This window comes from Leisingera sp. SA215 (assembly GCF_055902035.1).
In genome coordinates this window covers 1-112,803 of the sequence record NZ_JBVVXU010000012.1, presented here as the reverse complement: position 1 = coordinate 112,803, position 112,803 = coordinate 1, and the positions used below count along the sequence as shown (strand labels likewise).

Here is a 112,803-nt window from a genome sequence, read left to right as displayed (position 1 = left end):
TCAAGTACAAGACCTGATCCGCCAAGCCCCGGGAGAGCCTGCCCTTGCCAGTCAGATACACGCTGCGCCAGTTGGAGTATTTCGTTGCGGTCGGGGAGGCGGGCTCAATCGCGCTGGCCTCGGAGAAAGTGAACGTGTCGTCGCCGTCGATCTCGGCGGCGATTGCGCAGCTTGAACAGGAATTCGGGCTGCCGCTGTTTGTGCGCCAGCACGCGCAAGGGCTGGCGCTGACCCAGGCGGGGCGGGTGATGCTGGAGCAGGCCCGCAGCGTCCTGCACGAGGCGGACCGGCTGATGGATATTGCCGGCGATATCTCCGGCCAGGTGCGGGGGCCGCTGGCGATCGGCTGCCTGCTGACCTTTGCCCAGGTGGTGCTGCCCTCGGTGCGGCGCGGGTTCGAGGACCGCTACAAGGACGTGCATGTGCGCCAGATCGAGCTGGATCAGGCGGCAATTTTCAGCGGCATCCGGCGGGCGGAGCTGGACATTGCGCTGACCTACAATCTGGATATTCCGGCGGATCTGCGGTTCATCACCCTGGCGGAGCTGCCGCCCTATGCGCTGGTCGGCGAGGGGCATCCGCTGGCGGATCTGCCGGAGGTCACGGTGAAGGAACTGCGCGAGCATCCGATGGTGCTGCTGGACCTGCCGTTCAGCGCCGAGTACTTCCTGTCGTTTTTCCATGAGGCCGGGATCAAGCCCAACGTGGCCGAACGCACCCGCGACATCGCGGTGATGCGCAGTCTGGTAGCCAATGGATACGGCTATTCGATTGCCAATATCCGTCCCATCAATGACCAGTCCCCCGACGGCAAGACGCTGAAGTTCATCCCGCTGAAGGGCGATTTGCGGCCGATGCGGATGGGGCTGCTGATGGCACCGGACTCGGAAAACTCAATCACCATCCGCTCCTTTGTCGAGCATTGCACGGACTTGGTGAAGGCCGGCGCCTTGCCCGGTTTGAACGCCGTACCGCAGGGGTAGGCCAGCGGCTTAGCGGCAGGCTAATCAATGCTTCCGCAAGCTGACCTTTCGCGCCCCGCCCAGTCCTGTACCCTTTGAGTGCTCTTGCACCAAAGGAGATGGAAATTGCGCGATCCCCGCTATGACATTCTTTTCGAGCCGATGAAGATCGGCCCGCTTACCGCCAAGAACCGGTTTTACCAGGTGCCGCATTGCAACGGCGGCGGTTACCGCGATCCGTCGGCGGCGGCAGCGATGCGCGGCATCAAGGCCGAAGGCGGCTGGGGGGTGATTTTCACCGAACAATGCGAGATGCACCACACCAGCGAGATCACCCCCTTTATCGAACTGCGCCTGTGGGAGGACAAGGATATCCCGCAGCTCAGGAAGATGTCGGAGCGGATGAAGACGCACGGCGCGCTGGCCGGCATTCAGCTGGCCTATTCCGGGATCAACGGGCCGAACCTTTATTCCAAGGAAGTGCCGCTGGCGCCCTCGGCGCTGCCGATCCGCACCTTTACCAATGACCCGGTGCAGGCGCGCGCGCTGGACAAGCAGGACATCAGGGATCTGCGCCGCTGGTTCGTGAATGCGGCGAAACGGTCCAAGGACGCTGGCTTCGACCTGATCTGCCTTTATGGCGCGCATGGGTTCGGCATTTTCCAGCACTTCCTGAGCCGGGCGACCAACCAGCGTTCTGATGAGTACGGCGGCAGCCTGGAGAACCGCGCGCGGTTCAGCCAGGAAGTCATCGCGGACATGCGCGATGCGGTGGGCGACAGCATGGCGATCACGCTGCGGGTCAGCCTGGACGAAACCATCGGCGAGCTGGGTTTTTCCAACGCCGAGCTGCGCGACTATATCGAGATGAACAAGGACCTGCCGGATCTGTGGGACCTGGCGCAGGGGACGTGGGAGGATTGTTCCGGCCCCAGCCGTTTCAAGGAAGAGGCCGCGCAGGAACAGCTGGTGCGCGGCATTCATGAGCTGACGGAGAAACCCATCGTCGGTGTCGGCCGCTTCACCAGCCCCGACGTGATGGCCAGGATGGTGAAATCCGGCACGCTCGACTTCATCGGCTGCGCGCGGCCGTCGATTGCCGATCCCTTCCTGCCGAAGAAGATCGAGGAAGGCCGCATCGAGGACATCCGCGAATGCATCGGCTGCAACATCTGCATCACCGGCGACATGACCATGTCGATCAGCCGTTGCACCCAGAACCCGACCTTTATGGAGGAATGGCGCAAGGGCTGGCATCCGGAAAAGATGAACACCAAGGGCGGCAGCGATAACGTGCTGGTGGTCGGCTCCGGCCCGGCTGGTCTGGAGGCCGCCTGGGCGCTGTGCCGCCGCGGCTATGACGTGGCGGTGGCCGAGGCCAAGGATGTGATCGGCGGCCGGGTAACGCGCGAACGCATGCTGCCGGGCCTCAACGCCTGGGGCCGGGTGGTGGATTACCGCGACTACCAGCTGAGCCAGCGCCCGAATGTGGAGATCTACCGCGAAAGCCCGTTGGATGCGGACAGCATTCTGGAATTCGGCTTTGAAAACATCTGCATCGCAACCGGAGCGACATGGCGCGCCGACGGGGTCGCGCGCCAGCACGTGGTGCCGATGCCGATTGCCGCAGGCGCAAGGATCTATACCCCCGATGACCTGATGGACGGCACCATCCCCGAAGGCCGTGTGGTGGTTTATGATGATGACCATTATTACATGGGCGGGGTGCTGGCCGAGCTGCTGGCGTCAAAAGGCGCGCAGGTGACGCTGGTGACACCCTCGGCCTATGTCAGCGACTGGACCAACAACACTCTGGAGCAGGTGGCGATCCATCCGCGGCTGGTCGACGCCGGGGTGGAAATCGTTCTCAATCAGGGCATTAGTGAAATCCACGCCGGTTATGTGGTCTCCAACTGCACCTATACGGACCGCACCTGGAATATCGAGGCGGACGCGGTTGTGATGGTCGCTTCGCGCATTGGTAACGATGGGCTTTATGAAAATCTCCTCTCCCGCGAGGCGGAATGGCTGGACGCAGGCATCAAATCGGTCAAACTGATCGGCGATGCGAACGCGCCGGGGCCGATTGCGTGGGCTACTTACGCAGGCCACCGTTATGCGCGGGAGCTGGATGAGCCGGATATCGGCGATGCGCTGCCATTCCGCCGCGAGATCACCGAGCTGGCTGCAGAGTGAGGAGAAAAGTGATGAGTGACTCAATTTACAAGACGGTCGATGTGGTGGGCAGCTCCGCCAGCAGCATCGAGGATGCGGTAAGCGGCGCGATTGCCAAAGCGTCCAAGACCATCGACCACATCAGCTGGTTCGAGGTCGGCGAGATCCGCGGCCATGTCGAGAACGCCAAGGTCGCGCACTACCAGGTCGCGCTCAAAATCGGGTTCCGGCTTGACTGACACGTCACGGACGCTGGAGATCCTGGAGCGGCTGATCGCGTTTGACACGGTCAGCCGCAACTCCAATCTGGACCTGGCCGCCTATGCCGGGGCCTTTCTGGTGGAGCGCGGCTTTGCGGTGACGCGGCTGCCGTCGCCGGATGGCACCAAAACGGGGCTTTATGCCGAAAAAGGCCTGGCAGGGCCGGGGGTTCTGCTGTCGGCGCATACTGATGTGGTGCCGGTGGACGGCCAGGAGTGGACCCGCGACCCTTTCCGACTGACCCGCGAGGGCGAGCGCATCTATGGCCGCGGTACCACCGATATGAAGGGATATGCGGCCAGTGTTCTGGCGCTGGCGGACCGGGCGGCATCAGTAAATTTGAACGAGCCGTTGAAAATTGTGCTGTCTTATGACGAAGAAGTCGGCTGCGTCGGCATTCAACAAATGCTGGAGCGGCTGGCACCGCTGATCGGCAGCCCGCGGGCCTGTATCGTGGGAGAGCCAACGGAAATGCAGGTGGCCATCGGCCACAAGGGCAAGGCTGCCCTGCGAGCTGTGTGCCACGGCCAAAGCGGCCATTCCGCCCTGGCGCCGGATTTTACCAACGCGCTGCACCTGGCGGCGGACTTGCTGGCCGAACTGCGCGCGCTGCAGGCTGATTTCGCAGCCAATGGCCCGCAGGACGCAGCCTATGACGTGCCCTATTCCACTGTCCACGCGGGGAAAATGTCCGGCGGCACCGCGCTCAATATCGTGCCGGACCGGGCTGAGCTGACTTTTGAATACCGCCATCTGGCGGCTGACCGGGGCGCGGACATACTGGCGCGCATCCGGGACGCGGCAGACCGGGTTTCCGGCCGCTATCCGGCAAAGGACGCCCGCATCGAGGTGGAGCAATACAACGCCTACCCCGGTCTGGATGTGCCAGCGGACAGTGCGGTCGCCGATTATGCCCGGACGCTCGCCCGGAGCAGCCGCACCACAAAAGTTGCCTTTGGCACCGAGGCCGGGTTTTTCCATCAGCTGGGCGTGCCGACCGTTGTCTGCGGTCCCGGCTCGATGGCGGGGCAGGGGCACAAGCCCGACGAATATCTGGAGCTGCGCCAGCTGACGGCCTGCGATGCGATGATGGACCGCATCCTCGGCGGCCTGACACAGTAGCGGCAGGGGCGGCGCAGGATGCTGCGGCTTTGTTCTGATGGCGGATTTGGCTTTGAGTTCCAGCGGAATTGTCAGCTGACAATTTTCCCGTTTCCCCCGGCGCCGTGCGGATGCGGTCCCCCGGGCGCATCCCGGTTTCCCTGCGGAGCGCTGCAGTTCCCCGCCCGGAAAGTCTCGCCATGAAAATGCTAATCTATTGACGCTGAACAACTTTAAAAGATTAGGCGCAGACTAACATTTGCTGAGGAAGTCAATTCTTAGCCACACCCCCGCCGCTGCCTATGCTGGATCAAACGACATGCGGCAGAGGGGGAAGCGCAAGTGCCCGGCAATACGACAAACGCAATTGATGTGCGCAATGCGGTCAAGCGCTATGGCGATTTCACAGCCCTCAAGCGGATCTCGCTGACCATCGAGGACAATGAGTTCTTCACCCTGCTGGGGCCGTCTGGCTGCGGCAAGACCACGCTTTTGCGGATGATCGCCGGGTTCGAGGATGTGACCGAAGGAGAGATCCTGCTGTTTGGCGAGGAGATTGCCAAACTTCCCCCGCACCAGCGGCCGGTGAACACGGTGTTTCAGAACTATGCGCTGTTTCCGCATATGACGAACCTGGACAACGTCGCCTTTGGCCTGGAAATGCGCGGCAAGTCCAAGGCTGAGGCTCGCACCCGCGCAGGCGAAATGCTGGAGCTGGTGCAGCTGTCGCAGTTCGCTGCCCGCAAACCGTCCCAGCTCTCCGGTGGCCAGCAGCAGCGTGTGGCGCTGGCGCGTGCGCTGGCGCCGCAGCCCAAAGTCCTGCTTCTGGATGAGCCGCTGTCGGCGCTGGACCTGAAACTGCGCAAGCAGATGCAGCTGGAACTGAAGCACCTGCAGCGGGAAACCGGGATCACATTCATCTTTGTGACCCATGATCAGGAAGAGGCGCTGACCATGTCCGACCGCATCGCGGTGATGTCGGCAGGCGAGTTGCAGCAGCTGGGCACCCCGACCGAGATCTATGAGCAGCCGCGCAATATGTTTGTGGCGGATTTCATCGGCGAGACCAATCTTTTGGAGGTGTCGGTGGATCAGGTCATGAACGGCCGAGCGACCTGCCATCTGGGCGGCGGCCAGGCGCTGTCCTGCAATTCGGTCGAGGGCATAGGGACCGGCGCCAAGGTGCATATGTCGGTGCGGCCCGAGCGGCTGTTCATGTCCGACGCGCCGGTGGAGGCCGAAAGCCTGAGGGGGCGGGTCGCCGAGAACATCTTTGTCGGCACCGACATCAGCACTCTGGTCGATCTGGCCGAAGGGCCGCAGTTCATCGTGCGGACCTCCAATTCCGACCGCGGAAACAAGCGGATCTTCGAGCCGGGCAGCGAAATTTTCGTCAACATGGAGCTGGGGGCCGGGCGCCTCCTGATGGACTGATGGCAGCAGGCGCAGCAACCGGCGGCTCGGCCCGCGCAGACACCTACAAGGACGCCCGCGGCTGGCTGCTGCTGCCGTCCTGGGCGGTGCTTGGCATTTTTGTGCTGGGTCCTGTCTGCATGATGCTGGTCTATTCTTTCCTGACCAAGGAATTCCGCGGCGGGGTGATCTGGGAATTCAGCCTTTCGGCCTATGATCAGTTCTTCTTTGACCGCGGGCTGTTCGGGGATGAGCCGCCGGCGATCGAATGGACCTATATCACCATCTTCTGGCGCTCGATCTGGCAGGCCGGGGCGGCAACGCTGCTGAGCCTGGTGATCGGCTTCCCGACCGCCTATTTCATCGCCACCCGGCCGGAACATGCGCGGCCGATGTGGGTGTTCCTGATCACCATTCCCTATTGGGTGAACCTGCTGATCCGCACCGTTTCGATGAAGTTCCTGCTGCGGGACCAGGGCCCGCTGAATGACTTCCTGATCGGCACCGGGCTGATCGATAGCCCGATCCATATCGTCAACACCAACTTTGCGGTGCAGCTGGGGCTGTTCTACTCCTATCTGCCGTTCATGGTGCTGCCGGTCTATGCGGCGGTGGAACGCTACAACTTCTCGCTGTCCGAGGCGGCGGCGGATCTTTACGCCAGCAAATGGACCACCCTGCGCCGGATCGTGCTGCCGGCGGTGAAACCGGGCGTGGTGGCGGGCTGCATCCTGGTGTTCGTGCCCTCGATGGGGTCGTTCCTGGCGCCCGATCTTCTGGGTGGAGCCAAGAACTTCATGATCGGCTCGCTGATCGAGGAACAGTTCAAGGGCAATGCCGGCAATTGGCCGTTCGGCGCTGCTGCATCAATGGTGCTGCTGAGTATGGTGCTGGTCATCCTGATGTTCTCGGCCCGCCAGCAGGCCAAAGCAGACAAGGCAGGGGGCTGAGCCATGGCGCATGTAAACAACGACATAAAGACTTACACAGGCTTCCGCGCGATCACCCTGTTGTGCCTGGTGGTGCTTTATGCCCCTTTGGTGATCGTCACCATCTACAGCTTCAATGCTTCCCAATCGATCACCAACTGGGAGGGCATCTCGCTGCGCTGGTACGCCGATGTGTTCACCGGACCGGAAAGCGGCAAGTTCAAGGCCGCCGCGATCAACAGCTTTACGATTGCCATCATCGCGGCGACTGCTAGCACCGCAATTGCCACGCTGGCGGCCACGGCGATGGTGCGCGGCGGCACTTTCAAACTGCGCACGGTGTCGTTTGGCCTGATCAGCCTGCCGCTGATGGTGCCGGAGATCGTCACCGCGGTGGCAACGCTGATCTTCTTTAACGCCATCGGCTTCACCCGCGGCTACATGACTATTCTGGTGGCCCATATCGCCTTTTGCATCCCCTTTGCCTACCTACCGATCTCGGCCCGGATGCAGGGAATCGAGGACAGCTTTGAACAGGCGGCGATGGATCTTTACGCCACCCGGCGGCAGGCCTTTACCAGAATTCTGATGCCGCTGATGGCGCCGGGCATCATCTCGGGGTTTCTGCTCGCCTTCATTGTTTCGCTGGACGACTTCATCATCACCAATTTCGTCAAGGGCGCGGGGGTTGAGACCCTGCCGACGGCGATTTTCGGCTCGGTCAAACAGGGCATCAAGCCCAACATCATGGCGATCTCGACGATGCTGCTGAGCGTCTCGGTGGTGATGGTCACCATCAGCTACTTCGTCAGCAAATCCGACACCACAAAATAATCCAACCTGGGAGTAACATCATGAAAACCCTGCTGAAATCCAGCGCCGCGGCGTTTGCGCTGAGCCTGGCCGCCAATGCCGCCGCCGCCGAGGGCAAGCTGGTGCTGTACCACTGGTTCGAATACATGCCGCAGGAGCTCTTGGTAAAATTCACCGCGGAGACCGGCATCGAGGTGACAATGGACACCTATGACTCCAATGAATCAATGCTGGCGACACTGAAGGCCGGCGGTATGGGCACCTATGACCTGGCGGTGCCGGGTGATTACATGGTCAGCATCATGGCGGGCGAGGGTCTGCTGGACACCATCGCCGACGGCGAGCTGGAGAACAAAGGCAATATCGCGCCGGTATGGGCCGATCCAGGCTTTGACCCGGGCCGCGCGTCCTCGATCCCCTATCAATGGGGCTCTACCTCATTTGCAGTGAACCGGGATGCCTATGACGGGGATATCCAGACCACCGCCATTCTGTTTGAGCCGCCGGCGGAATTGTCGGGCAAGATTAACATGCTGGACAGCCAGGGCGAGGTGATGGCGATGGCCTCGCTGCATATGGGGATCCCGCAGTGCTCCACCGACCGCGAACAGCTGAAGGCGCTGAATGCGATGCTGCAACAGGCCAAGCAGCACTGGGCGTCCTTCAACTCTGACACCGCCAAGGAAGTTCTGGTGTCGGGGGATGCCGCCGTGGGGCAGATCTATGATGGCTTTGCGGCCAAGGCGCGCGAGGAAGGCGCCAATGTGGAATATGCCTATCCGACCCAGGGCTATATCGCCTGGATGGATAACGTCGTTCTGCTGAAGGGCGCGCCCAACCGGGACAATGCGCTGAAATTCATGGATTTCCTGCTGGAGCCGGGAAACATCGCCGTGGTCACCAATTATGCGCAGTACAATGCCGGTGTGACCGGGGTAAGCGCGTTCCTGGACCCGGCGCTGGCCGCCCAGCCGGAAAAGAACCCCCATGCAGACGCGGGCGAGGGCGTGTTTATTGAAGTCTGCGATCAGCAGACCCAGGCAGTCTACGACCAGATCTGGACCAACCTCAAGAAATGAGCAGGCAAGCGAGGGGGCTGTCTGCCCCTTGCGCTCCCCCGAGCGGGGTGCCGCCGGGACCGCAAACCCGATAGCGGGGCAGCCGGATTGGCCGCAACTGGCCCGCACGGGCTGCCGCGCTATGTGGTGGCTGGCCGAGGGTTGTTTCCGTCCGGTGCATTTCGCGCCTGGGGCGGTCGCTGCGCATGGCAGGACCCTGCGTTGCCGGCCCGTTGTACCCGGCCTGATGAGGAGCGCGTGCCCATGACCACCAGTGCCCGGAATGTGATTGTACTTGGCGGCACAGGGTTTCTCGGCCGGCGGGTGGTGCAACGGCTGCAGGAGCACGGCTGCCGGGTCAGCATCGGCACACGGTTCCCGGAGGCTGCGGCAGCGCAGGGCGGCTCCGCCAGCACCGGCATCCGCCTGGTCAAGACGGATCTGTCAGACCCGGACGGATTGGCACAGGCCCTGGCGGGTTTTGGCGCTGTGATCAATTGCATCGGCTGTTACACCGAAAGCCGCCACCAGAGCTTCAAGGACGTTCACGTCGATGGGGCCCAAAGAATTGCCCGGCTGGTGCGCCTGGACGACGGTCAGCGCCTGATCCACATTTCCGGAATCGGCGCCAGCCTGCATTCTGTCTCGGCCTATGTCCGCGCCCGCGCCGAAGGCGAGGCCGCAATCCGCAGTCTCTGCCCCGGCGCCATCGTATTGCGCCCCAGCGTGATGTTCAGCCGCTCCGGCGCCTTTTTCGGCGATCTGCAAAAACTCGTTGACCGCCTGCCGGTCATCCCGCTGTTCGGCACCGGGCGCACGCGCTTGCAGCCGGTCTGGGCAGGCGATGTGGCCGAGGCCGTCTGCCGGTTGCTTGATGGTCCGCGGGCGCGCAGAAAAGTGTTTGAGCTGGGCGGGCCGGATATTTTCACCTATCGCGGCATCCTGCAGCGCCTGGCGGTCCGTTCCGGCCGCCGCCGGTTGCTGCTGCCGGTGCCTTTTGCAATGTGGCGGGCGGCGGCGGCTGTGCTTTGGCTGATGCGCAATCCGCCGCTGACCCAGGCGCAGGTCGTCCTGATGCAGCAGGACAATACCGCCGGTGAGGCGATGGCGGGCTTTGCCGATCTCGGGATCGAACCGCACTCCGCCATCGCCATGGGACTGGTCTGAGCACCGCTGCCGGCTGCTGTGTCCTAGCGGTCCTTGGCGTTATGGCCGGAAGCCACCCAAGGCCGTTCCTGAGCCCGCGCCTCGCGGAGGGTGCGGCCGTAGAGCCCGCTGTACGACCGCCCCAGCGAGGAAGCGGAAGAAAACCCGCAGCGCAGCGCGATCTGCTCCAGACTCAGGTGGGTTTCCTCGGACAGGTAACGGGCGTGCTGAAGCCGCAGCATCTTGTAGTATTTGCCCGGCGTCATCCCCAAATCGCGCTGAAACGCCCGCGCCAGAGTGCGCTCCGACAGCGATACCCGCCTTGCCAGGTCAGCGCTGTTCAGTGGCGCCTCGATTGTCTCTGCCATCAGGTTTGCGGCTTTCAGCACCTTGGGCGAGCCCTTCTGCTCCAGCCGGGCAGCGCCGCGGTTCAGTTCCGACTGGCGCGATGGGTCATAGACAAACATGGTCGAGGCGCCAAAGGCCGCAGCCGAGCCATAGAGATCCTGGATGAGGTTCAGCATCAAATCCAGCGCGGTGCTGGCCCCGCCGCACGTCATGAACGGGCCCGAGCGCACAAACCGCGCGGTGGAAACCCCGGTCTTGGGAAAGGCCTCGGCAAAGGCGTCCAGTTCCTGCCAGTGGATCGTTGCGGCATGGCCATCCAGCACCCCTGCGGCGGCCAGCAGCCAGGCGGCGGTGTCCAGTGCCAGAACCAGCTTGGCCTGACGGGTGGCGGTCCTGAGTTTTGCAAGCAGCGCCGGGCTGAGCTGTTCACGCACGCGGTAGCCTGCAACCAGCACCAGCGTGCGGTTGCCGGCGCCTGCGTCAAACGCGCCGTCCGGAGTAATCTGCAGACCGCTGGAACTGCGGACCGGCGCCCCGTCCAACGTAGCGACCCGCCAGCCCGCCGTTTCCTGGCCTGCGTTCATCCGCACATCGCGGAGGGGTTCCATGGCGCTGGCCAGCACCATGTTCGAAAATCCGTCGAACAGCAGAAATTCAAAGATTGGCGGCGGGTTTGGCGGCATTTGTGTGTTATTTGACCGGAACTGTATAAGCGTGGCGGCATTTCCTGCGCTATTGACGCGGAAAGTCAAGCTTCTTGACGATCCGCCGATGCTGAACCGACGACTGCTCTCTAATTATAGATAGTCCCATGACAACTGCTCCCCTTCTTTGGCAGCCGGATCTTTCGGCGCGCCGCAAACCTTTGCTGTGTGATTTCATGGCGCAAGCCGCTGCCGCTGCCGGCACGGCGCTGGATAGGTTCGCGGATCTGCACGCCTGGTCGGTTGCGCGGCCGCAGGCGTTCTGGCCGCTGGCCTGGGAGTTTTGCGGACTGGCGGGGGACCAGGGCGGGGTGCCTCTGCTGCCGGATGCCGACCCGATGCAGGTGCGGTTCTTCCCCGAGGCGCGGCTGAACGTCGTGGACACCTTCCTGAAGAACGCCGATGGGCGCGAGGCCATTGTGTTCAGTGGCGAGGACGGCCGCCGCATGGTCTGGACCCGCGCGGAGTTGAAACGCGAGGTCGAGCAGCTGGCCGCCGCGCTGCGGGAGGCCGGAATCGGCGCTGGCGATCATGTGGCCGGTTACGTTCCGAACATGCCGCAGACCGTGGCGGCGATGCTGGCCACGGCGTCCTTGGGGGCGGTCTGGTCCTCTTGCGCGCCGGAAAGCGGGCCGGATGTGGTGGTGGATCGTTTGGGTCAGATCGAACCCAAGCTGATGTTCGCCGCCGACGGTTATTTCTATAACGGCAAGACCTTTGACACCCGTGCAGCGATTGCCGAGGTCGCCGGCCGGGTGCCGTCGATCGAACGCATCGTGGTCTGGCCCTATGCCGGGGAGGCTGCGGATCTGCCGGAGGGCATGGAGGCCTATGAAGCGTTCAAACAGGATGACGCCCCGGCGCTGGACTGCCGCCCGATGGGGTTCCGCGACCCGCTTTATGTGATGTTCTCCTCTGGCACCACCGGCAAGCCCAAGTGCATCGAGCATTCCGGCGGCGGCACCCTGCTGCGGATGCTGGTGGAGCAGCAGCTGCACTGCGACCTGCGCCCGGGCGACCGGATGTTTTATTACACCACCTGCAACTGGATGATGTGGAACTGGCAGGTGGCGGCGCTGGCCTCCGAGGCCGTGATCGTGCTGTTCGACGGCAACCCGATGCATCCCGGTATCCGCCGCCTGTTCGATCTGGCCGAGACGGAGAAAGTCACCCATTTTGGTATTTCCGCCAAATACATAGACGCCTCTCTCAAGCGCCGGAACCGGCCCGCGGACAGCCATGACCTGGCTGCGCTGCGGGTGGTTCTGTCCACCGGTTCGCCGCTGTCGCCGGAGGGGTTTGCCCATGTCTATGCTGATTGGAAGGCGGATGTGCAGCTGGCCTCGATCTGCGGCGGCACCGATATTCTGGGCTGTTTCATCGGCGGCTGCCCGGTTTTGCCGGTGCATCAGGGCGAGATCCAGGCGCCGATGCTGGGGCTGGATGCGGCCACCCTGAACGATCAGGGCGAATCTGTGGAGGGCTTGGCGGGCGAGCTGGTCTGCCGCAATGCGCACCCGTCGATGCCGGTGCGGTTTCTGAACGATCCGGGCAACGCGCGCTACCGCGCCAGCTACTTCGAGGCCTATCCCAACATCTGGCGGCAGGGTGATTTCACCATCCGAACCGGGCACGGCGGCTTTGTCGTGCTGGGCCGCTCGGACGCAACCCTGAACCCCGGCGGTGTGCGGATCGGCACCGCGGAGATTTACCGCCAGCTCGACAAGATCGAGGAGGTGTCGGACGCGGTGGTTGTCGGCCAAAATTCCGACAACGACGTGCGGGTGGTGCTGTTTGTGGTCATGGCCGAAAGCGTCGCACTGGACGATGAGTTATCCCTCCGTATCAAAACTGAAATCCGCAAGAACGCCTCACCGCGGCATGTGCCTGCAAAGATCATCGCCGTCGCTGACATCCCGCGCACCAAATCCGGCAAGACCGCCGAGCTGGCGGTGCGCGACGTGGTGAACAAACACCCGGTCCGCAACCTCTCCGGCCTCGCCAACCCGCAGGCGCTGGCGCTGTTTGCGGATCACCCTGAATTGCAAGCTTAACCCCAAAGGAGCGAAACCATGCCCCTGACCATGAACCGAGACGTCTTTATCACCTGTGCCGTGACCGGCTCGGGCGGCACTCAGGACAAATCCCCCCATGTGCCGCGCAGCCCCAAGCAAATCGCCGAGTCCGCGATTGAGGCGGCCAAGGCTGGCGCCGCCGTTGTTCATTGCCATGTGCGCGACCCTGAGACCGGCGCGCCGTCCCGGAAACTTGAGCTTTACCGGGAGCTTACCGACCGAATCCGCGACTCTGAAGTGGATGTGGTGCTGAATCTCACTGCCGGCATGGGCGGCGATATTGTCTTTGGCGGAGTCGAGAGCCCGTTCCCGGTCAATGAGACAGCCACCGACATGATCGGCGCCACCGAGCGGATGGCCCATATTGCCGAATGCCTGCCTGAAATCTGCACCCTGGACTGCGGCACCATGAACTTTGCCGAGGCTGATTACGTGATGACCAACACGCCGGGGATGCTGCGGGCGATGGGGCAAATGATGACCGGTCTGGGCGTGAAGCCGGAGATCGAGGCCTTTGACACCGGCCATCTGTGGTTTGCCAAGCAGTTGGTAAAAGAGGGAATTCTGGAGCAGAACGCGTTGGTGCAGCTGTGCATGGGGGTGCCGTGGGGGGCGCCGAACGACCTCAACACCTTTATGGCGATGGTCAACAATGTGCCGGCGGATTGGACCTGGTCGGCGTTCTCGCTTGGCCGGGACCAGATGCCCTATGCGGCGCAATCGGTGCTGGCAGGCGGCAATGTGCGGGTCGGCCTGGAGGACAACCTGTTCCTGGAGAAGGGCGTGCTGGCCACCAATGCGCAGCTGGTGGAACGCGCGGCGGGCGTGATCGAGGGCATGGGCGCCAAGATCATCGGCCCCGACGCGGTCCGCGAGAAGCTGGGCCTGACCAAGCGCGCGCCGGTGGCGAAATAGGCCGAAATCCGGGGGTGCCATGCGTGCACCCCCTGTACACCCCCTGTGCACCGGCTGGAGGCAGGGAGGGCGATCAGAGGACAGATCATGAAAACAGCAGCAATCATCGGCGGTGGGGTTATCGGCGGCGGCTGGGCCGCGCGGTTCCTCCTGAACGGCTGGAACGTGCGGGTGTTCGACCCGGACCCGGAAGCGGAGCGCAAGATCAATGAGGTGCTGGCCAACGCCCGCCGCTCCTTGCCCTCGCTTTATGACAAGGCGCTGCCTGCGGAAGGGGAACTGACGTTCCACGCGGACATGGCTGAGGCCGTGGCGGAGGCATCCTGGATCCAGGAAAGCGTGCCGGAGCGGCTGGACCTCAAACACAAGATCCATGCGCAGATCGTGGAGCATGCGCCGGCAGCTGCGGTGATCGGCTCGTCCACCTCCGGCTTCAAGCCGTCGGAGCTGAATGCCGAGGGCGCCCGCGCCGTGGTGGCGCATCCGTTCAACCCGGTCTACCTGCTGCCGCTGGTCGAGCTGGTGGGCGATGCGGACACCTGCGCGCAAGCTTCGGACCTGTTGCGCGAAGTGGGCATGTACCCGCTGACCGTACGCAAGGAGATCGACGCCCATATCGCCGACCGGCTGCTGGAAGCGGTCTGGCGCGAAGGGCTGTGGCTGATCAAGGACGGCATCTGCACCACCGAAGAGCTGGATGAGTCGATCCGCATGGGCTTTGGCCTCCGCTGGGCGCAGATGGGCCTGTTCGAGACCTACCGGATTGCCGGCGGCGAAGCGGGCATGAAGCATTTCATGGCGCAGTTCGGCCCGGCGCTGGAATGGCCCTGGACCAAGCTGATGGACGTGCCGGAGTTCACCGACGAGCTGGTCGACCTGATCGCCGGCCAGTCGGATGCGCAGTCGGGCCATATGCCGATCCGCGAGCTGGAGCGGCTGCGGGACGACAACCTGGTCGGCATGATGCGGGCGCTGAAGAAATCCGGCAGCGGCGCTGGCGGTGTGGTCAACTCCCATGAGGCAGCGCTGCCCACGCCGGAGGCGGCGGATCTGCCGGTGACCGTCAGCCGTCCGGTGCCGCAGAGCTGGACCGACTACAACGGGCACATGAACGAGGCGCATTATACCGAGGCCTCGGCCCAGGCGACCGACCGGTTTATGGAGCTGATCGGCTGCGATGCGGACTATATCGCTGCGGGCGGCAGCTATTTCACTGTCGAGAACCACGTGCGCTTCCTGGATGAGCTGCATGAGGGCGATGCGCTGACCGTCACCACCCAGGTGCTGACGGGCGAGGGCAAGAAGATGCATCTGTTCCACCGCCTGTCCGGCCCCGAGGGGCAGCTGGCGGCGACCGTGGAAACGCTGCTGCTGCATATGGACCTGAACGCGCGCGGTACTTCGCTGCCGTCCGATGCGGTGGCGGACAAGTTGGCAAGTTTTGCCGCCGCGCACGCGGGGCTGCCGCTGCCCGAAGGCGCCGGGCGCCACGTCGGCCAGCGCGGCTGAGGGGCTGAGATGGGGACCGGTAGCCTTCAGGCTGTTCAGCCGCACAGCATGGCGGAACAGTGTTTCGCGCCTGCCAGGCAGCCGGAATCCCCGCTTTGCGGGCCGGACACCCTCCCCGCTCCGGCCCGCAGCCAAAGCCTCCTGCCGCGGGAAAGGTCCGCACGGCGGGCGGCCCCTTGCGGCGCACGGCAGGACACGATGAACACATTTCTGCCCGGCGGGCCGGGCAGCCCCCCGAGGCGGCCAGCGCCGGGGGGCAAATCTTATAGGGTCAAAGGGAGGACCAAATGTCTGAGAGCAATTCCAACAGCCACCTGGTGGCGAAGTCCGGCTTTTTTACCGGTCTTCATCCGGGGATGGGGCTGGCGGCGATCGGGATGATCGCCGCATTTGTGATCTTCACGGCGCTGAATGTCGAGCTGGCAAACGGCCTGTACAAATCCGTCCGCGGCTGGATCGAAAGCTGGTTCAGCTGGTACTACATCGCAGTGCTGATTGCCGGCATGTTCTTCTGCTTTGGCCTGATGTTTTCGCGGTTTGGCAAGCTGCGGCTGGGCGACGACGACTCGCGCCCGGAATTCGGCAACTTCAGCTGGTTCGCGATGCTGTTCTCGGCCGGCATCGGCGTCGGCATCCTGTTCTTCGGGGTGGCGGAGCCGATCTTCTATTTCGACAATTCCGGCGCCTTTGGCTATCCGAACAACCCCCATGCCGACATGGCGGGCCATCTGGACATGAACATGCAGCGGGCGCAGGACGCGATGCGGGTGACCTTTTTCCACTGGGGTTTCCACGGCTGGGCGCTTTATGTGCTGGTCGGGCTTTGCCTGGCCTATTTCGGGTTCCGCAAGAAGCTGCCGCTGACCATGCGCTCAACCCTGTATCCGATCCTGGGCGAGCGGATCTATGGCCCATGGGGGCATGCGGTCGATCTGCTGGCGGTGTTCGGATCGGTGTTCGGCATTGCCACCTCGCTGGGGCTGGGGTCCACCCAGATTGCCACCGGGCTGAACGTGCTGTTCGGCCTGGAGGTGACGCTGACCCTGAAAATCGTGCTGATCGTCATCGTGTCCGTCATCGCCACCGCATCGACCGTGTCCGGCGTTGCCCGCGGCATCCGGCTGATCTCGGAATGGAACATCTGGCTGTCTGTCGCGCTGCTGGCCGCCTTTGTGGTGATCGGCCCGGGCAAGTGGCTGATGGGTTTCTACATCACCTCTGTCGGGGACTACCTGTGGAACTTCATCCCGATGGGCTTCTGGACCGCCACCGAAGAGGCGGACATCGCCTGGCAGGGCGGCTGGACCATCTTCTATTGGGGCTGGTGGATCGCCTGGGCGCCGCTGGTGGGCATTTTCATCGCCCGCATCTCCTATGGCCGCACCATCCGCGAGTTCATGGTCGGGGTGCTGTGCGTGCCGACCGCCGCGGTGTTCTTCTGGCTGTGCATCTTTGGCGGCACTGCGATCTGGCAGGAGATGCACATGGGCGCCGGCCCGGCGTCCGACGGCGGCGCAGGGGTGATTGCCACCGTGCGCAACTGGGAACTGCCGGCGGCGCTGTATGGCACCATCGGCAATCTCGGGGCGACCTCCTGGATGGGCGATCTGAGCTGGACCGCCTGGCCGCTGTCGCTGCTCGCAACCCTGCTGCTGGTCAGCTGGTTTGTGACCTCGGCGGATTCCGGCACCCTGGTGATCACCACCATGCTATCGATGGGCGATGAAAACCCGCCGAACAAGTTCCGCATCATCTGGGGCGCGGGGATCGGCGCAACCGCCATCGTGCTGCTGATGTCGGGTGGTTTGAACGCGCTGCAGACGGCCCTGATCGCGACCGCCTTCCCGATTTCATTCCTGATCATCGCGATGGTCTGGGGGCTGTATAAATCGCTGCGGGATGATCCCTCGGCGGAGCCGATCCAGGTGCGTGCCAGCGGACCGGAGGACACCGGGATCACCGGGGATCTGCCTGCCTGATCCGGATTACAGGGATGAAACCAAAAGCGCCGGGCCTCAAGGAGGCCCGGCGCAGTGCATTAGCCGGACGGCAACCGGATCAGTCGCAGGCGGCGGTGACGATAATTTCGACTTTCAGGATCTCGCGGGCCAGCTTGGCTTCGCCGCAGGCGCGGGCCGGGGCGTGGCCTTCGGGCACCCAGGCGTTCCAGACCTCGTTCAGCTCGGCGAAATAGCTCATGTCCGACAGCCAGATCACGGTTTGCAGCAGCCGGGTCTTGTCGCTGCCGGCCTCGGCCAGCAGGGCGTCGACCTTGGCGAGGATTTCGCGGGTCTGTTCGGCGGCGGTATCGGCCTCGGAGACCTGGCCGCTGAGGTAGACAACGCCGTTGTGCTTGACGATCTTGCTGGAGCGGGCGGTGGTGCCGGAACGGGTGATGGTCATGGTCGATGCCTTTCCTGTCTTGGGATGCTGCCGGCATAGCGGCGGAACCCGCAGGCGGAAAGGGCGAAAGCGGGCGGGCTGGATAATTGCCGGGCGCAGGCCGCGCCCGGCGCGGTCAGAGCTTGATTACCGCCATCTTGTTCTGGGTCATGTCATGCATGGTGTAGCCGATGCCGCCGGTGTTGTAGCCGGACTGGCGGCGGCCTGCGAAGGGCATCCAGTCGACGCGGAAGGCGGTGTGGTCGTTGACCATAACCGCGGTGGCATCAAGCTGCCGCACCGCCTGCATCGCGGTGTCCAGGCTTTGGGTGAAAACCGCGGCCTGGAAGGCAAAGGGCAGGCTGTTGGCGGTCTCAATTGCCTTTGGGATGCTGTCCGCGCTGTAGACGCAGATCACCGGGCCGAAGATTTCCTGCCTTGAGACGCGGGCGTCCGCGGGCGGGTCCAGCAGCACGGTGGGGGCATAGGTGGTCTCACCCAGGCGCTTGCCGCCCGTCAGCAGCTTGGCACCGCCGTCGAGCGCCTCCTGCACCCATTCCTCCACCCGGTCGACCTCGGCAGGGCGGATCAGCGGGCCGCAATCTGTGCTGGGGTCGGTGGCGTCGCCAACCTTCAGCGCCTTGGCGGCTTCGGCCAGCTTCTGCGCGATCTCTTCGGCCTTGGCGGCGGGAGCAAACACCCGCTGCACCGAGACGCAGACCTGGCCGGAGTGGTAGAAGCCGCCTTTGGCCAGCGCCGGGATCATCGCGTCGATATCCGCGTCCCCGGCCACGATCACCGGCGCGGCGCCGCCGTGTTCCAGTGCGCAGCGGGTGCCGGGGGCGAGTTTGGAGCGCAGCATCCAGCCGACGCGGGCGGAGCCGATGAAAGAGAAGAAGCCGACCCGCGCATCGGTGATCATCATTTCCGCCACTGCGTTGGAGCAGACCACCTCGCGGCACCAGTCCGGCGGCAGCCCGGCCTCGTGCAGCATCGCGACAAAGGCCTGGCAGGACAGCGGCGTGTCCTGCGCCGGTTTGACGATCACCGGGCAGCCGGTGGCCACCGCGGGCGCCACCTGATGCACGATCAGGTTCAGAGGGTGGTTGAAGGCACTGGCGGCGACGACCACGCCGATCGGCTCGCGCTGGGTAAAGGCAATCCGGCCCGATCCGGCCTCGGTCAAGCCCATCGGGATTTCCTTGCCCGTCATCTGGCCGATCTCATGCACGCACAGCTCCACCCCGTCGATGGCGCGTTTGACCTCTACCTTGGCATCCACCAGCGGCTTGCCGCCCTCGCTGGCGATCAGCAGCGCCAGCTCGTCGAACCGCGCTTCCATCAGCCGGGCGGTTTTCTTAAGGATGTCTATCCGCTGATAGGCCGGCAGCCAGCTATCCCGCTGGCGGAACAGCCCATGCGCGGTGGTGAGCATCGCGTCGATCCGGTCCCAGTCTGAGGTCTCGACCGTGCCGATGCGCTCCAGGCTGAAGGGGTTCACGACTTTTACGGTTCCGGTCATATCAGGCACACTTTTTCAGCCAGTTCATCAATCAGCACGCGCTGGTTTTCGCTGTAGTCCACCGGCACGTCAATCAGATGCACGCCGCCCGCGTCAAAGGCGTTCTCAAACGTAGGCACCAAGTCTTCTGTGCGCTCGATCCGGTGGCCGGTGGCGCCGTAACTGTTGGCGTACTGGACAAAATCCGGGTTGCCGAATTCCAGCCCCCAGTCGGCAAAGCCTGCGTGCGACTGCTTCCAGCGGATCATGCCGTAAGAGCTGTCGTTGAGCACCGTCACCACCAGGTTGAGGCCGAGGCGGACGGCAGTTTCCAGCTCTTGGCTGTTCATCATAAAGCCGCCGTCGCCGCAGATCGCCATCACCCGGCGGTCCGGGTTCAGCTTGGCCGCCATCATCGCCGATGGCAGGCCCGCGCCCATCGTCGCCAGCGCATTGTCCAGCAGAACGGTGTTGGAGTGGTAAGCCTTGTAATTGCGGGCGTACCAGATTTTGTAGATACCATTGTCCAGCGCGATGATATCGCAGTCGCCCATCACTTTGCGGGTGTCCGCCACCAGCCGCTGCGGGATCACCGGAAAACGCGCATCGCCGGCGCGGTCGGAGAGGTGTTTCTCGGTTTCCTGCTTGATGCGCTGGAAATAGCTGCGGTCAAAGTCCAGCGGGCCGCCCAGGATATTGCCCAGCCGGGTGATCGATTGCGCCAGGTCGCCGACCACCTCCAGCTGCGGGAAATAGACCTGGTCGACCTGCGCTGCCTTGTAGTTCACATGAATCACCTTGGTGCCGCCGTCCTCCATGAAGAAGGGCGGTTTTTCAACCACGTCGTGGCCCACGTTTATGATCAGGTCGGCGCGTTCGATGGCGCAGTGCAAATAATCGCCGTCCGACAGCGCGGCGGTGCCCAGAAACAGGTCCGAGCGTTCATCGACCACGCCCTTGCCCATCTGGGTGTTGAAGAAGGGGATCTGGATCAGGCCGGTAAAATCACACAGGGCAGAGCGCGCCTTGCGGCGGTTGGCGCCGGCCCCAAGCAGCAGCAGCGGCATCTTAGCGCCCCGGATCATTTCCGCGGCCTCGGTCAGCACCTCGTCCCCCGCCACCGCGTAATGGCGCGGGTGGGGCGGGATGACGGAGGCATCGGTTTCCTCTGCCGCGATGTCCTCCGGCAGTTCCAACAGGACGGCGCCGGGGCGTTCCTCCTCGGCGGTGCGGAATGCCTCGCGGATCAGCGCCGGGATGGTATTGCCGTGCACGATCTGTTTGGACATCTTGCAGATCGGCTCGAACAGACCCACCACGTCGATGATCTGGAACCGGCCCTGTTTCGATTTCTTGATCGGCTTCTGGCCGGTGATCATGATCAGCGGCATGCCGCCCAGATGGGCATAGGCGGCGGGGGTGGCGAAATTGGTGGCGCCGGGGCCCAGTGTCGCCATGCAGACGCCCGCCTTGCCGGTCAGGCGGCCATAGGTGGCGGCCATGAAGGCGGCGCCCTGTTCATGGCGGGTCAGCACCAGCTCAATCTTCGAGGTGCGCAGGGATTCCAGCAGGTCGAGGTTTTCCTCGCCCGGGACGGCAAAGACGTATTCGACGCCTTCGGCCTCCAGCGCGTCGACCAGCAGGTCAGAAGCTTTGGCGGGGGAATGGGGCACAGAGCGGGTCTCGGGCATGGGGGCTCCTGTTGATTGAGAGTGCAGGGGAGGGCGGCTTATTGCGCGGCGTGCTGCTGTGCCGGCACCGGAAACAGTTCATCCATCGAGACGGAACGGCCGTTATCCAGCACGATGCGCGCGTGGTAACGCTGCAGCAGCCGCGGTTCCGCGACGCCGCAGCTGTGGGCGATGATTTCGGCCTCCTTTTTCATGTTCTTGGCGTAATAGGCGACGCGTTCGGATTTGCTGGCGGGGTCGAGTCCGAATTGCAGCTTGGGGTCATGGGTGGTGATGCCGGTGGGACAGGTGTTCCTGTTGCACTGCAGGGCCTGGATGCAGCCGAGCGCAAACATGAAGCCGCGGGCGGAGTTGACAAAATCGGCGCCGGCGCAAAAGGCCCATGCAACTTCGGACGGGTTGATCAGCTTGCCGCTGGCGCAGACCTTGATCCGCTCGCGCAGCCCATAGCGGGTCAGGATATCGACGGTCAGCGGCAGGCTTTCGCGCAGCGGCATGCCCATGTTGTCAATCAGGCTCATCGGGGCGGCGCCGGTGCCGCCGTCGGCGCTGTCGATGGTGATGAAATCCGGCGCGCTTTCGACGCCGCGGGAGAGGATCTCCTGGCACAGGCCCTCGATAAAGCCATAGGCGCCCAGCACCGCCTTGAAGCCCGCCGGCTTGCCGGTCACCTCGCGGATATAGGCGATCATGTCCAGAAGGTCGCTTACCGTACTGACCTCCGGGTGGCGGTTGGGGCTGATGGCGTCCTCGCCGGGGATCAAGCCGCGGATGGCGGCAATTTCCGGTGTCACCTTGGCGCCGGGCAGAATGCCGCCCTTGCCGGGCTTGGCGCCCTGGCTGAGCTTCAGCTCGAACATGCGGACAGAGTCATGCGCAGCGACCGCGCGCAGCTTGTCCTCGTCAAAGCCGCCTTCGGGCTTGCGCACGCCGAACTTGCCGGTGCCGATCTGGAACACGATGTCAGCGCCGCCCTCCAGATGATAGGGCGACAGCCCGCCCTCGCCGGTGTTGAGCCAGATGCCGGCCTTTCTGGCGCCATGCGACAGCGCGCGGACCGCGGGCACGGAGATGGCGCCAAAGCTCATGCCGGAGATATTGAAGATCGAATCCGTGGTGTAGGGGTGGCGCGCGTAAGGGCCGATGGTGACGGAGGCGGCGGGCGTTGCGTCCTGCGCCAGCGCCGGGAAGGGGCAATTGGCGAAATAGACTGTTCCGGCCGGGCGCAGATCCCGGGTGGAGCCGAAGGCAATGGTGGAGTCCACATTCTTGGCGGCCCGGTAAACCCAGGAGCGTTCCGCCCGGTTGAACGGCATTTCCTCGCGGTCCAGGGCAAAGAAATACTGCCGGAAGAATTCGCCCATATGTTCAAAGAAATAGCGGAAGCGGGCCACCACCGGGTAATTGCGGCGCAGGGTGCTGTCGGTCTGGGTTTTGTCGCGGATGTAGATCACTACCAGCCATAAAACGCCGGCGCCGAAGACAAAGATGAACGCATATGACAGGAATTCAAGCAGCGCCAGGACGGTGCTGGATATCTGGGACATGTTTTCCGTCGCTCCTTTGGGGGCTTGGCGGCGCGGCTGGTTCCGCGGGCCTGGTTTTCGCCTATAGAGAATGCGCCTTTGTACCGGGCATTGCATTCACGGTGTGGTCACTTCCTTTGGAGCCGCAGGGGCGGGCAAGTTGCTGTCCCCAAGGAGAACCTGCGGCCGTGCGCAATGGTTCCGCACCGCGGGCCAATACCCGGATACTGCGGCACCGGGTGGAACCTTGTCCAGCCTGCGGGTGCGAGGGACCGGCCCCGCGCCCGTTCCGCTGCAGCAAGGGCTGCGCTGTCAGCGCTCCAGTGCCCCTTCGGCGAACTCCCGGTCCGGGTGATTTGCGCCTCGGTGTTGGAATTGTGGCGCAGGTGCGACGGCACAGCCTGCGGCGCTACCCGCTGGGAGATCATGTGCAAAACGTCACCGTGGTGGGTGAGCTTTCAGTATTCGGGATAATTTTGCGCTGAGCCCATCCGCCGTCCGCGTTTCAAACCGGTGGCATAAGGTGCACCGGGCAGCTGCTCGTTCGGGCCGGTCATTCCGAAGTGCCGGGTGATCGAGGGCAGAGGCGCCGGCAACGCCGCCGCCGGTGGCAATGGCACGATGGTGCGGCTTCACGGAGCGAGTCCGGGTCACAAATCCAGTTCGATTGTGTCTGACGCAGGGACGGCGCAGCAGATCAGTGTTTCCCCTCGCGCAGGCGCAGCCGATGGCGCGCGGCGGTAGGACACTTTGCCTGCGCCAAGCCGGGTGCTGCAGCTGCCGCAATTACCGGCGCGGCAGCTGAATTCCGGTGTCAGCCCATGGGTTTCTGCCAGCTCAAGCAGGGTTCCGTCTGCGGGGGTCCACGGCTGTTCAAATCCGGATCTGGTGAAGCGGACAATGGCGGTTGCGGCTTCTGGCACTGTATCCTTCAGGCGCGCGGCATCTGCGGCGCGCGCCAATGCGGATGGCCCGAAGGCCTCGGCGTGGATGTCAGCGTCGCGGACACCAAGGCTGAGAAGGCTGTCATAGACGGCCTGCATGAACCCGCCAGGTCCGCAGAGGTAGACATCAGCCCTTTGCTGCGGCAGCAGCCGCTGCAGGATTCCGGTATCGATGCGGCCTGTCAGATCGAAATCCCTGCCTGCCACCTCATCCGCGGCAGGTTTGCTGATCAGCGAAACATACCGGATCATGCCGCCGGCGGCCTGCTCAAGCCTGCGCAGTTCACTGGCAAAGGCGCGGTCCCGGACGCTGCGCGCAGCGTGCAAAAGAATAAGCGGGCGCTGATGGCGGGTGCGCAGCCCTTCGCGCAAGCTGTGGCGCGCCATGGCAATCATGGGCGTGATCCCCACGCCGCCGGCGATCAGCACCGCTGGACGCATTTGCGACGGGTCCAGAAAGAAAGCGCCGCGCGGGGCCTTGACCTCAATCATCATGCCGGGCTGCAGGGTGTCATGCAGCAGCCGGGACAGGGTGCCGTTCTCCTCGCGTTTGACCGAGATGCGGTAGTGGCCTTCCCCAGGGGCTGAGGAGACCGTGTAAGTCCGCACCAGCGGCCTTTCTGTGCCGGGCGGCGCGGCGCGGAGGGTCAGGAACTGGCCGGCCTCAAATGGCAGCAGCGGGCCGCCGTCCTCCGGCTGCAGATAAAAGGAGCGGATCGCGGTGCTTTCCTGTTCGGCCCGCGCAACCTGAAAGCGGCGCCACGCGCTGCGTTGTGCTTCCAGGGTTTCGCGGGCCTCTGACTCAGACCAAGTATCCGTCATCAATGTGTTGGGTGAAAAATCACCGCGTTCGGCGTGGAAGGGCAGAACGCCCTCCAGCCAGATGCCTTGGTGCAGGGTAAACCGCCAGCCGCGCTCAGCGCCCTGAAAGGTGGTGACATCAGGGTGGTTTTCGCCCAGCAGCTCAACCGTACCGGTCAGCAGCAGCAGGCTGCCTGTTTCGAAATCCGCAAACGCCAGGCCCGCGCGCGGGTTCAGCAGGAAATTTCCCAAGGTGTTGAAATGGTTGTTGCCGGGGAAATCGGGGATGGCAAGGGTGTTGCCGTCGACGCGGACAAAACCGGGCCGCCCGCCCCGGTGCGAGACATCGACGCCTTCGCGTTCGGGGTGCGCCGCCGCAGGCACATGGCTTGCGACAAAGAACATGTCGGCATCGGAAATCAGTGCGGTGCGGGCGCTGTCTAAGCTGACAAAGCGCTGCGGCTTGGCAGCTACCCGTGGTTCTGCAGGTTTCAAATCCCGCAGCCGGATGTATTGCGGGCAGTTGCCAAAAGACTGATCGACACGCAGGGTAAACCCGTGCCGCGCGGCGGCAATGATGCGCCCGTTGACCCGGTTGCGGCGGCGGCTGTGCAGTTCGATCCCCAAAATCCCCAATGGCGCGCCCTTGCGGATGGCAACATGGACGGGATCCTCGGTGCTGCCGCTCAGTGATACATGCATATGCCGCGCATCCGGGGTGGCAGCAAATCCGGGCGGGCCGCTCAGCAGGGTTGCCCAGGGCCAGCCCTGATGGTCCACCGCGCCTACCGCCAGAAACGGCAGCTGCGCAAAGAACGCGCGGTGCTGATCCGGCATGAAGGGGCGGATCAGCCGGCGGGCGAAGGCTTCCATTGCATCACGCTTGCCCGCGCGGCGCTGCATTTCCTGCTCGCCTTCATGAAAGGGCGAGGGGCTGTCTGCATCAAAGGGAGTCACGGAAACCTCCTGTTGTCTGAAGGAGAGAGGCGACGGCCGTCAGAGCAGCCGCCGCGCAAGGGGTCAGGCCGCCAGGCCAGCCTTGGTGGCGGGCATCGGCTTGAAGCCCTCCAGGCCTTCGATGCGGGCCAGAAGGGCACGCACATTCGGGTAGGGCTCCAACGGGATTCCGCCCTCGGGCGCGTGGGCCAGATAGGAGTAGACCGCCACATCGGCGATTGTGGGGGTGTCGCCGGCCAGGAAGCCGCGGCCCTCCATATGGGCATCGATCCTGCCCAGCACACGCGCGGCGACGGTGGCGCAGAACTCCGCGTCCAGCGGCGCGTTGAAGACGGTGATCAGCCGCGCGGCTGCCGGGCCAAAGGCAATGTCGCCCGCCGCCAGGGTCAGGAACTTCTGCACTTCCGCTTCCAGAACCGGATCGGATGGCAGCCAGGACGGCGCGTATTTGCGGGCGAGATAGACCAGAATGGCGTTGGAATCGGACAAGACGGTTTCGCCATCCTCGATCACCGGAACCTGGCCTGCGGGATTCAACACCAGAAACGCGGGCTGTTTGTGTTCACCGCCTGCAAGGTCGACGTTGATCACCTCATGGGCGATGCCGGCAAGGCTGGCGAACAGCTCTACCCGATGGGAGTGACCGGAGAGGGGGAAGCTGTGAATGCGGATGGAATGCGGCATGACTGGGATCCTTCTGTGCGGCATGTGCCGTGGGTTATTGATAACACGGGCAAGATAGCGGCGGCGCCCAAGGGCGATAATATTCCTTTTCGGCGATTGATTGTGTATGCAGTGTTCATAAATAAAGGCGCCGGGAGAGACGCGATGGACAAATTGGCCTGCATGCGCACCTTTGCGGCCGTTGCGGCGCAAAGCTCCTTTACCAGCGGTGCCTTGCAGCTGGGTATCAGCACCAAACTGGCCAGCAAATATGTGGCCCGGCTGGAGGAACAGCTGGGTGCGCAGCTGTTGAACCGCACCACCCGCAAGGTAACGCTGACCGACACGGGCCGCGCCTATCTGGAGCGCTGCCTGCCGCTGCTGGATCAGTTCGACGAGCTGGAGGACGTGGTGCAGCTGCGCCAGCAGGAGCTGGGCGGCCCGGTCCGGATCACTGCGCCTACCGGCTTCGGCAGCCGGGAGCTGGTCGAAGCCTTGCAGCCGTTCCAGCAGATGCATCCTCAGGTGGCGGTTGAACTGCTGCTGTCCGACCGCCACCTGCCTATCCTGGAGGAGGGCGTGGATCTGGCGGTCCGTTTCGGAGCTCTCAAGGATTCGACGCTGATCGCGCGCAAGCTCTGTGCCATGCGGCTGGTGGTGGTGGCGTCGCCGGCCTATCTGGCGGCGCAGGGAACCCCTGGCGAACCCGAGGCGCTGGCTGCCCGCAACTGCCTGCTGCAGATGACCTCGCCGCAGCCGGATGCCTGGACCTTCGGCCGCAAGGACCGGCAGCGGACAGTCATTGTCGGCGGCACTTTTCGTGCCAATTCACCGCGTGCTGTGGCCCATATGGCTGCCAGCGGCCTCGGGATTGCCCGCTGCCCGCATTACACCGCGCTGCCGTTTCTGCAGGATGGCAGGTTGCAAGTGCTATTCGAAACACAGGAAACCGATCCGATCACGCTCTACGCGGTTTATCCGTCCAGCCGCCATCTCACAGCGCGGATCCGCGCTTTGATCGACCATCTGGCAGAGTATTTCGGACCGCGCTGATTGGTCCGCTCTGCACCGCCCGCGCCCGTTTGGGAGGGGGCTTCGTTCTGGGTGAAAATACTCCGGGGAGCACGAGGGGCCGGCACCACAGGCAGGGTCACCGGTGCCATCGCCCCCATCAGGGTGGAAGGCGTCACCTTCACCGGCTGGCCGTATTCCTCAATCGCAATCAGCCCGTCGCCCACCGCATCGTCAAACAGCCGCGGCGAGTTCACCGGGTTGATGGTGATGACGCCGGGATCCTCCTTGATCTGGTCCGGCGTCCGCCGCCGGGTCTGTCGCGTGCCATATCGTTCGCCTTTCAGGTTGGCTTGCTGGCTAAATGTTCAGGCGCGTCGTAGATCAGACGGCCGAGATCGGAGAATTTGCTGTCTCCGCTGGTGAACCCCAGCACTGCATCACGGATTTCGCCGGCACGCGTTTCCCCCAGCGAAGGCGCCGCGAACTCCATGAATTTGCGAACCACGTCTTCCTTAGAGAATGGCGCCTCGGGGCCGCCGCGCGCATGCACATCGCCGGAGTCGATCACCCGGCCGTCGGTCAGCGTCACCACCACATCAGCCACCCGGCAGGCGGGAAAGCGCACCGAATGGCGCGCCGCCTCGGCAACTGAGATCCGCTTGTGGATCGAGGCCACCAGCGGGTCGGCCAGACCCTCGCCCGAGATATGTTCGACCCCGATGCGGCCATAGGCGGCCTGCACCGCCACCGCAAAGCCAAGTGAATACTGCGCCTGGCTGGTGGTCGAAGGCATGCCGGGGTAGAGGCAGGCGCTTTCGTGGAAGGTGTTGATGCGGATCCTGGCAAGTTTTTCGTGGCTCAGATCGTGTTGCAGCATCACCTGCCGAAGCGCGTCGATCGGCGCATGGGCCCAGCGGCAGATCGGGTAGGGTTTCACATACTGATGCTCCATCTGCCAGAAACTACCGAGGTCGTCCCAGTGTTCCGCCACCCGGTCTTCCTCAAGGGTGATCGCCGGGGCCCCGGTGAAACCTTTCTCTGCCAAGACCGCCGACGACATCCCAACCATCGCACCCCAGCCGGAGCCGTCATGCAGCATCGAGGGGTTGGCAATCTCGCGCATCATCTGGCTGCGAGGGCCGTGGAATTCGGCAATCCCCAGCGCCTCGCGCAATTGCGCCCGGCTGAGGCCGCGCATCCGGGCCGCCATCGCCGCCACCCCCAGCGCGTTCCAGGCGCCGGAGGTGTGGTAATCACTAACGGTGGCGTGCAGCGACAGGGCGGCGCGGCCCGCCAGCTCATAGCCCAGCGTGGTAATGGTCAGCGCTTCCGGCCCCGAAAAATCCGGCACGGTTTCCGCCAGTGCGGCAATTGCCGGGATCACCACCACGCCGATATGGCCCTTGGTCGGATAATAGCCGTCATGGCCGTCCAGATTGTCGGTCGCGGTGGCGGCGGCATAGGCGGCACCTGCCACGCTTACCTTGCGGCCGTCGAACAGCATCCGCGCAGCGAAGCCTTCCTCACCGCAGCCATAGAGCGCCGCCGCGGTTTCGCGGGCGATACGGCCAGCCATCATCGGGGTGGCGCCGATGGTGATCCCCAGGGTGTCGAGAAACATCAGCGCCGCGGCCTGGCGGGTGGTTTCCGGCAGGCCGCCGGGGGTAAGGCCGAAGATGAAATCGGCGGCGCGGTCGAATGTGGCGGCCATGGCGGTTCTCTCCCAGGGCGGTTTCCGCAACAGGCTAGGCTCGATGGCGGCAGGTGACACACAAATTAAAGGGGGTCAAAGCCGCGGAATATTTCGTGAATACTGCGTCAGGCGTCGTTTTCCGGCCTCTCTGTGGCGCTAACTTCTGGGAATTGCAGCCCATTCCAAAGCATGGGATCATGGCCCCGAAACCGCCAGCGGACTGTCCCATGAAAAACCTGCCTCATCTGACATTCCTGCGCTCGTTCGAGGCCGCGGCGCGCTACCTCAGCTTCACCTCGGCGGCGGATGAGCTGAACTGCACCCAGTCGGCGGTATCGAACCATGTGCGCAGCCTGGAGGAATTCATCGGCCGGCCGCTGTTTGTGCGCCACCCGCGGTCGCTGTCGCTGACGGATGTGGGCGAGGCCTATCTGCCCTCGGTGCGGCACGCGCTGCAGGAGATCGACAGTGCCACCCAGCTATTGATCTCGCAAAGCCACAAGCGGGAAGTGGTGATTTCCTGCCCGGTCAGCCTGGCGGAGAAATGGCTGATCGACGTGATCGAGGATTTCACCAAGGCACACCCGGATATCGATCTGACCATTCACAGCACCATCTGGGTCGATGTTGAGACCAACGTTTCGGACATTTCGATCACAATCAACCATGTCGACGATGTGATGGGGCCGGCGGTCAAGCTGTGGGATGAAAAGCTGGCGCTTGTCTGCTCGCCGGAGTTCCGGGCAGCCGGCAAGCCGCTGAGCAGACCGGAACAGCTGGCGGAGGCCAAGCTGATCCACATCCTGGGCCGCCCGGTCTATTGGGAAAAGACCGCCAAGCATTTCGGGCTGTCCGGGATCGAGCTGAAGGGCGGCTTGCAGACCAATTCGTCCAACATGGGGCTGGAATTCGCGGTCAATGCGCTTGGCTGTGTGGTGCTGCCGAAATCGCTGGTGCGTTCGCATGTGGAGGCCGGGCGGCTGGTGGAGCCGTTCGACTTTGATCTCGACTGCCCCTGGACCTATTTCGCCACCTTCAAGGACAAGGCGGCGACGCCCTCGGTCAAGTATTTCAAGACCTGGCTGCTGCAGGCGGCGGCGGAGATGTAGTTGTAAGGACAGGCGGAAACGGCGGGCCGCATTGATTTCCCATTCGTCCGCGCGTATATACATGCATATATACGGAAGGCGCATCCATGATTGAAACCAAGATCAGAAAAGTCGGGAACTCTGCTGTCATCACCCTGACGACAGAGATGCTCACCATGCTGGACGCCAAGGAAGGCGACACGCTGTTTGTGGTGCGCGGCGATGACGGCAGCCTCAGGGTGGTGGCGCATGACCCCTCGGTGGCCGAGGCGCTGGCCGCGGCTGAGATCGTGATGGATGAGAATCGCGATCTGCTGCAGGCGCTTGCGTGAGCAAGTACATTTGGGTGCCGCTGACAGCGGTTATCATCATTCATGACCGGCAGATTGCCCGCCACGGCGGCGCGGCAGGCATGCGCGACAAGGCGCTCTTGGAGATGGGCTGTGCGCGGGCGATGAACCTTGCGGCCTATTCCGATGCAGAGGTGGCGGAAGTCGCCGCGGCTTATGCGTTTGGCATTGCCAAGGCGCATGCCTTTGTCGATGGCAACAAGCGCACGGCCTTTGTGACGGCTGTCACCTTCCTGAGGTTGAACGGCTACCAGTTCCGTCCAGACCCGGTTGAGGGCGTACGGATGATGGAAAACCTCGCCACCGGCGATGTGGATGAAGTGGCATTTGCAGCTTGGCTGACGGCCGGGATGGCGCCCATTTAATTTTTCCGCCGTGTGTGCTGCGACACAATGCAGGCTGGTCCCTCCCGTCTGCGGGCGCTGCCCTTCGCGTTTCAATTCGGGCCACCAAGAAATGGTGACCCGGTTTATTGCCGGAATGCCTTAAGCCCGCAGACGCGCACCCGAGGGGTCGAAGGCGGCCGCTTCCAGGATTCGCGCCTTGTGCGGCTTGCCGAGGATGTAGACTTCGACCTCATCGCCGGGCTTGCCAACCGCCGGGTTGGCATATCCCAGCGCCAGCGATTTGCCGACCGAATAGCCATAGGCGCCCGAGGTGACCCGGCCCACCGGCTGGCCGTCCGGTGTGAATATAGGCTCGCCGCCCGAGGCATCGGCATCGTTGACCGCGTCGATCTCAAACGCCGACAGCACTTCGCGCGGGGCGTTGTCCTTGACCTTGAGATACGCATCCTTGTTAAGGAAGTCCTTGTCCAGCTTGATGAGCCCGGCCAGGCCAACCTCTTGCGGCCAGTATTCCTGGCTGTATTCGCGGCCCCAGGAGCCATAGCCCTTTTCGATCCGCAAGCTGGCGAGCGCACGGCCGCCCACAGGGCCGCCATCGAACTCCTTCGCCGCCTCCAAGAGGGCGGCGTAGAGCTTGACCTGATCCTTCTCGGCGCAATGCAGTTCCCAGCCCAGATCGCCGGTGAACGACACCCGGACCGCCAGGCATTCCACGCCTGCCACGTCGATGGTGCGCGAGCGCATGAAGCGGAAACCCTCGTTCGATAGATCCGCATTAGTCATCCGCTGCAGCATGCCGCGCGATTTTGGACCGGCCACGTTGAATCCCGCAATGCGGTTGGTGGCGACCTCAAACGTGGTGCCTTCCGGCAGCTCCACCATGTTGAAGAACCGCTGGTGGTAGCGTTCCGCCATGCCGGAGCCGACCATCATGTACTCGTCATCGGCCACTTTGGTGATGGTGAAGTCGCCAGCCACGCCGCCGCGCACCGAGATCAGCGGGGTCAGGCAGGAGCGGCCGACCTCAGTGGGCACCTTGTTGGCGACCAGCTTGTCCAGCCAGTCAAAGGCGCCCGGCCCCTTGATCACGTAGTTGGCGAAGTTGGAGATGTCGATAACGCCGACATTTTCCCGCAGCATGTTGACCTCGCGGCCCACCGGCTCCCACCAGTTCTGGCGGGTGAAGCTGTTGGTGTCCTGGGTGCCGGGGGTGCCGGAGAACCACAGGGGATGTTCCCAGCCGCAGTTCAGGCCGAATACGCAGCCCAGTTCCTTTTGCAGCTCGTATACAGGGCGCACCCGGGCCGGGCGGCCGGCGCTGCGTTCCTCGTTCGGGAAGTGGATGGCGAAACGGTGCGCGTATTGGTCCTCGACCCGGGCCTTGGTGAAGGCCTTGTCGGCCCAGTCGCCAAAGCGCGCCAGATCCCAGGCGAACATGTCGTACTGCGGCTCGCCCTCGATCATCCACTGGGCTGCCAGCAGGCCGAGGCCGCCGGACTGCGAGAAGCCGGGGATGATGCCAGTGCAGCAGAAGTAGTTCTTAAGCTCGGGCACCGGGCCCCAGATGGCGTTCGAATCCGGCGACCAGATCATCGGGCCGTTGATAACCCGTTTGACGCCTGCGGTCTCGGCGCAAGGCACCCGCTCGGTGGCGCGGATCACGTTCTCCATGATCCGGTCCAGATCGTCGGGGAACAGCTCATGTGCAAAGTCCAGCGGGGTGCCGTTTTCTGCCCAGAATCGCATGTCCTTTTCATAGGCGCCGATCAGGAAGCCGTTGCCCTCTTGGCGGAAATAGTATTCGCCGTCACGGTCGGCGATCGAGGGCAGGCGGCGGCCCATGTTTGCCACTTCGTCAATGCTCTCGGTCACAAAATACTGGTGCTCGGTGGGCTGCAAGGGCAGGGTGAGTCCCGCCATGGCCGCCACTTCGCGGCCCCAGAGACCGCCGGCGTTCACCACCCATTGTGTATGGATGTCGCCCTTTTCGGTCTTCACGATCCAAGTGCCATCGGGCTGCTGCTCGGTGCCGATCACCGGGCAGAACCGTTCGATCTGCGCCCCCATGGCGCGCGCGCCGGCCGCATAGGCCATGGTGACGCCGGAGGGGTCCACATTGCCGCCATCGGGTTCAAACATGATGCAGCGGATGTCGTCGAACTGCGCCAGCGGGTGCAGCTCCTTGGCCTGCTCGCGGCTGACCTCGTGGAAGTTCAGCCCGTAGTATTTCGCCTTGGCCTCCTGCAGGCGCAGCTGATGCTCGCGCTGTTCGGTTTTGGCAAGATACAGCGAACCCGGCTGGAACACGCCGCAGCCCTGGCCGGTTTCCTTCTCCAGCTCCTTATACAGGTTCATCGTGTAGTGCTGGACGCGGGTCACGTTGTTGTTGTCGTGCAGCCCGTGGATGTTGGCCGCCGCGTGCCAGGTGGAGCCGGCGGTCAGCTCGTCGCGCTCCAGCAGCACCACGTCTTTCCAGCCGAGTTTGGCCAGGTGGTAGAGGATCGAGCAGCCGACCAGGCCCCCGCCGATGACAACTGCCTGTGCATGGGTTTTCATGCCTGTGTTTCCCTTACCTGCGCCTCTGGCACGGCCCGCCCCGCAGGCTGGGGAGAGCCGCCAATTCTGTCGTCGCGACCCTAGCTGCGAGGGGATGGGATGACCCGTGAAGAATTCAAACCCAATGGCCCCGGATTCGATGGGTCATCAGAGTGCGGGGCACTTCCTGCTGAAAGAGAAGCCCGGCTGCGCCTGGCCCTCCCCGGGAATGCGCTTTGCACTTTCCCAGGGTCGCGCGCTGCCCTCAGCAAATTTGGAAGACACTAACCTGCAATCTCTTTCATCACGGCGAGGAACTTTGCCACTTCGCCGATGCTGTTGTAGTGGCACATGGAGACGCGCACGCAAGCCTCCATGCCGAGCGGTGTCAGGATATTGCCCGAGTAGTGATCCGCCTTGCGCAGGTGGGTGCGGATGCCCTGCTCGTTCAGGCGCTTCACCACTTCCTCCGACGGCACAGTATCAACAGCAAGCGATACCAGCCCTTCGCGCGCCGGGTTATCTGCGCCGCCCAGAATGGTGACGCCCTCGATCTCCGCCAGGCCGGGCAGGTTGCCGGTGCCATGGATCATTGCATCGGTCAGTGCCTTTTCATGGGCATGGATTGCCTCCCCCGCAGCCACGAATTTTTTGCGCCGGTCCGTGGCACCGCTGACCTCGCCGCCGAGCCATTCCAGGTAATCGGCCACATCGGAGAGAGTTGCATAGCTGCCGGTGTCGCGGGTGCCCATTTCCCAATTGTCCTCCGGCCCGTCGATCAGCGAATTGTGCGGCAGCCCGGTCAGCCGGTCCGAGATCCAGGCCAGCCCATAGCCGTGGCGCGAGAACATCTTGTAGGGCGAGATCACATAGCCGTCGGCGCCGTAGGCGGTCAGGTCAATGCGGCCATGGGCGGCGTGCTGGATGCCGTCGACGATGATCAGACAGCCCGGCGCCACTTCGCGGATGGCGGCGGCGCAGGCGGCAAGGTCGACGCCCATTCCCGTCACGGGGGAGGTATGGACAATGGTCGCGACAACCGTATCCGGTGTGACCGCCCGGGCGTAGGCCTCTGCAGTGACGGTGCCGGTGGCGTTGTCATGCGGGATCAGCACATGGTTCTGCCGCGCCACGCCGGCCCAGCGGGCACAGGCGGAGCGAGTCGCCGGATGCTCCAGCGTAGAGCCCAGAACGGTGCCGCCCTCAGGCGAGCCGAGACAGGCGTTCATGATCAGGCGGAACAACAGCTCGGTGCCGCTTTCACCGGCAAAGAACTGGCCGCCGGGGGCGTTCATGAAAACGCGCATATCGTCCTTGGCCTTGGTGATCACCCGCACCAGCTCGTGGCTGCCGGGGTTGTTGCGGCCCTGGTTGTCAGGGATTGCGGCATAGCGGGCGGAGGTTTCCACCACCGCGTTCAGCGTCAGCGCGCCGCCGGCGTTTTCAAAAAAGATGCGGCTGCCCTGTTGGGAGCAGGTGTCAACTTGGGCAAAGCGGGTGCGGATTTTGTCCAACAGGGCGTCGGTGATCTGAGTCATGGCAAGTCCAACCGGGCAAGAGGTCTATTTGCCGGCACAGTAGAGCGGTTGCGAGGCGGGAGCATGCAAAAAATTCCGAGGATGAGAGGCGGAAACGTCTGTGGCTGCCCGCCGGCGCCGCCGGGCGGTTCAGTCTTTCGCCGGATTATAAATTCTCAGGTTATGAACCCCGAAAATGGCACGGCAATGCAGCCCGGTGTGCCATCTCCGCCAGTGTTATGATATCGAAACCGGCCGTTTCAGCTTGGCCTCCAGCCGTTTGGCGGCGCCGATCAGCCGCTCCTTCATTGCGCCGGCCGGGTTGGCCAGCAATGCCGGCACGGTGATCCCATCCAGCCTATCATAAAGCGTGGTGAGGCCGAGGCTCGATGGGTTCTTGATATGGCCAGGGGGGTGGGAAAATAGCTTTCCAGCGCCACCAGGCCAAACAGCACAAAGTGGAACACCATGGTGGAGACCACCCACAGCGTCACGCCGAACCCGGCCGTTCACAGGTGATACAGGGCAAAGGCAATGCCGGCGCAAGTGATGAACCCCGTCAGCCTGGGTCCGTTGCTGCGCATGTTCTGAGCGGAGTCATACTGTTTCTCCAGCTCTTCCAGCGCTTTAGTGTCAAAGTGAGTGTTCAGGGATATCGGGTTTCCAATCTAACAGGCCCCGTCGGAAGGTTTCTTCGTAGAACCACGCTAAGTGAGAACAATTAGCGAACCCGATCGCGAGCTTTCGTCTCGGTTTGGCCTGATGTTTAACGGTCGTGCAATTTTGCGCTCAGCGGCTCCGGAATGCCAGTCGAAGTCGCCGGACAGGATGATGTGCTCCCATCCGAGCGGCGATGTATGCGGCAGGAGGGCTGGATCGAATAAGGGGCTGGTCTTCGCGAGATGGCCGGCGGCTTTATCCATGTAGATCGTGTTCCAGAACGTGATGGCGGCGATGACGAGGTTGAGCGCCATGGCGCGTTTCTGTTGGGCCGCGTCAGAGCGATCATGGATACGCCCTTGTGAATGCGCAAATACGGCCCTGGCCAGCGAGTGGCGCGCTTCGCCCTTGTTGAGACCTGCGTGGCATTCCATGCGCAGATCGGCATTCTCGATCCAGTCGAGCATGAAGAGCGTGCGTTCGATCCGGCCGATTTCACCGAGGGCAAGATACAGCCGGTTCTGTTGCCGGTACGCCCCAAGCTTGCGCAGGATTTCGGACGGTTTCAGAGACTTGTCCTGAATGCTGGCCGCGAGCCGCATGATGTCGCCCCAATGCTGCCGGATCACCTCTTCGTTGATCGGCTTGCCGATGATGGGCGACAAGGTTGCCCACGCCTTCGCGCTTCCGAAGCAGGCCAACCGCCGATCGGGGAAGTCGCGCAAACGCGGCGCGAAGGTCATCCCCAACAGGTGGAATAGAGCAAAGACGTGGTCCGACACGCCGCCGGTATCTGTGTAATGGACGAGGGGGTCAAAGCTGGCTGGATTTCCCAGGAGACCATCGAGCACAAAGGGCGCCTCGCCTGCCGTCGCTCCGATCACACTGGAATGGAACGATCCGTATTGGCCTGACAGGAAGGAGTAGATCTTCAGCCCGGGGTCTGGCCCGTATTTGGCGTTGATGACGCCGCTGCCCCGGTTCGCGGAGAAGAATTGGCCGTCCGACGAGCTGTGGCCCGCCGCGCCCCAGTGCTGCGCAAAGGAAAGGCCATGATGAGCGCCTACAATGCGGCCCAAGGCATCGGCGAACGTCTCTGGCCGCAGGTACCATGTCTGCGCCCAGGTCAGCTGCGCATGACTAACACGCGATGAGGCATAGGCCATCCTCTCAAGGCCGAGATTGGTCGCCCCGGCCAGAATCGTGGCAAAGACGGCAGCGGGCTCATCGTGATGCTTGCCAGACCGCAGATCGGTGAAGGCGTCGAGGAACCCCGTCTGCGCATTCACCTCCCAAAGCAACTCCGTGATGCGGATACGTGGCATCACGGCGTCAATCGCCCGCTCCAGACGCACCGCAGCGGGAGGTGTCACCGCGTCATGTGGCGTGATCTTCAGTCGCCCGCGCTCAATCCGGACACCAGGGAAAGCATTGCGTTTCAAGGCGTGGTCCACTTGGTCAAGGCGTTTCGCCAGCGTGGCCCGGCGATCAGCCAGCCAAGCCTCCGGATTGGTCTCGAAGCCAGCGTCCCGCATAGCGGCTTCGGCATTGTCTCGGGGCATGAGATAGCTGTCGAACCGGCGATACTCACGGCTGCCATCGACCCAGACATCCCCGGCGCGCAAACGGTCTCGTAAGGTGGAGACAACGGCGGTTTCGTAAACGCGTCGTTTCGGTTGACCGTCCTGAACGATCAGCGACCGCCAATGCTTGGCGGCAAACGGCATGGGCGGATCATCCGGCAACTTGCGCTTGCCGGTCTGGTTCTGGTCGCGCAACAAGGCAATCGCGTCCTTGAGCTCATCCCCCGCATCGGTGGCATTGAACTGGAAGGCTTCAAGAAAGGCAGGAGCGAACTTACGCATATAGGCATAGCGCTCAGCCGCCAGGGAAAGCGGGTCACTGGTGGCCAGTTCCCCGAAGCCGGCAATTTCAGCACGAGTGCCCAAGAGCTTGTCCCAACCGATTTCTACATCGAGCGCAGCAAAGGGATCCTGCCCCAATTCTTGCGCGCGGGCCATGGCGTCAATGGACTCGCCGAAGAGCTGCATCAGCTTGCCGACCCGTGCCTTGCCCATACGCCAAACCTCCTCCTGGCGGTTGCGGGATCTTGAGAACAGCTGGCCGGTCAGCCGCTCGAACATGGCGATGGTCGCGTCGGTGATCGTGATGGATAAATCCGTCATCTGTGCTGCCAGCGTTGCGATCCGCCGCCGCTCACCAAAATCGTTCAGCAAACTCACGGGTGCCACGGCGCCTTCGCGCGCGAACTTGAGCAGCCGGTCCGGGTGCAAGCCCTGCCCAAGGTCTGGCGGCAAGTCCAATGATCGCAGATATTTCAGACGGTCCAGAAGCGCGGTCATGCTGGCGGGGCTCGTCGAATGCGGAAAGCCGCGCAACCAGGTGAGCCGCGTTTGCCCAACGGATGGGTCGTTCACCAGAAGCCTCTGCAGCCTGCCGCGCTGCTCTGGTGATAGGGCGTCGAACAGCGCAGCGGCAGCCTCCCGCCGCGCGCGTGCGCGGCCCTTCAAAGCGAGGCGCTCGATTGTGCCGACGCTCGGCAACGCCAGACGGTGCCTTCGCAGTGCCGCAATGAGCGTCTCGACAATATTGACGCCGTGATCCGTCGCGAATGCGGCCCTCGTGGCAATATCCTCTGCCTGCTGCACATGCTCCGGCCCGAAGGAAGACAGCCCCAAATGATGCATCGCGAGGGCATGGTGTTCGTGCCGGGTATTTCGCCTGACGGCATAGTTGTCGAGAGAACAAGCATCGGCCTGAAGTTGCTCTGCAAGCCAGGTGATCAATTCAGCGGGCGGCATAAGGTCTTCGCCCCACCCCAGGCCAGGGTGGCGCAGCAAGGAAATATGCACCGCAAGCCCAAGGTGGTTTTCGGCGCGGCGTCGGGTACGGATCAGGTCAATGTCATCTCCGCTCAGCAGATAGTGACGGATCAAGGCTTCGGAATCTGTCGGCACCCCGAAGAGTTCCGCATACGCGCGGGAGGAAAGAAGTCTGCGGGCCATAAGGTGTCCTCAAAACGCTGTTGCAAGTTTGAAGACGCTCAATATTATAGAGACTGATAAAAAGACAGATTTACCGTCCTAACCCAAGATTAGAGCGGCCACAGGAAGTCAGGCCCTAAAACGGTCGTTTTGGAGACACTATGCCACGCACAGGCGACATTCTCGGATATGCAAGGGTCTCAACCGCTGATCAGGATCTGTCTGGCCAGAAAGACCGACTGCTGCAGCACGGCGCGGTACGCGTGTTCGAGGACGTGATCTCAGGCAAGACGTTCAACCGACCCGGTCTGGCCGCCTTACTCGATCAGGCCCGCCCCAACGATACGCTTGCTGTCATCCGGCTCGATCGTCTGGGTCGGTCGCTCAAGGAACTCCTCAAAACGGTCGATGACCTCAAGGCCAGAGAAATCAATCTGATCAGCCTGGAGGAGCGCATCGACACAACGTCCGCTGCAGGTGAACTGGTGTTCCATGTCTTCGGCGCCATTGCACATTTCGAGCGCCGCCTGATCTCGGAGCGCACCAAAGACGGACTGATCAACGCCCGAAAGCATGGTCGCGCCCCTGGGCGACCGCCATTGCCGCCCGAAACAATCTCAGCTCTCCAAGACCTCGTCAGCGCAGGAAAATCCGTCTCACAAGCCGCCAAACACCTCGGCATAGGCAGGTCAACAGCTTACAAGGTGATCAGAAACGCCACACAGTAACCCGTGTTCAGGCTCCGTTCTCCCTTAGCGTGGTTTTACGAAGAAACCTTCCGATGGGGCCTAACAGCCGGCGGCCAGCTTTGCCGAGGGATGGCAGCAATATGGCACTGATATTCTGGCAGAAACCGCCAAATAGCCGGATCTGGGGTAACCCGGCATCCCGACTGAACGAGGTCTGATAAGTCAACGGCTGGCGGCGCGTGGAAGTTTAGTCTTCACATCTGTCTGCAAAATTGTATACAGCTTGGAGCACAGACCCGGATATCAGCTCCGGACAGTTTTCACGACGGCTTGCAGGGGGCACTTATGAACAACACGATGAACGGCGCCGAGGCGATGGTACGCTCTTTGGAGGCGCATGGCGTCACCCATATCTTCGGCCTCTGCGGCGATACCACGCTGCCATTCTATGATGCGATGAACCGGTTGGAGCACGGCATCACCCACGTTCTTACGCGCGATGAACGCAGCGCGGCCTATATGGCCGACGGGTTTTCCCGGGTAACCGGCCGGGTGGGTGTGTGCGAGGGTCCGTCCGGCGGCGGCGCCACCTACATCCTGCCCGGGCTGATCGAGGCCAACGAAAGCTCTTATGCGGTGCTGGCGATCACCACTGACATTTCGGTGGGGTCCTACGGGAAATATCCGCTGACCGAGGTGGATCAGGACGCGCTGATGCGGCCGCTGACCAAGTTCAACACGGTGATCAAGCGCGCCGACCACATCCCGCGCATGGTGCGCCAGGCGTTCCGCGCGATGACCACCGGGCGGTCCGGCTCGGCGCATCTGGGGCTGCCCTATGACATCCAGTATGACGACGTTCCCGCCGATGATATCTGGGGCGATCCAAAACATCACAGCTACCCTGCCTACCGCGCAGCACCTGAACCGGGTGCTGCAGAGGCTGCGGTGGAGGCCATCCTCAGCGCCAAATCACCGCTGATCGTCTGCGGCGGCGGCGTGGTGATCGCGCGCGCGATGGAGGAGCTGGGCAAGCTTGCCAGCCGACTCGACATTGCCGTGGGCACCTCGATCTCCGGAAAGGGATCGCTTGCCGATACCCATCCGCAATCGCTGGGCGTGGTTGGTTCCAACGGCGGCACCGGCGAGACCTGGGAGATGATGGAGAGCGCCGATCTGGTGGTCTTCATGGGCTGCCGGGCGGGGTCCACCACCACTTCGCGCTGGGAAGCACCGAAGCCCGGCCAGCGCATCGTGCATTTCGACAACGACCCGATGGTCATCGGCGCCAATTACCCGACCGAAGCGGGTGTGGTGGCCGACCTGAAACTGGCGCTGCAGGCGGTGAATACCTATCTGGACAACCGCGAGGCCGATCTGCCGTCCTTTGGCGGTGCTGCGAGAGTCGCCGACATCAAGCAGCGCAAGTTCGCCAGGTTCGAGGAACTGGCAAACAGCAAGACCGAACAGGTCCTGCCCGAGCAGATCATCCACGCGCTGAACCGGAACCTGCCCGATGACGCCATCGTGGTTTCCGACCCCGGCACCAGCTGCCCCTACTACAATGCCTACTCGCAGCAGAAACATCCGGGCCGCCAATACATCACCAACCGGGCGCATGGTGCTTTGGGCTATTCCTTGTCGGCCTCGCTGGGCGCCTGGTTCGGGCGGCCGGCTTGTAAAGTCGTGGGGATGATGGGCGACGGTTCCTTCAATTTCACCTGCGGCGAGCTGGAAACTGTGGTGCGCTGCGCGGCCCCGATCACCTATGTAGTGTTCTCCAATGCCAACTTCGGCTGGATCAAGGCCAGTCAGCGCGATGATTGCGGCAAACGCTATTACAATGTCGACTTCAACCGCACCAACCACGCCGCCGTGGCCGAAGCCTTTGGCGTCAAGACATGGCGGGTTGAGCGGCCCGAGGACCTGGACCCGGCGATCAAGGAGGCCTTTGCCCATGACGGCCCGACCCTGATCGACGTGGTCTGCCAGGCGCTGGAAGACTCCGCCGCCCCGGTGCGCCGCTGGATGGGGTGAGATTTGGTGATCTGACACGGTCGCTTCTGCCCGTCGTCCCTTAATGGGCGGGCGCTGCCCTCTGTCTTTTCGTACAAACCTTTGAGTTCTACTGCTCCCGATTTTATTCTGCCCGCAAGCGGGTTATCAATCCTGAAGCCCGCATTCAGGAAAGGTGCCCCAATGGAAAACCCTACCGACTTCAAAGCCGGCGCCATGCTGCATCTGCGTGGCAACACGCTGTCCGAAGGCGATCCGGTGGCGCTGCCGCTGACGCAAAGCTCCATGTACCACCTGCCGGGCGACTGGACGGGCGGACCCAGCTATGGCCGGGTGGACAACGCCACCTGGGAGCATCTGGAACATGTGCTCGCCTATCTGGAAGACGCGCCAACTCTGGCCTTCCCCTCCGGCATGGCGGCGATTTCGGCAGCGTTGTTTGCCACCGTCAAAGCAGGGTCAAAACTGCTGATCCCCTCGGACGGCTATTACGTCACCCGGCGCCTGAGCGAGCGGTTTTTGCAAAACCTCGGGGTTGAGCTCGAACAGCGCCCAACCACCAGCTTCGCGGACGGCGGGTTTGAAGGCTTTGACGTTGTTTTTGCGGAAACACCGTCAAATCCCGGGCTGGATCTCTGCGATCTGCGCGCCATTGCAGATGCAGTTCATGCGGCGGGCGGGCAACTGATCGTCGACAACACCACCATGACACCGCTGGGCCAGCGCCCGCTCGAGCTGGGCGCGGATGTAGTCGCGGCCTCCGACACCAAAGCGCCGGGCGGGCATTCGGATGTGCTGATGGGGCATCTGGCCACCCGCAACGAAGAAATCCTGCAGGCGGCGCGCGAATGGCGACAGTTCGGCGGCGGCATTCCCGGCCCGCAAGAGGCCTGGCTGGCGCACCGCGGCTTGGAGACTTTGGAGATCCGCTTTGACCGGATGTGCCGCACGGCGGAGGTGCTGGCCGACCGGCTGGCGGCGCATCCGCGGGTGCAGGCGGTCCGTTTCCCCGGCCTGGCGTCAGACCCGTCGCACGCACTGGCGAAACAGCAGATGTCACGGTTCGGGTTCCTGATCTCGGTCACTCTCGACAGCGCTGAACAGGCGGACGCCTTTATCAACAACTGCCCGCTGATCCGTGCCGCGACATCGTTTGGCGGAGTCCATACATCGGCGGAACGCCGCGCCCGCTGGGGCGATGCGGTGGCGCCGGGGTTCGTGCGGATCTCGGTCGGGACCGAGCCGGCGGAGGAACTGTGGAACGCCATGGCGGCTTCGCTCGCGGCGCTTGACAGCTAAGCCGGGGCAGGGCGTCAAGTCAGCGTCTGATAAAGCGTTGCGATCCAGTTGCTGACGGCTTTCACCTCGTCGCGCTGACCAGCGCCGTCGTTGATCACCATGTAGTGCGAGCGGCGTTTCGGCAGAGTGTATGCAGTTGGCGCAAGAACCAGACCCTGCTCGATATATTGCCGGGCAAAGCTTTCCAGCACCATCGTCACCCCGCGGCCTGCGGACACCGTTTGCAGTGCCAGCAGCGAGGAATCGGCCTTGAGCCAGTCGGTGGTCACCTGCAGGGTCAGCCCGTGCAGATCGGCCAAGCGGCCCCAGTCGGTTTCCGAGCCGATGATCTGCACCACATCGGCGCGGGCGAGGTCTGCGATGGACGGGTTGCCGCCCAGGGCCGCGGCATAGGCGGGGCTGCAGACCGGAACGGCGTTTTCGTGGCCCAGATGCAGGATCTGGCTTTCCTGCCAATCGCCGGAACCATAGCGGATATCGATATCCAGCGCCTGCTCATCAAAGCGGCTGGCCCAAACGGTGGTCGACAGTTGCACGAAAATATCCGGGTGGTTTGCCTGGAACCGGGCCAGTTGCGGTGCGATCACCAATGCAGCGCAGGAAATAGTGGCGCGCAAATGCACCACCCGCTTGCGCTTCCTGCTGAACAGCCCGGTGGTGGCACGCTGCATGTCGTCAAAGGATTTACGGATCGGCTGGGCATAGGCCTGGCCGGTGTCGGTCAGTGCAACGCCGCGGGGCAGGCGTTTGAACAGCTGGCTGTTCAGATGCTTTTCCAGCAGCCGGATCTGCTGGCTGATGGCGGCGGGCGTCAGCCCCAGTTCCTCGGCGGCGGCAGAGAAACTGTTGAGCCGCGCGGCGGCCTCAAAAGCTTTCAGCCAGGTGACATGGGGCAGATCGGTCATGCATGCCTTTAAGCACAGCTGGGCCTTAGACGCAAAACCCATTGTTTGATTTATACCTAAGGCGCCGTGCAAGGTCGCGGGAAACAAGCGGACTTGGCACGTTATGGCGCAAACATTTGACTTCATTATCGTCGGGGCCGGATCGGCGGGTTGTGTGCTGGCCGACAGGCTGACTGCCAATGGCCGGTACAAGGTGCTGGTGATCGAGGCGGGCGGCACCGACCGGCGGTTCTGGATCAAAATCCCTGTGGGCTACGGCTTTACCTTCTCGGACCCGGCGGTCAATTGGCGCTACTCGGCGGCACCGGATCCGGAGCTGAAGGGGCGCGCGGCCTATTGGCCGCGGGGCAAGGTGCTGGGCGGGTCAAGCTCGATCAACGCGATGGCCTATGTGCGCGGGCTGCCGCATGATTTCGACGATTGGGAGGCTGCGGGCGCTGCGGGCTGGGGCTGGGACTGCGTCCGTCGCAGCTATGAGTCGCTGGAGAGCCATGACGAATGGCACGACGGCAGCCGCCGTCTGCGCGGGACAGGTCCTGTACGGGTCACGGACCTGAGCGCGCGGATGCACCCCTTTGCCAGCAACTTCCTGTCCGCGGGGCAAGAGATGGGCTGGCCGGTGCTGCCGGACATGAATGCGCCTGCCGATGCTGGCGCCAATACCCCGCCAAGCGAGGGCATAGGATTCGTGCGCAGCACCGTAAAGGACGGGCGGCGCTGGTCTTCGGCCGATGCGTTTCTTCGGCCCGCGATGAAGCGCGGCAATCTGACCGTGGTCAGCGGTGCGCTGGTGGAGAAGGTACTGACTGCCGGCGGGCGCGCCACTGGCGTGGCCTACCGGGTGAACGGCCGGCAGAAACAGGCGATGGCAGCGCGGGAGGTGATCCTGAGCGCGGGTGCGGTGAATTCGCCGCAACTGCTGCAATTGTCCGGCATCGGCCCGGCGGGGTTGCTGCAGCGGCACGGGATCAACGTGGCACAGGATCTGCCGCAGGTCGGGCAGGGGCTGCAAGACCATCTGGCAGTGTCGCATTTTTTCTGGGCCAATACCGCAACGCTGAACGACCGGCTGGGCAGCTTTGCCGGGCAGATGAAGGCCGGGCTGCAATATATGCTGACCCGCAAAGGGCCGCTGAGCGTTCCGGTCAATCAGTGCAGCGGCTTTGTCCGCACCAAGGGCGCGGCGCTGCCGGATGTGCAGGTCTATTGCAACCCGGCGTCTTATTCGACGCGTCCCAATGGCAAGCCGCAGATTGACCGGGACAATGGTTTCCTGCTGTGCGTGCAGCCCAGCCGGCCAACCAGCCGGGGGCAGATCAATATCCAGTCCGCGGACCCCGCGCAGGCGCCGCTGATTGAGCCGAATTCGCTGTCAACGGATGCGGACAAGGCAACAGCTGTGCGCGCAAGCCGCCTGTTGCAGGCGCTGGCGGCAATCCCGGCGATCAAGCGCATCACCCGCGAACGGCGGGCGCCGGATATCATCGGGATGGATGACAGCACTTTGCTGGAGAATTTCCGGGAACGCTCAGGCAGCGTGTTCCATGCCTCCTGCACCTGCCGGATGGGCAATGATGCCGCGGATTCGGTTCTGGATGCTCAGCTTCGGGTGCACGGGGTGGCGGGGCTGCGGGTGATCGACGCCTCTGCCTTTCCGAATGTGACCTCGGGCAACACCAATGCTCCAACCATGATGCTGGCGGCGCGCGGCGCCGAACTGGTGCTGGAAGACAATGAAAACAGGCCCTTGGCGGCTGAATGACAGGGAAACCCTTGATGAAACTCGACAAGATCGAAACCTTTGTGTTCGGCAATCCGCCGCCGCGCCACGGCGGGCGGTACTTCATCTTTGTGCGCCTGACCACTGCCTGCGGCATCACCGGGGCGGGGGAGATCTATAACGCCACCTTTGGCCCGGATCTGTGCTGCGCGATGGCCGAGGAAATGTTTGCCCGCCAGTTTGCTGGCTGCGATCCGCATCATATCGAGAAACTGTGGCGCAAATCCTATGGCGCGGGTTACACGCTGCGCCCTGATGTGACCGTTATGGGCGTGCTCAGCGGGCTGGAGATGGCCTGCTGGGACATCATCGGCAAGGCCGCGGGCAAACCGGTTTATGAGCTGATGGGCGGCCAGGTGCATGACCGTCTGCGCAGCTATACCTATCTCTATCCGCCGGAAGGGGACGTCTATCCGGACCCGGACATGCCGAATGTCTACAACGATCCGGACATTGCTGCCGAGGTTGCGCTGCAGCGGGTGGAGCAGGGCTTCACCGCGGTGAAATTCGACCCTGCCGGGCCTTATACGATCTATGACGGCCACCAGCCGCGGCTGGAGGATCTGGAGCGCAGCGAGCTGTTTGTGAAACGCATCCGCGAGGCGGTCGGCACCCGGGCGGACCTGTTGTTCGGCACCCATGGGCAATTCACCGTTTCCGGCGCCAAGCGGATGGCACGGCGGCTGGAGCCTTATGAGCCCTTGTGGTTCGAAGAACCCACAACGCCGGAGAACCCCGCCGATATGGCGGAGGTCGCACGGTTCACCTCGGTGCCGGTCTCGACGGGCGAGCGGCTTTGCACCAAGCACGAATTTGCGCGGGTGCTGGAGGCTGGTGCGGCCTCGATCCTGCAAATGGATCTGGGACGCGTCGGCGGCCTGCTGGAGGCCAAAAAGATCGCCAGCATGGCCGAAACCCGGCAGGCCCAGATCGCACCGCATCTGTATTGCGGGCCGGTGGTGGCTGCTGCGAACATCCAGATCGCCACCTGCAGCCCGAATTTTCTGATCCTTGAAAGCATCGGCACTTTTGAAGGGCCGTATATGTCCTGCCTCAAATCCTCGATCACCTGGGAGGAAGGCTATGTGATCCCCTCCGCCGAGCCGGGCCTGGGGGTGGAACTGGACGACGCGGCGATTGCTGCGAGCCCCTATACCGGCCGCGAACTGCATCTGGAACTGGCGCAGGAACCAGTGGTTCAATAGCGGCAGAGCTCGGCCCGGGTGCGCTGCCCCCATGTGCAGTGCCGGCGCCGGCAGGGCAGGCACCGGCACCGTCCGGGTTTCCACCCAATTGACCATCGCAGCCTGTTCCGGCTGCCGCAAAAGACTGCCCCGGCCGCAGCAGCCGGGGCGGTTGGCGGTTGAGCGCGAACAGCCGCCTCACCGCTGGCCGGAGGGTCCAGCGGCGTAGAGACAGAGCAGATCATTGGCGATGGTGGCCGCAGCGATGGCAGTGATCTCGGAGATGTCATAGGCCGGGGCGACCTCGACCACGTCCATGCCAACGACATCAATGCCCGCCAGTCCGCGGATGATCTCCTGCGCCTGATAGGGGCTGAGGCCGCCAATCACCGGCGTGCCGGTGCCAGGGGCAGAGGCAGGCTCCAGCGCGTCGATGTCGAAAGTGACATAGGTCTTGCGGCCGCCGGTGATGGTGCGGATTTTCTCTGCCACAGCCTCCGGCCCGGATTTCTGCACCTCTATGGCATCGATGATGTTCATCCCCATCGGATCGGGGTTATGGGTGCGAATGCCGACCTGGACCGAGCAGGACGGGTCCACCAGACCCTCCCGGATGGCGTGCCACAGCATGGTGCCGTGGTCGATGCGGCCTTCCTCGTCCGCCCAGGTGTCGGAATGGGCGTCGAACTGGATCAGGCTGAGGGGGCCGTGTTTCTCGGCATGCGCCTTCAGCAGCGGATAGGTGATGAAATGATCGCCGCCAATCGACAGCAGTGCCGTGCCGGTGGCCAGCACATCGCGGGCGGCCTGGGCGATCTGGCCCGGCACCATGTGCGGATAGCCATAGTCGAACTCGCAATCGCCATAGTCGACTACCCGCAGCGCCTCATAAGGATCCGCCTCCCAGGGCCAGGGTTTCGACCAGGCAATATGGCTGGACCCTGAGCGCACCGCGCGCGGCCCCAGACGGGTGCCGGAACGGCTGGAGACCGACAGGTCAAAGGGCACGCCCATCACCGCCACATCCGCGCCGCGCAGGTCGCGGGTATAGCGGCGGCGCATGAAGCTTAGCGCGCCGGCATAGCTGGCCTCGGCAATCACGCCGCGGTCGCTTGCGCGGGTAAAGGCGAGGTCGCCCTGTACGGGGTTCACGCTGGAGGTATCGGTCATCTGGGGCTCCGTTAAATGAAATTCCGGCTGGCCCCAGTTTGAAATCCACGCTTATGCCAGTAAACTTAGCAAAGGACATATATCGAAAGGCATAGATTTGACCGTTGAGATCCCCCACCCCCCGTTGGCCGCCGGCTGGGTGAGAGCCATTGCTGCCTTGGCAGAAACACTTGGCACCGACCGCTGTCCCGGTGCGTTGCGGCAAATCCTGTCGCTGTGCTGCGGCTTTGATTCGATGATCGTCTCACGCTATGAGGGCGCCCTGCCGCCCGTTTCGCTGTATCAGGATCTGGATGAGCTGCAGGCGGCGATCAGCGTAGAATTCTACGCCAGCGGCCCCTATCTGCTGGATCCGCTCTACCAGGCCTGCCGCAACGGTTGCACCCCAGGGGCCTACCGGCTGATGGAATTGGCGCCGGAGGCGTTCTACCGGTCGGAATACTACCGCACCTTTTTCCGCAAGATCAGTATCAGCGACGAGATCGGCGTCCTGGTGCAGGACGGAGCAGAGCGCTGGATCATTGTTTCGCTGGCCCGTTTTTCCCGCCGCCAGCGGTTTGAAGCGGCGGATACCGCACGGCTGAATGCAGCATTCCGGGTGGTATCCGCTGCGGTCCGGCGGCAATGGGGGCAGGCAGAGACGCCGGCAGCAGGGTTCCAGGAGCCGGATTGGGAGGACCGGATGCAAACCTTTGGCAGCAGCGTCCTGAGCCCGCGGGAACGGGAGGTGGTGCAGCTGGTCCTGCAGGGGCATTCGACGCCCTCCGCCGCCGCCTACCTTGGGATTGCCGAGGGCACGGTCAAAGTCCACCGGCATCACGCCTATTCCAAACTGGGAATTGCGTCGCAGGCAGAGTTGTTTTCCATGGCCACCCGGCATTTGGCCGGGGCGGGTTAGCTTGCGCTGCAGGGCGATGGCCTTCCGCGGCTTTGCCGGACCAGGCTGCCACGCACCGGTAGGGGCGGCAGCATCAGGGGAGTGGACCCTGAACCGATGCTGGCGACACAGGATTACACCGATCACGTCCTGCGGATTGCCGGGATTGAAGCGGATGCCCCGCGCGGTTCTTACCCGCACGGGGCATGCTTCAGGCCAGGAAGTTCAGGAGGGTTTCGTCAAACCGCTCTGCTTCTTCCAGTTGCGGGGTGTGCGCGCTCCGCTCAAAAAGAGCAAAGACCGGCTTGCGAGTCTCCGGGGTGATCGGGAGCCAGGTTTCCAGCGGGGCAACCAGATGGTCATGCCGCCCCATACAAATCAGAAGCGGAGTTTGAATCTCCTGCAGCACTGTGACGGGGTCGAAATCGCGAAACACGTCCCCCCACAAACTGTCGAAAACCGGCATATTCACGTGAACACCCCGCCAAAGATCTGAGGCATCAAAACATGGATCAAACCAGCTGCGGGCGGCCAGCCCCAAGCACATCCAGATGAACCTATTTTCCGGTTCAGCATCGATCTTTGCAGCCATCCGTTCCAGATCCTGTGCCAAACGGTGCTTGCGCTCCGGCGCCGCAAGCATACGCCAGATACGCTCCCCGTATGCCATGTGCTCCGGCGAATGGCTTGGTCCGGTTGCAACAACCACGGTCTTCCGGACCAGATCCGGCCTGCGGCGGGCGAACTCCAATGCCATATAGCCGTGGCCCGAGTGCCCCAGCACATCCAGGCGTGGAAGGCCAAGCGCACTGCACATCGCAGAGATATCATCGGTAATGGTCTCCAATGTGCAGTCACGCGCCTCGACGCCGCGGCCGGCCGGAGCGAAGCCGCGGTGATCAATGAAGATAAGTTTTCGTTTGCTGCGCAAGCCCGCTGAAAATGTGCGTGGATAGAAGACGTGGCTGCCGATGATCAGCAGTGGTTCTCCTTCCCCCTCGATTGTGTAGCCGAGCGCGTATCCATCCCGATTGATACGCCCGTTGGCGCTGTCAAAGTTTTCCATAGAAATTTATCCGCAAGAGGCGCCCTCTTGCGCTCCGATTGAAGCAGTTGAACGTTCGGCCGGTCCACTGCCGGGCGGCCGGTAATGATCGATCTGCACTCGTTGCTAACGGATAAGTTTCATGGAAATCCCTGCTATTGTTTCGAGGCGCTCCTAAGGCCAGCCTCCTTACCAGTCAAGCCGCTGAGTTTTCCGGACCGGCAGCCGCCGAAACCGAGCTTAACATCGGCAAATCGTCCATATCGAAATACATCGCCGACCTCGAGCTGCGGTTGGACCTGAAGCTGTGCAACCGCGGCCCGGCGGGGTTCTCGCTGACAGACGGCGGCATCAAAGTGCTGAAATCCGCCAAAGAGCTGCTGACCTCGGTGTCGGATTTCCGTTCCGAAGTGAATGAGATTAAACAGCAGATGGCCAGCACCATCCGAATTGCCCTGTTCGGCCAAAGCGCCTCTAATCCCGAAGCTTTTGTGCCCGGCGGGATCCGCGCCTTTAACAACGCCGCGCCTTCGGTGGAAATCGAACTGCCGCTGGAACCGCCCAACGTAATCGAAACCAAGGTGATCGGCGGCCAGCTTGACATCGGGATACTGGTTCTGCACCGGCCGGCGCCCAGTCTGGACTACTTGCCGCTCTATCGAGAGAACATGTTTCTCTATTACTGCAAGGAGCATCCGTTCTTCGACTGCGATCAGCAAACCCTGGGTCTGCGGGATGTGCAGGCCATGAAGTATGCAACCATCCGGGTAAGCTCGCCCAATCTGCATGTGGGCAAAAACTGGGCCTCCGCCGCTCTGCCAAAGTGCAGAACGAGCAGGCGCTGGCGCCTCTCATCTTGTCAGGCAGTTATCTGGGGTTCTTGCCGGACCACCTGGCCGTCGGGTTTGCCGACAGCGGCCTGATGCAGAAAGTACTGCACAGGAAAGTGTTCTACCGCAGCCAATTCGCCGCCGTCACCCGAAAACGCCCGGCGGTGAACCGTATCACCAAGCTGTTTCTGGATACCCTGGCTGCCGCTCACTCCGGACAGATAACATAGGCGAAACGCAGCACACACAATTCCGGAACGAAGCGGCATCGAACAAAATGCGCACCTGATGCATCGCCTAAATGATGTCCAACGACACCTTGACCCGGTCCATCACAACCGAAGAGGTAAAGCGGCTGACATTGGATTCATCAAAGAAATACTCCTGCGTGAACGCCTCGTATTCCTTGATGTCCCCGACGATGACCACAAGAATGAAATCAGCCTCGCCTGTAGTGTAATAGCATTGCTGAACTTGACTGGCCTGGCGCATTCTGCGCTTGAAGGCGTCCAGATGCATCCGGCTTTCGCGCTCCAGAACCACCTGCACGATCACGGTCATCTCGCGCCCCAGCCGGGCCGGTGAAAGGATGGCGATTTCCTTTTCAATTACTCCGGTATCGCGAAGTTTCTTCAGCCGCTTCTGAACCGCCGGCGCCGACAGGCCGATCTCATGGCTGATGGCTTCGGCGGTCAGCTGCGCGTTGGACTGTATCAGCCGGAGGATATCGTGGTCTTTTTCATCCATAGCTGATTTTTCCCCTGCATCGGCCGGATTGACAACTTGAATCCGCAAGGCACCGGATGCACAGGGTCATGCGCTCCGCGGCCGCCGCCATCGGAGCCGCGCGGGCTTCAAGTGCTGAAGCCGGTTTCGCCGCCACGCCAGTCCCAGCCATGCCGGGCGCGCAGCACCAGCCGCAGCCGGGGCCGGTGGGCTGCTTTAAACCCCAGCGAATGCGACTCGCGGGAAGTGACTCTGCTCGCTGACGAATCTTAACGCAGGGGGCGCCATCAAGCAGGCGCACCCTATGCAAGATCGCCAAATGTGAATGACTTCCTAACTGACGATTTGCGCCACCCCAACGTGCGCCATTGCAACACTTGCGGCGGCAAACACCAGTGCAATAAGGGCAAATCCGCATATTCCGCCCGATGGAAAGTAAACTCAAATTTGCGGCATAAAATCACCGGGTTTCCGGAAAACTTCATTGGCGGCGGCCTTATGGTACACATTTTTTCAGGACTTTCCTGATTAACACTCCTACAAGCCCCGGCTGCAACCGGTGCGCCGCCGTTAGCAGGAGACCTTCGCCAATGCCCCGGACCACGAAACTGCCGCTCAAGCTGAAACTGCCGCTGATCATGGTGGCGCTGACCGGGGCCTTCCTGGTCACCGTGTCGCTGCTGATTTATTCAATGGCCGAGCGCAGCATCCGGGAAAACGCCTTTGCCGCGCAAAAGATCGAGGCCAAATCCGCTGCCCAGGCGCTGGAATTCCTGATCAAAGCGGCCCGGTCCGATGTCTCCAGCCTGGCCGGCCAGCCCGCGGTGTTCCGCGCCATCGGCAATTTCGAAAGGGTGATCGGCATGGTCGAGGAAGACGACCCCATTGCCTATCTGAAACAGACCTATGCCGCAGAAAACCCGAATCCAGCGCAGCAGCGCGAGGAGCTGACGGACGCGGGCGACGGCAGCTATTACAATCAATCGCATGTCACCTATCACCCCACTTTCCTGCAAAGCCTGCGCCTGAACGGCTATCAGGACCTGTATCTGATCAGCGCCAAGGGGCAGGTGGTCTACTCGGTGAAAAAGCAGGATGATTTCCTGACCGATGTCGCGCCAGATGCCGGCAACGGATTGGCCCGGGCCTTCCAAGCCGCCCTGCAGGCAGAGGCCGGCACGGTGGTTGCCGCCGACTTTGCCGCCTACAGCCACAGCCCCGATGGCGTTGCTGCCTTCATGGCCGCGCCGGTTTTTTCCAAACGCAAACAATTGGTCGGTGTCATCGCCGTGCAGCTGGGCACCAAGGGCATCGTCAATGCGCTGACCAGCAATCTGTCGGGCGGCACTCATCAGAACATCTTTGTCGCAAGCAGCGACGGCCTGGCCCGCAGCCCGTCTTCGGTTGAGGGCTTGTTCCCGGTGCTGCAGAAGATGCCGGACACCCCGCAGATCCAGGCCGCCAAGGCGCGCGAAGCCGGCCAGTTCGAGGCGGTTGCCTCCTCGCTCGGCGAACGCGCCATTGCCCTGGTGATGCCGCTGGAGCTGCCCGGCTTTGACTGGTCGCTGGTGCTGGAAACCGACGAGGACAACGCCTTTGCCGTGGTCGAGCGCATCCGGCTTATTGCCGCCGGGCTGATCGGCGCCGCGCTGCTGGCGGCCATCGGGGTGTCCTGGCTGGCCGCGCGCAGCGTCACCCGCCCGATCCATGCCCTGCGCGAGGCCACCAATGCGCTGGCAGACAGCAACTATGACACCGATATCCTGGGCCGCGACCGCGGTGATGAACTGGGCGATCTGGCCCGCAGCCTCGACAGCTTCCGCAGCAAGCTTATCGACGCCGACGCCGCGGCCGCGCGCGAGGTGGAGGCCGCCCGCCACACCGCTGCCGTGGTCGAGAGTATGAGCGCAGCCTTGTCTGAACTGCAGCGCGGCAACCTGACCTGCGACATCCAGGCGCCGTTCGACGGGCATTACGAGACCCTGCGGGAAAACTTCAACCGCAGCCTGGACCGGCTGCGCGGATCTATGGGAGAGGTGGCGGAGGCGGCGGAAAACGTCGGGCGCTTCTCCGAGGAACAGCGCGGCGCGGCCACCGAAATGGCCCATCGCACCGAAAGCCAGGCGGCGACGCTAGAGGAAACCGCCGGCGCCATCCGCGAGCTGACTGGCGGTATCCGCGACACCGCGGCACAAGCGGGCCGGATGGATGAAACCATGCGCGGCGCCCGCAGCGAAGCCGAACAAAGCACCGATGTGGTCACATCTGCGGTCGCCGCGATGGATCAGATCCAGGAAGCCTCGTCGGAGATTTCAAAGATCATCAACATGATTGACGACATTGCCTTCCAGACCAACCTGCTGGCACTTAATGCCGGCGTTGAGGCCGCCCGCGCAGGTCCCGCCGGCGCGGGCTTCGCCGTGGTCGCCTCCGAAGTGCGCGCCCTGGCGCAGCGCGCCTCCAATGCGGCCGGGCAGATCAAGGATCTGACCTCCGCCAGCGAGGAGCACGTGGCAAATGGTGTCGCCATGGTAGGCCGCGCAGGCGATGCGCTGTCCAGTATCATCGAACAGGTTTCTGCGGTGTCCGGGCTGGTCACCGACATTGCCGACGGCGTGCGCACCCAATCGCGCGGGCTGGAGAAAATCGACGGTGCCATGCATCAGCTGGACAACATGACCCAGCAGAATGCCGCCATGTCCGAGGAGGCCGCGGCCGCCAGCCAGCTGCTGCAAAACGAATCGCACAGCCTGACAGATATCATCGGCCGGTTCGATCTGGGCCGCGGCAGCGCAGTCCCCGCCGCCAGCCAAGGGGTCGACAGAGGCCGCCGCCGCATGAGCGCCTGACGCAATAGCTGACTGTCTGAGGCTCCGCTTCCGCCAGTCAGCAGTCAGCAGTCAGCAGTCAGCAGTCAGCCTGCAAATTTGCAGTGCAAATAGATAACATAAACTTGATTACACTACATTCAGATGTAGCCGGGGTGGATTCACAAACGAAGTGCAAATTCTGTACGAATACAGAAGCTTGCAGGGAGGATGATGAATGGGGCGCTGCTACCCTCACCTGAGTTTGGAAGAACGCCGGAAGGTGGCCGATGCTGCATGTTGCCGATCGATAATCGGCGCAGGCCGCCGTGCTGGCGGCAGGGAAGGCCGAGACCGCGGGGGGCCGGCTTGTCAATTCGATCCGCACGCTATTCGGGCCAGGGCAGCGAGTAGGTCTTGACGTTGGTGAAGAATTTCATCGCTTCTATGACACCCTCCTTGACCCCGTTTCCGCTGTCCTTGATGCCACCGAAAGGCGACATCTCGATCCGGAAACCCGGCTGTTCCCAGATGTTGCAGGTGCCGACATCAAGACCGTTGATATAGGCAATCGCACGATTCAGGTCGTTGGTGCAAACCCCAGAGGACAGGCCAAACTCGGTCGAGTTCGAGATTGCCATGACCTCTTCGTCAACGTCCGGCACCCGAACGATCGGGATGATCGGGCCAAAGGTCTCTTCCATCACCAGTTCGCTGTGATGGGGCACATGGTCCACGACAATCGGCGGCAGGAGAGCGCCGCGGCGTTCCGGATGATAGAGGATTTTCGCGCCATCCTTTTCCGCCTGCAGCACCCTGTTCTCGAACAGCTCTGCCGCCTTCGAATGGATCACGCAGCCTAGTTCAGTTTCCGGGTCGCGCGGATCGCCAAACTTGATCTTCTTGGCTTTTTCCAGCACCAGCGGCACGAATTTCTCGGCCACGCTCTCCTGTACCAAGATGCGCTTGATAGCGGTGCAGCGTTGGCCGGAATTGCCGGTGGCCCCGGCCACGGCAATGGTCGCGGCTTTTTCGAGGTCGGCGTCAGACAGATCATTGCAGATGATCAGCGGGTCATTCCCGCCCAGCTCGAGCGCCTGCCGCTTGTAGCCTGCCTTGGCAGCGATGATCTTGCCCACCGGCACCCCACCGGTAAAGGTTATGATGTCGATGTTGTCATTGGTGATCATCTCATCGCCGATGTCCTGCGGCATGCCGGTCACCACCTGGAACATCTCTGGCGGCAGACCCGCCTCGTACAGGATGTCCGCCAGCGCGATGCAGGTCAGCGGCGTCAGCTCCGCCGGCTTGCAGACCATGCAGTTGTTGGTAGCGATCGACGGCGCGATCTTGTGGCTGACCATGTTCAGCGGGTGGTTGAACGGCGTGATCGCCGAGATCGTGCGGACCGGCTCGCGTTTGGTGAAGATCTTGCGGGCCTTACCGTTGTGCGTCAGATCGCAGGAAAAGATCTCGCCATCGTCCTTCAACGCCTCGGCCGCGGCGAATTGGTAGACATCCTGCGCCCGCTTGGTTTCATAGATCGCGTGCTGGTGGCAGATGCCCAGCTCCAGCGTCAGCCATTTCGCCAGATCTTCGCGCCTTTCGCCAATTAATTCCCCTGCCCTCTGCAGGATCTGACTGCGCTCGTAACGGCTCAGCTTGGGTTTGTAATTGGCCGCGATCTCGAACGCCTTGCGGGCATGTCCGGCGGTCCCGGCGGGCACGGTGCCTATCACCTCATCGGTATAAGGATAAAGCACCTCGACCACATCATCGGTAAAGACAACCTCGCCGCCGATGCGCATGCCTTCGTTACGGATCTCCGTTTTCATCCTCGTGTTCATGCCGTTGCCTCTTCGAGAGCGGCCGCCTTTGTTGCAAAAAAGAAAGCGTCGAAGTTGCGCAGGACCGGCGCCGAGGGCAGATCCAGAACCCGGTTGCAAATAAACGGCACCTCCTGTTCGGTCAGGCCGCCGTGGCTGCGCAGAGGCTCGTTCAGGGCTGCCAGATCATGACGGTGCTTGGAGGTGCCAATGGTCATGTTCTCGGTCGAGATCATCACGATGTCACCGATCCGGTCGGCAGGCAGCTCGAAACGGCCGACAGCCTCGCTGCGGGTCATCACCTCCAGAATTTCGGGCTGTGCCACGAGTTTGGCGATGATGTCCGGCACGTCGGCACCCTCTGGCAGATAGGCAGTGCCGAAACCACCCAGCGCGCCGTGGTGCACCACATAAGGGTCGGTGATCGGCAGGATGACACGCGCGGCCGCTTCGCCTAGCCATTCGTCCAGCAGGTCCTGGACGTAAATCACCTGAGGGGCGCCATTGGCGTCATGCTTGGGCTTCATGCCGTGATCGGCCGTCACGACAATGGCCGCACCCAGCGCGTCGAGCTGACCGAGGTAGTTGTCGAACATCTCGTAGAAGGCCTTGGCTTCGGCCTGATCGGGGGCGTATTTATGTTGCACGTAATCCGTGGTGGTCAGGTACATCACATCGGGTTTCCACTCTTCGAGCAGTTTCACGCCGGCGGCAAAGACAAACTCCGAGAGCCCTGCCGAATACACCTCAGGCTGTGCCATGCCCAGCCAATTGCTGGCTTGGTCCTGTCCGTGCTCGGCGCGTGTCGAGCTGCCGGATTTCTCAGCCGAGAAGCATTTGGCACGGTCGTCTTCGAAAGACAGACCTGCGCCCAGCAATGCCCGCAACTTATCCTTGGCGGTGACGACGGCCACCCGGGCGCCGGCTTCGTAGAACTTGGCAAAGATTGTCGGCGCGCGCAAAAAGCGCACGTCATTCATCATCACTTCTTCACCGGTGTCCGGTTCAAAGAGATAGTTGCCGCAAATCCCGTGCACAATCGGCGGACGCCCGGTGGCAATCGAGAGGTTGTTGGGGTTGGTGAAGGATGGGATGACCGAATGCGCAAGCCGGTCCGTGCCTTGTTCCTTCATCCGCTTGAGCGCCGGCATAAACCCATCGGCGATTGCCTTGTCCAAGTACTCTGGCTCACAGCCATCAAGACAGATTGCAATCGCACAGGTGCTGGGCGTCGAATAGCTGCGGTCGTTCGCCTCGACCGGAGAAGTGATGGTCATTCTGATATCCTTGTGAGTGCTATGCTGCGAGTTTCTTGCGTTCGTCGAGCGCGGCCTGCGGCGGGGCTGCTTTTGCTACGCCCATTTCATCAAGAGTCTGGTTTGCGGCCGTTACAACCTGACGCATCACATCCTCATCCATCTGGCCGATACAGCCGACCCGAAAACTGTCCACGACGGTCAGCTTTCCGGGATAGATGATGAAGCCCTTGTCCTTCATGCTCTCGTAAAAGCGCGAGAATTCAAACTTCGGATCTGCCGGGCAAAAGAAGGTCACGATGACCGGACTCAGCCAGCGGTCTGCCAGCAGGGTCTCGAACCCGATCCCGCGCATTCCTTCGACCAGCACGTCGCGGTTGCGCGTATAGCGCGCGCCACGTCCGGCGACGCCGCCTTCTTCGTGATGGGCGTCAAGCGCCTTGAGAAAGGCCGCGACCACATGGGTGGGCGGGGTGAACCGCCATTGGCCGGTCTTCTCCATCGTTGCCCATTGCGCATGCACGTCCAGAGAGAGCGAATGACTGTTGCCTTTGGCGGCCTCGATCTCGTCCTTGCGGGCAATCACGAAGCCAAAACCTGGAACGCCCTCGATGCATTTGTTGGCCGAACTGACCATGGCCGTGTATTTGACGCGCGACGCATCCAGTGGCACCGCACCAAAGGCAGACATGCTGTCGACCAGAACCTTGCGCCCTGCGGCATGCGCGGCCTCGGCCAGCTCTTCAACCGGGTTCAGAATGCCGGAGCTTGTTTCACAGTGGATAATCAGGACATGGGTGATGTCCTGATCCTGCTCCAGGATCGCGGTGACCTCATCGCCGCGCGGCGGCAGGTAATCGCCCTTGTCAATCAAAAGAAAGCCGCGGCCGAGGTACTCCATAGTCCGGGCGGCCCGCAGACCATAGGCACCGTTCGCCAACACTAGCACCTTGCCATCTTTCGGAACGAAAGAACCCAGCATCGCCTCGACGCAGTAGGACCCGGAACCCTGGATCGGCACGCAGTCGTACTCCGCCCGCTCCGCGCCCAACAGTGCCAGCAACCGGGTACGCATCTTGCAGGTCATCGCCCGGAAATCGTCGTCCCAGCTGCCCCAGTCGCGCAGCATGGCTTCCTTGACCTCATATGACGTTGTCAAAGGCCCCGGCGTAAGCAAATAGGGCGCGCCACATTTGGGTGAATTCATCTTCGCCGTGTCGGTACCCATGAAAGCTTCCTTGATCTGACGATGTTTTCACAAGGTCTATGCTCGGCAAATGTATTTGAAAAATTGTTATTATCAATAATACGATAGGCTGAGCCTATATGTTGCAGGCTGCACAGGAATGGAGAGGACAGCGAATGAATTATAGTCAGATCAGGGCGTTCCATTATGTCGCAGTGACCGGCGGCTTTTCCCGCGCGGCCGAACGCCTGGCGCTCACCCAGCCTGCGGTATCTGAACAGGTACGCAAGCTCGAGAGCGATCACGACGTTCTATTGTTCAACCGAGAGCGCAAGCAGATCACCCTGACGCCGCTGGCAGAACAGCTGTTGTTGACGACAAAACAGCTCTTCGAGGTTGAGGAACGCATAGATGACCTGCTGTCAGAACGCCGTGCCGCGCTTAAGGGTCACTTGAGGATCATGGTCGACAGCGCCTTTCACCTCTCCGACCGTCTGGTCCGGTTTCGCAGCAGATATCCCGAGGTCTCTATCTCGGTACTGACCGGAAACAGCGAGGATGTGCTGGAAAGCCTGAGAAACTACGACGCCGAAATCGGAGTCGTGGGCAGTCAGGATCCCGGCTCCGACATGTATGCCGAAAGCCTGGGCAACTCAGCTATAGTGGCTGTGGCGGCCAAGGCGTTTCTGAGCCGCCGCATTGATCAGATCCGCCTCGCCGATCTGAAGAAATACCCGCTGATCCTGCGCGAAAAAGGCTCGAAAACCCGTCAGAAGCTTGAAAAGGAAGCCCTGCGAAACAGTGTTACCCTTGTGCCGGCGGTGGTCGCTGAAGGGCGCGAGGCGATGCTTGAGATTGTTGCGTCGGGGCTCGGAATTGGTTTTGTTTCTGACGCTGAATTTGGCAGCGACCCAAGGCTGGTCAAGATCGCTCTGGACGGTTCTGATTTGTCGATGTCGGAGACGCTGATACACCTGAAGCAGCGAAAGAACCTGCGGATCATCAGGACCTTCATGAATTGTTGAATCGTGCAGACACCGCCCGCCCCCCGCGGCGTCCTCCCTGTCAGGTTTCCCAACGCGGGCCGGGTTACACTCGAACGCCACTGAGGCACCGCGGCCCGCATCGCAAATCCTTAGACTTTGCTGACATTCATGGCAGCCGTCCCAAGATCCACTTATTCAGTTCAACGCAGAAAGAACACTGCCGCCATTATAAGGCCGATGGCCGTCACGAAGTGTCGCAGGAGATCGGTTCTGACGATGCGGCGGCTCATGATTGCGCCAAGATATCCGCCAACGGTTGCACTGATGGCAATAACGAACGCAGGTTTCCACGCGATCAATCCAGCAGCGATGAAGGTGATGGCAGACACCAGCGCGACCACGGCTGACAACACGCTCTTAAGGCCATTCATCCCATGCAGGTTGCCGTAACCGATGAATCCAAATGTCGCGAGCAGCATGATACCGAGCCCCCCATTGAAATAGCCGCCGTAGAACGAAACCGCCAGAATAGCTGCGACGGATACCCCAACCCCGGCGCTGCCCGCGCCACGTTTCTGAATTGCACGCAGCAATGCAGGTCCGAAGGCGAACATGCCTGTCGCAAGCAGCAATAGCCAAGGCACGACCCACAGGAACGTATCGCCGGGGGTGATGATGAGAAGAAGCGCACCCAAAACAGAGCCGGCAATCCCGACACCGGCAATGCCCCAAAGCGACAAGGCGCCCTCGCGCTGCATGTGGTGCCGAAAACCCCATGCACTGCTGATATATCCTGGCAAGGCGGCCAGCGTCGCCGTGGCATTGGCGCTGACCGGGGGCACGCCGACGTAAATCAGTGCAGGCAGACTTAGGAAGGTTCCGCCCCCGGCTACGGCATTGAGAAAACCTGCGGCAATGCCCGCGCCAACAAGCAGGAAAATTTCAAAGAGTGTCATAGTGGGAAGACCAATCTTTCGCATTTAAAGGTATTTGGTTATGGCCCAATGCCATACAGACGCTTTGCTTAGCATGGCAGGTGTCTTTTCTTTGCAGGCATCGGCACGGCGCTGGCGCAGTTACCACCTCGCGCAACCGCTGAAATCGGTGCGATTGTCAGGGTATTGGAAACGGACGACGCTTGCCTTTTCACACTCACACTCCGCTTTTCTGGCCGCTGCGAGATCGCGTAAGGCCTGCGCCTCGAATTCTTGGTCACTCAGAATTGGCGCAGATGCCTTAAAGGCTGTGTTCTGCATGTCCATTGGTCTGTCCTCCTTTTTCCGGTGCCATCCCTTCTGCCTGTTAATAGATTGGCCTGCAAATTGGTCTGAAGCGGAGCAGAATAATGGAAACAAGTGTCAAAGCTGTGCTGGCTGGATTGCGGGCAACCCTCGACGCACTTGCGCTTGCAAGCGGGGACCGCTTACCGTCCGAGCGTGAACTGCGGAATGTCTTTGGATGCAGTCGGGAAGGGGATGTCACATAAAGGGCATTGTTCTGCCTGAAAGCCGCCAAACATTCGTCATTATGGGCGATTTTCATCTCAAATTTATGGCATCCTTCCTCAAGTTGAGGATTTTCAGCCAATGGGCTTTGCTAAGCTGGGGAGACCGGTACCGCGCCGCATTCGTTTTCAGTCGCGATGCCCGGTCCTGCCCGGAAACGAGAGGTACCGCATGAGTGATGACTTCCCGCCGCTATCGCTGAAGGTGCCGGAACCCGGCTGCCGCCCGGGCGTCACGCCTGATTTCTCGGATTTTGAAATCCCGCGCGCCGGGGCGGTCAAGCGCCCTCCGGTCGATGTGGATCCCGACGCGATCCGCGACATGGCCTTTTCCATCGTCCGCGTCCTTGCCAAAAACGGCGAGGCGGTCGGCGACTGGGCCGGCGCGCTGAACCCGGACGAACTGCGCGAAGGCTTGCGCCACATGCTGACCCTGCGCACTTTCGACGCCCGCATGCTGAATGCGCAGCGCCAGGGCAAGACCAGCTTTTACATGCAGCACCTCGGGGAGGAGGCGGTGGCCTGCGCCTTTTCCAAAGCGCTGAAACCGGGCGACATGAATTTCCCGACCTACCGGCAGGCCGGGCTGCTGATCGCGGGCGGCTATCCGATGCTGACCATGATGAATCAGATCTACTCCAACGCCGACGACCCGTTGCACGGCCGCCAGCTGCCGATCATGTATTCATCCAAGGAGCACGGGTTCTTCTCTATTTCCGGCAACCTCGGAACCCAGTTCGTTCAGTCGGTCGGCTGGGCAATGGCCTCGGCGATCTCGGGCGACACCAAGATCGCCAGCGGCTGGATCGGCGACGGCTCCACCGCCGAGAGCGACTTTCACTCCGCCATGGTCTTTGCCTCGACCTACGACGCGCCTGTGGTGCTGAACATCGTCAACAACCAGTGGGCCATCTCCACGTTCCAGGGCATCGCCCGCGGCGGTGTCGGCACATTTGCGGCCCGCGGCCATGGCTTCGGCATCGCGTCGATCCGGGTCGACGGCAATGACTACCTCGCTGTGCATGCGGTGGCGAAATGGGCCTGCGAGCGGGCGCGCCGCGGCCACGGGCCAACGCTGATCGAACATGTCACCTACCGCGCCGGCGGCCATTCCACCAGCGACGATCCCGCCGCCTACCGCTCCCGGCGCGAAGCCGCGGCCTGGCCGCTGGGCGACCCGATCGAGCGCCTGAAAACCCACCTCATCACCATCGGCGAGTGGAGCCAAGAGCGCCACACGCAGGCCGAGGCGGAAATTCTGGACGAGGTCGTGCGCACCCAGAAGCAGGCCGAAGCGGTCGGAACGCTCGGCGATGGCAACGCGCCCAGCCCGCGCGACATGTTCGAAGGCGTCTATGAGACGATGCCGCCGCATCTGATCCGGCAGCGGCAGGAAGCGGGGTACTGAGATGGCCAGCATGACCATGATCGAGGCCATCCGCGAGGCCCATGATGTTGCAATGGCGGCAGATGACCGCGTCGTTGTCTTCGGCGAGGATGTTGGTTTCTTCGGCGGCGTGTTCCGCTGCACCGCCGGCCTGCAGCAGAAATACGGCAAATCGCGCTGCTTTGACGCGCCGATCAACGAATCCGGCATTGTCGGCACCGCCATCGGCATGGCCGCCTACGGGCTGAAACCGGTGATCGAGATGCAGTTCGCCGATTACGTCTACCCCGCCTTTGACCAGATCGTCTCCGAAGCGGCGCGGCTGCGGCACCGCTCCAACGCCGATTTCACCTGCCCGCTGGTGATCCGCATGCCCACCGGCGGCGGCATCTTCGGCGGCCAGACCCACAGCCAGAGCCCGGAGGCGCTGTTTACCCATGTCTCTGGTTTGAAGGTGGTGGTGCCCTCCAACCCGCGCGACGCCAAAGGGCTGCTGCTGGCCGCCATCGAGGATCCCGATCCGGTGATCTTCCTGGAACCGAAACGGCTGTATAACGGGCCCTTTGACGGCTACCACGACCGCCCGGTCACCAGCTGGAAGAACCACCCCAAGGGTGAAGTGCCCGAGGGCGCCGGGATCGTGCCGCTGGGCAAGGCCAGCATCACCCGCAACGGCGCCGATGTCACGGTTCTGGCCTACGGCACGATGGTTTATGTGGCCGAGGCCGCAGCGGAAGCCAGCGGTGTCGACGCCGAAGTGATTGACCTGCGCACCCTGCTGCCGCTTGATCTCGACACGGTCACGGCCTCGGTGGAGAAGACCGGCCGCTGCGTAATCGTGCATGAGGCGACGCGCACCTCCGGGTTCGGGGCAGAGCTGATGAGCCTGGTGCAGGAGAGCTGTTTCTACCACCTGGAAGCGCCGATGATCCGGGTCACCGGCTGGGACACGCCCTATCCGCATGCGCAGGAATGGGAGTATTTCCCCGGCCCCGCCCGTGTTGGCGAGGCATTGAAAAAAGTGATGGAGGGCTGACCGGATGGGTGTGTTTGCCATGCGCCTTCCCGATGTGGGGGAAGGCATTGCCGAGGCGGAGCTGACCGAGTGGCACGTCAAACCCGGCGACATCGTGCGCGAGGATGATACCCTGGCGGCGGTGATGACCGACAAGGCCGCGGTCGAGGTGCCCTCCGCGGTGTCCGGCAAGGTGCTGGAACTGGGCGGCGAGATCGGCCAGATGATGGCGATCGGTTCGGTGCTGATCCGGATCGAGGTCGAGGGCGAGGGCAACGAGGCGCCCGGATCGGCCTCTGACGCGGCCAAACCCAGCGCCCCGGCGCCGCAGCCCGTGCCGGACGCAAAACCGGAGGCGGACACGCAGGCGGAGGACACGCCGGAACCGCCACCCGCGCCGGCCCCTGTTCCGGTGGCAAAGAAGGCCGGCCACCGCCTGCCGCGGCCCGAAGGCAGCAAGCCCCTTGCCGCACCCTCGGTGCGGGCCCGGGCGCGCTCCGAAGGCCTCGACCTTCGCCATGTGCCCGGCACCGGGCCGGGCGGGCGTATCAGCCACGACGATCTCGACAACTGGATCGAATCCGGTGGCATCCGCCAAGGCAGCGTCACCCGCGGCCGCAACACCGGCGTCGAGGAACAGCGCGTCATCGGTATGCGCCGCAAGATCGCCGATAAGATGGCGCTGTCGAAACGGCAGATTCCGCATATCACCATCGTCGAGGAGGTGGAGATGGGCGCGCTGGAGGATCTGCGCGCGGCGCTCAACAAGAAGCACGAGGGCAGCCGCCCCAAGCTGACCTTGCTGCCCTTTCTGATGCGCGCCATCGTCGAGGCGGTGCGCGAACAGCCCGGCCTGAATGCGCGCTACGATGACGAAGAAGGCGTGATCCAACGTTACGGCGGCGTCCATATCGGGGTTGCGACGCAGACACCGCAGGGGCTCAACGTGCCGGTGCTGCATCACGCGGAGGCCAACAGCCTGTGGGACAACGCGGGCGAGCTTGCCCGCCTGGCCGAGGCCGCCCGCGACGGCTCGATTAAGCGCGAAGAACTGACCGGCGGCACCATCACCATCACCTCGCTGGGGCCGCTCGGTGCAATTGCCACCACGCCGATCATCAACCACCCCGAGGTGGCAATTGTCGGCGTCAACAAGATGCAGATCCGCCCGGTCTGGGACGGCCAGCAATTCCGGCCGCGCCAGATGATGAACATCTCCTGCTCCTTCGATCACCGGGTGATCGACGGCTGGGACGCGGCGGTTTTTGTGCAGAAACTGAAATCCCTGCTGGAAAATCCGGCCATGCTGTTTGTCGAGGGCTGAATGACTGATCTGAAGTGCAAACTGCTTATCATCGGCGCGGGCCCCGGCGGCTATGTCTGCGCCATCCGCGCCGGGCAGCTGGGGATGAACACCATCGTGGTGGACGAAGCCAAGCCCGGCGGCACCTGCCTCAACGTGGGCTGCATCCCCTCCAAGGCGCTGATCCATGCCGCCGACGAGTTTTTTAAGATGACCCACGCAGCCGAGGGGCCGCTCGGCATCTCCGCAGGCAAGCCCGAAATCGACCTCAGCCGCACCATGGCCTGGAAGGACGGCATTGTGCAGCGGCTGACCGGCGGCGTGAACGGGCTGATGCGCAAGGCGGGCGTACGCCTGTTCGAGGGCAGCGCGCGATTCCTCGATGGCAAAACCGTGGTAGTCAAGCGCGGCGGGGAAACCACCCAGATCCGCGCCGAGCGCATCGTGATCGCCTCTGGCTCAGCGCCGGTGGCACTACCCTCGCTGCCCTTCGGCGGCAGCATCCTGTCGTCAACCGAGGCGCTGGCGCTGCAGGCGGTGCCCGAGAGCCTCGCCGTGGTCGGCGCAGGCTATATCGGGCTGGAGCTGGGCACCGCCTTTGCCAAGCTCGGCGCCAAGGTCACCGTGGTCGAAGCCGAGGACCGCATCCTGCCGCTGTACGATCAGGCCCTGACCCGGCCCGTCGCCAAGCAGCTGGAAACGCTGGGCGTACAGGTTCTCACCGGTGCCAAGGCCAAAGGCTATGCCGATGGCATTCTGACCACTAGCCAGGGCGAGATCCAGGCGAAGAAAGCCCTTGTCACCGTCGGCCGCCGCCCGCGCACCGAAGGCATCGGCGTTGATGAGCTGGCACTGACCCTGAACGGCCCATTCATCCGCATCGACAAGACCTGCCAGACCTCGATGCGCGGCATCTACGCGATCGGCGATGTCACCGGCGAGCCGATGCTGGCCCACCGGGCCATGGCGCAGGGCGAGATGGTGGCCGAGCATGTCGCGGGTCATGCTGTCGAATGGGACAAACGCGCCATTCCCGCCGTATGTTTCACCGATCCCGAAATCGTCACCTGCGGCGCCCTGCCGGGCGAGGTTGAGGGCAGCAAGGCCACCGAGTTTCCCTTTGCCGCCAATGGCCGGGCGATGACAACCGAGCGCGAGGACGGCTTCATCCGTGTTGTCTGGCGCGACGCCGATCACGCGGTGCTGGGAATTCAGGCAGTTGGTGCCGGTGTTTCTGAACTGTCGGCAGCCTTTTCACTGGCAATCGAAATGGGGGCCTGCCTCGAGGACATCGCCGCGACCATCCACGCCCATCCTACTCAGTCGGAAGGGCTTCAGGAGGCCTGCCTGCGCGCACTGGGGCACGCGCTGCACGTCTGACGCCCGCGGGGCACGGCACCGTAACCAGAGGGCCTTCCGAAAGGGCAGCGTTCCTGCCTCAGGACCCTGCAACAGGGTATCCGCTGCCCGTCACGGTCCGTTAAGGGATAAAACCAAGTCGCTTCAATACCTTGACCAGCACGAGCGTGTTGCGGTGCGCTTGTCCCGTCCGGTCTGAAGTATCTCGTCCGGAACAACCCGCTCTTCACTGTCTACTCCGTGAATCTGGAATAGATTCCTTGCCAGATCCGGCCCGATACGCACGATTTCCTTGGCATGTCTCCTTCTCCTATAGACGTAGGAAGATTTGCCGCTCGAAAGCGGCCGGGCCCATACAATTGCCCCTGACGATCTTTCATCAGGACACTTACTCCTGCCCATCCAGCAGAGCAGATAGCCCGGCGGCCAGGTCCTCCTGCTCAGCCGCTTGAAATCCGTGGCAGAAATCTGCCTCAAGCCTTGCTTGCAACTCCATGGTTTCATCCGCAAGGGCAATGCCTTCTGCCGTCAGGGCCACCAGCGTCACCCGGCGGTCGTTTGCGTCACCGCTGCGCGAGATAAGCCCCTTGCGGTCGAGCCTGTTCAGCATGTTTGACATGCCGCCTGAGGTGAAAAACATTGTCTCCAGCAGCTGTTTGGGACTCATCTTGTAAGGCGCACCAGATGCCCGAAGCGTCGCCAAAACCCCGTACTCCGGGTATTTGAGGCCGTAGGGCGCGAGGGCAGCGTTCAAACGCTGCATAAGCGCACTGTTCAGCGCAACCAGCCGGGCGCAGATTTCCTTGCCGGAGATATCAAGATCCGGCACCTCCCGGCGCCACATATCCAACCCGTTGCGCACACGGTCTTCCGGTGTCGGACCAGTGGTAAAACGTTTCTGGCGCAGCTTCTGCATCGGAATCCTTTCTGTCTTATCCGCATGTTCCCTGTTCTGATTGCTCCTGACAAGCGTGAAATAAAAGCTTTCCAGAAAGGTTTTTAAAAAACTTTCTTGACAGAAACACACCAGTGCGCCCATCGTGAAGAGCAGACAACAGAGACAGGGAGACCACCATGACACTTCGCGGCAAAGGGCGCGTTCTGCCCGGTATTGCAGCTTTGGCTGCAAGCGCCTTCACGCTTGCCTCGCCTCTGGCGGCTCAGGAAAAACTGACCATTGCCACCTTTGGCGGCTCTTTCCTTGATGCGGTCAAATCCTGTCATATTCCGGTGTTCGAGCAGGCAACCGGCGCTACCGTCGAAACCGTGCTCGGGAATTCGGTCCAGCACGCCGCTTCGGTGCGCGCGATGGGCGGCAGCTCGGATTACGACGTTGTTTACATCGACGATTCTGCGGCAATGCAGCTCAAGGCCGAAAACCTGCTGCACCCGCTGGACCGCGCCGCACTGGACAGTGCAGCAGAACTGGACCCGCGCGCCTTTGGTCCGGATGATGCCTTTGTGGTGTTCATGACCGGCGCCACCGCAATTGCCTACAACCCCGAGATGGTAGAAACACCGCCATCCAGCTGGCGCGATCTGTTCGACGATGCCTACAAGGGCCAGGTGGCGATCGGCGATGTCACCGGCACCGCGGGCTGGCAGTTTCTGCTGGCCGTCAACCGGATGGAGGGCGGTTCGCTCGAGGATGTGACCCCGGGCATTAACGCCATCCGTCCCCTCGCCCAGGAGGCGGTCGTGCAATACACTCAGGCCGACCAGCTGCTGGCGCTGTTTGCACGCGGCGACGTGGCGATGGCGCCCTGGTATCCCGACCGGGCCGGCTCTGCCGCGGACGAGGGCCTGCCAATCGCCATCGCTTACCCCGAGGAAGGCGCCGTCGGCATCCGCCCTGCCCTGCTCATCCCCGAAGGCAGCAGCCGGAAGGAACTCGCGGCCTCCTTTGTCGACACGGTGCTGTCGAAAGAGGTGCAGGAATGCTTTGCCGAAACCAAATATGCAGGGCCGATCAACCTCAAGGCCGAGCTGTCCGAAAAGGCCGCCGCCATCGTGCCGAACGGTGCGACGCTGGAATCCCTGTGGTTTCTGGACCCGGCGGTGACCTCGGCGCAATTGCCGGGCTGGATCGACCGCTGGCAGCGCGAAGTCGCCCGCTGACGCCGCCTTTCCCACCCTTTTTTGCAGTGCGGCCGGTTGAACCGGGCCGCACCGCCCCAACCCTCGGACAGGAATGCGCCATGGCTAGGCTAGAGCTGGAACAGCTGAGGAAAAGCTACGGGCAGGTGGATGTCGTGGACGGCGTCTCGCTTGCCATTGAGGAGGGCGAGCTGGTGTCCCTGCTGGGCCCTTCCGGCTGCGGCAAGACCACGATCCTGCGGATGATCGCGGGCCTGCTGGAACCCAGCGGCGGCCGCATCCGAGTTGCAGGCGAGGACATCACCGGCACGCCGGTGGCCCGGCGCGACATCGGGCTGGTGTTCCAGTCCTATGCCCTGTTTCCCCACATGACCGTCTTTGAAAACGTCGCCTTCGGCCTGCGCCGCCGCGGGGCCCGCGGCAGCAGCCTGACCGCCAAGGTGGAGGAAGCGCTTGGCATGGTGCAGCTGGCGCATCTGGCGGACCGTTTTCCGCGCCAGCTGTCGGGCGGCCAGCAGCAGCGCGTTGCGCTGGCCCGCGCCATTGCCCCCCGCCCGCGCCTGCTGCTGTTCGACGAGCCGCTCTCGAACCTCGATGCGCAGCTGCGCGACCGCATGCAGATCGAGCTGAAACAGCTGCAGAAGCAACTGGGCATCACCAGCGTCTTTGTCACCCACGACCAGTCCGAGGCGATGTCGATTTCCGACCGCATCTGCATCCTGGCGCAGGGCCGGATCCAGCAGTTCTCGAGCCCCGAGTCGATCTACCGCGATCCGGCTAACGCCTTTGTTGCCACTTTCATCGGCCGCTCCAACCGCTACGCCGGCCTGCTGCGGGACGGCGCCATCGCCATCGGCGGCGGGCTGGCACTGCCGGTGCGGCCGGGCGCGGCGGCGCAGGGCGCCGAGGTCGAGGCGGTGATCCGCCATGAGGACATCGGCGTTCTGCCGCCCGGTGCCGATGGCGGCCTGCACGGCCGGGTGCGGCTGCGCTCCTTCATCGGTGCGCGGGTCCAATATGTGGCCGATCTCGCCCCTGGCGTGGAAATGGTCGCTGAGGTCGATGCCAGCGGCCCTTCGGGCGGCTTTGAACCGGGCCAGGAGGTTGCGCTGCAGATCGACATGGACCGCGCCTTTGTTGCGCCGGTTGCCGCCGGAGCGGGCCCATGAGCGGGCCGTTCAAGGGCATCGGGCTGGCCTCCCCCCTGCTGCTGGTGCTGCTCGGCCTGTTCCTTGCCCCGGTGCTGCTGATGCTGCCGCAGAGCTTGCATGAGTATGTCCCCGGCACTGGCACCTCAGAGGCCTGGACGCTGCAGAACTACACCCGTCTGCTGACCGACGACTACTACCGCGAGATCATCGGGCGCACCCTGTGGATGGGCTCGCTGGTCACCTTCCTGTGTTTCCTGCTTGGCTACCCCTTGGCCTATTTCATGGCCCGCACTACTCCGGCCTGGCGGGCGGCGGCAACCCTGCTGGTGATCTTCCCGCTGTTTCTGAACCTGGTGGTGCGCTCCTTCGGCTGGATCACCCTGCTTGCGAACCGCGGCGTGGTGAACAATCTGCTGATGGAGATCGGCCTGATCGACAGTCCAATTAAGATGCTGTTCAACATGACCGGCCTGGTGATCGGCCTCACCCATATCTACCTGCCGTTTATGGTGCTGATGCTGCTGACGGCAATCCAGAACGTGCCGCGCGATGTCGAACAGGCCGCCGCCACACTGGCCGCCAGCAAGCTGCGGATCTTCTTCACCATCACCCTGCCGCTCACCGCACCGGGCATTCTCGCGGGCTCGATCCTGGTCTTTGTGCTGACCATCAGCGCGCTGGTCACGCCGCGCCTGCTGGGCGGCCCCGCCTACAAGGTGATGGCAACCCTGATCTACGACGAATTCATGCAAAAACTGGACTGGCCCTCAGGCACCTCCTTTGCCTTCATCCTCACCGCGATCACCCTGCTGATCATCTGGGGCGCCGGGCGCGTGGCCCGCAAATGGTCCGGGGGGCTGGCATGAACGCGCGCCCGTCGATCCTGCTGACCGCCGCCGCCGCCGCCGTGCTGCTGTTCCTGCAGCTGCCGGTGATCGTGGTCGCTCTCAGCTCCTTCACCGAGACCTCCTATCTCACCTTCCCGCCGCAGGGCTTTACCCTGCGCTGGTTCGGCGCGGTGCTCACGGATCCGGACTGGCTGTCGGCGATCGGCTTCAGCCTCGGGCTGGCGCTGCTGGCAACGCTGACGTCCATGGTGCTGGGCACCGCCGCGGCCTATGCGATCAACCGCCGCCTTCTGCCGGGCTCGGATGCGCTCGCCTCCTTCCTGATGGCGCCGCTGGTGTTCCCGGCGGTGGTGATCGGGGTCGCCCTGCTGCAGTTCTACGCCCATCTCGGCTGGCGCGGCAACTTCCTCGCGCTCGTTGCCAGCCACGTGGTTCTGACCTCGCCCTATGTAGTGCGCGCCTGCCTGTCGAGCCTCGCAGGCGTCAGCGTCGACCTCGAGGAAGCCGCGGGCACGCTGGGCGCGGGCGGCTTCACCGCCTTCCGGCTGGTCACCCTGCCGCTGCTCAAGCCCGGGCTGGTCGCGGGCGGGTTCTTCTCCTTCATCACCTCGCTCGACAACGTGCCGGTGACGATCTTCCTGCTCGGCCCGGGCCAAAGCACCCTGCCGGTCAAGATCTTCACCGCCATCGACCAAGGCGGCGTCGATCCGGGCCTCGCGGCCATCTCCACCATCCTGATCCTGCTCACCGGGGCCGCGCTGGCCATCGCCGAGCGCTGGGTCGGCTTCTCGCGCTTCGTCTGACGGGAGTTCCAAAAATGTCCTTTACCTCGAAAGGCTTCCCGCTTTTCCTCACCTTCGACTTCGATGCGGAAACCATGTGGACTGCGCGCGACAAGGCCAACGCGGACCGCCCCATCGTGATGTCCCAGGGCCGCTACGGCTGGAAACGCGGAATCTGGCGGGTGCTTGATCTGCTGCGCAAACACGAGATCAGCTGCACATTCTTCGTGCCCGGCCTGGTGGTCGAGGCGCATCCCCGGATCGTGGAGGCAATTCTGGAAGGCGGCCACGAGATCGCCCACCATTCGCACACCCACACCTGGATCACCCAGCTGTCGCTGGAACAGGAACGCGAGGAGATGGAGAAAGGGATCGAGGCAATCCGGACGGCCGCCGGGTACCGGCCCCGCGGCTGGCGCTCGCCCGCGGCCGAGTTCAGCGCCCACACGCTCGGCCTGATCCAGGAATACGGCTTCGATTACTCGTCGAACTTCTTCGACGATGATGAGCCCTACCTGCTGGAAATCGGCGGCCAGCCCACCGGCATCGTCGAACTGCCCTTCCGCTGGGTGCTGGATGATGCGCCGTTCTTCCACTATTCGATCACCCTGCCGGGCCGGACCATGCAGGCGCCCTCGGCGCTGCTGGAAGCCTGGAAGCTGGAATTCGATATGCTGCGGGCCGAGGACCGGATGATGATGGTCGGGATGCATCCGCAGATCATCGGCCAGCCCTCGCGGCTGTGGGTGCTCGACCAGTTCCTGACTTACGTGCGCCGGCACTCGAACGTCTGGACCGGGCGCTGCGACGAGATGACGGATGAGATCCGCGGCGTGCTGCTGGATGCCGCCGCCGCTGACGAGGCCGGGGCATGAGCGGGCTGCTCAAAGACCGCCGCATCCTGATCGCCGGCGCCGCCAGCGGCATCGGCCGCGAAACGCTGGCCCGCTTTGCCGCCGAGGGAGCCCGTCTGGCCGCTTTCGACCTCGAAGAAACCAAGCGGGACGGCGATGTGGCGGTGTTCGGCGGCGACATTTCCGACCCCGCCGCCTGCCGCGCCGCCGCAGCGGGCGCGGCTGCCGCGCTTGGCGGGCTCGACGGGCTGGTGAACTGCGCCGGCATTGATCTGGAATCGCCGGCCGCGGAAATGACCGCGGCAGACTGGGACCGGGTCATCGCAGTGAACCTGTCGGGCGCCATGTTCCTCGCCCAGGCGGCGCTGCCGCATCTGCGCGCCGCCGGCTCCGGAACCATCGTCAACGTCTCCTCCGCGGCCGGGCTGTCGCCGCTCAGCCACCGCACCGCCTATTGCGCCAGCAAGGCCGGGCTCAACATGTTCGGCAAGTGCCTGGCGATGGAGCTTGGCCCCGAAGACATCCGCGTCAACACCGTCTGCCCCGGCGCGGTCGACACCCCGCTGTTCCGCAGCTCCTACGAAGACTACCAGAACGCCGAGGAGCGGCTCTCCACCATCAAGGCCCGCTACGCGATGCACCGGGTGGCGGCACCGGCCGAAATCGCGGGCGCCATCCTGTACCTGACCGGACCTGATTCGACCTATGTGACCGGCATTACACTTGCGGTCGACGGCGGGCGGAGCTTCCATTGACCGCGCGCACCGCACTGATCACCGGCGGCGCGGGCGGCATCGGTGCGGCGGCAGCCTTGCATCTGGCAGCACAGGGCTGCCGGGTTGCAGTCACCGACATCGACGCCAAAGCCCTCACTCAATTGCCCGGTGGCATCCTCGCCATCGAGGCGGACGGCACCGCCCCCGCCGCCATGGCCGCCGCGCTTGCACAGACCGAGGCAGAGCTGGGTCCGGTCGACATCCTGTTCAACAACCTCGGCCAGAGCGCCCGGGAAAAAGGCTCGCTGTTTGCGGCCTCCGAAGAGGCCACCTGGCGCTTCGTGCTGGAGATTTCCCTGGTCTCGGCCATGCGGATGGCGCGGATGGCCGCCCCGGGCATGCAGGCGCGCGGATGGGGCCGGATCATTAACATGTCCAGCGACGCCGCCTTCTGCGGCGACGCGGGGCTGGCCGATTACGCAGCCGCCAAAATGGGCATCATCGGCTTCACCCGCGCATTGGCGCGCGAACTGGCACCGCACGGGGTGACGGTCAACGCGGTGGCGCCCGGCGCCATCCGCACCCGCGCCCATGACCGGCTCGCGCCCGAGGTGCTGGAACGGATCAAGGCGGCCACCCCGGCCGGCTTTGTCGGCACCCCCGAAGACGTGGCCGCGGCGGTGGGCTTTCTCGCCTCGGACGGGGCCAGGTTCATGACCGGCCAGACGCTGCTGCTCGACGGCGGCCGCTGGATGATTTGAAGGAGCTGGAACAGATGACCGATCTCGCGGATCTGGGCGCGGTGGACCTCGCCCGCGGCTATCGCCGGAACCAATACTCGCCGGTGGAGGTGATGCAGGCGGTGCTGGACCGCACCGAGGCGCGGCGCGATCTGAACGCATTCGTCAGCCTGCAGCCGGAGGCGGCGCTGGAGGCCGCCCGCGCAGCCGAGGCGCTGCAGCAGAGAGGCGGCGACCTGCCCGCGTTGCACGGGCTGCCCTATTCGGTGAAGGACCTGACCCTCACCCGCGGCGTTGCAACCACCATGGGATCCAAGACCGCAGCGGATTTTGTCCCCGAGGAGGACGCGGTTGCGGTGGCCCGCGCCGGCGCCGCCGGGGCGATCCTGTTCGGCAAGACCACCACGCCGGAATACGGGCACAAGATCCACACCTCGGCGCCGCTGTTCGGCCGCACCCTCAACCCGCATTCGCCGGACGTCACCCCGGGCGGCTCCAGCGGCGGTGCAGCAGTGGCGCTGGCCGCTGGCATGGGGCCGATCGCGCTCGGCACCGACGGCGGCGGCTCGGTTCGCATCCCCTCGGCCTGCTGCGGCACCGTCGGGCTGAAACCGACGCTCGGCAGCGTGCCCAACCTGCAGGCGGGCGATCTGTTTTCCAGCAATGTCCATGTCGCGCCGATGGCGCGCAACGTGGCCGACACCCGGCTCCTGTTCGACGTGATCCGCGGCTTTGACCGGCGCGACCCCTTCGGTCAGGCGCAACACCCTGCGCCGCGCCGCTGCCAAGTGCTGAAGGGGCTGCGGATTGCCTGGCTGCCGCAGGCGGGCAACCCGGTCGACCACGGCATTGCAGCGCTCAGCGCCAAGGCGATCGCGCAGCTTGCCGCCGAGGGCGCCGAGGTCCAGGAGATCACGCTCGATTTTGCCGCGCTCGAGCCGCATTTCATGGTGGTTCTCGAAACCCTGCTGGCCGCACGCGCCGGGGCGGTGCTCGACACCCGGCGCGCCGATCTCGACCCAAGCCTGGTGGTGCATGTGGAAAACGGCCGCCGCCACAGCGCGCTGGACCTCGCCGCGGCCGGCGCCGCGCGCACCCGTGCCTTCCAGCAGGTGCAGCAGGTGCTGGCGCGCTTCGACCTGATCGCCTCGCCGACGCTGTCCGCCCCGCCGCTGCCGCACAGCCAGGATCCGCACACGCCAGTGCCCATCAATGGCATCCCGGCCGGGCGGGTGCGTGCGTCCTGGTACCCCTACACCTTTGCCACCAATATGACCGGCCACCCTTCGATCTCGATCCCTTGCGGCTGGGATTCCACTGGCCTGCCCGCGGGCTTTCACATGATTGCCCCCTGGTATCAGGAGGATTTCCTGCTGGATACCGCTGCCTTGGCCGAACAGGTCTTTGCCTTCGATCTCGCAGCAGGACACTGAGCCCGCCCCCGGCATCGCTGGCCAGGGCAAGGGCAACCCGGTCGCCTGCATCCTCAGCTTTGCCATGGCGCTGCGCTGCAGCTTCGACCAGGGGTCCGAGGCCGACCGCCTGGAAGCGGCGGTTGAAAAGGTTCTGGCCGACAGCGTGCGCTCGGCAGACCTGCTGGGCGAGGACGGTGTTGAGCCGGTTTCGACCAGCCAAATGGGCGATGCTGTGCTTGCCGTCCTGGAGGCAAGCCTCTGATTTCAGGTGCTGCATGCGGGCAGAATGGGTCACGCAGTTTCCTTGGCTCGCTAGGAGTCAAATGCCTTAGCCCGGCGGCAAATAGGCCTGCACGTTTTTCAGGCTCCGCAGTACAAAGCTCGAGCGCGTATGGCGTATCCCTGGGACCCGGTAGAGTTTGTTCCTCAGGAATTCCTCGTAACCGCGGGTGCCATTCACGGCCACCTTGATCAGATAATCGTATTCGCCAGTGGTCAAATGCACCTCCAGCACTTCCGGGATCCTTTCCATGGTTGTGCCGAAGGCTTCAAGAATTTCGTCATCATGCCGGTCCAGCACAACTTCGATCATCACAACCTCGGGCGCACCGAGCTTTGCCTGATCCAGGATTGCGCGGTAGCCGCTGATCACCCCCTCTTTCTCCAACCGGCGTACCCGTTGCCAGCAAGGGCTGGGAGAAAGTCCGATTTTTTGTGCCAGCTGAGAATTTGAGATACGCCCGTCTTCGGCCAAGGCTTGCAGGATCTTGCGGTCGAACTGATCGAAGGCACTTACTGGCACAGCAGATTCTTTCACCAAAATGAAAATTGCAGAAATTATACTTCTTTCAAATACGATTTCACAAGGTAAAGAAAAAGAACCTCTCACCCCAGGCAGGATAAGGTTCTGTCAATGGAAGGTGAAAGATGATGTACGGGAATTTAGATTGCACAGATCCGATGAATACGGCCTGCAGGATGATGGATCTGGCGCGCCGAATGGGGCTGGAGTTTGAAACGCTGCAGTTCGAGAAGCGGGACGATGCCCGCTTCACACTGAAGTTTTCTTTATCCGAGCAGGGCACACAGCGTGCTAGCAGCTTTGAACAGCGGATCAGGCTGCTCGAAGGCTGGGCCGGTGAACCCGGTCGCATAGCAGACCAAGCAGCACCAGTCTGACCCTGAGCGGGCATCCACCGCATCAGTTCTTTGCCCTATTGTCACATTCAGGCCTCACCCAATCACCTAAAGCGCGCTCAGCCGTATCCCGACGCCATGGGCAATCGGTTCCGTCAAAAGTTGCGGCAGCCCGGTTGGCAGGTCGCCACGGTATTTTTGCATAGCAGGTTCAAGCTGCAGCACGATTTCCGCCTGAACCTGTTCAACTAGGCCAAGACCTTACCCCGCCGCCTTGGCTGCCAGGAAAATGTCGCGGCACCACCTCATTGATCGGATAGTGCCCGTCCACTGCCATGGCGAGGCGCATCATCCGGGTCTGGCGAAGCTTTACATCGTCTACGGCCTTCTGTGCCCTCAACACATCATGGAGCGGCGTCATGCGGACACCGCCGGGGCGCAGCGCGATGCTGAAATTCTTGGCATGCCCGCCTCTATCGCCGCCACCGTTTCCCGCCCGGCGGGATTGCCCGTGCGGTCTGGCGGTTCTTCCGGTTTCCCCCGAGCCTGCGCATGGTCGAAGACCTTCTGGCCGGGCGCGGCATCGCTCAACTCGAAGCCGTCCGAACATCGAAACCAGTCCGGCCTTCTAGCCAAGCAAGTTAACTTTACGGTGCTGTTGCAACACCTTACACACCCAGAAACTGATCCGCTATATCGGCCGGAAGCTCTCCTATGCGGCCCTCCCAGGCGTTGCTGCCCTTGTTGAGGATCACCGCGCGGTCGGCAATGGCCGACAGTTCCTTCAAGGATTTGTCGACAACCAGAATGGCCAGCCCGGCGCTGGTCTTAAGCCAGGCAATCGCCGCCCAGATCTCCTGCCGTACCACCGGCGCCAAACCCTCGGTCGCCTCGTCCAGGATCAGCAGCCGCGGGTTGGTCATCAAGGCGCGGCTGATGGTCAGCATCTGCTGTTCGCCGCCTGACAATGACCCGGCTTTCTGGCTTCGCCGCTCCTCCAGCCGCGGAAACAGCTCTGCTACTTTCTTGAAATCCCACGGGCCGGGGCGCGCTGCGGCCGTCAGGTTTTCCTCAACCGTCAAAGGCGCAAAGCACCGGCGCCCTTCCGGCACCAGACCGATACCCAGCCGGGCGATCTTGTGCGACGGCAGCTGGCGCAGGTCGTGACCGTCAAACCGCAGCTCGCCTCGGGATGCCGCCAGCATCCCGCAGATGGTCTTGATGGTGGTCGATTTACCCATGCCATTGCGGCCCATCAGCGCCACCACTTCGCCCTCAGCAATCTCCAGATCGACCCCGAACAGCGCCTGCGCCGGGCCATAAGACGCCTCAACCCCTTGTAATGACAGCAGGCTCATGCGGCGTCCTCCTCTCCCAGGTAGGCACGGCGCACCTCGGCGTTGGCGCGGATTTCCGCCGCGGTGCCGGTGGCGATGATCTGGCCGTAAACCAGCACGCTGATCCGGTCGGCCAGCGCAAAGACCGCGTCCATGTCATGTTCCACCAGCAGGATCGGTGCTTGCTCGCGCAAACCGTCAAGAAACCCGGTCAGCGCCTTTGAGCCTGCGGACCCGAGCCCGGCCATTGGCTCATCCATCAAAAACAGCTTCGGCTTCAGCGTCAGCGCCACCGCGACCTCCAGCTGGCGGCGCTGGCCGTGCGACAGGTCGGCGGTCCGCCGATGTGCATCCTGAGTCAGCCCAACCCGCTCCAGCGCGTCGCGGGCCGCCTCCAGCAGCGCCGGATCCTCCATCACGTTGCGGAAAAAGCGGAACACCCGCCCCTGGCCGCCAAGCGCGCCCAGCACCGCGTTCTGCAGCACGGAGTAGTCCATCGCCAGCGCCGAGATCTGAAACGTCCGCCCCAGCCCCATCCGCGCCCGCGCCACCGTATCCAGTGCGGTGACATCGCGGCCCAGCAATTCCACTGTGCCGCTGTCGGGGGCAAAGTTTCCGGCGATCTGTTTGATAAGGGTGGATTTTCCCGCCCCATTGGGGCCGATCAGCGCGTGGATTTCTCCCGCCCGCAAATCCAGCGAGACATCGCAGCTGGCCTTCAGCGCGCCAAAGCTCTTGCACAGGTTTTCGGTTTTCAGCACCAGATCAGCCATGCGCCTTCTCCCGTCCGGCAATCGCTCCGATCAACCCGCCGCGGGCAAACAGCACAATCAGCAGCAGCAGCACGCCCAGAAAGATTTGCCAGTAATCGCTGATGCCGCCCAAGAGATGCTCCAGCAGGATATACAGCGCCGCACCGGCCACCGGCCCATAGAGCCGCCCGACTCCGCCCAGGATCACAAAGATCATGATCTCGCCGCTGGTGTGCCAGCTCAGCATGGTGGGGCTGACAAAGCGGTTCAGATCCGCAAACAGCGCCCCCGCCAGCCCGGTGATGGCGCCGGAAATCACAAAGGCCGTCAGCCGCAGGGTAAACGGGGTCAGGCCCACCGCCTCAACCCGGTCTTCGTTCTGGCGGGCGGCGGCCAGTGCCAGACCAAATGGCGAGCGCGCCAGCCGGGCGGCAAAAAACAGCGCGCCGCACAGGATCACATAGGCAATTGCAAAGAACTGGATCGGGTCCAGCGTGTTCAGCCCCGGAAAATCATTGCGGACCCAGATCGACAGCCCGTCTTCGCCGCCATAGGCGCTCCAGCTGATCGCGAAATAATAGAGCATCTGGCCGAAAGCCAATGTGATCATGATGAAATAGACACCGGAGGTACGCAAAGACAACGCCCCGATCACCAGCGCCGCCAGCGCGCTGAACACCACAGCCACCAGCCAGATCAGCGGCATCTGGTTGCTGCCCTCAAACAGGAACGGCCATTCGAACAAAGGCTCGTAATTCTGTGCATGAGCGGCAAGAATGCCCATGGCATAACCGCCGATCCCGAAAAACGCCGCATGACCCAAGCTGATCAGCCCGCTCAGCCCCAAGGCAATGTTCAGGCCAACCCCGGCCAGCGCCAGGATCGCGGCCTTGGTCGCCAGGGTGATGATGAACGGTTCATCCAGCGACCAGGCCGCCAGCGGCACCAGCAAAAGGGCTGCAATCATTGCCCAGTTCAGCAGGCTTTCGCGGGTCACCATCATGTGCTCCCTCCATAAAGGCCCGATGGGCGCACCAAAAGAACCCCCGCCATCAAGATGTAAATCAGCATCGAGGCGAGCGACGCGCCCGCCGAGGCCGCACTGGCAGGCTCCATGAACAGGGTGAAAAGCCGCGGCAGGAACACGCCGCCCAAAGTGTCGGTCATCCCGACCAGCAGCGCCCCCGCCAAGGCCCCCTTGATCGAGCCGATGCCGCCGATGACAATCACCACGAAGGCCAGGATCAGAACCGGTTCGCCCATCCCGACCTGCACCGATTGGATTGCCCCCACCAGCGCACCGGCCAGCCCGGCCAATGCGGCGCCAAGGGCAAACACCAGCGTGTAGAGTTTGGAAATATCGACGCCAAGGGCGGCAATCATCTCGCGGTCGGCCTCGCCCGCGCGGATCTGGATGCCGATGCGGGTGCGGGCGATCAGCAGGAACAGCCCCGCGGCAATTGCCAATCCGATCAGGATGATGGCAAGCCGGTAGAGCGGGTATTCGATGCCGCCCGGCAGGCTGATGGGCCCGGACAGATAGGACGGCACGTCCAGAAACAGCGGGAAAGATCCGAACAGCCAGCGGGTGCCTTCGGAAAATACCAGGATCAATGCGAAGGTCGCCAGCACCTGGTCCAAGTGGTTGCGCCGGTAAAGGCGGCGGATCACCACCAGCTCCATCAGCGCGCCGGCGGCAGCGGCTGCCGCAAGGCTCGCCGCCAGCGCCAGCAGAAACGATCCGGTCCAGCCAGCCACCGCGGCGGCAGCAAAAGCGCCGACCATGTAAAGCGAACCATGGGCCAGGTTGATCAGCCCCATCACCCCGAATACCAGCGTCAGACCGGCTGCCATCAGAAACAGCATGACACCGAACTGCAGCCCGTTCAGGATCTGCTCCAGAACTAGAATATAGGTCATTTGAATTTCCGAACGGGAAGCCATGCCGCGGCGGAGACGCAGTGGCGTCTCCGCTTGACGGTTTGTCTTACATCTTGCACTCGCCGGCGTAAGCGTCGGCGTGGCCGGTCAGACCGGTGGCAATGATCTTGTTGGTGAAGACATCGCCTTCCTTGATCACCTCACGGACATAAATGTCCTGCACCGGGTGGTGGTTGTCTCCGAACTTGAAATCGCCGCGGACCGAGTCGAAATCCGCCGCTTTCAGCGCTGCGCGGAACGCGTCCTGATCGGCCGGCTCTGCCTTGTCCAGCGCACTCAGGATCAGATTGGCAGTGTCAAAGCCCTGGCTGGCATAAAGCGAGGGCAGACGGCCGTATTTCTCCTGGAAGGCAGCGACGAAGGCTGCGTTGGCCGCATTGTCGATGTCCTTGTTCCACTGCGAGGTGTTCTTGACCCCCAGGGCGGCATCACCCACCGCCTGCAGGATGCCCTGATCAAACGAGAACGCCGGGCCGACCACAGGCAGGTCCACACCGCTGCCCGCATATTGTTTCAGGAAAGAAATCCCCATGCCGCCGGGCAGGAAGAAATAGACCGAATCCGCGCCCGAGGCCCGGACCTGCGCGATTTCCGCCGCATAGTCGGTCTGCCCCAGCTTGGTATAGATCTCGCCCGCCAGCTCGCCCTCGTACATGCGTTTGTAGCCGGTCAGCGCGTCCTTGCCCGCCGGATAGTTCGGCGCCAGGATAAAGCTGTTTTTCAGCCCTGCATCATTGGCATAGGCGCCGGCGGCCTCATGCAGGTTGTCGTTCTGCCAGGCAACGTTGAAGTAATTCGGATGGCAGCGCTTGCCCGCCAGCGCCGACGGTCCGGCGTTGGGCGACAGGTAGAACACGCCCTGCGCAGTGGCCGCGGGCACCACCGCCATCGCCAGGTTGGACCAGATGATGCCGGTCAGAATATCCACCTTCTCGGACTGGATCATCCGGTCAGCAATCTGCACCGCCGCATCGGGCTTGCGCTGATCGTCCTCGATCACCACTTCAACGCCGTCGCGGCCGTCCTGTTCGATCGCCAGCATAAAGCCGTCGCGCACGTCCACGCCCAGGCCCGCGCCGCCGCCGGACAGGGTGGTGATCATGCCAATCTTGGTGTCGGCCTGGGCCGCAGCCGCCAGCGCCGGGACCGCCGCTGCCATGGCGAGCATCCGAATGGTCTTCATTACGTCTTTCCTCCCAGAATATGCCCCGGTCCGAAGCCAGGGTTATGGATCAGATGCTTGCGACTTTAACGCCGCCCCGGCAGAAGCCAAGACCCGCGGCAGCCCGCATCTCCCCGGCTGGTCTTTTGCCAGCCCTTGAAACAAGCCTACGCAGGCTTGAAGATTTATTTCAAGCATAAAATATATAGGACGGCATTGATGGCCTGCCGGGCCGGAACCGTTTCGGAGACCGCACCCGGGGCAGCGAGGGGCCGGCCCCTTGCGCTCCCCGAAGTATTTTCGCCCAGGTCGGGGGAGGAGAAGCCCACCCGGTTGCGGCCCAATGCCTGAACGGTATCAACCAGCGCTCCTGCGGCGGTAAAGGACAGCGCACCGACGCCCGCTTGGATCTCCTGCGCCAGTTTCTCATCAAAACCTGGTCCATGAGTCAGTGTCGCCGAAGTGCCGCCCTAGAGCACCACGTCCGGCCGCACCCCGGAAATCATCCGGCAGCGTTTCCTCCCGGCAGCAGGCCCCGCCGGAAGGGGAAGAGACTTAGCCGAAATGCAGGGTTTTGACTTCCTGATAGTCTTCCAGCCCCAGCATGCCGCCTTCGCGGCCATTGCCGGACTGTTTGTAGCCGCCAAAGGGCGAGCCATAATTGAAGCCGCCGCCGTTGATATGCACCGCGCCGGCGCGCAGGCGGGCAGCAACCCGCTCGGCCCGCTCCGGATCGCCGGTCTGCAGATAGGCCGCCAGCCCGTAAGGCGTGTCATTGGCGATCCGGATGGCGTCTTCTTCGTCCTCAAACGGGATGATCACCAGCACCGGGCCAAAGATTTCCTGCTGGGCAATCGCCATGCCGTTGGTCACATCGGCAAAGACCGTGGGGCGCACATACCAGCCCTTGTCCAGCCCCTCGGGCCGTCCCAGCCCGCCGGTCAGAACGGTGGCGCCTTCGTCGATGCCGGTCTGGATCATGCTTTGCACCCGGTCGAACTGGATACGGTCGAACATCGGGCCGATGTGATCGCCCTCCTCAGCCGGATCACCCACCGCCTGACCCTCGGCCGCCGCCTTGGCGATCTTCAGCACCTGATCATAGCAGCTGCGCTCCACCAGCATCCGGGTCGGCGCGTCGCAGCTTTGGCCGGTGTTGTACATGCATTCCAGCACCGAAGCGGTGACCTTCTCCTGCAGGTCCGCATCTGCAAAAACCAGATTCGGCGACTTGCCGCCCAGCTCCAGCGTCACACGCTTAACCGTATCGGCAGAATCCTTGGCCACCGCCACCCCCGCCCGGGTCGACCCGGTAAAGGACATCATGTCCACGTCCCTGTGCCGCGACAGCCCCGCGCCGACAGTAGGCCCATCGCCATGGATCAGGTTGAACACCCCCGCCGGATAGCCGGCGTCATGGATCATCTGCGCATAGACCGCCGCTGACATTGGCGTATGCTCCGACGGCTTCAGCACGCAGGTGCAGCCGGTTGCCAGCGCCGGCAGCACTTTCAGTGCAATCTGGTTCACCGGCCAGTTCCAGGGCGTGATCAGGCCGCAGACCCCGATCGGCTCGCGCACCAGAATATCGCCGTTGGCCAGGGTCTCGCGCAGCTGCTGGGATTTCAGCGCCTCCAGAATTCCTTTCAAGTGGCCAATGCCCGCATCCGCCTGGTCGTTCCGCGCCATCGAAACCGGCGCGCCCATTTCCGCGCTCAAGGCCTGCGCCATCTCCTCGCGGCGCGCGTTGCTGATCTCCAGCAGCCGCTCCAGCAGCGCAATCCTCTCGTCGCGCGAGGTGCGGGAAAAGCTGTCAAACGCCGCCTTGGCCGCCGCCACCGCAGTGTTCACATCCGTCTCATCGCCCAGGATAATGCTGCCGATCTGTTCTTCCGTCGCCGGGTTCAGCACCGGAAATTCGCGGCTGGAATGCGGTGCCACCCAGGCGCCGCCGATATAGAATTTTTTCAGGTCCATCAGATCAGTCTCACTATTGCCTGGTGATTGCAGCTCAGGCGCCCGGAAAGGCCAGGCTGGCCACTGCAGCCGAGCCGGGACCGGCCCTGCGGTCTCAAAGACAGTGGAGGGCGGGGCTGCCGCCGTCAAGCACAGGCGGACCCCTGCCAAACACTCTTCCACCCCTCCCGCACTGCCTGTGCTGGCATCGGAGAATGACCGCCCTGCCGCCGCCCCGGCACATCAAAAACGACAGAATGGATGGGCTTTGCGAAACACGCCGGCTGCGGGCTGGGCGCATCAGTCTCCGGCAAAGACGCCCGCCGCGGCCTGGCACCGGCCTGGGCCGGATTGAAGATTTCACCGGGCAAAGGCTGGGCGCCGCTACTTCAGCAGCGTCTGGACAAGGTCAGGCGTTCAGTTCCGCTGCGGGACAGGCCCCAAAGCGGTCTCAGGCCTGTTCCTGCTGCATCTGTTCGACCATCTGCCGGGCGCGCTTGCACTGCAGCTTGTCGCGCAGCGGGCTGTCGGGGTCGATGTCCTTTGCGCAGACCACGCATTTGTCGGCGCCGGAAATCGCATTGAGACCGCCGCAGCTGCCCTTGATCTTCTTGCCCATCAGGATCACCCCCAGCGACATGCCCAAGGTGACAATCAGCAGCAGGATAAAGGCCAGAAGAAAGGTGCTCATGGGGGTCCCTCGCAGGATAGCTTGGCAGCGGCTTCAGTTTCCGGTCAGCGCCTCAAACGCGCTGCTGGCAGCGGTCATATAGGCATCCGCACCGGCTTGCACGTCCCGATCGATGAAAAACACGGCAAGTTTATGCGCTTCGGCAAGCTCCAGGCCGTTTTCGCGGCCCAGAACCAGCATCGCGGTGGCCCAGGCATCCGCCAGCATGGCGTTCTCCGCAATCACCGTGACCGAGGCGGTGCGGTGCGTCACCGGCCGCCCTGCCACCGGGTCGAGGATATGGGAATAGCGCTCGCCCTCATACTCGAAATAGTTGCGGTAGTCGCCCGAGGTCGCCAGCCCCAGATTGCTGACCGGCACGATCAGCTGCACTCTCTGTGCCGCGGCATCGGGTTTCTCGATGCCGATGCGCCAGTCCTCACCCTTGGCATTTTCGCCCTTGGCCACCAGATCGCCGCCGATCTCCACCATGTAGCGGTCTACCCCGGCCCCCTCCAGCGCCGCCGCCACTGCATCAACGCCATAGCCCTTGGCGATGGCTGACAGGTTGATGCCGGTCTCCGGCGCGGACTTCTTCAGCGTGCCCGCCGCGGCATCCAGGGTCAGGAGCCGGGCCTGCCCGACCCCATCCAGCGCCTTTTCAATGGCGTCATCGGACGGCACCGGGTCCTCGGGTTTGCGCGGGCCGAACCCCCACAGCTCTATCAGCGGGCCCAATGTCACGTCAAACTTGCCGCCGGTCTTTTGATGCACGTCGTTGGCTGCGGCCAGCACATGGGCAAACTCCGGCGACACCCGCACCGGCGCAGTGCTGCGGGCGGCGGAAAAGGTAGAAACTTCCGAGGCCGGATCCCAGTTCGACATCTTGGCGTTGACCGACGCCAGCGTCCCCTCCACTGCCTCGCTTAATGCGGCCTGGTCCAGATCATTGCCAATCGCAATGACACTGTAGGTGGTGCCCATTGTCTGCCCGGACAGGCGGACCTCTTCCGGCGCACTGCCGAACCAGCAGCCCTGTAGCAGCAGGGCAGCGGGCAGGATCAGGACAAGCAGAAAGCTTTTGGGCATTGGGGCATCTCCGGCGGCAATTCTGGCGCTGCTATGCCCCTGCCCCGGCCCAAAGTCAAACATGGCGCCTGACAGGGCGTTTCACAGGGCGTCAGAACTTCAGCGGCACAAAAGCCAGCGCCAGCAGGCCCAAGGCCGCAGGCACCCCGAACAGCCAGGCCCGCAGCCGCGCATTGGGCGCTTCAGTCTTCCAGGTCTGGCGGTACATGTGGCCGCAGACCACCACCAGAAAAACGGTCAGCGCGCCGGTGACGGGGGTCAGGTAGAGGGTCTCGAACATGTTGTTTTTCCGCCGTTGTTAGCGCTCGCGTCATTTCACCCCTTCCCGGATCATATTCCGCCGCTAAGATGGGGGCATGACCTGATGCAGGATACAGGAGGAAACCCCGCGCATGGCACCGTTCTCATACCAGCCTCCAACCCGGGGCGACAAGGCCGGACAGAAAAGCCACAGCCAATCGCCAGAGTCGAATTTATCGCACGGCCAGTCCACCGTCGCCAAACTGCTGGAGGCCAAGGGCGACGCGATCTTCTCGATCCGCCCGAAAGACACCCTCGGCCACGCGGTCGAGGCGCTGAAGGAAAAACACATCGGCGCACTGGTGGTCACCGACCAGAACGGCGCACTGCAGGGCATCCTGTCGGAACGCGACATCGTGCGCCGCCTGGCAGAAACCCCCGGCCACACCCTGCCGCAGCTGGTCGAGGACATCATGACCCGCGAGGTGCAGACCTGCGGCCCGGACGAGCTGCTGATCGATGTCGCCAAGGTGATGAACGAAGGCCGCTTCCGCCACCTGCCCGTGCTGAAGGACGGTAAACTCTGCGGCATGATCACCGTCGGCGACGTGGTGAACTTCCGCCTGCAAGAGCTGGAGTATGAAGCCCTGCGGATGAAGCAGATGATCGTCGGTTAAGCAGCACCAGCGAATGTTTCCGGCAACTGCACCGGTCCGGGCCTTGTGTCCTGCGCCGGTGCATAAAGACACGAATGTCAGCCTGCTCAGCAACAATGCTGCCGTTTGCAGCACGATGCGCCAGAGGCCGCTTGGCGGACGAGGACGGCTTTTGCAGGCGCTGCTGGTTTTCAAGCAGCATTTCCCCGCACCTTCGGCAGGCCAGCGCGATGCCGGCCCCGTGCCGTACGGCAAAGGCCCCGGCAAAAAACCGCCGGGGCCTTCTTATCTTCCACAACCCGGTATGCGTCATGTTTCCAACCGGGGTTTTTGATGGTCCGCTCTGCGCTCCGGCTCAGCCGCCAAAGTCGTCCAGCATGATATCCTCGCGGTCCACGCCCAGATCCAGCAGCATGTTGATCACCGACTGGTTCATGATCGGCGGGCCGCACATGTAGAACTCGCAGTCTTCCGGCGCCGGGTGGTTCTTGAGGTATTCCTCGAACAGAACGTTGTGGATAAAGCCGGTGTAGCCTTTCCAGTCGTCCTCGGGCTGGGCGTCAGAGAGGGCGACGTGCCATTCAAAGTTGTCGAACTCCTCGGCCAGCTGGTCGAAGTCCTCGACAAAGAACATCTCTTTTTTCGAGCGCGCACCGTACCAGAAGCTGATCTTGCGGTCGCGGTTCTGCAGCCGCTTCAGCTGGTCGAAGATATGGCTGCGCATCGGCGCCATGCCGGCGCCACCGCCGATAAAGACCATTTCCTTCTGGGTGTCGCGGGCAAAGAACTCGCCGAACGGACCGGAAATGGTAACCTCATCGCCCGGCTTCAGATTGAAGATGTAGGACGACATCTGACCGGCGGGAATACCCTCGGATCCCGGCGGCGGCGAGGCAACACGGACGTTGAGCATGATAATGCCCTTCTCGTCCGGGTAGTTCGCCATCGAATAGGCGCGCTCGACCGGCTCAGCCACCTGGGATTTGTACTGCCACAGATTGAAGCGGTCCCAATCCTCGCGGTACTCTTCCTGAATGTCGAAGTCGGTATAGGCCAGCTGGTGCGCAGGTGCCTCGATCTGGATATAACCGCCGGCGCGGAAGTTCACATCCTCGCCTTCGGGCAGTTCCAGCACCAGCGCCTTGATGAAGGTCGCCACGTTGTCGTTCGAGCGCACCTTGCAACGCCACTTCTTGACGCCGAAGACTTCCTCGGGCACCTCGACTTCCATGTCCTGCTTGACCGCAACCTGACAGGACAGGCGGTCGCCGCAGCCCGCTTCGCGCTTGGTGATATGGCTTTCCTCGGTCGGCAGGATCGAGCCGCCGCCGGAATGCACCCGCACCCGGCACTGGGCACAGGTGCCGCCGCCGCCGCAGGCGGAGGGGACGAACAGTTTTTCCGCCGCCAGCGTTTGCAGCAGTTTGCCGCCCGCAGGCACCGAGATGGTTTTTTCACCGTTGATGGTGATGTTGACGTTGCCGGTTGAGACCAGCCGGGAGCGGGCAGCCAGAATGAGGGCCACCAGTCCCAGCACGATCACTGTGAACAGAACAACGCCGAGCGTGAAAGTTTCCATGTTTCCGCGCTCTCCTTACAGTTTGACGCCGCTGAAGGACATGAAGGCCAGCGCCATCAGTCCCGCGGTGATAAAGGTGATGCCCAGGCCCTGCAGACCGTCCGGCACGTCGGAATATTTCAGCTTCTCGCGCACGCCCGCCATCGCGGTGATCGCCAGCGCCCAGCCAAAGCCGGAGGAGAGGCCGTAGGTCGCTGCCTCGGCAAAGTTGTAGTCGCGTTCCACCATGAACAGCGATCCGCCCAGGATCGCGCAGTTCACCGTGATCAGCGGCAGGAAGATCCCCAAGGCGTTGTAAAGCGGCGGGAAATACTTATCCAGGATCATCTCCAGGATCTGCACCATCGCCGCAATCACGCCGATATAGGAAATCAGGCCAAGGAAAGTCAGGTCCACATCCGGAAAGCCTGCCCAGGCCAGCGCACCGGGTTTAAGCAGATAGGTCAGCAGCAGGTTGTTGGCCGGAACTGTGATGGCCTGCACCAGCATGACGGAAATCCCCAGCCCCAGCGCGGTCGAGATCTTTTTCGACACCGCGATGAAGGTGCACATGCCCAGAAAGAAGGACAGCGCCAGGTTTTCAACAAAGATGGCCTTGACGGCGAGTGAAATCAGCCCTTCCATCAGTGCGCCTCCACGGATTGGATTTTGAATTCACGCTCTTCCACCTGGTTCGGTTTCCAGGTGCGGAAGCCCCAGATCAGCAGGCCGATGATAAAGAACGCCGAGGGCGGCAGCAGCAGCATGCCGTTGGGCACATACCAGCCGCCGTTGTTGACGGTTTCCAGAATGGTGATGCCAAACAGCGATCCGGCGCCGAACAGCTCGCGGATGAAACCGACCAGCATCAGAATCAGGCCATAGCCCAGCCCGTTGCCGATGCCGTCAATGAAGGACGCGACCGGCGGGTTCTTCATGGCGAACGCCTCGGCGCGGCCCATCACGATGCAGTTGGTGATGATCAGGCCGACAAAAACCGACAGGGTTTTTGAAATCTCAAAGGCATAGGCCTTCAGCACCTGATCCACCAGGATCACCAGCGAGGCGATGATGACCATTTGCACGATGATCCGGATCGAACCCGGGATCTGGTTGCGCAGGATCGAGATGAACATGGATGAAAACGCGGTCACAAATGTCACCGCCAGGGTCATCACAAACGCCACCTGCAGAGAGGATGTCACCGCCAGCGCCGAGCAGATGCCCAGAACCTGCAGGGTGATCGGGTTGTTGTCGACCAGCGGGTCGACCAGCATGTCTTTCTTGGTCTGCGCCATCTCAGAGCTCTCCCGCTTGCAGGGCGTCCAGGAAGGGGGCGTAGCCCTCTTCGCCCATCCAGAATTTCACCAGGTTGTCCACACCGACAGAGGTCAGCGTCGCACCGGCCAGCGCATCAACGTGATGCTCCGGTCCGGCTGGACCTTGCGCCTTGGCAACAGAAATCTGCAACGCACCGCTGTCGTCATGCAGTTTCTTGCCCGGCCACAGCGCCTTCCAGCGCGGGTTGTCCACCTCGGCGCCCAGACCCGGTGTTTCGCCGTGCTGATAGAATTGCAGACCAAAGATGTCGTTGCCGTTTTCCTCAACCGCGATGAATCCATACAGCGTCGACCACAGGCCATAGCCGTGGATCGGCAGGATCACCTTGTCGAGATCGCCGTTTTCCTCGCGCAGCAGGTAGACGGTCTTGTAGCGCGACTGGCGGCCGATGCCGGCCGGATCAACGTCCAGTTCGCGGCTCAGCTCCGGATCCTGCGCGGCGGCCAGATCGTCAAAGCTGGCAGCGTCGAACTGGTCGGTGAATGCACCGGTCTGCAGATCCAGCACCTGCGGTTCAAACGCGGCAAAGGCTTCGGCCACATCTGTGCCAGGCTCATACAGGCCTGCCACTTGCAGCACGTTCAGCTGCTTGTCGCGTTTGCGGTTGGTCTCCTGCACCGGGCGCAGGCTGACGGCGGCGGAGGACACGATCATCGAGGCCACCAGACAGACGGCAACAGCGATGAACACGGTCTTGCCAACCGAATCCGGCGATGCGGCGAGGAAGCGGCCGATCAGGCCTTTGCTTTGGGTATCAGCCATGGCGGCGCGCCCTCCGTTTGATGTTTGCCTGCACGACGAAGTAATCGATCAGCGGTGCAAAGACGTTGCCGAACAGGATCGCCAGCATCATGCCTTCGGGGAAGGCCGGGTTCAGCACCCGGATCAGCACCACCATCACCCCGATCAGCGCGCCATAGATATAACGGCCCATGTTGGTGTGGCTGGCCGAAACAGGTTCGGTGACCATGAACACCAGGCCAAAGGCATAACCGCCCAGCACCAGGTGCCAGTACCAGGGCATCGCAAACATCGGGTTGGTGTCGGAACCGATCACGTTCAGCAGCAGCGAAAACGCGATCATGCCACCCAGACAGCCCGCAATCAGGCGCCAGTTGGCAATCTTGGTGAACAACAGAAACGCCAGACCGATGGCACAGGCCAGGGTCGAGGTCTCACCAAAGCTGCCCTGGATGGTGCCGATGAAAGCATCCGACCATTCGATGCCCTTGGCCGCCAGCGCCTGCACGCCATCCGCGGCGGAGACACCCAGCGCGGTGGCGCCGGAAAACCCGTCAACCGGGGTCCAGACAGAGTCGCCCGACATATTGGCCGGATAGGCAAAATACAGGAACGCGCGGCCCGTGAGTGCGGGGTTCAGAAAGTTCTTGCCGGTGCCGCCAAAGACTTCCTTGCCGATGACAACGCCAAAGATGATGCCAAGCGCCACCTGCCACAGCGGCGCCGAGGCCGGCATGATCAGCGTGTACAGCATCGAGGTCACAAGAAAGCCCTCGTTCACCTCATGCCCGCGCACGGTGGCAAAGATCACTTCAAAGATACCGCCTGCAACCAGCGTCACGATGTAGATCGGCAGGAAATACAGGAACCCGTGCGCGATATTCGCCATCGGGTTCGCCGCATCCAGCGAAATCCCGAGCGTGTTCAGGATGGCAATCCGCCAGCCGCTGGCCGCATCGGCCCCAAGCGCGGCAATCGCCGAATTCGCCTGATAGCCGGTGTTCCACATGCCCCACAGGATGCAGGGGATGGTGGCGATCACCACATAGGTCATGATCCGCTTCATATCGACATATGAACGCGCGTGCGGCGCAGCGGTGGTCACGGTCTTGGGGGTGTAAAGAAAGCTCTCCACCATCTCGTAGACGGGGAAAAGTTTCTCGTATTTGCCGCCCTTTTCAAAGTGCGGCTCGATTCTGTCAAAGAAGCTGCGCAATCCCATCCGGCTCAGCCCTCCTTTTCAATCTTGGCGAGGCAGTCGCGCAGCGCTTGCCCGTATTCATACTTGGCCGGGCAGGCAAAGCCGACGAGGCCCAGGTCCTCTTCGTCCAGCTCCAGCGCACCCAGCGCCTGTGCGGTATCGGTGTCCATCACCAGCAGCGCCCGCAGCAATTGCGTCGGCAGGTAATCCTGCGGCATCAGCTGCTCAAAGGTGCCGGTAGGCACCATCGCGCGGCGGCCGCCGTTGAGGTTGCTGGTGAGGCTGAACAGCTTGCGGGTCAGGGCGGAACCCAGCACCGGCTGCACCGCGTATTTGCTGCCCATCGGGCGGATCCAGCCCAGCGGGATCTGCTTGCGGTCTTCCCCGATGATCGCAACCTGGCGGGCAAAGCGGCCAAGGAATGCCAGCGGACCGGCGGCAGCCCGGCCCGACAGGATAGAGCCTGAGATCACCCGCACCGGACCGTCCGAAGCGATCTCGCCGCGGGTCAGCTCATCGGTGGAGGCGCCCATGACGGTACGGACCAGACGCGGCGTGCGCGCTGCGGGACCAGCCAGCGCCACCACGATGGAGGGGTCCACATAGCCGGTCTGCAGCAGTCGGCCGATCGCGATCACATCCTGATAGGAAACCGTCCAGACCTCCTCGTCGCCCTTCACCGGATGCAGGAAGTGGATGTGGGTGCCGGCCAGACCGCTGGGATGCGGGCCGGAGAAGGCCGCCGCCTCAACCCCGGCAATGTCCGTGCCCGGAATGCTGTCGCCTGCCTTCTGACACAGATAGGTGGCGCCCTCGGTCAGCAGGGTCAGCGCTTTCAGACCTGCTGCAAAAGCCTCGCCCGCGTCATTGATGATCAGCGCGGCATCCGCGGCCAGCGGCTCGCTGTCCATCGCGGTCACAAAGATCGCGCCCGGCTTGGTGCCCGGCACCGGCATCTTGGAATAGGGACGGCTCCGGAACGCGGTCCACAGGCCGGCCGCGCACAGCTTTTCGGTCAGCCCCTCGGCAGTATCGCTGTTTCCGGTGGCGGAAAAATCAACGCCCTTGTCCTCGGCATCCGCAACCGCGATCACCACGCTTTCCAGAACCCGGCGCGCACCGCGGTTGATCGCCACCACCTTGCCGGTCATGGGGGCGACCATCACCGCGTCTTCGGCATCTTTGTGGCAGAACAGCGGAGTTCCGCGCTGGACCTCCTCGCCTTCCTGCACCAGCATCCGGGGTTTCAAGCCCAGGTAGTCGGGACCCAGAACCGCCACCGACGTGATGGCCGGGCCGGGGTGAATGACCTGCTCCGGTGCGCCTGTCACCGGCAGATCCAGCCCCTTCCTCAAGTTAAATGTCTTCATATTTGCGCTACGTCCTTGTGAGGCCGATTCCCGTGGCGGTTCTTATCTGTTTCCGGCGGCGGAGACAAAGAGAACGCAGGCTTGCGGTCGCTTTTGGCTCTTTACCAGCCGGGTCCGGCCCTGTTTGATCCGGCGCACTCGAATCAAATTTGCCGCCGAATGGCAAGGGCACCGCCCCGCCTCCCGGGCAGATTCCTCCGTGATGGCAGCTTCTAAGCCAGAATACCGCTTCCGGAGGCCGCCAATGCGTCAGAAGCGGGCGCTGGAAACGGCAATCCAAGCCCCTGCCTGTGGACAAACCGCCCCGGCAGCGCAGTCTCTGCCGGGGCGGTTCGCCGTGATGGCGCTAACGCTTGCGGCGCCCGGCGCATGATTCGCGACAGGCGTCTCTTTTTTGCGGATGCATTACGCCTCCCAGACGGCCTGCGGCGCGCCCATCAGGCCGCGGTCGACAGTGATCCCCAGACCCGGCGCCTCCGGCACCAGCACCCCGCCGTCCCGCACAGGCGCGTCGAACGCGGCCGTTTTCAGCGTCACCATATCGCGGCAGTCCAGAATGCAGCGCAAGGACCGTTCCGGCACCGTCGCGCCCAGATGGGCAATCGCGGAAAATGCGATGGCAGAGCCGACCGTATCCTGCACGCTGACTGTCGCGCCTGCGGCCAGGCACATGTCCCGCTGCCGCCGCCCGTGGGTCAGCCCCCCGGCCTTGGAGATCTTGAGGCCGATACCGTCAGCCGCATCCTCGGCCAGCATCAGCGCTATGTCCTCATCCTGCTGCACCAGCTCATCCAGAATGATCGGCACCGTGCAGCGCTTGCGCAGCGACATCGTCTCGCGCCAGGTCTTGCAGGGCGCCTCCAGCACAAAGTCCAGTCCATCCGGCAGCATCCGCAGCATCCGCAGCGCGGACTCCACCGTCAGCCCGCCATTGGCATCGGCCAGAAAGAACTCTCCCGGCTGCCGGTCCGCCAAGCACTCCCGGATGCGCGCGGCGTCCAGCGCCGGCCCGCCGTCGGCATCCAGTGCGCCGATTTTCACCGAATGGCCCAGATAACCCATCTCGCGGTGCTGCGCGACGCGGGCGCGCATGTCTTCAGGGGGGCCTGCATAGATCGAGGAGATCACCGGCAGGCGCTTGCCGGTCGATCCGCCCAGCAGCTCGCAGACCGGCAGGTTCACCGATTTCCCGAACAGATCCCAGCAAGCCAGATCAATTGCGGATTTCGCGTGGTTGTGGCCCACCAGCGCCTCGTCCATCGCGTCATTGATCCGGTCCATCTGCCGCGGATCGCGTCCCAGCAGATAGGGCGCCATCTCGGCAATCCCGGCCCGAACGCCCAAGGCATGTGCGGCAATATAGGTGGCACCGAACGGCGTGCTCTCGCCCCAGCCCTCCAGCCCGCTGCCGGTCTCGATCCGCACAAAGGACGCATCAAAGCTGCGGTATTCCCGCCCGCCCGACAGCATATAGGTGCCGCCGGAATAGGGCAGGTCCAGCTGATAAAGCTCGATCTTCCTGATCTTCACGCGGTGACCTCCGGGATCACCAGCACCAGCTTGCCGGTATGTTTCTTGCTCAGGAAATCCTCCTGCGCGGCGGCAATCCCGCTCAGCGGATAGGTTTTGGCCACCAGCGGGCGGATATCTCCGGCCTCGATGTAGGAAATCAGATTGGCAAAAACCTCATCCTCCTGAAAGGTGCAGCCCATAAGCGTCAGGTCCTTCAGATACAGCGTGCGCACGTCGATCTCGCTGATCGGCCCGGCTATGGCGCCAGCAGTGGCATAGCGCCCGCCGCGCCGTAAAACATCCATAAAAGCCGGCCATTGTTCCCCGGCTACCAGATCGATCACCACGTCGATGCTACCCTCGCCCAGTTCCGCGCGCAGATCGGCGTTGCGGTCGACAACGCGGTCGGCACCAAGCGCCAGCACCTCGTCCGCCTTGGCAGCTGAGGACAGCGCAATCACCGTCGCACCGCGGCGCTTGGCCAGCTGCACGGCGGCAGAACCCACCCCGCCGGACGCGCCTGAGATCAGCACGGTTTCGGCGCCCAGCCCGACCCGGTGCAGCATGTTCTCCGCCGTGGAATAGGCGCAGGGGATCGAGGCCAGCTCCGCATCCGACCAATCGCAGTCCACCGCATGGGTCTCACGCGCCGGCGCCACTGCAAACTGGGCAAAGCCGCCATCGCATTCGCTGCCGAAGGTCCAGCACTCATAGGGCCGGTAGTCCACATATGTCCGCAGCATGTTGCGCACCAGAACCCGTTCGCCAATGCGGGCGGGGTCGACCCCCTCCCCCACTGCCGCGATGTATCCGCAGGCGTCAGCGCCCTGAATGCGGGGAAACTCCAGCGGCTTGCCGGACCAGCTGGCGTCGTCGTCGTCGACGCTGTCAAACCCGGTTGCGCCGCCGCTGTTGGTATCGGCCTCCACCGCCTTGGAATACCAGCCGATGCGGGTGTTGATATCGGTGTTGTTGATACCCGCCGCCGCGACGCGGATCAGCACCTCGCCGGGCTTGGGCTGCGGCACCGGCACATCGGTGCGGTACTCCAGTTTCTCGATACCGCCGTGGCCGGTCAGCAGGACCGCCGCCATTGTGCTGGGGATCATGCCCATGCCTCCCTTGTATGAAATTCTTTGGCCGGCCCTCCCCTGCCGGCCAAACAGACCGCTGTCCCTGCGGGGACAGCCGCCTGAAACTGGTGTCAAAGCTCCAGCGGATGCGCCCGGTCCTGCGCTGCCAGCCGCCGGTTCAGCTCCCGGGCGTCCGGCAGCCCGGCCTCCAGCGCAAAGACAAAGGCGTGGGTCAGGTAGAAGCAGGCGGCATTGATATCGCCCGCGGCCTCGGCCCTGTCGCCGGCCAGCGTATAGAAGTGGACCAGCGCCGCGCTGTCTTTATCCTGATGCGCTTTCAGCAGCGCCTGGTCGAGTTCTGCGCGCTCCATGCCTCAGCCCTTCAGCGAGATCGCGATGTTCTTGGTGCGCACATAGTTATAAAGCGCCTCCAGCCCTTTTTCGCGGCCGAAACCCGACTTTCCGACACCGCCAAAGGGGGTGGAGATGCCGCCCGCGAACCATTCGTTCACAAACACCTGCCCCGCCCGCAGACGGTTTGCCACACGGTGCGCCCGCGCCAGATCGCGGGTAAAAACGCCGGCCACCAGCCCGAACTCGGTGCCGTTGGCCATGGCGATGGCCTCAGCCTCGGTGTCGAAGGGCGTGAAGCAGGTGACAGGGCCGAAGATTTCCTCCTGCGCGACACGGGACGCGGGGTCCACATCCGCCAGAATGGTCGGCGCCATGAAGTAACCCTCGCGCTCCAGCCGGGCACCGCCCGATGCCGCACGGGCACCGCTTTGGCGGGCGGTTGCGGTCAGGGTTTCGATGCCGTCGAGCTGGCGGGCCGAGATCACCGGCGTCAGGCCGGGATTGTCCAGACCGTGGCCGACGCTGAGGCCGTTTGCCAGAGCCGCCGCACGCTCAACCGCTTCCGCGTAAATCGAGCGGTGCACCAGCACCCGCGACATCGCCGAACAGACCTGGCCGGCGTTATAGAAGATGCCGCTCTGCAGGGAGGACATCAGCGTGTCGAGATTGGCGTCCTCGAACGCCACCGCAGCGGATTTGCCGCCCAATTCCATCAGCGCCGGGGTCACCGGGCTGGCCGCCGCGCGCAGGATCGCCTGGCCGGTCGGCACCGAGCCGGTGAAGACGATCTGATCCACCGCCGCGCTTTGCACCAGCCGCGCGCCGAGGTCAGCGCCGATGCCGTTCAGGATCGAGACCGTTCCTGCCGGGACTTCAGCGCGCTCCAGCGCGACACCCAGCATTGCCAGCGCCATCGGATCCAGCTCCGGCGATTTGATGATCACCGAATTGCCCGCTGCCATCGCAGGCGCCAGCGACCGCGCCGCAATCGACACCGGGAAGTTCCACGGCACGATCTGGGCGGAGACGCCGTAGGGCTCATAGACCGTGAAATCAGCGTAATCGGGGCCGAGCGGGATCGACTTGCCTTCGATCTTGTCTGCCATGCCGCCGTAGTATTCGAAATATTGCGCGGCTTCCTCGAATTCGTCATGCGCCGCGCTGAGGCTCTTGCCGCTTTCGCGGCACAGAAGCTCGGCGCCCTCATTCGCGATGCCGCGGATCTCGGCCGCGATGCGCTGCATCAGCCGGCCGCGTTTGGCGGGCTGCATCGCGGCCAGATCGCCGCGCTCGAAACTTGCCCGCGCCGCCTCCAGCGCCCGGGCCAGGGTTTCCTCGCCCGCCAGCGCGCAATCCGCCACATGGCTGCCGTTGCCAGGATCCTCGACCGCGATGCGTTTGCCGCCGTCGCCGTCCACCCAGGCGCCGGCCAGGAAATTTCTGGCCAGCCCGTCATTCAGAAAAGACGTCATGCCGCGCGGCCCTTGGCCACCTGACCGGCGACCCAGGCGTGGAAGTTATGGGTCGGCCCGTCCATTGCCGGGGAGAACCGGCCGCCATCGAACAGCTCGCCATGGCGGCCCTTCTGCATGCCCTCAACGACAAAGATGTCTTCTTCGAACACGGTCTTCCACAGCTTGGCGTTCTCGGCGCGCAGGTCTTCCAGCTCCGGCGTGTCCTCGTTGGAATTCGCGTAGTAAAGCTCGATATGCTCGACGGTGCTTTCGGTGCTGACCGGCTCCAGAATGATCGCAAAGGCGTGGTCGCGCTGCACTCCCAGCAGCACGTTGGGATAGACGGCAATATATTCGCCGCCCTCGTTCCATTTGCTGCTGAGGCCTTGGAAGTCTGGAAACACCTCGCCGTCTTCGCCCTTCAACTGGCGATAGACCAGGGTGCCCTGACCGGAATAATGCCCCGGCACCTCGATGTTATAGTGGTCTTCCAGGCGGGAATAGCTGTTCAGCCCGGGATGCACCCACGGCAGGTGATAGCTTTCGCAGTAGTTTTCCACCGCCAGCTTCCAGTTGGTTTTGACTTCCAGCTGAAAACCGGAGCTTGCGCCGCCGTGATGCACCGGCTGTTCGAATTCCTTCCAGCGTTCCAGCAGGCCTGCGTGGGCGTCCTCGAACTCCGGCGCGGTGCCGTCGACATTCACAAACACCACGTCGCGCCAGACATAGGAGCGGATCCGCACCAGGCCCAGCTCCTCCAGCTTGATGTCCTCATGCTTGTTGTTGCCGGGACCGCCGACATGCGGGGTGGAGACCAGGCGGCCGTTCAAGCCATAGCACCAGCTGTGATACGGGCAGCGGATGGCACCGCGGATCTTGCCGGGTTTTTCGACCAGGATCATGCCGCGGTGGCGGCAGGTGTTCTGAAACACGCCAACGGCGCCGTCGGTGTCGCGCACGATCAGCAGCGGCATGCCCAGAAAATCAACCGGCTTGGCATAGCCCGGTTCCGGCACATCCTTGCCAAAGCCGATGCCGGACCAGTTGGCAAACAGCACCGAACGCTTTTCTTCGGCAAAAACGGCGGGGTCGATGTAATGGGCATTCGGCAGGCCGTTGGCCACATTGACCGGAGCCATCACCGGGGCAAGCGTGTCATGCTTGTTCATCTGGGTCTCTCCTAACCTGACAAAAAAATGTGCGCGTTGTGCGCCATTGAAGGCAGAGAGGGGATTCATTCAATATCAGAAAACTTCGCGCTGACCTTAGCTGGATTCACCCGAACCTTGACTGACCTCGTCAATCACCCAATTGCGAAGCAATCGGGCGGATTCCGACAGATCTGGGTCCGGCCTGCCCACCAGATGGAAGCCGTGGGGCGCCGCCAGCACATGCGGGCCGATCGGCACCAGATGGCCCGCGGCCAGCAGCGGGTTCAGCAGGCGCTGCCACCCCAGCGCCAGCCCGGTCCCGTCCTGCGCGGCCTGCAGGGCAACGGAATAGTTATTGACCCGCACGCCCGGCGCGATGGGGCCGTCATAGCCCAGCTGCTGGAACCAATCGGTCCAGGTGGTCCAGCTTTTGTCATCGGATTCCAGGTGCAGCAGGCGCTGCCGGGCCAGGTCCTCCAGCGGGACACCGGTAAGTTTCGCCGCCAGTTCCGCATTGCCGACCGGCACCAGATGGTCGCGGTACAGCTCGGTCTGCTGCAGCCTTGTGTCACGTTCACGCCCGTAACGGATATAGAAATCCACGTCCGGCATGCTGCGCAACGGCCGGTCGTTGACGATCTGGTTGACGTTCACATCCGGATGCCGCCGCCAGAACCGCACCACCGAGGGCGACAGCCACAGCGAGGCCACGGCAGAGGTTGACCCGATGGTCACGGTGTCGCCGGTATGGCGGTCGCGGATGGTCTTGAGGCTGAGGGATATCTTGGAAAAGGACGAGGCCAGCGTGTCAAACAGCGCCTCGCCTTCCTCGGTCAGCTCCACCCCGCGGTGTTTGCGCTGGAACAGCGGCACCTGCAGCTCCGCCTCCAGCGCCTTCACCTGATGGCTGACGGCGCCGGGGGTGACGGACAGCTCCTGCGCGGCGTTCTTGAAACTCAGATGCCGGGCGGCGGCCTCAAACGCGGCCAGGGTGGTCAGTGGCGGCAGGCGGTAATGACGGCGGGACATCTGCGGCTCCTGGCATCTGGTTCGGATGAACGGTCTTCATTTCAATACGGGAAATGCGCCTTTGAACGCCAGCCCGGAATTCGCGCAGGCGGTCCGTGCCCCGCGCCGGTTCGCAGCACAGCGCAGCCAGCCAGCTGCGCGGCGTGGTCAGCGGAACGGCGCCTGATCCGCCGCAAAGAAACTACCCGGGTGCGGCTCGGAGATTAGCGATATCGCGCCACGCATCCAGGGCGGCGCTGCGGAGCTCGCGAAATTCTGCGGATGTCATCTCGTGGCGGGGCAGGTGAAACAGGTTTGCAAGCGGATTGTGAATGAAGACGACGCGTTGCAAGTGCCGAGGCGACTTGTCGCCGAGCTTGCCAGCCGACAGACGGCGGATTGTTTTTGTGAATTCCCTTCCGAACTTTTCGGCCCAGGCCCGCACTGTCTGATGCGATACGAGGATGCCGCGCTCGGCAAGAAGATCCCCAACCATCCGAAGGCTCAGCGGAAACCGGAAGTACAGCCAGGCAGCGCAAACAATCACTTCGTGCGGAACAGAGCCGAATTGGGCGTTGCTGGCCCGAACCATCAGGGAGGGTTGAGCCAAAAGCCCGCCGATAGAGCGGCGCAAAGCGCCCCAATTTCCCGCCTGGCTCCAGTGTCGACCAGCCGTTTGCCCTCATCGCCTTTGCTGAAGCTCCCGGCGGCCGGTATGATGCGATCCGCCACGGCGCCACGGTGAAGCCTGGCAAGAAACCCTCGCAGATGACTGTTGCCGAAATCTACGCCTGGATCGACCGCACGCCGGGCCAGCCCCATGCCACCGGAAGCTTCCAGATCATACCTTCAACCTTGCCCAATCTGCAGAAGCGTCTCGGCCTGCCTGACGGAACCCGCTTCAGCCAGGGAACGCAGAACCGGATGGCCGCGCTTCTGATCTCGGACGCCGGGTATCAGAAGTGCGAGGCTGGCCGGATCTCGCGTTTTACGTTCATGGGCACGCCCGGCTCAGCCGGACCGCGATCTACGCCGTTGCTGCCGAACTACGCACGCTGCTGTCGGAGGCGGTCGAGATCCCGGCTGGCCGCTTGGGGGTCGAACTTTCCGCGCTCACCGATCAGAACAAGCGCACAGCCCGTGTCCTGATCGGACGTGGCCGGCGAAAGGGCGGCGCGGTTGCCGGCAAGTTGAAAGAGCATGCGGCCCTTTCCGTCGCCAAAGTCAAGAAAGCCCTTGCAGCGCAGGAGATCCCCCGCAAGCCGTGACATGGTCACCTGAAAGGCGGACAGATCCAGCACGCCCTCATGGGTCCATTCGAGATGGACGAACCTGCCGTCATCCTGAGCATGCGGCCCCACCCTGCCCCTCCGGCGGTCGTCCTCAATAAACAACGCGGCAAGCGGCAAAGGCTCATCTGCCGAAAAGACGTGCTTCTTGCCCTGAACGGCCAGTGCATGTCGTGCCGCCGACACCTCCTGAGGGGCGCATTCCGCTGTCTTGGACAGGATCATCACATCCGATCCCCGCAATTGCGCCCGCCACAATGGGTCATCCTTGCGGTCCGGCATGTCCGGCGTATCCACGACGCCGATCACGGTCTCAAGCCTCGCTTGAGCCCAGATGACCGGATCCATCAGCGACTGGACAATACCCGCCGGGTCCGAGACGCCGCTTGCCTCGATCACGATCAGTTCGGGACGGGGCGTGCGCGACAAAACCAATTTCAAGACCCGTATGAGATCGCCCTGCAACGAACAGCAGATGCAGCCGTTCTTCAGGCCGATGACCCCTTCGGCGGCTTCGTCCAGCAGGGCGGCGTCGATATTGATCGAGCCGAAATCGTTGACGATGGCCGTGATCCGCAGCCCGTGATCCCCCAGCAGCAGACTGTTGATGAACGTGGTCTTGCCCGCGCCCAAAAAGCCCGTGACGAGAAGGACCGGAACGCTTCCCGGAACGCTCACCGGATCGGGCGCCGGATCGGGCGGCCAGGGGCGGCGTCGCGGTCAAGCATCCCGTCGGATATGACGAATTCACCCCCGACGAGCAGATGCCGAACCCCTTCGGACGGCCTGTTCATCGCGGTGAAATCGGCCCTGTCCGTCAGCGTTCCGAGATCGAAAACCACGATATCGGCATCGCACCCCTCTTGCAGCCGCACCTTGCGCGCGATCTGCGGGGCACAGCCCTCGATCACCTTGCCGGGCAGGATCGTGCATTTGGCCAGCGCGTCCATCAGCGGCATGGTTTCGCGTTCACGCACATGTTCGCGCAGGAAACGCGTGAAAGTTCCCGAAGATCGCGGATGCGCCGAGAGATGATCGGGCAGCGGCCATTCGAGCCCCTCGTATATCCGGCCCGACCCGTCGATCCAGGGCATCGCGTCGGATGCGATGGACCCGCCGGGATAGGTGACCGACAAATCCAGCAGTCGCCGATCTTCGTCATTCGCGTCCACGTCGAGGAAATGCCACATCACGAGGTCCGAGGGCGACTCTTCGCGGGCGGCGAGCATGTCCTCGCGATCGGTGAACCGGTGGTGGTTGTGGATCAGTTCGATGTTCGTATACGCGCTGCCCGTGCGCTTGGTGAAATCGGGATCCATGAAGAATCCTGCGCTGACCACGGTGGCCCCCGTGCCATAGGGATAGGCCTCGGTCGTGACCGGCAGGCCCTGGGCCTGCGCCTTGGCGATCAGTCCGACAACGCGCTCGATATCCATCAGAGAGGTCGAATTCAGATGGCAGATATGCATATGCGCCCCGGTGGCACCCGCCAGACCGATCAGACGGACATAGCTGTCGACCGAGCTTTGCGGGTCGATATTGCTGAGATACGCGATGTGGGTAAAGGTGGGCGTGCCGTATTCAAAGGCCAGGTCGCAGATTTCGGCCATTTCCTTCACCCCGGCGCCAGGTGCATAGCCGTTGGGAAGGCCGATGCCGATTGCCCCCTCGTCCAACCCTTGCCGGACATGCGCGACGATCTCGCGCGTCCGGACCTCGCCTGCGGCCTCGTCGGACCAGCGCATGTCCTCGGATCCCGCCCCCATCTGGTCGATCGGATGCACATTGGCGTCGAGTTCGATGGCGCCGAAGGCCGCCTTGCGCCCGAAGATCCACGCCGCCGCCGCGCCATAGTTCAATGCACGCGGCACCTTGGCCTGCCGGTCGTACCATTCCGCGACGGGCAGCGCGCCAACTTCCAGTTCCAGCGTAGTGGTCACACCGTCGAACGCCTGCATCCGGTCTGCGGCGACGGATTGGCCATGGGCATGCAGGTCCAGGAACCCCGGCGCAACAATCAGCCCCGTGGCGTCGATCTCTCGCGTGGCGCGGCCTTGGACCTGCCCTATCCGGGCGATGGAGCCGCCCGAGATCGCAAGGTCGCAGATCGCATCGAACCTGGTTTCGGGATCCATCACCCGGCCATTCCGCAATATGATGTCATATGTGTCAGTCATTGCGCGGCACTCTCTCTGGCAAAGGGGTTATCGACCTTGGGCCAGTAATTCCCGTCGCGCCTAGTAAAGGGGACGATGGTGAAATCCGGTGTGATCGCCCCCGGTGTGCCCAGGTGGATGACTTCGGCCGCGATCGGGGCGAACCCGTCATAGAAATGCTGGGACGATTTCACGACCACATATTTCATGCCGGACAGATCGATGCCGAGATTGGTGAACGCCTCGGGGTGGAAGGTCTGGGTGCGCCGGGTATTGACCACCAGATGTACACCCTCCGCCTCAAGCCAGACGCAGGTGCCCATGTTCATCTCGGCGCGTCCAAGATGCTGCACCGCGTTCTCGACGATCGCGCGCACGGTTACCGTCAGGTCCACCGGATCGCCTGACATCGGCCCGATCTTACCTCCGATGCGCACCGCCATCTCGGCGCCCACGCCCGCATCCACGCACATCCCGACCAGCACCGGGTCCCAAAAGGCGGCAAAGGCAATATCCCTGAGCCCGCGCGCCAGCGCCGCGCGCAGCACAAAGGTGGAATCCGACGGCGCGCCTCCGCCCGCATTATCCGCGAAATCGGCCAGAACGATCGGCGCGGCATTCAGTGCCTCCGCCAGGTCGAGCCCCTCATCCATGCTGGGAAAACGGCGCAGCTCACCGCGCATCTCCCACAGTTCCCGGCCCAGCTCTTCGGCGTGGCGCGCGGCCAGTGCCGCGTCCCCGTCGCTGATGACCAGCGTCCGGGTACCGCTGCGCGGGTTGTCCCCCCACGGAAAGCCATGCACCAGCGATACCGACAGGATACCGTCCGTTCCCTCTATCGCGGACATGCGGTCAACATAGCCGCGGACCGGCTCGAACGGCGTGTGGTACATCGCCATCATCCGGCAATCGTAATCGCGCATGACCGGGGCGACCTTTCCCTCGGCGGCATCAGCGCAGAGAGTGAACAACTCCTCCGCGCGCTCTACCACGTCGATATGCGGATATTCCTTGTAGCAGATGATCGCCGTCGCGTTCTCGAGCATCATCTCAGTCAGGTGGCAATGCGGGTCGAGTTCCAGCCCGACTTTGACATCCGGCCCGGCGATCTCACGGATACGGGCCATCATGTCGCCTTCACAATCATCGTAGCCTTGGGCGATCATCGCACCGTGCATCGACATCAGCACCACGTCCACCGGCATCGCCGCGCGCAAATCGCAGAGGATATCATCGCGCATCGTCTCGTATACCGACCGCACCGTCGGACCAGCCGGTTGCGCATAAGTGCTGAGCCCTTCGGCGACCTCCCAACCACGTGCTTCGGCCATAGTGCGCCAGCGGGAGACGGCGGCCGCGTAAAGGCCCGCTTCGCCCTGCGAGGCGCTCTTGGTATGAAGATGTTCCTTGAACCCGCTCCAACCGGTGGGGATGGGCGAAAAGGAATTGGTTTCCGTCGCAAGCGACGCCATGAAAAGTTTCATTTATCGTCCCCGAGATTTGCCAGTCCGATAACGATATCCGCGACGACGTGGACCAGGGTCACCGCAAAGGCCAGCGGGATCGCGATGCCGAAGACAATCATCGGCAGATCCATGGTTTCAGTCTGCCGTCCAGCCAGACGCGCCAGGTATCCCCGCGCCGGGTCACCGCCGGGGCCAAGCAGACTGAACCACAGGATCGGCAGGATGAAGCACAGCACGCCGAAGGAGCGGATCAGCAACAACGCCAGCCCCCGCACCCCGGCAATTTGCACGGCATCCGGAAACAGCGTGGGATCGCGCCGGAACCGATAGGCACAGGACGCCCCCAGCAGCCCGCCCCACACCATCGAAAACCGCGCTAGCTCCTCGGTCCAGATCGGAGGCTGATGCAGAAGGTAGCGGGCGAACACCTGCCAAACCGCGGCAGCCAGCATGACCGCGACAGCAAGCACTGCGCCCACCAGTACCACCCGGTTCAGACCCCAGGAAAGTCGATGCATCCTGTCCGCGATCGCCCGCATGGATCAACGCCCCACCGCTGCGTTCCAGGCTTCCAGCGCGCCTTCGGGCATGTCCATCGTCTCATAGATCGGACGGCTCGCTTCGCGGAACTTGGCGCGCTCTTCGTCCGGCAGCTCAATCACCTCGATGCCCGCTTCCTCCAGTTGCCTGAGCACGGCGGAATCGTCCGAAACGAGATCGCGGTTGGCTTTGTTGGCTTTCGCGACGGCCTCGTGGACGACCTTGCGCTCTTCTTCCGACAGACCCTGGTACCAATCTTCCGACGCGATGGCGACGCGGACGGACGCGTTCATCTGGGCGTTAGTGAAATAATTGATGAACGCCGTATGCCCATAGGTGAGCGGCACGAAGGCCGGGTTGATATACCCGCCCGCAACGCCCGTTTGCAGCGCATTCGGCACCTCGGACCAGGAGACGATCGTGCCTTTCGAACCCCAATTCTCGAAAGTGTTGATCTGGACCTCGTCCAGCGCGCGCATGCGCACTCCCTTCATGTCGTCAAAGGTGCGGATCGGCACCTCGATGGTAAAGATGCCCGAGGGCGTGCCGGTCATCACGACATCCAGAATGCGCACCCCTTTCGGCGTGGTGCCCTCGTTGATCTTGTCGAGCATTCCACCTTCGTAGAGCGCTTTGTCGAGTTGCTCGATGTCATCGAAGAAATAGGGCATCGATGCACCAAAGATCGTTCCGTCGAGAGTGCCCGCCGATTTGGCATCCGACATCGAAACCTCGAGCAGCCCCTGGCTCGCCTGGTCGAGACGCTCGGCCTCTTCACCCAGGGAATTGCGTTCATATTCCACCGCATCCATGCCATTGGCCTTGAGATGCTCGGCGAAGGTGTGAGCCCACATGTAGGTTCCGGATTTCTCAAGATCCGGCGGGCTGTCGAGGGCGATCTTGACCTCGGCCACGGCCGGCAGCCCAAGCGTCACCGCAACCGCGGAGGCCGTGAGGATTTGCATCAGTTTCATGTCGGTTTCCTTCCCTGTTGATTGGATGTCGCATCAATTCCACAGACCCAGTGCCCGAGGCAGCCAGAGGCTAATTTCGGGGGTGGACACCAGGATGCCCAGAACGACGATTTCCGCGATGATGAACGGTGCCACGGCCCTGGCCAGTTTCCAATAATTGACCCCGGTGACCGTCGAGACGATCAGCAGGCACCCCCCCAGCGGCGGCGAAACCAGCCCGATGCACAGGTTGAAGCAGATCACGATTCCCAGGTGAACCGGGTCCGCCCCGTTGGCCAGCGCCACAGGCGCCAGAAGCGGCACCAGAAGCGCGAGGGCGACAGGTACATCCATGACCATGCCCGCGAATATGAACAGAATGTTCATCACAATCAGGAACCCGACCGGCCCCAGCCCCAGGCTTTCGACCAGCCCGGCAACCGCCTGCGGGATCCGCTCCAGCGCGGCCAGGTGGCCGAAGGCCGCGACCGCGCAGAGGATCATGAAGATCGACCCGGTCAGGATCGCCGTGCGCAAGAAGCTCTCCCAGATATCCTCACGCGTCAGCGGCGAGTAGAAGAAGGACGCTAAGGAAGCGGCCAGCACCGCGACCCCTGCCGCCTCGGTCGGCGTCATCCATCCCAGCACGATCCCGCCCACGATAATTATCGGCAGGCAAAGTGCGGGCAGAGCGACAAAGATCGCGGGCAGGAGCGGCGGCGCCTCCCCCTTCTCCACGCGCGGATGATCTTCGCGCCAGGCATACCAGCCATTGACGACAAACAGCGCGCCGGCCAGGAGCAGGCCGGGCAGGATACCCGCTACGAACAGCGCCGCGACTGAGGTCTGCATCAGCGCGCCATAGAAAATCAGAATGATCGAAGGCGGCACGATCGGCCCGATGATCGACGACGCCGCAGTGATGGCGCCGGCATATTCCGCCGTATAGCCGCGCTCGCGCATCGCCGGAACCAGCGTGTTGGATAACGCCGCCGCATCGGCAACGGCGGACCCGGAAATGCCCGCGAAGAAAACAGAGGTCATGATGTTCACATGCCCCAGGCCGCCGCGCAGCCTCCCGATCATCGCCATTGACAGGTCGATCAGAGATTTCGTCACTCCGCCCCGGTTCATCAACTCGCCCGCCAGGATGAACAGCGGCATCGCCAGAAGCGAGAAGATGCTGATTTGCGAGAAGACCTTTTGCGGCAACACGGCGAGATAGCGCCCGTTGTCGGTCAGGATGAAGGTGAGCACCGCCGCGCCGCCGATCACATAGGCAAGCGCCAGCCCTGAGGCCAGAAGTGCGATCACCACGACGGGAACAAGCCATATCATGCCGTGCTCTCCATCCGGCCGGGGGCGATGTGTTCGCACACCAGCCCCTGATCCGCGATATGCCCCGGAATGTCCCGTCCCTGTATCAATGCCGCCGCCAGGTCGGCCGCGGCGGGGGCGGACTGGATACCGTATCCCCCCTGCCCCGCCATCCAAAAGAACCCTGGCACCACCTGCGAAAAGCCGATCACCGGCTCCTTGTCGGGCACAAAGCTGCGCAGGCCCGCCCATTTGTTGTCGATACGCCGGATATCGAGATCAAAGGCAGTCATGATCCGGTCGGCGCAGATCGCCACGTCGATCTCTTCAGGCTGGGCATCGCAGGGATCCGTCGGCGTCTCGTCGGCAGGCGAGATCAGCAGGCGGCCCGCGTCGGGTTTGAGATAGAAATTTTCTTGCACGTCGATGGTGATGGGCGCGTCTCGGCGGGTAAATCCATCCGGCTCGGCCACGACCATCGCAGTCCGTCGTTTGGGCACCAGACCGATGGTCTCGGCCCCGGCAAGTTGGCCGATTTTCTCGGCCCAAGCCCCGGCAGCGTTCACAATTAGCGGCGCCCGAACGGTCCCGCCTTTCGTCCGAACACTCCACCCGTCGCCATCGCGGGTCAGGTCCTGCACCGGCGCATCGGTCATTAGGGTTCCGCCGCGCGCCTTGAAAAGCCGCAGAAACCCCTGGTGGAGCGCCGCGACGTCGATATCCTGCCCGCCCCGGTCCAGCATTCCCGCAGCGGCATAGCCGTCTCTCAACAAGGGTTGATGGTCTTTCAACGCGACCGGATTCAGCACATCGACCCGGGTTTCCCCAGAAACCGAGGCGACAAGCGCATCAAGCGCGCCGAGCTGGTCGCGCCGCGCGATCACCAAGATCTCGCGGGGGGTAAAAAGCGGGGCATCCGCGAACCCGTCCGGCGTGTCATCGAAGAAGCCGCGCGAGGCGCGCGTCAGGGCTCGGACGCCTTCCGGTCCATAGCTGGGGGCATAGACCGCCGCCGAGCGTCCGGTCGTATGATAACCCGGCTGCCTCTCCATCTCGATCACCACCACCTTCATTGACTGCGCCAAAACCGCAGCCACCGAGGCGCCGGCGATACCCGCGCCGATGACGATTACATCTGCTGAACTGGGGCGGTCCGACATAAGGCGTGAACCCTTCCGTTTCGTTTCCGTGGCTGCAACGCTATCGGAGGTTTTTCTAAAAGCAACAATTTTTTTTCTTATACGAAAATATTTTCCATTCTCTGGAAGGCTTGGTAGAATCGTCCGGCAACGAAGGAGGTTCACACATCCATGACCACGGCCCAGGATCTGGGGGCACGCCTCAGACATTTACGCAAGACCCGCCAACTGACGCTCAGCGGGCTCGCGTCCCTGTCCGGCGTCGCGGTTTCCACCATCTCGAAAATCGAGAACGGCGCCCTCTCCCCCACGCTGGACAAGGTGCTGCGCCTGGCAGAAGGGCTCGGCCTTACGATCGGGCAGTTGATTGGGGACGAAGAGAGCGAGGACAGCCCACCCAACAGCCGTTTCGCCCCGTCGCGCGAGGGCGATGGCGTCGTCATCGACACGGAGAACTACGTGTACCGGTACTTGTGCCCGGAACTGACCAACAAGCGGATGGTGCCCATCCACGCGCACTTAAAGGCCTCATCCATCAGGGAATTCGGACCTCTCGAACGTCACGGCGGAGAGGAATTCCTGATTGTCATGGATGGCGAAGTCGTGGTGCATTCGGAATTCTACGCGCCCGTCACCCTTAAACGCGGCGAGAGCATCTATCTCGACAGCACGATGGGCCATGCCTATGTCAGCGCCGGAGAGAGCGACGCCGAGGTCTTCTGCATCTGCACCGAACCCCAGCGCCTGGAAAAAACCGGCGAGGCCGGGCCGCCTCAGCCCGGCTGATGGACGAGGAATTCGATCTCGACCACTGTGCGCGGCACCGTCAGCGCCCCGCGCACGGCTGATCGGGCCGGCGGATGCAACGGGAAATAGCTGCCGAACGTGGTGTGAGGGTCAGTCGAGAAGCCATCCGGCAATGGGTGCACCGCTTTGGTGGACATTTCGCCAATTGCATCAAACGAGACAGGCCTGGAGCGGTTGACAGGTCCAAGTCTCAATCTGCTCAGTCACGCCAGAACAATTTGGCACTCCCCCCAGTGCTCTTGGATGGCGCCTTAGGGGGGGACATTAGGTGCGCGCGGTCGCGCATCTTCAGCCCCGCGGTATGAGAGATTCAGTTTCCAGGGAGTGCGCAAAGCTTCGGTCAAAGTCCCTGGCAAGTCCGGGTCGGTGACAGACCGTGGCCCGGGCCGAGTCACAAACCCTTGCGTTTCAAGCAAGGCCTCAGCATCCGCTTCAGTGCGTCTGGCATGACAGTTTCTGTCACGCCGGCACATTCAACCGGTCTAGCAAACCCGGAGCATCGGTTTTCAGTTGTCGAGAGACCACATTCGATACCGCCCCTGCCGGCGCCCACCGGTAACAATCTGCCCTGACCCTGAAACATCCGCAATAGTGTCCTCTGACACAGGCGCTTATCCAGAAAGGCCCCTGGCATCAGAGATGCCGGGGGCGCTACTTAGTGAGCGATTGGCTGAAGGTTCAGCCTATACTTTCACCACACTTGCCTGAGCAGAGGCTGAGTTGCCGGAGACGAAGCCTTCGGTCACCTCGTCGCTCGGACGGGTCATAAGGCTGACGCCGACAAATAGCAGGGTCGACACTGGCAGACCCAAAATGCCGGCATTGTAACCAAACAGCTTGTTTCCGGTCAGATACATCACGATCACGAAGAGACCGCCGCCTGCGATGGACACCAATGCACCGGCTGCCGTGCCGCGCTTCCAGAAGAAGGCACCGACGATCGCAGGCACAGTCACCACCAGACCCGCCGAGGCCGCAACCGACAGGATCGAAATCAAGCTCAACTCGAGTGCTGCAAAACCGAGGGCGAGGACAGAGATCACCGGGATCACCAGCTTTCCGATCCACAGCTGACGGTGATCGGACTGATCGCCGCTCACGTTGCCATAGACGTCGCGCGCCAGCATGGACGACAGTGTCAGCAGGATCGAGTCGATGGTAGAAACAGCCGCCGCGAGGATACCAACCATCACGATCACGCCCAGCACCGGCGGAACAAAGTCAGAGGCCAACAGCACCGAGGTCGCTAGGTCTGCGCGCTCAAGTTCCGGGAAGGCGACGAAGGCAGAGAAGCCCCAGATCACCGACACCAGCGTGTAGATCAGCCCGAAGCAGAGAAAGATCAGCAGCATACGGCGCAGCGCAGCCTTGGATTCCGGCATGAACAGACGCTGGCTCACCTGCGGGTTGGAGATCGAAAAGAAGAACCACGGAATGGTCAGACCGATGAAGGTCTGCAGACTGAACAGCCCCGTCCCCGGCACCGTCAGCATCTCCGGTTTGCGTTCGGCCACGGTTGCGAACAGGCTTGTGAACCCGCCCAGTTCGCTCACCACCAGGATGGCGACGATGGAGGAGGCAACGATCATCACAAGCGCCTGCAGGCTGTCGGTCCACATGACCGAACGGATACCCGCAACGTATGAGAAAAAGATCGCAAGCGCGGTCGCGATCAGGAGCCCGGTCCCAAAGGAGATCGCCCCGTCGGACATGCCGGACACCAGATATCCCACACCGGAGAGTTGAACCGCGGAATAGGGAATCAGAAAGATACAGCTGACAATCGCCGCTGCGATCGCAACCCAGCGGCTGCCATAGCGGGCCCCCAGCATCTCGGACGGGGTCACGAAACCGTATTTCTTGCCCGCGGCCCAGAAGCGCGGACCGAAGATGGCAACCAGCGAGACGCCGGCGAAGTAGACGATCTCAAACCCGAGCGCGCCGACGCCGCCCTTGTAGGTCAGGCCCGCAAGGCCGACCATCATGAACGCGGAGTAGGTGGTGGCGGAATAGCTCAGCGCCGAGACCACGCCGCCCATGCTGCGACCGCCAAGGAAATAGTCCGACATGGTGGTGGATTTGCCGGCCCGCGACAGGATCGCGACGATGATGGAGATCACCACATAGGCGGCGATGCCATACCAGATCAATGACTGGCTCATTCCTCATCCTCCTTGAAAGACGCGGTTGCCATCGCGTTCAGAATGATGATGGCCACACCCGCAAGGGTCCAGAAAAGAAAGGCTCCGGTCCAGCTCGGCGTGTCACCGAGCAGGCCGTAAGGCACGGCGTAACAGGCCAGAATGACCAGCCCCACCAGCCACAGGGATACTGTACGTAGCATTAGTCTGCGCTCCCGTTGGATTGTTGAGTTATCTCTGAAATCGGGTGCTTTGGCGCACCACTTGTTCTTTTTTTCGTGCCGTATCAGGCCTGCGGGTGCGGACACCCGCAGATGCCACCGCTCAGGCGAGGCTGTCGAGCCAGTTCTCGATGTCATCAGCATCGGTGACGTCGGCATATTTCTGGTTCATGTCGTAGAGGTTCGCGTCATGCGGCGCTTGGGCGCGGTCGGCGCAACAGTCCCCCGGCACCAGAACGTTGAAGCCGGACTGCACCGCATCGACCACCGTCGCCCGGACACAGCCGGATGTCGTCGCCCCCGCCACCACCACAGTATCCACCCCTGCCCCGGTCAGAAGCCCCGCCAGGTTGGTGCCGTGAAAGGCCGATGCCCCGTGTTTCACGATCACCGGGTCGGCGGGGGTGATCCCCGTGGCCGTGTCGATCTCCACCAGGCGGCTGCCGGCCTGCAGCGCCGCCATGCCCGCCGCCTTTTTCAGCCAGGGCAGCGCCTCGCGTTCCCAGGGCTGATAGGCGATGGTGGTATAGATCACCGGCAGCCCCATCGCGCGGGCCTTGTCGGTCAGCCTGCGGGTGGCCGCAATCTGCGCCGACATATCGGCCGCGGTCGGGTATTGCGTATCGGTGAACCCGTAGGAGAAATCCACTACCACGATGGCCGGTTTGCTGCCGCGGGCGACCTTTTGGCCAAAGCCCGCATCTGAATAAACCTGTTGCTGGGACATGCTGCGCTCCTCCTGCCCGGCCTCAGCCGCGCTCCATTTGCATTTCCTTCACCACCAGATCGCCATCAATCACGATCGGCTCGTCATCGAGGAACAGCGAACAGCCGCGCATCGGAATGTCGAGATGGCAGGCGGTGTCGTTCGGCCCGCCCAGCTCGTTGTTGGGACCGGTGGAGAACATCACGTTGCCATAGAAGCTGCGCGGCTCCATGCCCATGCCGCCGGGGAATTCGCCCGGTGTCATGCCGTGCCATTTGGCGTTGGGGTTCATGCCCCAGCCCACGTGGCTCATGCCCATGCCGCGCGGATCGTTGAAGGCCTCCATGTAGGATTTGACCAGCTCCGCATCGAGACCGCCGCGGATGTCGGTGATCCAGCCCTTTTCGATGGTATAGGTGATCGGGTCGCGCACATACATGTTCTGCGGCAGCAGCACATCGCCCGGCGCGACCACGATGGTTCCGTCGACACCGTCATCATCGCCGCCGGTGAAGACAAAGCCCGAAGGCCAGTGGTCCCAGCGGCCCGGGGTGTCGGTGCAGGCGTATTCGGCCACGGTTTCATAGGTGTTGAGCTTGTAGGTCACATCGGTGCCATGCGGCGAGGTGATCCGCATCACCTTGGCCTTGGCCAGATACTCTGCACCGATTTCCACCTTCTCGCGCAGTTCCTGCGAGGGCAGCATCCGCGCCAGCAGCTCCGGCGGTTCCACCGCGGTCAGGATGCGGGTGCCCGCGTCCTGAATGGCGAATTGCTCGGGCGAGAACAGCAGGAAGATGCAGTCGATCAGCATGTCGCAGTTCTTCAGTGCCTCAACCGCGTCGGGCATCGCCGCCAGTCCGGTCTGGCCCACCGCCCAGGCGCCGGCAACCGGCGGCGCGGGCAGGCGCATGTGGTACATGTTGGCGCCCAGGATGCGCCCGGCGGCCATGAAGGCATCGGCATAATCCAGGCGCTCGTTGCCTTGGGTAAGCACAACCAGACGCTCGTCCTTCTGCACGCCGGACATTTTCAGCTGATGCAGGCAGATCTCGGTAAAGCTCTGATGGTCCATCATGTTTCTCCCTAATGTCGTATTTTGTTATGCGGTGAAGTCGAGAACGGCAGCCAAGAACCCCTCAAGATCGTCCCAGGGGATCATGTGGCCCGCGCCGGGCACGATCCGCTGTTCGATCTTCGGGTTCAACTCAGCCACTTCGGCCTGATCATCCGCATCCACAACGGTGGCACCGCCCGCGATCACCAGCCGGGCCGGTTTGTCGATCCTGGGGATGTCCTGATGGATGTCATCGGTGTGAAAGCCGTCAAATGCGGTGCGGATCGCACCCCAGTGGCAGGTATGCAGCCACTCGGCGCGCAGCGCCAGCTGCTCGTCGCTCCAGGTCGGGCAATAGGCGCGCATGTCCTCTGCCGAACAGCCCTTGGCGGCCATCACGATGCTGTCGCCATACCACGGCCATTTCGACGGGTAGGCGCGGCGCATCGGGCCGCTCATCGGCGGATCGACCAGGATATGCCCGGCAAAGGGTTCCGCATCGCGGGCATTGGCTCGGATCGCGACCCGCGCGCCCATCGAATGGCCCATGACAATGGGGTTATTCATCTGCCGCGCCAGCGCAAGCGCATCATCGGCCAGCGCGTCCAGCGTGTAGTCGAGATCGCCCGTCTCAGACAGACCGCGGCCGCGCACGTCCAGCACGTGAACGTCGAACCGCTCGGCCAGCCGTTCAGCGACAAAGCCCCAGGTGATCGCGGGCGAGGTAATGCCCGGAATGATGAGGAGTTCCGGCGCGCCTTCCGGTCCGGCGTAGCGGATCAGGTGCTGGCGGATGCCGTTGGCGTGAATATTGTATCCTTTGATCATGGTCTGCTCCCTCAATACGCGCCGGACAGCAGGGTGCCGCCGCCGGGAACGCGGGTGTCGAGATCCAGCGCCTTCAGCATCTGCCAGGTGGTTGCGATGGCCGCGGTCAGAACCGGCTTGCCCACCTGCGCCTCGACGGTGGACACGGCCGGCAGCGACGGCATCTGCACACAGGCCGACAGAACAACTGCGTCCACATCGCTGGTGTCCATTTCAGACACGATGCCGGGCAGGTTCATCGGGTCATGCGCCGCCACGGCGAGGTTGTCGGAAATCTCCAGCGCCCGCCAGGTCACCACTTCGATGCCTTCGTTGCGGATATACTCCACCACCATTTCGGTCAGCGGCTTCATGTAGGGCGCGACCACCGCGACCTTCTTGGCGCCGATCGCCTTGATCCCCTCGACCAGCGCACCAGCGGAGGTCACCACCGGGGCTTCGGCGTCGTTGTCACGGGTCACCCCGTGCAGACGCTCCTGCGATGTGCGGTGATAACCGTGGCCCATCGACATGATTGCCACGAGGCAGGCATAGCCCATCACATCAACCTTGGCATCCGACAGTTCCAGCGCGCAGCGGTCGCTGTCGGCATCCATCTTCGCCAGCTCTTCCTTGGTCACATGTTTCATCCGCATCCGCGACGA

The 112,803-nt window shown here is 63.0% G+C and carries 103 protein-coding genes and 3 pseudogenes (1 of these 106 only partly in view); 48 read left to right on the top strand and 58 right to left on the bottom strand.

The features are described from left to right. The 10 genes from AC0KW6_RS14315 to AC0KW6_RS14270 all read left to right on the top strand — a co-directional run. Positions 1-17, top strand: the end of a protein-coding gene (locus tag AC0KW6_RS14315; RefSeq protein ID WP_474035242.1) for an aldehyde dehydrogenase. Its footprint begins 1,480 nt before the window's first position; only the last 17 of its 1,497 coding nucleotides appear in the window; the start codon falls outside the window, past its left edge; the stop codon is at positions 15-17. Positions 18-44: 27 nt separating this feature from the next. Beyond that, positions 45-983, top strand: coding sequence for a LysR substrate-binding domain-containing protein (locus AC0KW6_RS14310; protein ID WP_474035241.1), 939 nt, complete (start codon positions 45-47; stop codon positions 981-983). A gap of 105 nt (positions 984-1,088) precedes the next feature. Continuing rightward, positions 1,089-3,158 carry an oxidoreductase gene (locus AC0KW6_RS14305; RefSeq protein ID WP_474035240.1) on the top strand — a complete coding sequence of 690 codons (2,070 nt, stop codon included), beginning with the start codon at positions 1,089-1,091 and terminating at the stop codon, positions 3,156-3,158. A gap of 11 nt (positions 3,159-3,169) precedes the next feature. Beyond that, positions 3,170-3,376 carry a dodecin gene (locus AC0KW6_RS14300; RefSeq protein WP_323775439.1) on the top strand — a complete coding sequence of 69 codons (207 nt, stop codon included), beginning with the start codon at positions 3,170-3,172 and terminating at the stop codon, positions 3,374-3,376. Continuing rightward, positions 3,369-4,520 (top strand): acetylornithine deacetylase, encoded by a 1,152-nt coding sequence (argE, locus tag AC0KW6_RS14295; protein ID WP_474035239.1) that lies wholly within the window; start codon positions 3,369-3,371, stop codon positions 4,518-4,520. The genes AC0KW6_RS14300 and argE overlap by 8 nt, the downstream gene beginning before the upstream one ends. A gap of 321 nt (positions 4,521-4,841) precedes the next feature. Next, positions 4,842-5,933 carry an ABC transporter ATP-binding protein gene (locus tag AC0KW6_RS14290; RefSeq protein WP_474035238.1) on the top strand — a complete coding sequence of 364 codons (1,092 nt, stop codon included), beginning with the start codon at positions 4,842-4,844 and terminating at the stop codon, positions 5,931-5,933. Further along, complete coding sequence (locus AC0KW6_RS14285; protein WP_474035237.1) at positions 5,933-6,862, top strand: ABC transporter permease; 930 nt, start codon at positions 5,933-5,935, stop codon at positions 6,860-6,862. Before AC0KW6_RS14290 ends, AC0KW6_RS14285 begins: the two co-directional genes overlap by 1 nt. Before the next feature lie 3 nt (positions 6,863-6,865). After that, positions 6,866-7,675 carry an ABC transporter permease gene (locus tag AC0KW6_RS14280; protein ID WP_474035236.1) on the top strand — a complete coding sequence of 270 codons (810 nt, stop codon included), beginning with the start codon at positions 6,866-6,868 and terminating at the stop codon, positions 7,673-7,675. Between the two features lie 20 nt (positions 7,676-7,695). Next, on the top strand, positions 7,696-8,733 hold the full coding sequence (locus tag AC0KW6_RS14275; protein WP_474035235.1) for an extracellular solute-binding protein: 1,038 nt from the start codon (positions 7,696-7,698) through the stop codon (positions 8,731-8,733). A gap of 243 nt (positions 8,734-8,976) precedes the next feature. Continuing rightward, complete coding sequence (locus AC0KW6_RS14270) at positions 8,977-9,879, top strand: complex I NDUFA9 subunit family protein (protein WP_474035234.1); 903 nt, start codon at positions 8,977-8,979, stop codon at positions 9,877-9,879. Between the two features lie 23 nt (positions 9,880-9,902). Here the strand turns inward: AC0KW6_RS14270 and AC0KW6_RS14265 are convergent, their stop codons facing one another. Next, entirely contained in the window at positions 9,903-10,889 is a 987-nt protein-coding gene (locus tag AC0KW6_RS14265) for a GlxA family transcriptional regulator (RefSeq protein WP_323775432.1), read from the bottom strand. 128 nt (positions 10,890-11,017) lie between these two features. Between AC0KW6_RS14265 and AC0KW6_RS14260 the strand changes: the two genes are divergently transcribed. From AC0KW6_RS14260 to AC0KW6_RS14245, 4 genes are all read left to right on the top strand, one after another. Beyond that, positions 11,018-12,964 (top strand): acetoacetate--CoA ligase, encoded by a 1,947-nt coding sequence (locus AC0KW6_RS14260; protein ID WP_474035233.1) that lies wholly within the window; start codon positions 11,018-11,020, stop codon positions 12,962-12,964. 18 nt (positions 12,965-12,982) lie between these two features. Then, positions 12,983-13,900: a 3-dehydrocarnitine:acetyl-CoA trimethylamine transferase BcoG gene (gene bcoG, locus AC0KW6_RS14255; protein ID WP_474035232.1), complete on the top strand. Its 918-nt coding sequence runs from the start codon at positions 12,983-12,985 to the stop codon at positions 13,898-13,900. 87 nt (positions 13,901-13,987) lie between these two features. Further along, positions 13,988-15,409: a carnitine 3-dehydrogenase gene (locus tag AC0KW6_RS14250; RefSeq protein WP_474035231.1), complete on the top strand. Its 1,422-nt coding sequence runs from the start codon at positions 13,988-13,990 to the stop codon at positions 15,407-15,409. Between the two features lie 287 nt (positions 15,410-15,696). Then, positions 15,697-17,388 (top strand): BCCT family transporter, encoded by a 1,692-nt coding sequence (locus tag AC0KW6_RS14245; RefSeq protein ID WP_474035230.1) that lies wholly within the window; start codon positions 15,697-15,699, stop codon positions 17,386-17,388. Positions 17,389-17,467: 79 nt separating this feature from the next. Here the strand turns inward: AC0KW6_RS14245 and AC0KW6_RS14240 are convergent, their stop codons facing one another. From AC0KW6_RS14240 to AC0KW6_RS14215, 6 genes are all read right to left on the bottom strand, one after another. Continuing rightward, positions 17,468-17,812 carry a RidA family protein gene (locus tag AC0KW6_RS14240; RefSeq protein ID WP_474035229.1) on the bottom strand — a complete coding sequence of 115 codons (345 nt, stop codon included), beginning with the start codon at positions 17,810-17,812 and terminating at the stop codon, positions 17,468-17,470. Between the two features lie 115 nt (positions 17,813-17,927). Beyond that, positions 17,928-19,313 (bottom strand): aldehyde dehydrogenase family protein, encoded by a 1,386-nt coding sequence (locus AC0KW6_RS14235; protein ID WP_474035228.1) that lies wholly within the window; start codon positions 19,311-19,313, stop codon positions 17,928-17,930. Beyond that, a complete protein-coding gene (locus AC0KW6_RS14230; RefSeq protein ID WP_323775425.1) occupies positions 19,310-20,983 on the bottom strand; it encodes an acetolactate synthase large subunit in 1,674 nt (557 codons plus the stop codon). Before AC0KW6_RS14230 ends, AC0KW6_RS14235 begins: the two co-directional genes overlap by 4 nt. A 38-nt stretch (positions 20,984-21,021) precedes the next feature. Then, positions 21,022-22,530, bottom strand: a complete 1,509-nt coding sequence (locus AC0KW6_RS14225) for an FMN-binding glutamate synthase family protein (RefSeq protein ID WP_323775424.1) — start codon at positions 22,528-22,530, stop codon at positions 21,022-21,024. 629 nt (positions 22,531-23,159) lie between these two features. After that, entirely contained in the window at positions 23,160-25,211 is a 2,052-nt protein-coding gene (locus AC0KW6_RS14220; protein ID WP_474035227.1) for an FAD-binding oxidoreductase, read from the bottom strand. 63 nt (positions 25,212-25,274) lie between these two features. Next, a complete protein-coding gene (locus AC0KW6_RS14215) occupies positions 25,275-25,895 on the bottom strand; it encodes a glutathione S-transferase family protein (RefSeq protein ID WP_474035226.1) in 621 nt (206 codons plus the stop codon). Positions 25,896-26,039: 144 nt separating this feature from the next. Here AC0KW6_RS14215 and AC0KW6_RS14210 point away from each other — a divergent pair, with 144 nt between their 5' ends. Beyond that, positions 26,040-26,927: a LysR family transcriptional regulator gene (locus tag AC0KW6_RS14210; RefSeq protein ID WP_474035225.1), complete on the top strand. Its 888-nt coding sequence runs from the start codon at positions 26,040-26,042 to the stop codon at positions 26,925-26,927. On the opposite strand, the gene AC0KW6_RS14205 is transcribed toward AC0KW6_RS14210, so the two are convergent. Continuing rightward, complete coding sequence (locus AC0KW6_RS14205; RefSeq protein WP_474035267.1) at positions 26,849-27,178, bottom strand: trimethylamine methyltransferase family protein; 330 nt, start codon at positions 27,176-27,178, stop codon at positions 26,849-26,851. The genes AC0KW6_RS14210 and AC0KW6_RS14205 overlap by 79 nt on opposite strands. A 50-nt stretch (positions 27,179-27,228) precedes the next feature. Beyond that, the gene (locus AC0KW6_RS14200; RefSeq protein ID WP_474035224.1) at positions 27,229-28,599 is read right to left on the bottom strand and encodes an MmgE/PrpD family protein; all 1,371 of its coding nucleotides are present in this window, start codon (positions 28,597-28,599) and stop codon (positions 27,229-27,231) included. Positions 28,600-28,808: 209 nt separating this feature from the next. Here AC0KW6_RS14200 and AC0KW6_RS14195 point away from each other — a divergent pair, with 209 nt between their 5' ends. From AC0KW6_RS14195 to AC0KW6_RS14185, 3 genes are all read left to right on the top strand, one after another. After that, positions 28,809-29,690 carry a LysR substrate-binding domain-containing protein gene (locus AC0KW6_RS14195; RefSeq protein ID WP_474035223.1) on the top strand — a complete coding sequence of 294 codons (882 nt, stop codon included), beginning with the start codon at positions 28,809-28,811 and terminating at the stop codon, positions 29,688-29,690. 86 nt (positions 29,691-29,776) lie between these two features. Beyond that, a complete protein-coding gene (locus tag AC0KW6_RS14190; RefSeq protein WP_323775418.1) occupies positions 29,777-30,001 on the top strand; it encodes an AbrB/MazE/SpoVT family DNA-binding domain-containing protein in 225 nt (74 codons plus the stop codon). Further along, a complete protein-coding gene (locus tag AC0KW6_RS14185) occupies positions 29,998-30,384 on the top strand; it encodes a type II toxin-antitoxin system death-on-curing family toxin (protein ID WP_323775417.1) in 387 nt (128 codons plus the stop codon). Before AC0KW6_RS14190 ends, AC0KW6_RS14185 begins: the two co-directional genes overlap by 4 nt. 120 nt (positions 30,385-30,504) lie before the next feature. Here AC0KW6_RS14185 and AC0KW6_RS14180 read toward each other — a convergent pair whose 3' ends face one another. The 3 genes from AC0KW6_RS14180 to AC0KW6_RS14170 all read right to left on the bottom strand — a co-directional run bounded on the left by AC0KW6_RS14180 (position 30,505) and on the right by AC0KW6_RS14170 (position 38,104). Next, entirely contained in the window at positions 30,505-32,922 is a 2,418-nt protein-coding gene (locus tag AC0KW6_RS14180; protein WP_323775416.1) for a GcvT family protein, read from the bottom strand. 263 nt (positions 32,923-33,185) lie between these two features. Continuing rightward, positions 33,186-34,439, bottom strand: a complete 1,254-nt coding sequence (locus tag AC0KW6_RS14175; RefSeq protein WP_323775415.1) for an aminotransferase class V-fold PLP-dependent enzyme — start codon at positions 34,437-34,439, stop codon at positions 33,186-33,188. A 686-nt stretch (positions 34,440-35,125) separates the two neighbouring features. Continuing rightward, on the bottom strand, positions 35,126-38,104 hold the full coding sequence (locus AC0KW6_RS14170) for a Tn3 family transposase (protein ID WP_474035221.1): 2,979 nt from the start codon (positions 38,102-38,104) through the stop codon (positions 35,126-35,128). 140 nt (positions 38,105-38,244) lie between these two features. Here AC0KW6_RS14170 and AC0KW6_RS14165 point away from each other — a divergent pair, with 140 nt between their 5' ends. From AC0KW6_RS14165 to AC0KW6_RS14155, 3 genes are all read left to right on the top strand, one after another. After that, entirely contained in the window at positions 38,245-38,811 is a 567-nt protein-coding gene (locus tag AC0KW6_RS14165; RefSeq protein ID WP_474035220.1) for a recombinase family protein, read from the top strand. Between the two features lie 306 nt (positions 38,812-39,117). Then, the gene (locus AC0KW6_RS14160; RefSeq protein ID WP_474035219.1) at positions 39,118-40,809 is read left to right on the top strand and encodes a thiamine pyrophosphate-binding protein; all 1,692 of its coding nucleotides are present in this window, start codon (positions 39,118-39,120) and stop codon (positions 40,807-40,809) included. Between the two features lie 162 nt (positions 40,810-40,971). Then, positions 40,972-42,087: a cystathionine gamma-lyase gene (locus AC0KW6_RS14155; protein ID WP_474035218.1), complete on the top strand. Its 1,116-nt coding sequence runs from the start codon at positions 40,972-40,974 to the stop codon at positions 42,085-42,087. 14 nt (positions 42,088-42,101) lie between these two features. Here AC0KW6_RS14155 and AC0KW6_RS14150 read toward each other — a convergent pair whose 3' ends face one another. Next, positions 42,102-42,992, bottom strand: a complete 891-nt coding sequence (locus AC0KW6_RS14150; RefSeq protein WP_323775412.1) for a LysR substrate-binding domain-containing protein — start codon at positions 42,990-42,992, stop codon at positions 42,102-42,104. 103 nt (positions 42,993-43,095) lie between these two features. Between AC0KW6_RS14150 and AC0KW6_RS14145 the strand changes: the two genes are divergently transcribed. Continuing rightward, entirely contained in the window at positions 43,096-44,754 is a 1,659-nt protein-coding gene (locus AC0KW6_RS14145; protein WP_474035217.1) for a GMC family oxidoreductase, read from the top strand. Between the two features lie 14 nt (positions 44,755-44,768). Then, positions 44,769-45,977 (top strand): mandelate racemase/muconate lactonizing enzyme family protein, encoded by a 1,209-nt coding sequence (locus tag AC0KW6_RS14140; protein WP_323775410.1) that lies wholly within the window; start codon positions 44,769-44,771, stop codon positions 45,975-45,977. A 177-nt stretch (positions 45,978-46,154) separates the two neighbouring features. Here AC0KW6_RS14140 and speB read toward each other — a convergent pair whose 3' ends face one another. Then, a complete protein-coding gene (speB, locus tag AC0KW6_RS14135) occupies positions 46,155-47,126 on the bottom strand; it encodes an agmatinase (protein WP_474035216.1) in 972 nt (323 codons plus the stop codon). 139 nt (positions 47,127-47,265) lie between these two features. Here speB and AC0KW6_RS14130 point away from each other — a divergent pair, with 139 nt between their 5' ends. Beyond that, positions 47,266-48,024, top strand: coding sequence for a helix-turn-helix transcriptional regulator (locus AC0KW6_RS14130; RefSeq protein WP_323775408.1), 759 nt, complete (start codon positions 47,266-47,268; stop codon positions 48,022-48,024). Positions 48,025-48,214: 190 nt separating this feature from the next. Here AC0KW6_RS14130 and AC0KW6_RS14125 read toward each other — a convergent pair whose 3' ends face one another. Continuing rightward, positions 48,215-49,069, bottom strand: a complete 855-nt coding sequence (locus AC0KW6_RS14125) for an alpha/beta fold hydrolase (protein WP_474035215.1) — start codon at positions 49,067-49,069, stop codon at positions 48,215-48,217. A gap of 137 nt (positions 49,070-49,206) precedes the next feature. Here AC0KW6_RS14125 and AC0KW6_RS14120 point away from each other — a divergent pair, with 137 nt between their 5' ends. Then, entirely contained in the window at positions 49,207-49,971 is a 765-nt protein-coding gene (locus AC0KW6_RS14120) for a LysR family transcriptional regulator (RefSeq protein ID WP_474035214.1), read from the top strand. Beyond that, entirely contained in the window at positions 49,971-50,108 is a 138-nt protein-coding gene (locus tag AC0KW6_RS14115) for a hypothetical protein (protein ID WP_474035213.1), read from the top strand. The genes AC0KW6_RS14120 and AC0KW6_RS14115 overlap by 1 nt, the downstream gene beginning before the upstream one ends. A gap of 67 nt (positions 50,109-50,175) precedes the next feature. On the opposite strand, the gene AC0KW6_RS14110 is transcribed toward AC0KW6_RS14115, so the two are convergent. Then, positions 50,176-50,625: an Lrp/AsnC family transcriptional regulator gene (locus AC0KW6_RS14110; protein ID WP_323783713.1), complete on the bottom strand. Its 450-nt coding sequence runs from the start codon at positions 50,623-50,625 to the stop codon at positions 50,176-50,178. Between the two features lie 569 nt (positions 50,626-51,194). On the opposite strand from AC0KW6_RS14110, the gene AC0KW6_RS14105 reads away from it, so the two are divergent. Further along, positions 51,195-53,453 carry a methyl-accepting chemotaxis protein gene (locus AC0KW6_RS14105; RefSeq protein WP_474035212.1) on the top strand — a complete coding sequence of 753 codons (2,259 nt, stop codon included), beginning with the start codon at positions 51,195-51,197 and terminating at the stop codon, positions 53,451-53,453. Positions 53,454-53,800: 347 nt separating this feature from the next. Here AC0KW6_RS14105 and phnY read toward each other — a convergent pair whose 3' ends face one another. Genes phnY through AC0KW6_RS14090 form a run of 3 tightly spaced genes read right to left on the bottom strand, consistent with a single transcriptional unit; the run spans position 53,801 to position 57,721 of the window. After that, on the bottom strand, positions 53,801-55,258 hold the full coding sequence (gene phnY / locus AC0KW6_RS14100; RefSeq protein ID WP_474035211.1) for a phosphonoacetaldehyde dehydrogenase: 1,458 nt from the start codon (positions 55,256-55,258) through the stop codon (positions 53,801-53,803). After that, positions 55,255-56,514, bottom strand: coding sequence for a phosphonoacetate hydrolase (phnA, locus tag AC0KW6_RS14095; RefSeq protein ID WP_474035210.1), 1,260 nt, complete (start codon positions 56,512-56,514; stop codon positions 55,255-55,257). The genes phnY and phnA overlap by 4 nt, the downstream gene beginning before the upstream one ends. A gap of 19 nt (positions 56,515-56,533) precedes the next feature. Further along, complete coding sequence (locus tag AC0KW6_RS14090; protein WP_474035209.1) at positions 56,534-57,721, bottom strand: 2-aminoethylphosphonate--pyruvate transaminase; 1,188 nt, start codon at positions 57,719-57,721, stop codon at positions 56,534-56,536. Positions 57,722-57,855: 134 nt separating this feature from the next. On the opposite strand from AC0KW6_RS14090, the gene AC0KW6_RS14085 reads away from it, so the two are divergent. Then, positions 57,856-58,704: a LysR substrate-binding domain-containing protein gene (locus tag AC0KW6_RS14085; RefSeq protein WP_474035208.1), complete on the top strand. Its 849-nt coding sequence runs from the start codon at positions 57,856-57,858 to the stop codon at positions 58,702-58,704. Between the two features lie 161 nt (positions 58,705-58,865). Here AC0KW6_RS14085 and AC0KW6_RS14080 read toward each other — a convergent pair whose 3' ends face one another. Then, positions 58,866-59,621 carry a sulfite exporter TauE/SafE family protein gene (locus AC0KW6_RS14080; RefSeq protein ID WP_474035207.1) on the bottom strand — a complete coding sequence of 252 codons (756 nt, stop codon included), beginning with the start codon at positions 59,619-59,621 and terminating at the stop codon, positions 58,866-58,868. Positions 59,622-59,741: 120 nt separating this feature from the next. Then, positions 59,742-59,927 carry a hypothetical protein gene (locus tag AC0KW6_RS14075; protein ID WP_474035206.1) on the bottom strand — a complete coding sequence of 62 codons (186 nt, stop codon included), beginning with the start codon at positions 59,925-59,927 and terminating at the stop codon, positions 59,742-59,744. A gap of 414 nt (positions 59,928-60,341) precedes the next feature. On the opposite strand from AC0KW6_RS14075, the gene AC0KW6_RS14070 reads away from it, so the two are divergent. The 4 genes from AC0KW6_RS14070 to lpdA are packed head-to-tail and all read left to right on the top strand — an operon-like array spanning position 60,342 to position 65,254. Then, entirely contained in the window at positions 60,342-61,577 is a 1,236-nt protein-coding gene (locus AC0KW6_RS14070; protein ID WP_323780055.1) for a 3-methyl-2-oxobutanoate dehydrogenase (2-methylpropanoyl-transferring) subunit alpha, read from the top strand. Position 61,578: 1 nt separating this feature from the next. Further along, on the top strand, positions 61,579-62,592 hold the full coding sequence (locus AC0KW6_RS14065) for an alpha-ketoacid dehydrogenase subunit beta (protein WP_323780058.1): 1,014 nt from the start codon (positions 61,579-61,581) through the stop codon (positions 62,590-62,592). 4 nt (positions 62,593-62,596) lie between these two features. Further along, positions 62,597-63,895 carry a dihydrolipoamide acetyltransferase family protein gene (locus AC0KW6_RS14060; RefSeq protein WP_474035205.1) on the top strand — a complete coding sequence of 433 codons (1,299 nt, stop codon included), beginning with the start codon at positions 62,597-62,599 and terminating at the stop codon, positions 63,893-63,895. After that, complete coding sequence (lpdA, locus tag AC0KW6_RS14055; protein WP_474035204.1) at positions 63,896-65,254, top strand: dihydrolipoyl dehydrogenase; 1,359 nt, start codon at positions 63,896-63,898, stop codon at positions 65,252-65,254. A gap of 367 nt (positions 65,255-65,621) precedes the next feature. On the opposite strand, the gene AC0KW6_RS14050 is transcribed toward lpdA, so the two are convergent. Further along, entirely contained in the window at positions 65,622-66,362 is a 741-nt protein-coding gene (locus tag AC0KW6_RS14050; protein ID WP_323780065.1) for a MarR family winged helix-turn-helix transcriptional regulator, read from the bottom strand. On the opposite strand from AC0KW6_RS14050, the gene AC0KW6_RS14045 reads away from it, so the two are divergent. From AC0KW6_RS14045 to AC0KW6_RS14005, 9 genes and pseudogenes are all read left to right on the top strand, one after another. Then, a complete protein-coding gene (locus AC0KW6_RS14045; protein ID WP_474035203.1) occupies positions 66,308-67,351 on the top strand; it encodes an ABC transporter substrate-binding protein in 1,044 nt (347 codons plus the stop codon). The two genes, AC0KW6_RS14050 and AC0KW6_RS14045, sit on opposite strands and share 55 nt — an antisense overlap. Positions 67,352-67,431: 80 nt before the next feature. Continuing rightward, the gene (locus AC0KW6_RS14040; RefSeq protein ID WP_474035202.1) at positions 67,432-68,499 is read left to right on the top strand and encodes an ABC transporter ATP-binding protein; all 1,068 of its coding nucleotides are present in this window, start codon (positions 67,432-67,434) and stop codon (positions 68,497-68,499) included. Then, entirely contained in the window at positions 68,496-69,347 is an 852-nt protein-coding gene (locus AC0KW6_RS14035) for an ABC transporter permease (RefSeq protein WP_474035201.1), read from the top strand. The genes AC0KW6_RS14040 and AC0KW6_RS14035 overlap by 4 nt, the downstream gene beginning before the upstream one ends. Further along, entirely contained in the window at positions 69,344-70,132 is a 789-nt protein-coding gene (locus AC0KW6_RS14030; protein ID WP_323780430.1) for an ABC transporter permease, read from the top strand. Before AC0KW6_RS14035 ends, AC0KW6_RS14030 begins: the two co-directional genes overlap by 4 nt. 14 nt (positions 70,133-70,146) lie before the next feature. Next, a complete protein-coding gene (locus AC0KW6_RS14025) occupies positions 70,147-70,986 on the top strand; it encodes a polysaccharide deacetylase family protein (protein ID WP_474035200.1) in 840 nt (279 codons plus the stop codon). Further along, positions 70,983-71,720: an SDR family NAD(P)-dependent oxidoreductase gene (locus tag AC0KW6_RS14020; RefSeq protein WP_474035199.1), complete on the top strand. Its 738-nt coding sequence runs from the start codon at positions 70,983-70,985 to the stop codon at positions 71,718-71,720. Before AC0KW6_RS14025 ends, AC0KW6_RS14020 begins: the two co-directional genes overlap by 4 nt. Continuing rightward, positions 71,717-72,442, top strand: a complete 726-nt coding sequence (locus AC0KW6_RS14015; RefSeq protein ID WP_323780439.1) for an SDR family NAD(P)-dependent oxidoreductase — start codon at positions 71,717-71,719, stop codon at positions 72,440-72,442. Before AC0KW6_RS14020 ends, AC0KW6_RS14015 begins: the two co-directional genes overlap by 4 nt. A gap of 14 nt (positions 72,443-72,456) precedes the next feature. Then, a complete protein-coding gene (locus AC0KW6_RS14010; protein WP_474035197.1) occupies positions 72,457-73,854 on the top strand; it encodes an amidase in 1,398 nt (465 codons plus the stop codon). Between the two features lie 4 nt (positions 73,855-73,858). Then, positions 73,859-74,098, top strand: a pseudogene (locus tag AC0KW6_RS14005) (isocitrate/isopropylmalate family dehydrogenase); the annotation flags it as partial. A 66-nt stretch (positions 74,099-74,164) separates the two neighbouring features. Here the strand turns inward: AC0KW6_RS14005 and AC0KW6_RS14000 are convergent. Further along, positions 74,165-74,653 carry an Lrp/AsnC family transcriptional regulator gene (locus AC0KW6_RS14000; protein WP_474035196.1) on the bottom strand — a complete coding sequence of 163 codons (489 nt, stop codon included), beginning with the start codon at positions 74,651-74,653 and terminating at the stop codon, positions 74,165-74,167. 4 nt (positions 74,654-74,657) lie between these two features. On the opposite strand from AC0KW6_RS14000, the gene AC0KW6_RS13995 reads away from it, so the two are divergent. The 3 genes and pseudogenes from AC0KW6_RS13995 to AC0KW6_RS13985 form a co-directional block, all read left to right on the top strand. Beyond that, the gene (locus AC0KW6_RS13995) at positions 74,658-74,852 is read left to right on the top strand and encodes a hypothetical protein (RefSeq protein WP_474035195.1); all 195 of its coding nucleotides are present in this window, start codon (positions 74,658-74,660) and stop codon (positions 74,850-74,852) included. Continuing rightward, positions 74,815-75,015: a hypothetical protein gene (locus AC0KW6_RS13990; RefSeq protein WP_474035194.1), complete on the top strand. Its 201-nt coding sequence runs from the start codon at positions 74,815-74,817 to the stop codon at positions 75,013-75,015. The genes AC0KW6_RS13995 and AC0KW6_RS13990 overlap by 38 nt, the downstream gene beginning before the upstream one ends. A gap of 462 nt (positions 75,016-75,477) precedes the next feature. Then, positions 75,478-75,558, top strand: a pseudogene (locus tag AC0KW6_RS13985) (IS6 family transposase); the annotation flags it as partial. A gap of 83 nt (positions 75,559-75,641) precedes the next feature. Here the strand turns inward: AC0KW6_RS13985 and AC0KW6_RS13980 are convergent. From AC0KW6_RS13980 to AC0KW6_RS13940, 9 genes are all read right to left on the bottom strand, one after another. Continuing rightward, positions 75,642-76,331 carry an ABC transporter ATP-binding protein gene (locus AC0KW6_RS13980; protein WP_474035193.1) on the bottom strand — a complete coding sequence of 230 codons (690 nt, stop codon included), beginning with the start codon at positions 76,329-76,331 and terminating at the stop codon, positions 75,642-75,644. Continuing rightward, entirely contained in the window at positions 76,328-77,083 is a 756-nt protein-coding gene (locus tag AC0KW6_RS13975) for an ABC transporter ATP-binding protein (RefSeq protein ID WP_474035192.1), read from the bottom strand. The genes AC0KW6_RS13980 and AC0KW6_RS13975 overlap by 4 nt, the downstream gene beginning before the upstream one ends. Then, on the bottom strand, positions 77,076-78,065 hold the full coding sequence (locus tag AC0KW6_RS13970) for a branched-chain amino acid ABC transporter permease (RefSeq protein WP_474035191.1): 990 nt from the start codon (positions 78,063-78,065) through the stop codon (positions 77,076-77,078). The genes AC0KW6_RS13975 and AC0KW6_RS13970 overlap by 8 nt, the downstream gene beginning before the upstream one ends. Then, positions 78,062-78,982, bottom strand: a complete 921-nt coding sequence (locus AC0KW6_RS13965) for a branched-chain amino acid ABC transporter permease (protein WP_323780459.1) — start codon at positions 78,980-78,982, stop codon at positions 78,062-78,064. Before AC0KW6_RS13965 ends, AC0KW6_RS13970 begins: the two co-directional genes overlap by 4 nt. Before the next feature lie 67 nt (positions 78,983-79,049). Beyond that, positions 79,050-80,186, bottom strand: a complete 1,137-nt coding sequence (locus AC0KW6_RS13960) for an ABC transporter substrate-binding protein (protein WP_323780462.1) — start codon at positions 80,184-80,186, stop codon at positions 79,050-79,052. Between the two features lie 534 nt (positions 80,187-80,720). Then, the gene (locus AC0KW6_RS13955; protein ID WP_474035190.1) at positions 80,721-82,142 is read right to left on the bottom strand and encodes an aldehyde dehydrogenase family protein; all 1,422 of its coding nucleotides are present in this window, start codon (positions 82,140-82,142) and stop codon (positions 80,721-80,723) included. Between the two features lie 430 nt (positions 82,143-82,572). Further along, positions 82,573-82,812 carry a (Na+)-NQR maturation NqrM gene (gene nqrM / locus AC0KW6_RS13950; protein WP_323781832.1) on the bottom strand — a complete coding sequence of 80 codons (240 nt, stop codon included), beginning with the start codon at positions 82,810-82,812 and terminating at the stop codon, positions 82,573-82,575. A gap of 33 nt (positions 82,813-82,845) precedes the next feature. Beyond that, on the bottom strand, positions 82,846-83,880 hold the full coding sequence (locus AC0KW6_RS13945) for an FAD:protein FMN transferase (RefSeq protein ID WP_474035189.1): 1,035 nt from the start codon (positions 83,878-83,880) through the stop codon (positions 82,846-82,848). Positions 83,881-83,971: 91 nt separating this feature from the next. Beyond that, positions 83,972-84,160, bottom strand: coding sequence for a hypothetical protein (locus AC0KW6_RS13940; protein WP_024092709.1), 189 nt, complete (start codon positions 84,158-84,160; stop codon positions 83,972-83,974). Between the two features lie 112 nt (positions 84,161-84,272). Between AC0KW6_RS13940 and AC0KW6_RS13935 the strand changes: the two genes are divergently transcribed. Further along, positions 84,273-84,797 (top strand): CBS domain-containing protein, encoded by a 525-nt coding sequence (locus tag AC0KW6_RS13935; protein ID WP_323781840.1) that lies wholly within the window; start codon positions 84,273-84,275, stop codon positions 84,795-84,797. Between the two features lie 58 nt (positions 84,798-84,855). Further along, on the top strand, positions 84,856-85,110 hold the full coding sequence (locus AC0KW6_RS13930; RefSeq protein WP_323781843.1) for a hypothetical protein: 255 nt from the start codon (positions 84,856-84,858) through the stop codon (positions 85,108-85,110). Positions 85,111-85,131: 21 nt separating this feature from the next. Here AC0KW6_RS13930 and nqrF read toward each other — a convergent pair whose 3' ends face one another. From nqrF to AC0KW6_RS13830, 20 genes are all read right to left on the bottom strand, one after another. Then, on the bottom strand, positions 85,132-86,355 hold the full coding sequence (nqrF, locus tag AC0KW6_RS13925) for an NADH:ubiquinone reductase (Na(+)-transporting) subunit F (protein WP_323781846.1): 1,224 nt from the start codon (positions 86,353-86,355) through the stop codon (positions 85,132-85,134). Positions 86,356-86,370: 15 nt separating this feature from the next. Beyond that, entirely contained in the window at positions 86,371-86,979 is a 609-nt protein-coding gene (gene nqrE, locus AC0KW6_RS13920) for an NADH:ubiquinone reductase (Na(+)-transporting) subunit E (RefSeq protein ID WP_024092714.1), read from the bottom strand. Then, entirely contained in the window at positions 86,979-87,632 is a 654-nt protein-coding gene (locus AC0KW6_RS13915) for an NADH:ubiquinone reductase (Na(+)-transporting) subunit D (protein ID WP_323781849.1), read from the bottom strand. The genes nqrE and AC0KW6_RS13915 overlap by 1 nt, the downstream gene beginning before the upstream one ends. Position 87,633: 1 nt before the next feature. Next, positions 87,634-88,437, bottom strand: a complete 804-nt coding sequence (locus AC0KW6_RS13910; RefSeq protein WP_323781852.1) for a Na(+)-translocating NADH-quinone reductase subunit C — start codon at positions 88,435-88,437, stop codon at positions 87,634-87,636. Next, positions 88,430-89,638 carry an NADH:ubiquinone reductase (Na(+)-transporting) subunit B gene (locus tag AC0KW6_RS13905; RefSeq protein ID WP_323781855.1) on the bottom strand — a complete coding sequence of 403 codons (1,209 nt, stop codon included), beginning with the start codon at positions 89,636-89,638 and terminating at the stop codon, positions 88,430-88,432. Before AC0KW6_RS13905 ends, AC0KW6_RS13910 begins: the two co-directional genes overlap by 8 nt. A gap of 5 nt (positions 89,639-89,643) precedes the next feature. Next, complete coding sequence (locus AC0KW6_RS13900; protein ID WP_323781858.1) at positions 89,644-90,987, bottom strand: Na(+)-translocating NADH-quinone reductase subunit A; 1,344 nt, start codon at positions 90,985-90,987, stop codon at positions 89,644-89,646. A 405-nt stretch (positions 90,988-91,392) separates the two neighbouring features. Continuing rightward, a complete protein-coding gene (locus tag AC0KW6_RS13895) occupies positions 91,393-92,517 on the bottom strand; it encodes a mandelate racemase/muconate lactonizing enzyme family protein (protein WP_474035188.1) in 1,125 nt (374 codons plus the stop codon). Beyond that, positions 92,514-93,608 carry an alcohol dehydrogenase family protein gene (locus AC0KW6_RS13890; protein WP_474035187.1) on the bottom strand — a complete coding sequence of 365 codons (1,095 nt, stop codon included), beginning with the start codon at positions 93,606-93,608 and terminating at the stop codon, positions 92,514-92,516. Before AC0KW6_RS13890 ends, AC0KW6_RS13895 begins: the two co-directional genes overlap by 4 nt. A 95-nt stretch (positions 93,609-93,703) precedes the next feature. Then, positions 93,704-93,943 (bottom strand): hypothetical protein, encoded by a 240-nt coding sequence (locus AC0KW6_RS13885; RefSeq protein WP_323776547.1) that lies wholly within the window; start codon positions 93,941-93,943, stop codon positions 93,704-93,706. Positions 93,944-93,946: 3 nt separating this feature from the next. Then, on the bottom strand, positions 93,947-95,398 hold the full coding sequence (locus tag AC0KW6_RS13880) for an aldehyde dehydrogenase family protein (RefSeq protein WP_474035186.1): 1,452 nt from the start codon (positions 95,396-95,398) through the stop codon (positions 93,947-93,949). Next, a complete protein-coding gene (locus AC0KW6_RS13875) occupies positions 95,395-96,549 on the bottom strand; it encodes an aromatic ring-hydroxylating oxygenase subunit alpha (RefSeq protein ID WP_474035185.1) in 1,155 nt (384 codons plus the stop codon). Before AC0KW6_RS13875 ends, AC0KW6_RS13880 begins: the two co-directional genes overlap by 4 nt. A gap of 96 nt (positions 96,550-96,645) precedes the next feature. Next, positions 96,646-97,560 carry a LysR substrate-binding domain-containing protein gene (locus AC0KW6_RS13870; RefSeq protein ID WP_474035184.1) on the bottom strand — a complete coding sequence of 305 codons (915 nt, stop codon included), beginning with the start codon at positions 97,558-97,560 and terminating at the stop codon, positions 96,646-96,648. A gap of 181 nt (positions 97,561-97,741) precedes the next feature. Then, positions 97,742-98,173 carry a hypothetical protein gene (locus AC0KW6_RS13865; protein ID WP_474035183.1) on the bottom strand — a complete coding sequence of 144 codons (432 nt, stop codon included), beginning with the start codon at positions 98,171-98,173 and terminating at the stop codon, positions 97,742-97,744. A 412-nt stretch (positions 98,174-98,585) separates the two neighbouring features. After that, a complete protein-coding gene (locus AC0KW6_RS13860) occupies positions 98,586-99,506 on the bottom strand; it encodes a CobW family GTP-binding protein (protein ID WP_323776541.1) in 921 nt (306 codons plus the stop codon). Further along, positions 99,503-101,005, bottom strand: coding sequence for an amidohydrolase family protein (locus AC0KW6_RS13855; protein ID WP_323776540.1), 1,503 nt, complete (start codon positions 101,003-101,005; stop codon positions 99,503-99,505). The genes AC0KW6_RS13860 and AC0KW6_RS13855 overlap by 4 nt, the downstream gene beginning before the upstream one ends. Further along, on the bottom strand, positions 101,002-102,468 hold the full coding sequence (locus tag AC0KW6_RS13850; RefSeq protein WP_323776538.1) for a M81 family metallopeptidase: 1,467 nt from the start codon (positions 102,466-102,468) through the stop codon (positions 101,002-101,004). The genes AC0KW6_RS13855 and AC0KW6_RS13850 overlap by 4 nt, the downstream gene beginning before the upstream one ends. Beyond that, positions 102,465-102,989 carry a TRAP transporter small permease gene (locus tag AC0KW6_RS13845; protein ID WP_323776536.1) on the bottom strand — a complete coding sequence of 175 codons (525 nt, stop codon included), beginning with the start codon at positions 102,987-102,989 and terminating at the stop codon, positions 102,465-102,467. Before AC0KW6_RS13845 ends, AC0KW6_RS13850 begins: the two co-directional genes overlap by 4 nt. 3 nt (positions 102,990-102,992) lie before the next feature. Further along, complete coding sequence (locus AC0KW6_RS13840) at positions 102,993-103,964, bottom strand: TRAP transporter substrate-binding protein (RefSeq protein ID WP_323776534.1); 972 nt, start codon at positions 103,962-103,964, stop codon at positions 102,993-102,995. 33 nt (positions 103,965-103,997) lie between these two features. Continuing rightward, positions 103,998-105,281: a TRAP transporter large permease gene (locus AC0KW6_RS13835; protein ID WP_474035180.1), complete on the bottom strand. Its 1,284-nt coding sequence runs from the start codon at positions 105,279-105,281 to the stop codon at positions 103,998-104,000. Continuing rightward, positions 105,278-106,420, bottom strand: a complete 1,143-nt coding sequence (locus AC0KW6_RS13830; protein ID WP_474035179.1) for an NAD(P)/FAD-dependent oxidoreductase — start codon at positions 106,418-106,420, stop codon at positions 105,278-105,280. Before AC0KW6_RS13830 ends, AC0KW6_RS13835 begins: the two co-directional genes overlap by 4 nt. Before the next feature lie 150 nt (positions 106,421-106,570). Between AC0KW6_RS13830 and AC0KW6_RS13825 the strand changes: the two genes are divergently transcribed. Continuing rightward, positions 106,571-107,185, top strand: a complete 615-nt coding sequence (locus tag AC0KW6_RS13825) for a helix-turn-helix domain-containing protein (protein ID WP_323776528.1) — start codon at positions 106,571-106,573, stop codon at positions 107,183-107,185. 83 nt (positions 107,186-107,268) lie between these two features. Further along, positions 107,269-107,388 (top strand): annotated as a pseudogene (locus AC0KW6_RS13820) (IS6 family transposase); the annotation flags it as partial. Positions 107,389-107,889: 501 nt separating this feature from the next. Here AC0KW6_RS13820 and AC0KW6_RS13815 read toward each other — a convergent pair. The 6 genes from AC0KW6_RS13815 to AC0KW6_RS13790 form a co-directional block, all read right to left on the bottom strand. Then, complete coding sequence (locus AC0KW6_RS13815; RefSeq protein WP_474035177.1) at positions 107,890-109,368, bottom strand: sodium:solute symporter family protein; 1,479 nt, start codon at positions 109,366-109,368, stop codon at positions 107,890-107,892. Then, a complete protein-coding gene (locus AC0KW6_RS13810) occupies positions 109,365-109,550 on the bottom strand; it encodes a hypothetical protein (RefSeq protein WP_323776522.1) in 186 nt (61 codons plus the stop codon). The genes AC0KW6_RS13815 and AC0KW6_RS13810 overlap by 4 nt, the downstream gene beginning before the upstream one ends. A 121-nt stretch (positions 109,551-109,671) precedes the next feature. Continuing rightward, positions 109,672-110,295: an isochorismatase family protein gene (locus AC0KW6_RS13805; RefSeq protein ID WP_474035176.1), complete on the bottom strand. Its 624-nt coding sequence runs from the start codon at positions 110,293-110,295 to the stop codon at positions 109,672-109,674. A gap of 22 nt (positions 110,296-110,317) precedes the next feature. Beyond that, a complete protein-coding gene (locus AC0KW6_RS13800; RefSeq protein WP_474035175.1) occupies positions 110,318-111,349 on the bottom strand; it encodes a 2,5-dihydroxypyridine 5,6-dioxygenase NicX family protein in 1,032 nt (343 codons plus the stop codon). Positions 111,350-111,376: 27 nt separating this feature from the next. Next, a complete protein-coding gene (locus AC0KW6_RS13795; protein WP_323776516.1) occupies positions 111,377-112,159 on the bottom strand; it encodes an alpha/beta fold hydrolase in 783 nt (260 codons plus the stop codon). A gap of 11 nt (positions 112,160-112,170) precedes the next feature. Further along, a partial coding sequence (locus AC0KW6_RS13790) for a maleate cis-trans isomerase family protein (protein ID WP_474035174.1) occupies positions 112,171-112,803 on the bottom strand: 633 nt, incomplete at its 5' end.

Excerpts from the sequence above, each read along its gene's own strand:
- AC0KW6_RS14280 (WP_474035236.1), top strand. The coding sequence starts at position 6,866 with ATGGCGCATGTAAACAACGACATAAAGACTTACACAGGCTTCCGCGCG.
- speB (WP_474035216.1), bottom strand. The coding sequence starts at position 47,126 with ATGACCGATACCTCCAGCGTGAACCCCGTACAGGGCGACCTCGCCTTT.
- AC0KW6_RS13805 (WP_474035176.1), bottom strand. The coding sequence starts at position 110,295 with ATGTCCCAGCAACAGGTTTATTCAGATGCGGGCTTTGGCCAAAAGGTC.
- AC0KW6_RS14250 (WP_474035231.1), top strand. The coding sequence starts at position 13,988 with ATGAAAACAGCAGCAATCATCGGCGGTGGGGTTATCGGCGGCGGCTGG.
- nqrF (WP_323781846.1), bottom strand. The coding sequence starts at position 86,355 with ATGGAAACTTTCACGCTCGGCGTTGTTCTGTTCACAGTGATCGTGCTG.
- AC0KW6_RS14200 (WP_474035224.1), bottom strand. The coding sequence starts at position 28,599 with ATGGCCGCCACATTCGACCGCGCCGCCGATTTCATCTTCGGCCTTACC.
- AC0KW6_RS14140 (WP_323775410.1), top strand. The coding sequence starts at position 44,769 with ATGAAACTCGACAAGATCGAAACCTTTGTGTTCGGCAATCCGCCGCCG.
- AC0KW6_RS14110 (WP_323783713.1), bottom strand. The coding sequence starts at position 50,625 with ATGGATGAAAAAGACCACGATATCCTCCGGCTGATACAGTCCAACGCG.
- AC0KW6_RS14085 (WP_474035208.1), top strand. The coding sequence starts at position 57,856 with ATGAATTATAGTCAGATCAGGGCGTTCCATTATGTCGCAGTGACCGGC.
- nqrM (WP_323781832.1), bottom strand. The coding sequence starts at position 82,812 with ATGAGCACCTTTCTTCTGGCCTTTATCCTGCTGCTGATTGTCACCTTG.
- AC0KW6_RS14035 (WP_474035201.1), top strand. The coding sequence starts at position 68,496 with ATGAGCGGGCCGTTCAAGGGCATCGGGCTGGCCTCCCCCCTGCTGCTG.
- AC0KW6_RS13905 (WP_323781855.1), bottom strand. The coding sequence starts at position 89,638 with ATGGGATTGCGCAGCTTCTTTGACAGAATCGAGCCGCACTTTGAAAAG.
- AC0KW6_RS14190 (WP_323775418.1), top strand. The coding sequence starts at position 29,777 with ATGATTGAAACCAAGATCAGAAAAGTCGGGAACTCTGCTGTCATCACC.
- AC0KW6_RS14245 (WP_474035230.1), top strand. The coding sequence starts at position 15,697 with ATGTCTGAGAGCAATTCCAACAGCCACCTGGTGGCGAAGTCCGGCTTT.
- AC0KW6_RS14180 (WP_323775416.1), bottom strand. The coding sequence starts at position 32,922 with ATGAAAACCCATGCACAGGCAGTTGTCATCGGCGGGGGCCTGGTCGGC.
- AC0KW6_RS14090 (WP_474035209.1), bottom strand. The coding sequence starts at position 57,721 with ATGGGTACCGACACGGCGAAGATGAATTCACCCAAATGTGGCGCGCCC.
- AC0KW6_RS14270 (WP_474035234.1), top strand. The coding sequence starts at position 8,977 with ATGACCACCAGTGCCCGGAATGTGATTGTACTTGGCGGCACAGGGTTT.
- AC0KW6_RS14265 (WP_323775432.1), bottom strand. The coding sequence starts at position 10,889 with ATGCCGCCAAACCCGCCGCCAATCTTTGAATTTCTGCTGTTCGACGGA.
- AC0KW6_RS14080 (WP_474035207.1), bottom strand. The coding sequence starts at position 59,621 with ATGACACTCTTTGAAATTTTCCTGCTTGTTGGCGCGGGCATTGCCGCA.
- AC0KW6_RS14020 (WP_474035199.1), top strand. The coding sequence starts at position 70,983 with ATGAGCGGGCTGCTCAAAGACCGCCGCATCCTGATCGCCGGCGCCGCC.
- phnY (WP_474035211.1), bottom strand. The coding sequence starts at position 55,258 with ATGAACACGAGGATGAAAACGGAGATCCGTAACGAAGGCATGCGCATC.
- AC0KW6_RS14060 (WP_474035205.1), top strand. The coding sequence starts at position 62,597 with ATGGGTGTGTTTGCCATGCGCCTTCCCGATGTGGGGGAAGGCATTGCC.
- AC0KW6_RS14235 (WP_474035228.1), bottom strand. The coding sequence starts at position 19,313 with ATGACCGGAACCGTAAAAGTCGTGAACCCCTTCAGCCTGGAGCGCATC.
- AC0KW6_RS13940 (WP_024092709.1), bottom strand. The coding sequence starts at position 84,160 with ATGTTCGAGACCCTCTACCTGACCCCCGTCACCGGCGCGCTGACCGTT.
- AC0KW6_RS13915 (WP_323781849.1), bottom strand. The coding sequence starts at position 87,632 with ATGGCGCAGACCAAGAAAGACATGCTGGTCGACCCGCTGGTCGACAAC.
- AC0KW6_RS14025 (WP_474035200.1), top strand. The coding sequence starts at position 70,147 with ATGTCCTTTACCTCGAAAGGCTTCCCGCTTTTCCTCACCTTCGACTTC.
- AC0KW6_RS14160 (WP_474035219.1), top strand. The coding sequence starts at position 39,118 with ATGAACAACACGATGAACGGCGCCGAGGCGATGGTACGCTCTTTGGAG.
- AC0KW6_RS14275 (WP_474035235.1), top strand. The coding sequence starts at position 7,696 with ATGAAAACCCTGCTGAAATCCAGCGCCGCGGCGTTTGCGCTGAGCCTG.
- AC0KW6_RS13935 (WP_323781840.1), top strand. The coding sequence starts at position 84,273 with ATGGCACCGTTCTCATACCAGCCTCCAACCCGGGGCGACAAGGCCGGA.
- AC0KW6_RS14225 (WP_323775424.1), bottom strand. The coding sequence starts at position 22,530 with ATGTCCCAGATATCCAGCACCGTCCTGGCGCTGCTTGAATTCCTGTCA.
- AC0KW6_RS13970 (WP_474035191.1), bottom strand. The coding sequence starts at position 78,065 with ATGATGGTGACCCGCGAAAGCCTGCTGAACTGGGCAATGATTGCAGCC.
- AC0KW6_RS14045 (WP_474035203.1), top strand. The coding sequence starts at position 66,308 with ATGACACTTCGCGGCAAAGGGCGCGTTCTGCCCGGTATTGCAGCTTTG.
- AC0KW6_RS13850 (WP_323776538.1), bottom strand. The coding sequence starts at position 102,468 with ATGAAACTTTTCATGGCGTCGCTTGCGACGGAAACCAATTCCTTTTCG.
- AC0KW6_RS14070 (WP_323780055.1), top strand. The coding sequence starts at position 60,342 with ATGAGTGATGACTTCCCGCCGCTATCGCTGAAGGTGCCGGAACCCGGC.
- AC0KW6_RS14170 (WP_474035221.1), bottom strand. The coding sequence starts at position 38,104 with ATGGCCCGCAGACTTCTTTCCTCCCGCGCGTATGCGGAACTCTTCGGG.
- AC0KW6_RS14240 (WP_474035229.1), bottom strand. The coding sequence starts at position 17,812 with ATGACCATCACCCGTTCCGGCACCACCGCCCGCTCCAGCAAGATCGTC.
- AC0KW6_RS14195 (WP_474035223.1), top strand. The coding sequence starts at position 28,809 with ATGAAAAACCTGCCTCATCTGACATTCCTGCGCTCGTTCGAGGCCGCG.
- nqrE (WP_024092714.1), bottom strand. The coding sequence starts at position 86,979 with ATGGAAGGGCTGATTTCACTCGCCGTCAAGGCCATCTTTGTTGAAAAC.
- AC0KW6_RS13960 (WP_323780462.1), bottom strand. The coding sequence starts at position 80,186 with ATGAAGACCATTCGGATGCTCGCCATGGCAGCGGCGGTCCCGGCGCTG.
- AC0KW6_RS13995 (WP_474035195.1), top strand. The coding sequence starts at position 74,658 with ATGAAAATTGCAGAAATTATACTTCTTTCAAATACGATTTCACAAGGT.
- AC0KW6_RS14175 (WP_323775415.1), bottom strand. The coding sequence starts at position 34,439 with ATGACTCAGATCACCGACGCCCTGTTGGACAAAATCCGCACCCGCTTT.
- AC0KW6_RS13980 (WP_474035193.1), bottom strand. The coding sequence starts at position 76,331 with ATGAGCCTGCTGTCATTACAAGGGGTTGAGGCGTCTTATGGCCCGGCG.
- AC0KW6_RS13965 (WP_323780459.1), bottom strand. The coding sequence starts at position 78,982 with ATGACCTATATTCTAGTTCTGGAGCAGATCCTGAACGGGCTGCAGTTC.
- AC0KW6_RS13855 (WP_323776540.1), bottom strand. The coding sequence starts at position 101,005 with ATGACTGACACATATGACATCATATTGCGGAATGGCCGGGTGATGGAT.
- AC0KW6_RS13890 (WP_474035187.1), bottom strand. The coding sequence starts at position 93,608 with ATGATCCCCAGCACAATGGCGGCGGTCCTGCTGACCGGCCACGGCGGT.
- AC0KW6_RS13975 (WP_474035192.1), bottom strand. The coding sequence starts at position 77,083 with ATGGCTGATCTGGTGCTGAAAACCGAAAACCTGTGCAAGAGCTTTGGC.
- phnA (WP_474035210.1), bottom strand. The coding sequence starts at position 56,514 with ATGACCATCACTTCTCCGGTCGAGGCGAACGACCGCAGCTATTCGACG.
- AC0KW6_RS13875 (WP_474035185.1), bottom strand. The coding sequence starts at position 96,549 with ATGAACAAGCATGACACGCTTGCCCCGGTGATGGCTCCGGTCAATGTG.
- AC0KW6_RS13880 (WP_474035186.1), bottom strand. The coding sequence starts at position 95,398 with ATGACGTCTTTTCTGAATGACGGGCTGGCCAGAAATTTCCTGGCCGGC.
- bcoG (WP_474035232.1), top strand. The coding sequence starts at position 12,983 with ATGCCCCTGACCATGAACCGAGACGTCTTTATCACCTGTGCCGTGACC.
- AC0KW6_RS13845 (WP_323776536.1), bottom strand. The coding sequence starts at position 102,989 with ATGCGGGCGATCGCGGACAGGATGCATCGACTTTCCTGGGGTCTGAAC.
- lpdA (WP_474035204.1), top strand. The coding sequence starts at position 63,896 with ATGACTGATCTGAAGTGCAAACTGCTTATCATCGGCGCGGGCCCCGGC.
- AC0KW6_RS14260 (WP_474035233.1), top strand. The coding sequence starts at position 11,018 with ATGACAACTGCTCCCCTTCTTTGGCAGCCGGATCTTTCGGCGCGCCGC.
- AC0KW6_RS14065 (WP_323780058.1), top strand. The coding sequence starts at position 61,579 with ATGGCCAGCATGACCATGATCGAGGCCATCCGCGAGGCCCATGATGTT.
- AC0KW6_RS14155 (WP_474035218.1), top strand. The coding sequence starts at position 40,972 with ATGGAAAACCCTACCGACTTCAAAGCCGGCGCCATGCTGCATCTGCGT.
- AC0KW6_RS14150 (WP_323775412.1), bottom strand. The coding sequence starts at position 42,992 with ATGACCGATCTGCCCCATGTCACCTGGCTGAAAGCTTTTGAGGCCGCC.
- AC0KW6_RS13990 (WP_474035194.1), top strand. The coding sequence starts at position 74,815 with ATGATGGATCTGGCGCGCCGAATGGGGCTGGAGTTTGAAACGCTGCAG.
- AC0KW6_RS13810 (WP_323776522.1), bottom strand. The coding sequence starts at position 109,550 with ATGCTACGTACAGTATCCCTGTGGCTGGTGGGGCTGGTCATTCTGGCC.
- AC0KW6_RS14075 (WP_474035206.1), bottom strand. The coding sequence starts at position 59,927 with ATGGACATGCAGAACACAGCCTTTAAGGCATCTGCGCCAATTCTGAGT.
- AC0KW6_RS13800 (WP_474035175.1), bottom strand. The coding sequence starts at position 111,349 with ATGGACCATCAGAGCTTTACCGAGATCTGCCTGCATCAGCTGAAAATG.
- AC0KW6_RS14210 (WP_474035225.1), top strand. The coding sequence starts at position 26,040 with ATGGACAAATTGGCCTGCATGCGCACCTTTGCGGCCGTTGCGGCGCAA.
- AC0KW6_RS13835 (WP_474035180.1), bottom strand. The coding sequence starts at position 105,281 with ATGATATGGCTTGTTCCCGTCGTGGTGATCGCACTTCTGGCCTCAGGG.
- AC0KW6_RS13825 (WP_323776528.1), top strand. The coding sequence starts at position 106,571 with ATGACCACGGCCCAGGATCTGGGGGCACGCCTCAGACATTTACGCAAG.
- AC0KW6_RS14115 (WP_474035213.1), top strand. The coding sequence starts at position 49,971 with ATGCAGAAAGTACTGCACAGGAAAGTGTTCTACCGCAGCCAATTCGCC.
- AC0KW6_RS14030 (WP_323780430.1), top strand. The coding sequence starts at position 69,344 with ATGAACGCGCGCCCGTCGATCCTGCTGACCGCCGCCGCCGCCGCCGTG.
- AC0KW6_RS13900 (WP_323781858.1), bottom strand. The coding sequence starts at position 90,987 with ATGAAGACATTTAACTTGAGGAAGGGGCTGGATCTGCCGGTGACAGGC.
- AC0KW6_RS14040 (WP_474035202.1), top strand. The coding sequence starts at position 67,432 with ATGGCTAGGCTAGAGCTGGAACAGCTGAGGAAAAGCTACGGGCAGGTG.
- AC0KW6_RS14165 (WP_474035220.1), top strand. The coding sequence starts at position 38,245 with ATGCCACGCACAGGCGACATTCTCGGATATGCAAGGGTCTCAACCGCT.
- AC0KW6_RS14010 (WP_474035197.1), top strand. The coding sequence starts at position 72,457 with ATGACCGATCTCGCGGATCTGGGCGCGGTGGACCTCGCCCGCGGCTAT.
- AC0KW6_RS13815 (WP_474035177.1), bottom strand. The coding sequence starts at position 109,368 with ATGAGCCAGTCATTGATCTGGTATGGCATCGCCGCCTATGTGGTGATC.
- AC0KW6_RS14125 (WP_474035215.1), bottom strand. The coding sequence starts at position 49,069 with ATGGAAAACTTTGACAGCGCCAACGGGCGTATCAATCGGGATGGATAC.
- AC0KW6_RS13910 (WP_323781852.1), bottom strand. The coding sequence starts at position 88,437 with ATGGCTGATACCCAAAGCAAAGGCCTGATCGGCCGCTTCCTCGCCGCA.
- AC0KW6_RS13955 (WP_474035190.1), bottom strand. The coding sequence starts at position 82,142 with ATGGACCTGAAAAAATTCTATATCGGCGGCGCCTGGGTGGCACCGCAT.
- AC0KW6_RS14145 (WP_474035217.1), top strand. The coding sequence starts at position 43,096 with ATGGCGCAAACATTTGACTTCATTATCGTCGGGGCCGGATCGGCGGGT.
- AC0KW6_RS13945 (WP_474035189.1), bottom strand. The coding sequence starts at position 83,880 with ATGCCCAAAAGCTTTCTGCTTGTCCTGATCCTGCCCGCTGCCCTGCTG.
- AC0KW6_RS14300 (WP_323775439.1), top strand. The coding sequence starts at position 3,170 with ATGAGTGACTCAATTTACAAGACGGTCGATGTGGTGGGCAGCTCCGCC.
- AC0KW6_RS14285 (WP_474035237.1), top strand. The coding sequence starts at position 5,933 with ATGGCAGCAGGCGCAGCAACCGGCGGCTCGGCCCGCGCAGACACCTAC.
- AC0KW6_RS13795 (WP_323776516.1), bottom strand. The coding sequence starts at position 112,159 with ATGATCAAAGGATACAATATTCACGCCAACGGCATCCGCCAGCACCTG.
- AC0KW6_RS13885 (WP_323776547.1), bottom strand. The coding sequence starts at position 93,943 with ATGGAGCGCGCAGAACTCGACCAGGCGCTGCTGAAAGCGCATCAGGAT.
- AC0KW6_RS14230 (WP_323775425.1), bottom strand. The coding sequence starts at position 20,983 with ATGCCCGAGACCCGCTCTGTGCCCCATTCCCCCGCCAAAGCTTCTGAC.
- AC0KW6_RS14215 (WP_474035226.1), bottom strand. The coding sequence starts at position 25,895 with ATGCCGCATTCCATCCGCATTCACAGCTTCCCCCTCTCCGGTCACTCC.
- AC0KW6_RS13830 (WP_474035179.1), bottom strand. The coding sequence starts at position 106,420 with ATGTCGGACCGCCCCAGTTCAGCAGATGTAATCGTCATCGGCGCGGGT.
- AC0KW6_RS13870 (WP_474035184.1), bottom strand. The coding sequence starts at position 97,560 with ATGTCCCGCCGTCATTACCGCCTGCCGCCACTGACCACCCTGGCCGCG.
- AC0KW6_RS13840 (WP_323776534.1), bottom strand. The coding sequence starts at position 103,964 with ATGAAACTGATGCAAATCCTCACGGCCTCCGCGGTTGCGGTGACGCTT.
- AC0KW6_RS14105 (WP_474035212.1), top strand. The coding sequence starts at position 51,195 with ATGCCCCGGACCACGAAACTGCCGCTCAAGCTGAAACTGCCGCTGATC.